An 84,507-nucleotide genomic window follows, 5' to 3' on the forward strand; every position below is an offset into this window, starting at 1 on the left:
CGAGGGCGCTGCGGATGTCTTTGGCCGCGTCGTATTCTGCGCCCTCGCGGCCGCCCCACATGACGAAGGTCTTCGCGCCGAGCTCGGCGGCGAGGTCGATGTTGCGCAGCACCTTGCGCAGCGCGAAGCGGCGCACCTGGCGGTCGTTCGAGGTGAAGCCGCCGTCTTTGAAGACGGGCGCGCTGAAGAGGTTCGTCGTGACCATCGGCACGATGATGCCGGTGGCCTCGAGCGCACCCTTGAGCCGGTCGATCTGCGTCTGGCGCGCGGCATCCGTCGACCCGAAGGCGAACAGGTCGTCGTCGTGGAAGGTGAGGCCGTAGGCGCCGAGCTCGTCGAGCTTCTCGACGACGTGCACGACATCGAGCGGATGCCGCGTGGGGCCGCCGAACGGGTCGGTGCCGTTGTAGCCGACGGTCCAGAGTCCGAAGGAGAACTTGTCGTCGCGGGTGGGGGTCTGAGCCATGTCGCACGCCTTTGCAGCATCGTCGTTGATTTGTTGTTGAACTCAACATAATCGCTCTCCGCTGCGGATTCAAGCGGTCCAACCTATTTGTTTGCCAATTCCACAAACGAACTTGCGGCCATCCGGCAAGTCTGCGTACAGTGCCCTTCGAAGCAGTCGAAACGTTTAGACGATGGAGTCGTGATGGCGAAGATCCACGAGGTGGCCGAGGCCGCCGGTGTGTCGATCAGCACCGTGTCGTACGCCCTGAGCGGCAAGCGCACGATCTCCGCCGAGACGCGGCGGCGCATCGACGACGCCGTTCGCGAGCTCGACTACCGGCCCAACGCCGGAGCCCGCATGCTCGCCGGCCGGCGCACGAACATCTTCGCCCTGACCGAGCCGTTCCGGGCTGACACCTATGCGCCGGCGCACATGGCCTTCGTGCTCGCGACCTCGATCGCCGCACGCCGCCACGACTACGACATCCTGCTGCTGACCGATGAGGAGGCCTCGGCCGGAATGCGTCGGGTCGCGACGAGCGGGCTGGCCGACGGGGTCATCGTGCTCGACGTCGCGCCTGACGATGAGCGGGTCGCCGTCGCTCGACTGCTCAAGATCCCCGCCGTCTTCGTCGGTGTGCCGACCGATCACGATGGTCTCGTCTGCGTCGACCTCGATTTCGAGCAAGCAGCCTCGATCGCCGTCGATCACCTCGTCGACGCCGGTCACCGTGCGATCGGTTTCGTCGGCCATCCGGCCGAGGCCTACCTGCGCTCGAACTTCCCACCGCGGGTGCGCGCGGGCTTCGAGGCGCGTGCCGCCGATCGTGATGTGCGGGTCGCGATCGGTTCGCCCGCGATCGGGGGCTCGTCTCGTCGCGCCGCCGAGAGCGTGCATGCGACGGTCGCGTCACTGCTCGAGCAGGGGGTCACCGCGCTCGTGCTGCACTGCGACGACACGGCGCACGCGGCGGTCACCGAGGAACTCGCGCGTCGAGGACTGCGTGTGCCTGCCGACATCTCGCTGGTCTCGGTCGGCGCCACGTTCGACACGAGCGCGTTCCATCCGCCGATCGACGCCGTGCCGCTCGTGCCGCAGGCGTCGTGCGACCTGGCCATCGATCTGGCCATGCGGCTGCTCTCCGAGGCTCCACCCGAGCCCGGCGTGCACCTGATCGCTCCCGAGTATCGCGATCGAGGCTCGGTCGCCGCGCCGCCGGGCCACGCGACGACGGCCGGCTGACCGCCCGCGCGCGTTCGCGACCCGCCAAGCCACCCGCTCCGACAGACCCCGAACCGTGCCCGCCCCACGACCCATACGTTTCACCAGCATCGAAGCGCTTCGATCAGCACCGATCGAAACCGCACCTGCAACACCCACACCGAGGAGGTAGCAATGAAGCACACCAGGAAGATGAGCGCCGCAGCGGCGCTCGCCATCACCGCACTCGCCCTGAGCGGCTGCTCAGCAGACCAGGGCGACGACGACGTTCTGCGCCTGTGGCACTTCGAGAGCGAGTCGAGCGCGATGGGCCTCGCATGGGAAGAGGCCATCAAGGTCTTCGAGGAGGAGACCGGGGCGACCGTCGAGTTCGAGGAGAAGAGCTTCGAGCAGATCCGCTCGACCGCGAGCCAGGTGCTGAACTCCGATGAGGCGCCCGACCTGCTCGAGTACAACAAGGGCAATGCGACCGCCGGCCTGCTCTCGAGCCAGGGCCTGCTGAGCAGCCTCGACGACGCCGTCGACGAGTACGGCTGGGCCGACCAGCTCGCTCCGTCGCTGCAGACGACCGCGCGGTACGACGAGAACGGCATCATGGGCTCGGGCAGCTGGTACGGCGTACCGAACTACGGCGAGTTCGTCGAGGTCTACTACAACGTCGACGCATTCGCGGCCGCCGGCCTCGAGGTGCCGACCACCCTCGCCGAGTTCGAGACCGTGCTGCAGGCATTTGCCGACCAGGGGGTCACTCCGCTCAGCGAGTCCGCCGCCGAGTACCCGCTCGGCCAGCTCTGGTACCAGCTCGCGCTCACCAAGGCCGACCGCGCATTCGTCGATGACTACCAGCTCTACGACGGGCCGGTCGACTGGTCGGGTGACGAGATCACCTACGCCACCGAGACCGTGAAGGACTGGACGGACCGCGGCTTCATCAGCACCGATTCCAGCGGCTTTAAGGCCGAAGACGCCGGCGTCGCGTTCATCAACGGCGAGGCGCCGATCTTCTTCTCGGGCAGCTGGTGGCACAACCGGTTCACGACCGAGATCACCGGATTCGAGTGGGGCACGTTCCTCTTCCCCGAGGCCGAGATGTCGCCAGGATCGGGCGGCAACATGTGGGTCGTGCCAGAGCGGGCGGCGAACAAGGAACTCGCCTACGAGTTCATCGACATCACGATGCGCCCCGAGATCCAGGCGATCATCGGCAACAACGGCGGCGTGCCGGTCGCGGCAGACGAGGCCGACATCACCGACGCGAAGAGCGCTGAGCTGATCGGCAACTTCAACACGCTCACCGAGCGCGACGGGCTCGCGTTCTACCCCGACTGGCCCACCTCGACGTTCTACGACGAGCTGAACGCCGGCCTGCAAGAACTCGTGAACGGCACGAAGACCCCGGCCGAGGTGCAGCAGCAGCTCGGCGAGCAGTATCAGTCCGGCGTCGACGACATCGTCGGTTAGCCGAGCGGATGCCGCGGGGCGAGACGCGCCCCGCGGCATCCGACCCATTGGAAGGAACCCCGAGCATGCCAGCTGCGCTCACCACCCGTGCGCTCACCGCGCCACCCGATGCCGATCCGGCCGCGCGCCGTCGCACGCGTCGCACGGCGGCCACTTCGAGCCTGATCCCCGGCTCACCGCGCAACGCCTATTGGCTCTACCTCGTGCCGGGACTGGCGCTGCTCGCCGTCATCATCGTCGTGCCGCTCGGGTGGAACATCTACCTCACCTTCACCGACTACCGGGGCATCCGCCCGCCCGAGTGGATCGGCCTCGAGAACTGGATCGAACTCGCGGGCGACGCCGTCTTCTGGACCTCGTTCGGCAACTCGATCGCGATGATCGTCGCCATGGTGCTCGTGCCGACGCTGCTCGGTCTCGTGCTCGCGGCGATGCTGTTCGACCTCATCGGCAAGAAGTTCGGAGGCCGCCTCGCGAGCTTCCTGCGCGCCACCTACTACCTGCCGCAGATCCTGCCGGCCGTCATCGCGGCGATCGTGATCGGCTGGATCCTGCGGCCGCAGAACGGCGCCCTCAACCAAGTGCTCGAGGCGATCGGCCTCGGCTCGCTCGCCCACAACTGGCTCGGCAGTGCCGACACCGCGCTGCCCAGCATCATGGTGATCATGGTCTGGGTGCAGCTCGGCTACCCGATCGTGATCTTCATGGCGGCGCTGCAGCGCGTCGATCCCGAGCTCTACGAGGCTGCCGAGCTCGACGGGGCCAATTGGTACCAGCGCTTCCGCGCCATCACCGTCAGCATCATCCGGCCCGAGATCTTCGTCGTGACCCTGACCTGCACGATCGCCGCGCTGAAGGTGTTCGGTCCCGTGTACGCACTCACCGGCGGCGGGCCGGGCACGGCCACCATGGTGCCCGCCTACTACGCCTACAGCGAGTTCTTCCAGTCGCAGCAGGTGGGCTACGGCGCGACGATCGCCACCGCCCTCACCATCGTCATCGCCGCGGTCAGCGTGGTGTTCATCCTCGCGCAGAACCGCGCAGAGAGACTGGAGGAGAGCCGATGAGCGCCCTGCTCGACGGCGCCGACCTCAACTCGGAGCCCCGCACCTCGGCCATCGTCGCGCCGAACCGGCGCGCGCCCAAACGTCGCTCGGGCGGCCCATCGCATCGCGGCGCCGGCGACTGGCTCGTGCTCGTCGTCGCGATCGTGATCGGCTTCTTCATCGCCGTGCCGTTCCTCCTGATCCTCGTGAACTCCTTCAAGTCGCCGACCGACTACAACACGTCGGGGCCGCTGACGCTGCCGACCGAGCTGTACTTCGACGGCATCGTCGCGTTCTGGGAGCGCGTCGACTTTCCCGAGAAGCTGCTGAACAGCGTCTTCATCTCGGGGGTGGTGGCCGTGCTCGCGGTGCTGCTGTCGATGCTGAACGCCTTCGCGCTCGGCATCGGCCGGGTCAAGGGCCGGCTCTGGATCGTCGTGCTCATCCTGCTCGCGAACATGCTTCCGCAGGAGGTGCTGCTCTACCCGCTCTACTTCATGTTCAAGGAAGTGGGGCTCTACGACAGCCAATGGGCGGTCATCATCATCTTCACGGTCATCCAGTCGGCGTTCGGCACCTACCTGCTCGCCTCCGTCTACGGCACCTTCCCGAAGGAGCTGCTCGAGGCCGCATCGCTCGACGGCGCGAGCCGTTGGCAGATCCTCTGGCGGGTCGTCTACCCGATCTCCCGGCCGACGCTGTCGGTGCTCCTGATCTTCTTCTTCATCTGGACCTGGAACGAGTTCCTGATCCCGTTGACGTTCCTCGTGTCGAATGCGACGCAGACGGTGCCGGTGGCGATCACGGTGCTGCAGGGAGATCGGCTCATGGATGTCACGACGACGAGCGCGTCGGCGCTGCTCGGCCTGATCCCGACCCTCGTCTTCTTCCTCATCTTCCAACGCACCCTCACGAGGGGCATCACCGCAGGAGCAGTCAAGTAACCATGAAGTTCACCGATGGATTCTGGCTCCCGCGGCCCGGCGTCGACGCGCGCTACGCGCAGGAGGCGTACGCGCTCGACGTTGAAGACGGAGAGCTCGTCATCGAGGCTCCGACGCGCATCATCGAGCGACGCGGCGACACGCTCAATCGCCCGCTGCTCACGGTCTCGCTCGCGAGTCCGGCCGAAGGCGTGATCCGGGTGCGCGTCGAGCACCATCGCGGCGCGCGGCGCGACCAGGGCTTCGAGATCGCCACGGATGCCGCGCATCAGGCGCTGATCGAGGTCGACGAATCGGGCGGCGTGGTCGACGCCGGCGCACTCCGTGCCCGCGTCGTGCGCGGTGCACCGTGGAGCCTGTCGTTCGAGCACGAGGGCGGCACCTACACCTCGAGTGGCGCGAAGTCGCTCGCCCATCTCAGCCTCGCGCCGGGAGCGCCGGTCGCAGCGGAGCCGACGGGCGTCACGGGCGTGACGAGCACGGGCCTCGCCGCGGCATCCGAGTACATGCACGCCCAGCTCTCGCTCGACGTCGGCGAGCTCGTCTACGGGCTCGGCGAACGGTTCGGCCCGCTCGTGAAGAACGGCCAGACCGTCGACATCTGGAACGCCGACGGCGGCACCTCGAGCGAGCAGGCGTACAAGAACGTGCCGTTCTACCTCACGAACCGCGGCTACGGCGTGCTCGTGAACCATGCAGGGCACGTCTCGTTCGAGGTCGGCTCGGAGGCCGTGGAACAGGTGCAGTTCTCGGTGGCGGGGGAGTCGCTCGAGTTCTTCGTGATCGCGGGGCCGACACCGGCCGAGGTGCTCGACCGGTACACCAGGCTCACCGGTCGGCCGGCGATCGTGCCCGACTGGTCGTACGGGCTCTGGATGTCGACGAGCTTCACGACCGACTACGACGAGGCGACCGTCACCGAGTTCATCGAGGGCATGGCCGAGCGCGACCTGCCGCTGAGCGTCTTCCACTTCGACTGCTTCTGGATGCGCGAGTTCCACTGGACCGACTTCGAATGGGACCCGCGCGTCTTCCCCGACCCCGAGGGCATGCTCGCACGGCTCCACGAACGCGGTCTGCACGTGAGCGCGTGGCTCAATCCGTACATCGCCCAGCGCTCGCGGCTGTTCCAGCAGGGGGTCGACAGCGGCTTCCTCGTGCACCGCGCCGACGGCACGGTGTGGCAGTCCGATCTCTGGCAGGCGGGAATGGCCCTCGTCGACTTCACGAACCCGGGCGCGGTCGAGTGGTACCAGTCGCATCTGCGTGGGCTCATCGGGCAAGGTGTCGACGCGATCAAGACCGACTTCGGCGAGCGGATTCCGATCGACGTCGTGTGGCACGACGGCAGCGAGCCCGAGGGCATGCATCACCGCTACACCCAGCTCTACAACCGGGCCGTGTTCGACGTGCTCGAAGAGGTGCGCGGGCCGGGCGAGGCGGTGCTGTTCGCCCGCTCGGCAACGGTCGGAGGCCAGAGCATGCCCGTGCACTGGGGCGGCGACAACTCCTCGTCGTTCGTGTCGATGGCCGAGAGCCTGCGCGGCGGCCTCTCGCTCTCACTGAGCGGCTTCGGCTACTGGAGCCACGACATCGGCGGGTTCGAGGGCGACCCAGACCCCGCGGTGTTCAAGCGGTGGCTCGCGTTCGGCCTGCTGTCGAGCCATTCGCGACTGCACGGCTCGACGAGTTATCGGGCGCCGTGGCGGTTCGACCGCGGCGATGAGGCGCCCGGCCAGAGCGCCGTCGAGGTCACGCGGCGGTTCACGAAACTCAAGCAGTCGCTGCAGCCGTACCTCGTGGCCGCGGGTCTCGAGGCGCATCGCACCGGCACGCCGGTGATGCGGCCGATGCAGCTCGCGTTCCCCGCCGACCCGGCGGTGGCCTACCTCGACCGCCAGTACCTGCTCGGCCCCGACCTGCTCGTCGCTCCCGTCTTCAGCGCGGAGGGCGAGGTGGAGTACTACCTGCCGGCCGGGCGCTGGACGAACTGGTTCACCCGCGAGGTCGTCGAGGGCGGCGCTTGGCGCCGGGAGGTGCATGCCTTCGACAGCGTGCCCCTCTGGGTGCGCGAGGGTGCCGTCGTACCGCTGCTCGAGGAGGACGGGTCGGCGGGCGAGTTCCGCGCCTGACCGCAAGTTTCGGGCCTAGCCTTCGAAACATGGAATCCAGCGCCGACGACGGCCGGGTGACGCTCGCGAGCGTGGCCGAGGAGGCGGGCGTGAGCCTGTCGACCATCTCGAAGGTCTTGAACGGCAGGGCGGATGTATCGGCGCCGACCCGTGCTCGGGTCGAGCAGCTCCTCGCCGACCGCGGGTACCGACGCAGGGGCGGTGGGCGTTCCGAATCGCGGGCCGAGCTCATCGAGCTCGTCTTCCACGAACTCGACCCGATCTGGTCGATGGAACTCATCGGCGGCGTCGAGCAGGTCGCCAAGGAGCACGGGCTCAGCGTCGTGCTCACGGTGAGCGGCAGTCGGCACGCGCCCGACCCCGACTGGATCGAGGGCGTGATGCGGCGTCGGCCGGTCGCCATCGTGCTCGTGTTCTCCGAGCTCGCACCCGAATACCGAGAGCGACTGCGGTCCCGGGCGATCCCGTTCGTGATCGTCGACCCGGCCGGCGACCCCTCGCCCGATGCGCCGTCGGTGGGCTCGGCGAACTGGTCGGGCGGTCTCGCGGCGACGCGGCACCTCATCGAACTCGGGCACACGCGCATCGCCGCCATCACCGGCCCCGAAGACATGATGTGCTCGCTGGCGAGGGTCGACGGCTACCGGTCGGCGATGAACTCCGCGGGCCTGCCGATCGACCCCGACTGGATCCGCTTCGGCGACTTCCACGTCAGCGGCGGCCGCGAGCGCGCCCGCGAGCTGCTCGAGCGCCGCGATCGGCCGACGGCCATCTTCGCCGGCAGCGACATGCAGGCGCTCGGCGTGATGGAGGCGGCGCGGGAGCGCGGCATCCGCGTGCCAGAAGACCTCTCGATCGTCGGCTACGACGACATCCCGCTCGCGCGCTGGCTCACGCCCCGCCTCACGACGGTGCACCAGCCGCTGCGCCGCATGGGGGAGGAGGCGGCGAGGCTCGCGATCCGACTCGCCGACGAGCTCGATGCAGTCGGTGAAGCGGATGTCGCAGCCGGCGTCGGCTCCGCACCGACGCCGCGCATGGACCTCGCAACGAGCCTCGTCGTGCGCGAGAGCACGGCGCCGCCCGCAGCGGAGGAGCTCAGCGTGCCGGTGCGTGCACCGGGCTGAGTTGGTCGACGTCGACGGCCCCGGCTGCGGCCGGATTCCAGAACGTGCGTTCGCCCTCGCCGCTCTCAGGCGTTGACGCGATCGAGGAACGTGCGGACCAAGGGAACAACCTCGCCGAGGTGCGTCTCCAACAGCCAGTGCCCGCCGTCGAGCAGGTGGAGCTCGGCGTCGGGAAGGTCCCGGTGGTACGCCCGCGCCGAAGCCTCGGGCATGTATCCGTCGTGTGGACCCCACACGATCAGGGTCGGCGGCCGATGCTCGCGCAGGTACGCCCGTTGACGGGGCATCCAGTCGAGGGTCGTGGGCTGGTCCTCCAAGAGCCGCACCAGGTTGGCGACGCGCTCCGGCGACGACATCAACGCCCAGTGCAACGTCCACACGTCGGGCGCCACGCGGTCGCGAACGTCGACGGGCAGTTCGCCGGCGAACTCGTCGCGGAAGCCGGCCAGGTTCACGTGCTCTGCCATCGCCCGCCGGGCGTCTGGACCGGGGTGCTCCCACAACTCCCGCAGCGCGTCGTACTTGGGGCCGAACTCGTCGGGATGGATGTCACCGTTCTGGATCACCAGGCCCGCCACCCGTTCTGGCGCCGTCATCGCAAGTCGGAGTCCGAACTGCGAGCCGTAGTCGTGCAACCAGATCACGTACCGGTCCAGGCCGACGGTCGAGACGAAACGCTGCAGGAAGTCGGAGTATCCGTCGAAGCTGTAGCGGAAGTGCTCTGGCGATGGCGTGGCGCTGTACCCGAATCCCGGGAGGTCAGGGGCCACCAGCCGCCATCGATCGCCCAACGCCGCCATCAGATTGCGGTAGGCGTACGACGACGCGGGGTATCCGTGCGGCAGCAACACCACTGGGGCATCGGCTGGGCCAGCCTCACGGTAGAAGGTGTCGATGCCGTCGACCTCGACCTGCCGGTGCGCGACCGGCGCATTCACTGTCTCCATCCCATCAAGACCACCGGGTGCACGCCAGGGCGGCAAGGGCTTGACCAGTTGGCATTCGCCGGTCGAGGAGGAACTCAGCGGGCCGGTGCGTGCGCCAGGCTGAGCCGGTCGAAGTTGGCCCAGGCCACCGACGCGTCGACGGGCGGGTCGGTGGTGGGCTCGGCGCAGACGACGAAGATCCCGCCGACGACCCCGACGAAGCCTCCTCCCTCGCTCGGGCTGAGCGGCGAGAGATCGGCTGAGCCGACCTCGTTGTCGTCTTCGCCGTGCTCGATCCGGGCCGTCGCCGCGAAGCCGACGATCTCGAGGGTGAGCGCGAGGGTGGCAGCTGCCATGGGCACGTCGGCGCAGCCGAGCAGGTGGTCTTCGCCATCGACGTGCATCACGAGTTCGACGACACGGGCGGCTCCGGCCGTGCCCGCCCGCACGCCGAACGTCAGGAATCGGCGCTCTGAGAGTCGCAGTGCGAGCCCCGCGTGCAGGCCGGGTGGAGCGTCATCCGGAACCCCGACCACCGTCGAGAGCGTGGCGACCGGCTGCTCGAGGCGGAAGCCGGCGAAGGCGTGCGCCGCGCGCTCGTGGAGGCCACCTGAACGCGCATGGAGGCGCAGATGTCCCGGCCGCTCGTCGAGACGAGCCCGGTTCGCATCGACTGCAGTGCGGATCGAGAGCAGTTCAGGATGCAGCGTCGGTAGGTCGAAATCGTCGACGAGTGCACGCGGCACGCTCGAGTCGGCCCCGTCGCCGTGGGCACCGCCGCCATGGGCATCGGCCCACGGCACCTCGACCTCGTCGGCCAGCCGGCCGTGGCCGGGCGCGAACACCGGCCAGCCGTCGTCGAAGCTGACGGGAACGAGCCAGGTCTCGCGGCCCTGCAGCGCGTCCGCGCGTTCGCCGTCGAGCGGCAGCCGCCGCGTCGCGAGCACCGTCGCCCACCAGCCGCCGCGACCGTCATCGACGAGGTCGGCGTGCCCGACGTTCGCAACGTCGGCGTCGCCGCCGAGGTGGCGGTGCGTGAGCAGCGGGTTCGCCTTCGATCCGACGAAGGGCCCGACCGGGCTCGCGCCCCGCGCCGCGCTCACGGCATGGTGGCGTTCGGTGCCGCCCTCGCTCGCCACGAGCAGCACTCCGCCGCCGCTGCGATAGAGATGCGGCCCCTCGGCCCAGACCGCACCCTCGACCGCGCCGTGCCACACGACGTGCTCATCGCCGACGAGTGACATCGTGGCGAGATCGAGCTCGCGCACCCACACCTCGGTCTGCTCGGGCCAGGCGCCAGGGTCGGCGAGCCGGGTGCCGCACCACCACGCCCGCCCGTCGTCGTCGAAGAGCAGCGACGGGTCGATGCCGGGGGCGTCATCGATCCAGACCGGATCCGACCATGGCCCGGCCGCGTCGGTCGCGGTCACGATGAAGCTGCCCTGACGGCCCTCGCCGCCGACGAGCGTGCACGCCACGAAGAACCGGCCGCCGTGGTGGCGGATCGTCGGGGCGAACAGCCCGCCCGAGGCAGGCACCGTCGAGAGGTCGAGCTGCTCCTCGCGATGCACCGCGTGGCCCACGAGCCGCCACTCGACGAGATCGCGGGAGCGATGCACCGGTAGCCCGGGGAAGTACTCGAAGGTCGAGGTGACCACGAAGAACTCATCTCCCACCCGGCAGATGCTCGGATCGGGGTGGAACCCGGGCAGCACGGGGTTGCGGGCGGTGGTCACGGTGAGACGGCACCCACCGCATCGCTGCGCCACACGGGATGCAGGGCCCGGGCGTTGTCGACCACGCGCACCGGCCCGGTGAGCTCGACACTCGCCTGCAGCGGCAGGTCGCCGCTCGACCGACCGAGACCCAGCACGAGCGCGCCCGGCTCGACGATGCGACGGCCGTCACGGCCGGTGAACGCCGTGAGGTCGGCCGGCACCTCGACCGTCAGGCGCACGGATGCTCCTGGCTCGAGCTCGACGCGATGGAAGCCGATCAGTCGCTGCAGCGGGCGCACCACCGATGCCACGGGGTCGTGCAGGTACAGCTGCACGATGTCGGCCCCGGCGCGATCGCCGACGTTCTCGACCGTGAGCGACAGCCGCAACGCGGCATCCGTCGTCGCCTCGGCGATCTCGACCTCGAGATCGCGCCATGCGAACGCGCTGTAGCCGAGCCCGTGGCCGAACGGGTAGCGAGCCGTCGGATCGATGTTCGACACCTCGTTGCGGCGGGCGAGCGTCGAGGCGAGGTAGGTGGACGGCTGCGCCCCGGGCGTGGCCGGAACGCTCACCGGCAGGCGACCGCTCGGGTTCACCCGACCGCTGAGGATGGCGGCGAGGGCTCTCGTGCCCTCCTCGCCCGGGAAGAACGCCTGCAGGATGCCGGCGGCGCGATCGGGCGCGGAGCCCAGCACGTACGGGCGGCCCGAGAGCATCGTGAGCACGGTGGGGGTTCCCGAGTCGAGGACCGCCTCGAGCAGCGCGGTCTGCGCGCCGGGCAGGTCGAGGGTCTCGGCGTCGCAGCCCTCGCCGCTCGTGCCACGGCCGAAGAGGCCGGCACGGTCGCCGAGCGCGAGCACGACGACATCCGCTGATGCCGCGATGGCCACCGCGTGTTCGATGCCGTCGGTCTCGCCGCCGTCGATCGAGGTGCCGGCGGCGATCGTGATCTCGCTGGCGGGGAACTCCGCGCGGAGCGCCTCGACGAGCGTCGGCAGCTCGATGCCGAGGCCGGCCTCGGGGTGATGCACGCCGACGTGCGTCGGGAAGGCGTAGCAGCCGAGCACCGCGAGCGGGTCGTCGGCGGTCGGGCCGATCACGGCGATGCGCGCGGGTGCGGCCAGCGGCAGCGTGCCGTCGTTCGCGAGCAGCACGATGGCTCGTTCGGCGATGCGGCGCGCGAGCGCGCGGTTCTCGGGCGGGTCGAGATCGATCGTGCCCCGCGCGGCAGAGGCTGCGGCCGGCGCGGCCGGCTCGTCGAGCAGCCCGAGGTCGATCTTCTGCAGGAGCACCCGGAGCACGGCGCGGTCGACGACGGCCTCATCGATGCGGCCGTCGGCCACCGCCCGCACCAGGGGCTCGCCGAAGGCGTGCACTGTCGGAAGCTCCACGTCGATGCCAGCCTCGAGGGCCGCCGCTGCCGCGTCGCCGAGGTCGCCGGCCGTGCCGTGCAGCGTCTCGAGGAAGGCCACCGAGAAATAGTCGGCGACGACGGTGCCCGAGAAGCCCCACGTCTCACGCAACAGGCCGGTGAGCAGATCGCGGTCGGCTGCCGTGGGCACGCCGTCGAGATCGGTGTACGCGTTCATCACCGAACGCGGCCCGGCGTCGCGCACCACCATCTCGAACGGCGGCAGCAGCACGTCGGCGAGCTCTCGCGCACCGACCGACACGGGAGCGAGGTTGCGACCCGCCCGCGACGCCGAGTAGCCGACGAAGTGCTTGAGCGTCGCCACGATGCCGGATGCCTCGAGCCCGCGCACGTACGCGGTGCCGACCGTGCCGACGAGGTACGGGTCTTCGCCCATCGTCTCTTCGACCCGACCCCACCGGGCATCGCGCACGACGTCGAGCACGGGGGCGAGCCCCTGGTGCACGCCGACCGAGCGCATGTCGGCGCCGATGCGATGCGCCATCTGCTCGATCAGCTCGGGGTCGAACGTTGCCCCCCACGACAGGGGCACCGGGTAGGCGGTCGCGCCGTAGGCGGCGAAGCCCGCGAGGCACTCCTCGTGCACGAGTGCGGGAATGCCGAACCTGCTCGACGCGACGATGCGATGCTGCAGCTGGGCGAGCGACTGCGCCCCGAGCGCCGCATCGACGGGCGCGGTGCCGAAGGCACGCGTGATCTGCCCGAGTCCCTTGGGCAGCAGCTCGTCGAGATCGACGGTGCCGCTCATCTCGTGCTGGTGCGGTGCCACGTCGGCGCCGTCGTCGGAGGCGCCGATCCAGATGCCGTAGAGCTGGGCGATCTTCTCCTCGAGGGTGAGCGCGGCGATCAGGGCAGCGGCGCGCGCATCGGCGGGCAGGGTGCGGTCACGCCACGACTCTTCGGTCGTCGTGGTCAGGGGTGTCTGGGTCGTCGTCATCGGGTCGGTCTCTCGGTTCGTCGGGTCGGTCGTCGTCTCCGCGGCATCCGTCACCGGCCCGTTCACCCCTTCACCGCCCCGGTCAGTCCGCCGACGATGCGGCGCTCGAAGATGCTGAAGAAGATGAGGGCGGGAATCATCGACAGCGAGGTGAAGGCGAGCACCTTGGCCGTGTCGACGGAGTACTGCGAGGCGAACGCCTGCACGCCGAGCGGCAGGGTGAAGGATGCCTCGTTGTTCAGGATGAACAGCGGCAGGATGTAGCTGTTCCAGCTCGCGATGAAGGCGAGGATGCCGACCGTGATCACGCCGGGCAGCGCCAGCGGCACCACCATCCTCCAGAAGAAGCCGAGGCGCGAGGCTCCGTCGATCGAGGCCGCCTCCTCGATCTCATCGGGGATGGCGCGCAGGAACGGCACGAGGATGATGATCGTCGCCGGCAGGGCGAAGGCGATCTGGGGCAGGATGATGCCGGCCATCGAGTTCATCAGGCCGAGGTTGCGCACCACGAGGTAGAGCGGCGTGATCGCCACCGTCATGGGGAACATCAGGCCAGCGGCGAAGACCGCGTAGAGCAGCCCGCGTGCCCGGAACCGGTAGCGGGCGAGCACGTAGCTCGCCATGAGGCCGAGGGCGACGACGCCGAGCGTGGTGACGACCGCGGCGACCGTCGAGTTGGCGACCTCTCCCCAGAAGGTCGTGCTGCCGAGCACCTCGGCGTAGTTCGCCATCACCCACGGCGCCGGCAGCCCGGAGGGGTCGGCGGTGATCTGCGAGTTCGTGCGGAAGCCGCCGATGATGATGTAGAGGATCGGCGCCAGCATGAGCGTGACGACGACGACGGCGCCGAGGTAGATGGCCGGGCTGCCCCACGGCAGTCGGCCACTGCCGCGAGGCCGCCTGGCTCGGGGGATGGCGATGGTCGATGCGGTCATCGCTCGTTCCGTTCGGTGAGGGCGCCGGCCGTGTCACGGCGCAGCACGTAGCGCTGGTAGATGAGGGCGACGACGAGTGAGATGACGAACAGCACGACCGCCACGGCGTTGCCGTAGCCGTAGTTGCCGGCGTTGCGCCCGTTGGCGACCATGTACGTCGCCATCGTCGAGGTGCCGGCCGTCGAGGCGATGTACTGGCCCCAGATGATGTAGACGAGGTCGAAGAGCTGGAGCGATCCGATGATCGACAGGAACGCCCAGATGCGCAGCGTCGGGCCGAGCAGCGGCAGCGTGATGCGGCGCTGGATCTGCCAGTAGGAGGCGCCGTCGATCTGGGCGGCCTCGGTGAGCTCTTGCGGGATGCCCTGCAGGCCGGCCAGGAAGAGGATGACGGCGAAGCCGATGTACTTCCAGGTGATGATGCCGAGCAGGGTCCAGATCGCGAGGTCGGGGTTCGAGAGCCAATCTTGCGCGAGGCCGTCGAGGCCGAGCTTCTCGAGCAGCCCGTTGAGCGCGCCGTCGCTCTGGAGCATCAAGCTCCAGCCCGTGCCGACGACGACCTCGGCGAGCACGTAGGGCACGAAGATGAGTACCCGGATGAGCGACTGCCCGCGCATCGGGCGGTTCAGCAGCAGCGCCAGCAGCAGCGCGAGCGGCCCCTGCAGCACGAGCGACATCACGACGATGATCGTGTTGTGCCAGAGGGCCTCATGGAAGGTCGGGTCCTGGAGGATCGTCACGTAGTTCTGCAGCCCGACGAAGTCGGTCGGCAGGCCGTAGCCCTTCCAGCGGAAGAACCCGTAGTACCCGGCCATGACGACCGGGAAGATGACGAAGCCGAGGAAGACGACGAGAGCCGGGCCGACGAGCACGGTGATCTCGAGGGCCTTGCGCCAGTCGCGCGGGCGTCGAGACGACGGCGAAGGTGACGGCGACGGCTCGGCGCCCGGGCGGTCCGGAGACGACATGTCGCCTCCGGACCGCCCGGCGTCAGCCGGAGCCCGCCCCGCGGTGGGAGAACTGGTGCGAACGCTCATGCTGCGAGGGCCTCAGCCCTTCTTGATGGCGTCTTCGACGGCGTCGACGATGCCCTGCGCATCGCCCTTGCCCGCGAGCAGGTCGACGACGCCGACGTTGAGCGCGTTGCCGACGTTCTGGCCGAGCAGCGTGTCGAGCCACACCGAGACGTAGGGAGCGTCGTTGTACGAGGCGAGCACTTCCTGCAGCGCGGGGTCGGCCACGACGCCCTGTGCGTCCTTGTTGGCCGGCAGGGTGACGAACGCCTCGGCGTAGGCCTCCTGTTGCTCCTTCTGCGACGCGAACTCGAGGAACTCGGCACACTCCTTCGGCGCGTCGACGAAGCAGCTGTAGCCGTCGACGCCGCCCATCATGGCGCCGGCGTCACCGTCGCCGCCGTCCACGGCGGGGAACGGGAACCAGCCGAGGTCGGCGAGGGGCTGCTCGTCGGGCGTGAGCGATGCGATGACTCCGGGGTCCCACGCGCCCATGAGCTCCATGGCCGCCTGGTGGTTGGCCACCAGGCCTGCGGAGGAGCCGGCGCCCTGCTGGGCGGTGGTGGTGAGGAAGCCGTCGTTGTACGGCTCGGTGGCGGCGAAGTCCGCGAGGTCCTCACCGGCGCGCAGGAAGCACTCGTCGGAGAAGCTCGGGTCGGACGCGAGCGCGGCCACGACGTCTTGCGAGCACTCGCGGAGCGTGAAGAAGTAGTACCAGTGGGCTGCGGGCCAAGCGTCCTTCGCACCGAGGGCGATCGGGGCGATGCCTGCGGCCTTGAGCTTGTCGACGCCGTCGCTCAGTTCGTCGAACGTGGTCGGCGTCTCGGTGATGCCGGCCTGTGCGAACAGGTCCTTGCTGTAGTAGATGCCGCCCGGCAGCACCGACGACGGCACGCCGTAGATCTTGTCGTCGACCGAGAGGGCGGCGAGCGATGCCTCGCCGAGCGCGGTCTTCGTGTCCTCCGAGATCGCATCGGTGAGGTCTTGCACCTGGCCGGCCTCGACGACGGCGGCGAGCTTGCCGCCGCCGCGTGCCATGAAGATGTCGGGCGCGTCGCCCGAGTTCAGCGCGGTCTGGAGCTTTCCATCCATGTCCTCGTTCTGGATGGCCTGGATCTCGATCTTCACGCCGGGGTGCTCGGCCTCGAAGTCGTCGGCCGTCTGCTGCCAGTAGGCCTTGCCGTCGCCGGTGGTGGAGTTGTGCCAGAAGGTCAACTCGACCGAACCGTCGTCGGTCTCTCCGCCGCCGGCGCTGCACCCGGCGAGGGCGGTGAGCGCCAGTGCGGCCACGGCCCCCAGCGTGACGAGCCGTGTGGTGCTGCGTCTGTTCATCATTGAACCTTCTCGAAAGTTTCGACGTCAACGTCGAAAGTAGTCTGGACGTGTCGAATAGTACGTGGGTTCACATTTGGGGTCAAGGGCAACATATTCGGCGCGGGAGCAGGTCTGGCATCTGCCGCGCCTCTAGAGTGGTCGCGTGACAGAACGGGACGGCACCCTCGACGGCGTGCATCGCCGCAATCTCTCCAAACTCCTCGGCCTCGTGCACCTCGACGGGCCGCTCTCGCGAGCCCGCCTCACCACGCTCACCGGGCTGAATCGATCGACGGTGGCGGCGCTCGCCGGGGAGCTCGTCGACCTCGGACTCGTCGTCGAGCGCGCGCCCGACCCCACGAATCGGGTCGGCCGCCCCTCGCCCGTCATCGCCGCCGACCCTCGGGTACTCGCCTTGGCGGTCAATCCAGAGGTCGACGCCGTGACCATCGCTGCCGTCGCACTCGACGGCTCGGTCGCCCGGCGCGAGCGCGTCGAGGTCGATCATCTGCTGGCGCCCGACGAGGTCGCAGCGCTCGTCGCCGCGACGCTCGAACGCTGGCGCTCGAGCCACCTGCAATCGTCCCGGTTCCTGGCCGTCGGGCTCGCCGTGCCCGGTCTCGTGCGCGCCTCCGACGGCATGGTGCGCCTGGCGCCGCACCTCGGCTGGGCGGATGCCCCGATCCGCACGCTCGTCGAGCAGGCCACGCAGCTGCCCGTCACCGTCGGCAACGACGCGAGTCTCGGCGCGGTCGCCGAGCACCTCTTCGGCGCCGGCCGCGATGTCGACGACCTCGTCTACCTGAACGGCGGCGCGAGCGGCATCGGCGGTGGCATCGTGCTCGGTGGTCGGCTCGTCGGCGGTGCCGGGGGCTACGCGGGGGAGTTCGGCCAGAATCGGCCTGGCATCGCGCTGACTGCCGACCGGCGCGCCGACGGCGGTGTGCTCGAAGACGAGGTGAGCCGCGCGCGACTGCTCGAGGTCGCGGGGCTCACCACCGCCGACGAGCCGACGCTCGCCGCGGCGCTCGCCGACTCGATCCGGCCAGGCGTGGCACAGGAGCTCGCGCGCCAGCGGCGCATCCTCGCGACGGCGCTCGCGAACGCGGTGAACGCGCTGAATCCCTCGCTCGTCGTGCTCGGCGGGTTCCTCGCGACCGTCGCCGACAGCGATCTGGCCGCCCTCGAGGCCGAAGTCGCCGAGCAGGCCATGCCGGCGGCATTCGAGCAGCTCGCGATCCGCACTGCTGCGCTCGGTGAAGACCGCCTGATGATCGGCGCCGCGGAGGCGGCGTTCTCATCGCTCCTGGCCGATCCGCTCGCCGGCCTGCCGATCGGGCCTGTGCACGAGCAGCGTTGAACCGATACACTTGCACCTTGTCGAATCGATTCGAGAGTGGTGCCGGCCACCTCGAATCCGCACGACGGGGTCGCGAGGCGCCTTCGTGCCCTTCTTCGGTGCTCGAGGGCGCGCGCCGTTTCCAACCCACGCACGATCCGCACAGGAACACGCATGTCCTCAACTGCCTCCATCCCCATCATCCGTCCCGACGACTACGAGCGCTCCGCACGCGCGGCGCACCCGGGCGATCGCCTCACAAGCCGTCAGCGGCTCGTCTACGTGCTCGTGCTCGGCGCGCTCACGGCACTCGGGCCGTTCACGATCGACCTGTACCTGCCGGCCTTCCCGGTGCTGCAGAGCGAGCTCGGCGTCTCGGCCTCGGCGGTGCAGCTGACGCTGACCGGCACCATGGTCGGCTTCGGCCTCGGCCAGCTCATCGTCGGCCCGTGGAGTGACAAGGTCGGGCGCCGGCTGCCGCTCATCCTCGCGACGGCGCTGCACATCGCGGCATCCGTCGCTGCGGCCTTCGCACCCGACATCGTGTGGCTCTCGGTCTTCCGCCTGCTGCAGGGCTTCGGCGCCGCCGCCGGTGGCGTCGTCGCCATGGCCATGGTGCGCGACCTCTTCGGCGGTAAGCCGCTCGTGCGCATGCTCTCGCGCCTCGCGCTCGTCAACGGCCTCGCTCCGGTGCTCGCGCCGGTCATCGGGTCGCAATTGCTGCAGGTCATGGACTGGCGCGGCATCTTCGTGGTGCTCGCGATCTACGGTGCGGTCGTCGTCGCTGCCGTCGCCTTCTTCATCATCGAGACGCTGCCGCCCGAACGACGTCACGTCGCCGGCCACTCCACGCTGCGCGACCGCTACGCCGCGCTCTTCCGCGACCGCGTGTACCTCGGTGCGGCGATCATCGGCGGCATGACGTTCACGGGACTTTTCGGGTATCTCTCGACCTCGTCGTTCCTCTTCCAAGACATCTACGCGTTCAACGCGCAGGAGTACGGCCTGCTGTTCGCGGTCAACTCGGTCGGCGTCATCGTCGGCGTGCAGGTGAGCTCGCGGCTCATGCGCGGGCCGGTGCAGCCGCAGTGGATCCTCGCGATCACCACGGTCGTGCACCTGGCCATGGCGGCGACGATCATGGTGCTCGACAGTTCGGGCGCCGGGTTCTGGGGCACGGCGATCCCGCTGTGGTTCTACATCCTCGCCTGCGGTTTCTCGTTCCCCGCCGTGCAGGTGCTGGCGCTCGCGCACCACGGTGCAGAGGCGGGCACCGCCGCATCGCTGCTCGGCGCGCTGAACTTCGGCCTCGCCGGGGTCATCTCGCCGCTCATCGGCCTCATGGGCGTCGGCAGCGCCGTGCCGATGGCGTTCGTCATGGTGCTCGCGGCGATCGTGGCGATCGCCGCGCTCTGGGGGCTTGTGCGACCCAAGACGGTGCCGCCGCTCAGCGACTGAGAGCACGGCGAGCGGATGTCGCGCATGCGCGCCGCACGGTCGCATCGCCTCGCGGCATCCGTGCCGGGGATACCTCGCCCGGCTGACGCGCATGCCGCAGCGCCGCCGGTAGCGTGAAGGGATGACGTCCGAGACGACCGAGAAATTCCGGGCCCGGCGAATCGCCCGGCGCGTGCCGTTGATCGCCGGCGGCACGGCCGTGCTCATGGCGGCGCTGCTCGGCATCTTGCTCACGGTGCGCTCGGGCGCACTGCAGTTCGAGATCGACGAAGAGTGGGCCGAAGAGGTGCTGAGCCTTCGCGGGCCCGTCGGCGACGTCTTCGCCTACGCGATGAACGCTCTGGGCGGTGGCATCATCGGCGTCTTCGTCATTCCGATCGGTGCGGCACTGCTGCTCCTGCTGCTGCGGCGCCCTTGGGCTGCACTGTTCTTCATCGTGGCCTCGGCGGTGAGTGCCGGGGTGGTGCAGTTGTTGAAGGGCGTGTACGCGCGCCCGCGACCCGAAGACATGATCGTCATCTCGGACACCGGCTCGTTTCCCTCGGGTCATGTCGCCAATGCGGCGACGATCGCGGTCGTCGTGGGCGTGATCGCGCCGCGGCTCTGGGTCTGGGTGATCGGCGCCGTCTACACGGTGCTGATGGCGGTGAGTCGCACGTACCTCGGTGCGCACTGGGTGACCGACACGATCGGGGGCGCCCTCGTGGGAGCCGGCGTCGCCCTGCTGCTCTGGGCGGCGTTCGCCTACCCGCTCGAACGCGAGCGCATCGCGTGGCACGAGCGGCGCGAGGCCGTGCACTCGGCGTCGCCCTGAGTCGCGTCGCGGCCCGTCAGACCGCGGTGGCGATCGCGGATGCCGCAGCCGGCGCCGACTCCCGCTCGACGATGCGGAACTCGGCGAGCTGCAGCGCAGGCTGCGGCGCATCGGCTGCGTCGAGGGTGGCAGCGGTGATGCGGGCGAGCAGGGTCTCGACGGCGGTGCGGGCGATCCAGCGCCGCCCGGGGTCGACGGTCGTGAGTGAGGGAATCGAGTACTCCGCTTCATCGAGGTCGTCGAAGCCGATGACCGAGACGTCGTGCGGCACGCGCAGACCGGCCTCCTGCAGCACGCGCATGGCGCCGAGGGCGAGCGTGTCGTTGAGCCCGAAGACCGCGTCGAAGGGCGCCCCGTGCGCGAGCACGTCGCGCATGGCCTGGGCACCACCCGAACGGTGCCACGGTGCCGTGTAGCCGACGAGGTCGGGGTCGAACTCGAGGCCCGCGGCGTCGAGCGCTTCGCGGTAGCCCTGCAGGCGGAATCCGGCCGAGCCGATGACCTCGCCCTCGTGCGCGCCCACGACGGCGATGCGGCGGCGGCCCGAGGCGATGAGGAACTCGGTCGCGGCGCGGGCGGCCTCGACGTTGCGCATGCTCACGTGGTCGTGCTCGGGGTCGAAGACCCGTTCGCCGAGGAGCACGAGCGGGTACGGCACGCGCAGCGCCGGGGCATCCGATTGCTCGATGCCGAGGGGGCTGAAGATCAGGCCATCGGTCATGGTGAGCCGGGGGCTGCGCAGCACCTCGAGCTCGCGCGCCGGGTCGCCGCCGGTCTGCTCGACGAGCACGACGATGCCGGCCGCTTCGGCCGCGGCGATCACGGCGCCGGCGAGCTCGGCGAAGTAGGGAAGGCTGAGGTCGGGCACGGCGAGGGCGATGGCGCCGGCGCGTCCGGAGCGCAGGCTTCGCGCCGTGAGGTTCGGCTGATAGCCGAGCTCTTCGATGGCCTGCTCGACCTTCGACTTCGTGGCCGGGCGGATGTGCGGATAGTCGTTGATGACGTTCGACACCGTCTTGATCGACACCCCCGCCACGCGGGCGACGTCGTGCAGCGTCACAGCCATTCGTCCTCCTCGTTGCCGCAACACTACAACGTCGCTCCACTCGTCTCGTGGCCTCGCATCAGGCGATTCGGCTCCGCTTGACAAGCTGCGGCCACGACGTGCACAATGCCTCTACAACGTTTACTTTACAACGTTGGAAAGACTCGGACTCGACGCAGAGCACCCACTGTGCGCGGCGGAGACGAGCCCATTCGCCAAGAGACAACGGTGTCCTCAACACCGCGAGAGGAAGCACAGCAATGAAGTCGAAGCTCCTTGCAGGGGCCGCGGTCACCGCAGTCGCGGCCGTGGCACTCACGGGCTGCTCGGGTGGCGAGCCCGAAGCATCCTGCACCAACAAGATCGTCAACGCCGAGGCCACCCAGGTCAGCGTCTGGGCCTGGTACCCCGCGTTCGAAGAGGTCGTCGACCTCTTCAACGAATCCCACGACGACGTGCAGATCTGCTGGACGAACGCCGGTCAGGGCAATGACGAGTACACGAAGTTCTCGACGGCCATCGAGGCCGGTTCGGGTGCGCCCGACGTGATCATGCTCGAGTCGGAGGTGCTCTCGAGCTTCTCGATCCGCGACGCGCTCGTCGACCTCACCGAGCACGGCGCCGACGAGGTGGCCGCCGACTACACCGAGGGCGCCTGGAAGGACGTCTCGAGCGGCGATGCGGTCTACGCCATCCCCGTCGACGGCGGCCCGATGGGCATGCTCTACCGCCAGGACATCCTCGACCAGTACGGCATCGCCGTGCCGACCACGTGGGACGAGTTCGCCGCGGCGGCCCAAGCGCTGAAGGATGCCGGTGCGCCCGGCGTGCTCGCCGACTTCCCGACGAACGGCCGCGCCTACAACCAGGCGCTCTTCGCCCAGGCCGGATCGGTGCCATTCGAGTACGACAACGCGAAGCCGACCGAGATCGGCATCGATGTCAACGACCAGGGCTCCAAAGACGTGCTCGCCTACTGGGAGGGCCTGGTCGACGGCGGTCTCGTCGCCACGGATGACGCGTTCACGGCCGATTACAACACGAAGCTCGTCGACGGCAGCTACGCGATCTACGTCGCGGCGGCGTGGGGCCCCGGCTACCTCGGCGGCCTCTCCGACGCCGACGCCGACGCGGTCTGGAAGGCCGCACCGGTTCCCCAGTGGGATCCGGCCAACCCCGTGCAGATCAACTGGGGCGGTTCGACCTTCGCGGTGACGAGCCAGTCGAAGAACCCTGAGGCGGCGGCAGTCGTGGCGAAGGAGGTCTTCGGCACTGAGGAGGCGTGGAAGATCGGCATCGAAGAGGCGGCGCTCTTCCCGCTGTGGAAGCCGATCCTCGACTCCGACTACTTCCGCGATCTCGAGTACCCGTTCTTCGGCGGCCAGCAGATCAACAAGGACGTCTTCCTCCCGGCGGCATCCGGCTACACCGGCTTCACCTTCAGCCCGTTCCAGAACTACGCCTACGACCAGCTCACCGAGCAGCAGTTCGCGATGGTGCAGGGCGAGAAGGACTCGGCCACCGCGCTCGACGACCTGCAGGCCTCGCTCGAGAAGTACGCGACCGAGCAGGGCTTCACCCTCAAGTAACAGGCGGTGAGCGGATGCCTCGTGCCGGCACCTCCGGCACGGGGCATCCGCTCCCTTCCTCACCAACCGGCTGAACCGATTCGAACTCGACGAAGAGAGCACCAGATGACCACCCAGACCACGACTGCGCCGCCGCCGGCCGCAGTCGGCCGATCCCGGGCTCCGCGATCCGGAGGATCGACGCTCGTCCGTCGCCGGCAGCGGTGGGGATGGCTGTTCGTCGTTCCGTTCCTCGTCGTCTTCGCGCTGCTCCTGATCTTCCCGCTCTTCTACGCGTTCGGTATGAGCCTGTTCACGTCGACGCTCGCCACGGGCACCGACTTCACGGGCCTCGCCAACTACGGCAAGGCCTTCACCGACCCGCTCTTCCTCGAGGGCATGCTGCGCGTGCTGGGCTTCGCGGTCGTGATGATCCCGACGCAGCTTCTCGTCGCGCTCGCCGCTGCCCTCGTGCTCGACACCCTGGTCAGCCGGCTGTCGAAGCTCTCGCGGCTCTTCATCTTCGTGCCCTACGCGATTCCCGGTGTCATCGGCGCCCTGATGTGGAGCTTCCTCTACAGCCCGCGGTTCGGCCCGGGCGCCACGATCTTCGGGGCGTTCGGCTTGCCGACACCCGAGTTCCTGGCACCCGACAGCATCTTCGGCAGCCTCGTGAACATCGTCACGTGGCAGTGGGCGGGCTACTACATGGTCGTGATCTACGCCGCGCTGCGCTCGATCGACCCATCGATCTACGAGGCGGCTCGCATCGACGGCGCCAACGGCTGGCAGACGGCCATCGGCATCAAGGTGCCGATGATCAGCTCGTCGATGGTCATGGTCGTCATGTTCGCGCTCATCGGCACCCTGCAGTTCTTCACCGAACCGGTGGTGCTGCGCAGCGTCGCCCAAGGCGCGATCGACGCGGCCTACACGCCGAACATGTACGCCTTCTCGCTCGCCTTCTCATACAGCCAGTTCAACTACGCCGCGGCCATCGCGTTCTCGCTCGGCGCCCTGGTGTTCGCCGGCTCGTTCGTGTTCCTCTTCCTGACGCGCAAGCAGAGCGGACTGAAGTGATGTCGATCTTCTCCCCACGCACGACCGGCTCGGTGGACCCGGCCGAGCCGCTGACCACCGCCACGGGGCTGCCGTCGCACGTCGATCGCAGCGTGCACCGTGGCGGCCGCCGCGGCCGTCGCACCGGCAGCCGTCGCATCGGCTCGCACGTCTTCCTGATCATCCTCGCGATCTACTTCATCGTGCCGATCTGGTGGCTCGTCGTCGCCTCGACGAAAGACACCTCGGGCCTGTTCTCGAGCCCGGCGTTCTGGTTCGACGACAACTTCGCCTTCTTCGACAACATCGCGGGGCTCTTCAGCCACCAGGGCGGCATCTACTGGCGGTGGCTCGGCAACTCGTTCCTCTACGCCTTCGCGGGCGGCATCGGTGCCACGATCCTCGCGGTGCTCGCCGGCTACGGCTTCGCGAAGTACAACTTCCGGGGGCGCAACGGCGTCTTCACCGTCATCCTCGGCTCGGTCATGGTGCCGCTGACGGCGCTCGTCATTCCGACGTTCATGCTGCTGAGCCAGTACGGCATCATCAACACGCCGTGGGCCGTCATCCTGCCGAGCCTGCTGAGCCCGTTCGGCGTGTACCTCATGCGGGTCTACACGCAGGACGCGGTGCCCGACGAGATGCTCGAGGCGGCCCGAATCGACGGCGCCGGCGAGCTCCGCACCTTCTTCCAAGTGGCGCTGCCGCTGCTGCGCCCGGCCATCGTCACGGTGCTGCTGTTGTCGGTCGTCGGCACCTGGAACAACTTCTTCCTGCCGCTCGCCGTGCTCACCGACCCGAACCTGCTGCCGGTCACGGTCGGCCTCAACCGGTGGACTGCGCTCTCGAACGCCGGCGCAGGCGGCGAGCAGGTCTGGAACCTGATCACCTCGGGCGCCTTCATCTCGGTGCTGCCGCTGATCCTGTCGTTCCTGTTCCTGCAGCGCTACTGGCAGGGCGGGCTGTCGCTCGGCAGCATCAAGTGACCGAGCGGATGCCGCGGCATCCGCTCGCCTGAGACCACGACTTCGGCCGCATCGGCCGGCTCTTCGAACCACACACAGAAAGCACTGCATTGTCTGCTCACCTCACCATCGACCCGCACTTCACCGTCGGGACCATCGACCGTCGCGTCTTCGGAGGCTTCGTCGAGCACCTCGGCCGTCACGTCTACGACGGCATCTACGAGCCCGGTCATGAGACCGCCGATGCCGAGGGCTTCCGCCAAGATGTCATCGAGCTCGTGAAGGAGCTCGGCGTCTCGACCATTCGCTACCCGGGCGGCAACTTCGTGTCGGGCTTCCGCTGGGAGGACTCGGTCGGCCCGAAGGAGGAGCGGCCGCGCCGGCTCGACCTCGCCTGGCACTCGACCGAGACGAACGAGATCGGCCTGCACGAGTTCTCGTCGTGGCTCGAGAAGGTCGGCAGCGAGCTGATGCTCGCGGTCAACCTCGGCACGCGCGGCACCCTCGAGGCGCTCGACCTGCTGGAGTACACGAACATCGCCGGCGGCACGGCGCTCTCGCAGCGGCGCATCGACAATGGCAGGACCGACGCCTTCGGCGTGAAGATGTGGTGCCTCGGCAACGAGATGGACGGACCCTGGCAGCTGGGCCACCGCAGTGCCTCCGACTACGGCAAGATCGCCTCGCAGACCGCGAAGGCGATGCGCCAGCTCGACCCGTCGATCCAGCTCGTGGCGTGCGGCTCATCGAGCGCCCACATGCCGACCTTCGGCGAGTGGGAGCGGGTCGTGCTCACACACACCTACGACGATGTCGACTACATCTCGTGCCACGCGTACTACGAGGAGAAGAACGGCGACCTCGACTCGTTCCTCGCCTCGGCGGTCGACATGGACCGCTTCATCGAGACGGTCGTCGCGACGGCCGATCACGTCAAGGCCGTCGTCGGCAGCGAGAAGACGATCGACATCTCGTTCGACGAGTGGAACGTCTGGTACATCGACCGCTACCACGGCGTCGACAAGATCGAGGGCATCGACAACTGGCCGGTCGCTCCGCGTCTGCTCGAAGACGTGTACTCCGTCGTCGACGCCGTCGTCTTCGGCAACCTGATGATCTCGCTGCTGAAGCACGCCGACCGCGTCACGAGCGCCTCGCTCGCACAACTCGTCAACGTGATCGCGCCGATCATGACCGAGCCGGGCGGCCCGGCCTGGCGCCAGACCACGTTCTTCCCGTTCGCGATCACCTCGCGCCTCGCGAAGGGCGTCGCGCTCGAGGTCAAGCTCGAGTCGCCGACGCACACGACAGAGGTCTACGGCGTCGTGCCGCAGGTCGACGCCGTGGCGACGCACGACGCCGAAGCCGGCGAGTCGGCGGTGTTCCTCGTGAACCGCAGCCGCACCGAGGCGATCACCGTGACGATCGACGTGTCGGCGCTCGGCGCCGTGCAGCTGCGCAGCGCCGACACCCTCGCCGACGACGACGTGTACGCGAAGAACACGCTCGAGGCGCCCGAGCGTGTCGCCCCGGCGGCGAACGCGAGCGCCGCGGTCGAGGCCGGCACGCTCACGATCGAGCTGCCGCCGGTCTCCTGGACCGCCGTCTCGCTCGGCGCATGAGCCGCGGGGTGCGCCGCCGGCCGTCCATGCCGGCGGCGCATCCTGCCTCCTCCGGAGCCGGGCGACGGGTCTTAGGTGGGCTCGCATTGCTCGTCGCCGTCACCGCCGCGGTCGGCATGACCGGGTGCGCCTCGGGCGGGGCGCGCGAGCTCACCGGCGACCTGATGGTGCACGACCCGGCGCTGGCCGAGGAGGATGGCACGAGCTACGTCTACTCGACCGGAAACGCGACCGTTGCCGACGGCAACATCCAGATCCGCAGCTCCGACGACGGCCGCAACTGGCAGTACCGCGGCGAGGTGTGGCAGGACAAGCCCGAGTGGCTCGGCGAAGCGGTGCCCGGCGTCTCCAATCTCTGGGCGCCGGAGCTCATCGAGCACGACGGCACCTGATACCTCTACTACTCGGCGTCGACCTTCGGGTCGAACGCCTCGGTCATCGCACTCGCGACGAACGAGACGCTCGACCCCGATTCGCCCGACTACGAGTGGGTCGACGCCGGCCAGGTGATCGCTTCGACGACGGCCGACGACTTCAACGCGATCGACGCCGGCATCGTCGTCGACGAGGCGGGGGAGCCGTGGATGTCGTTCGGCTCGTTCTGGAGCGGCATCCGCATGATTCCGCTCGAATGGCCGAACGGCGGTGCAGCGGATGCCTCGGAGCCGCTGCGCCTCGCCGATCGGCAGAGCCCGCCGAACGCCATCGAGGCGCCGTACATCGTGGAGCATGACGGCGACTACTTCCTCTTCGTCTCACGCGATGCATGCTGCCAAGGGCTCGACAGCACCTATAACATCGCGGTCGGCCGTGCCGATGCGGTGACCGGGCCCTACGTCGACCGCAACGGCGTGGCGCTCCTCGAGGGCGGCGGCACGTCGCTGCTCTCGGCTGCCGGAGACCGCATCGGACCGGGCGGCCAATCGGTTCAGGGCGATACCCTCGCACTGCACTACTACGACCGGCGCATGAACGGCTCGTTCCAGCTCGGGCTCGTCGAACTCGATTGGGACGCCGAGGGCTGGCCTGTCGCGCACTGGTAGCGCGCTTGGAATGACACGGCTTGACGACGAGAGGAACCGCGTGACCGCGACATCCGCAGGCGCCAACTGGGCCGGCAACCTGAACTACCGCGCATCGCGGGTGGTGCGACCGACCTCGATCGACGAACTTCGCGAGGTGCTTGCGGGCGATGGGCCGTTCCGCGTGCTGGGCTCGCGGCACAGCTTCAACGACATCGCCGACACCGAGGGCACGCTCATCGAGACGGCGGATCTGCCGGTGACGATCGACGCCTCGAGCGCGCCTGGCGCCGTGCGCATCGAGGGGAGTCCGCGCTACGGCGAGCTCGCCTCTGCGCTGCACGCAGGCGGCCTCGCGCTCGGCAACCTCGCCTCGCTGCCGCACATCTCGGTGGCGGGCGCCGTCGCGACCGGCACGCACGGGTCGGGCGACCGCATCGGCTCGCTCGCGAGCGCCGTGCGCGCCATCGCGTTCATCACGGCAACGGGGGAGTCGCGCACCCTTTCGCGTGGCGATGCCGACTTCGCCGGCGCCGTCGTGAACCTCGGCGCCCTCGGCGTCGTCACTGCGCTCGAGCTCGACGTCGAGCCCACCTACGACGTCGCGCAGACCGTCTACGAGCGTCCGTCGTGGGACGCCGTGCTCGCCGAGTACGACGCCGTCACCGCGCTCGGCTCGAGCGTCAGCGTCTTCACGACCTGGGCGAGCACCGACCGCGCCGACCAGCTGTGGGTCAAGCGGCGGCTGCCGGTCGAGTCGGATGCCGCGGCAGCATCCGCTGCACTCATCGCGAGGCTCGGTGCGACCGAGGCGACGGTTGCCCGACACCCGCTGCCCGGCATGGTCGCCGACGCCTGCACGGCGCAGCTCGGCGAGCCCGGCCCGTGGCACGAGCGGCTGCCGCACTTCCGGCTCGATTTCACGCCGTCGGCCGGTGAGGAGCTGCAGTCGGAGTACCTCGTGCCGCGCGCGGATGCGGTTGCAGCACTCGAGGCGATGCGCGGGCTCGCCGCGCACATCGCCCCGCTGCTGCAGGTCTGCGAGGTGCGATCGGTGCGCGCCGACGACCTGTGGCTGAGCCCTGCCTACGGCACCGACGTCGTCGGCATCCACTTCACGTGGAAGCGGGAGCAGGCGGCTGTCGAGGCGCTGCTGCCGACGATCGAGGCGGCGCTGCCCGAGACGGCGCGTCCGCACTGGGGCAAGGTCTTCACCGTCGACGCCGATGAGGTGCGCCGGCGCTACCCGCGCTGGGCGGACTTCGCGGCGCTCCGGGAACGGTTCGATCCCGAGGGGCGATTCCGCAACGCGTATACGGCGCGGCTCGGGCTCTGAGCCGACCGCTTGGGGCGAACGGGCCGGGGGAGCGTTGACCGGCTGTCAGTCCTGGGGCGGGCGACGCAGTCGCTTGACGTCGGTGCGCCGCTTCTTCGCCTCCAAGCGCCGCTTCTTGGCACCGCGAGTCGGACTCGTCGCTCGTCGCATCGGTGACGGTGGCTGCAGCGCTTCGGCGACGACGGCGGCCAGCCGAGCGAGCGCAGCGTTCCTGTTGCGCAATTGCGCGCGGTGCTCCGATGCCGTGACCGTCAGTACTCCGTCGACGAGGCGACCGCTCAGACGCTCGAGGAGTCGCTCGCGCTGGAGCGGCGAGAGCGCGGCCGAGCCCGCGACATCCCACACGAGTTCTGCTCGGGAGTCGGCGGTGTTCACGCCTTGCCCGCCGGGGCCGGATGACCGCGAGAACCGCCACGACAGCTCAGACTCGGGGATCGTGAGTGCTGAGCCGACCCGAAGACCGGGACGGTGGGGAGCGGGCATGGGTCCATCATCCTCTTGCGCAAACGGTCGTGCTCTTGCCGATCAGGCGCTCGCCTTGAGTATGTCGCTAGACGCTCTTGTCGACCCAACTCACCGGAAGGAACGGGGTGTACACATAGACGACCGTGTCTCCCTTGCGGTCGATCTCGATGGTCCCCTTGCCTGCATTCATCGCAGTGATGATCTGGGACCGAACACCCTCCCACGTGGCAGCGTCGGTGAAGCGGAACTTCGCGTAGTTGGGTGCCGCGCTGCCGATATAGAGAGTGACGTCCGTTGCCATGTGACGCACTCTACTGGGGGGCCGCCGGGCATCAGAATCAGGACGTGCCCGAGAACAGGCCGACTGCGGGTGAGATCACTCCGCCGACGGGTGATCCCCGCCCGCGAGCTGGTCGATCACGTGCTCGAGTACGTCGTCGAGCACGGCGAGTCCGTCACGCACGCCGCCGCTGGAGCCCGGCAGGTTCACGATGAAGGTCGAGCCGGCCACGCCGGCGACCCCGCGCGAGAGCAGCGCGGTGGGTGTGTTCGCGGCGCCGCGTCGCCGCAGCTCCTCCATGAAGCCGGGCACCTCGCGGTCGAGCAGGGCGTCGGTTGCCTCGGGAGTCGCGTCACCCGGCGCGAGTCCGGTGCCGCCCGTCGTGACGATCACGGCCGGCGCAGCTGCAAGAGCCTGGCGCAGCGCGCCGCGCACGGGCTTCCCGTCGGCCACCACGTCGGGGCCGACAACCGTGAAACCGCGCTCGGCGAACCAGGCGGCGATCACCGGCCCGGTGCGGTCGGTGTAGACGCCGCTCGCCGCGCGGGTCGAGGCGACGATGACGACGGCGGTTCGCGGCATCCGCTCGGTCGACGTCATTCGCGCGACCAGTCGCCGCTCTTGCCGCCCGCCTTGGCGAGCACCATCACCTCGCTGATGACCGCACGGTTGTCGACCGCCTTGATCATGTCGTAGAGCGTGAGCGCCGAGACCGTCGCCGCGGTGAGCGCCTCCATCTCGACCCCGGTGACACCCTTCGTGGTGACGGTCGCGACGATGCGCACCCGGTCGCCCTCCGGCGTGATGTCGACATCGAGCTTCGTGAGGGGCAGCGGGTGGCAGAGCGGAATCAGTGTCGAGGTCTGCTTGGCCGCCATGATGCCGGCGATGCGCGCCGTGCCGATGGCCTCGCCCTTCGGCAGGCTGCCGTCGCTGATCGCGGAGACGACGTCGGGCCGCGTCACGAGCACCGCTTGCGCGCTCGCGGTGCGCCGGGTCACGGCCTTGTCGGTCACGTCGACCATGTGCGCGGAGCCGTCGCCGCGCAGGTGGGTGAGTTGCGGGTCAGTCATCGATTCTCCAGACGTCGACGTTGGCGCCGGCCGGCAGGGCGTCGACTCCCACGGGCAGGTGCACGAGCACGGTCGCGTTCGCGTAGGCGTGCAGCAGGTGAGAGCTCGGGGCACCGACCTCGACGTCGCCGGTGCCGTCGAGCACACCGCGACGCACCTGGTGCCGGTCGGCCGGCGAGCTGACCGGGTGGGCGAGGCGGAGGGTCGCGCGCGATCGGTCGGGTGCGAGGCCGACGAGCCTGCGCAGCACCGGCCGGAGGAACAGCTCGAACGAGACGAGCGCGCTGACCGGGTTGCCCGGGAACGACACCACGGGAACCTCGACGGGCGCGCTTCCGGTGCCCACGTCGATGACCGCAGTGCCGAGGCCCTGCGGCCCGCCGGGCTGAATAGCGACCTTGACGAACTCGACGCCGAGGGGTGCGAGCGCGTCGCGCACGACCTCGAACGCGCCGGCACTGACCCCGCCGGTGGTCACCACCAGATCGACGGGGCGCTGCGCGCTGTGCTCAGCCAGGTGAGGGTGAACGGATGCCGCGACAGCGGCCCGCACGGAAGCGGCGTCGTCAGGGGCGAGGGCCTCTGCGACCTCGACGCCGCAGGCGCGCAGCGCGGCACCGATCATCGCGGTGTTCGCGTCGTGGATCTGGCCCGGCCGCAGCGGCTGCCCGGGAGGCTGGAGCTCGTGGCCGGTCGAGAGCAGCAGCACGCGCAGTGGTCGGCGCACGGGCACCTCGGTGACCCCGGCGGCGGCGAGCGCGCCGAGCTGCGCGGGGCCGAGCCGTTGACCCGCGGGAAGCAGCAGTGCTCCCACCACGATGTCGCTGCCCGCGCGCCGGATGAACGTGCCCGGATCGACGGCCGAAGTGAAGTTCACGACCGAGCCGGCGGGGGAGTCGTGATGCTCCGCGCCGAGACCGAGGAACGCGGGCGGGTCGGCGACCTCGATCGGCACGACGGCGTCGGCACCGCGGGGAATCCCGGCCCCGGTCATCACGGGGGAGGCGGTGCCCGGTGCGAGGTCGAAGGGGGCATCGCCCGCGGCGCTCGTGCGGCCGACGGCGAGGCGCACCGGAGACTCGGGCCGAGCGGTCGCGAGGTCGGCGGCGCGCACGGCGTAGCCGTCCATCTGCGAGTTGTCGAAGCCCGGAAGCTGCACGGGCGCATGCACGTCGTCGGCGAGCACCCGCGCGTGGGCGTCGCCCGACGCGAGCTCGACTCGCTCCGAGTCATCCGCACCGAGTCGGTCGACGAGCGGATCGAGCAGTGCGTGCACGGCACGTTGGTGTTCGGCGAAACTGCGCATGTGGCCTCGGATGCTCAGCCGCCGGCGAAGGGCGGGAGGATGTCGACGGCTCCGCCGAGCGGGGTCGCCGGGTCGCGCTGCACGGTGCCGTCGACGAGGAAGGAACCGCTCGCCAGCACGCGCTGCATGTCGGCGCCGTATCGCGCGGCGAGCTCGTCACGGAGCATGCCGACCGTGGCGTCGCCGGGCAGGTCGAGGAACTCCTCCTCGACACCCGCCGCTTCGGCGGCCGCGGCGAAGTACCGCACCGTCACCATCGTCATGTGCACGATGCTACCCGAGCGCGGAACCCGGCATCCGTCACGCGGAAACCGCGCGCGTAGACTTGCGGGCATGACCGAGCCGCTCGTCGAACCCGGGCCTCCACTGGCTCCGGTTCGACTCGCGCGCTTCAGTCGCCAGCTCATGCTGCCGGGCTTCGGCGAACTCGCCCAGCGGCGGCTGCATGCCGCGCGAGTGCTCGTCGTCGGCGCCGGCGGCCTCGGCAGTGCGGTCGTACCCGCGCTCGCCGGCTCGGGCGTCGGCACCATCGGCATCGCCGACTTCGACACGGTCGAGCTCAGCAACCTGCCGCGCCAGCTCAGCCACGGCGTGGCCGATCTCGGCCGCAGCAAGGTCGACTCGCTCGCCGAGACCGTGGCCGCGAGCGACCCTGAGTGCCGCATCGTGCGCCATCACGAGCGCCTGACCGCGGCGAACCTGCCCGGCATCCTCGAGGCGTACGACCTCGTGGTCGACGGCAGCGACAACTTCCCGACCCGCTACCTCACGAACGACGCCGCGCACCTCGCGGGCAAGCCGCTCGTGTGGGGCGCGATCCTGCGCTACCACGGGCAGGTCGGGGTGGCATGGCGCGGCGAGGGCCCGGGCTACCGCGATCTCTTCCCCGTGCCGCCCGCACCAGGCGAAGTGCCGTCGTGCGAGCTCGGCGGCGTGCTGCCGAGCCTGTGCCTCGTGATCGGCGCCCTCATGGCGACCGAGGTCGTGAAGCTCGTCACGGGCGTCGGCCGGCCGCTACTCGGGCGGGTGCTCAGCTACGACGCGCTCATGGCGCGCACGCGCGAGATCCCGTACTCCGTCATCGCTGACGCCGACGAGATCACCTCGCTCATCGACTACGAGGCCTTCTGCGGCTTCGACGCGAACGAGACGGATGCCGCGGGCGGCAGTTCGCTCGCCGTGGCCCCGATCTCGGCAGCCGAGGTGCTGCAGCGCATTCGCGCCGACCAGCCGCTGCGTCTCATCGATGTGCGCGAGCCGACCGAGGCGGCCCTTCGGCGCATCGACGGAAGCACCCTGCTGCCGCTGGCCGATCTGCTCGGCGGGGCCGAGCCGCCGCCCGGCGAGGGCCCGATCGTCGTGTACTGCGAGGTCGGCATCCGCTCGCAGCGCGCGGCACGCGAACTGCGGCGCCGAGGTCACACCGAGGTGAGCTCGCTCGACGGCGGCATCGAGCGCTTCGCCGGCGTCGCCGCCGATCTCATCGCGCGCTGAGCAGGGTTAGGATCGCCGGGTGATCGAACCGTACGCCGTCGTCTCCGACCAACCGCTCGACGAAGTCGCTGTTCGGCGAGCCGTCGAATCCGATGCCAGCGGCGCCGTGGTCATGTTCTGCGGGGTCGTGCGCGACCATGACGGCGGCCGTGGCGTGCGGTCGCTCGACTACCGGGCGCACCCCGACGCCGAACGCTTCCTCGCCGATTGCGTGCGCCGCATCGCCGAGGAGACGGGGTTCGCCGTGGCAGCAGCGCACCGGGTCGGAGACCTCGCCATCGGCGACGTCGCCCTGTTCGCGGCAGCCGGCGCGGGGCACCGCGCGCAGGCCTTCGACGCGTGCGAGCGCCTCGTCGAACTCATCAAGCAGGAGGTGCCGATCTGGAAGCGGCAGCACTTCGACGACGGCGTCTCGGAGTGGGTCGGGCTCTGACGGCGGGTCGGGCTCCAACCGCCGGCGCTCAACCGCCGATGTAGCTCATCTCGATCTTGCTGCGCGCCGCGCGCAGCTCGGGAGTGAGCGTCGCGCGAACCTCGGAGTAGCGATCGTCGCGTGCGCCCCAGATCGACGCCATCGCCGCGGCGAGCCCGTCGTCATCGATGCCGCTGCGCAGCAGCGCTCGAAGGTCGTGGCCCTCGCTCGCGAAGAGGCACGTGAACAGCTTGCCCTCGGTCGAGATGCGCGCCCGGTTGCAGGTGCCGCAGAACGCGTTCGTCACGCTCGAGATGAGGCCGATCTCGCCGCCGCCGTCGACGTAGCGCCAGCGAGCCGCCGTCTCGCCGGGTGCGGCCGCCGCGAGCGGCTCCAACGGGAGTTCGGCGCCGATGCGCTGCACGATCTCTGCTGACGAGACGACCTCGTCGAGCTGCCAACCGTTCGAGGTGCCGACATCCATGTATTCGATGAAGCGCAGCGAGAACGGCGAGCCGTGGAATCGCCTGGCCATCGGCAGGATCTCGTGGTCGTTGAGCCCGCGCTTGACGACCATGTTGATCTTGATCGGGCCGAGGCCGGCGGCGTGCGCGGCCTCGATGCCGTCGAGCACGCGCGAGACCGGGAACCGCACGTCGTTCATCGACTGGAACAGCTCGTCGTCGAGCGAGTCGAGCGAGACGGTGACGCGGGTGAGCCCGGCGGCCTTGAGCGCGGAGGCCTTCACCGCGAGCGCGGAGCCGTTTGTCGTGAGCGCGATCTCGAGGGGGCGCCCGTCGGGGGTGCGCAGCTCGGCGAGCTGTTCGACGAGGCCCTCGAGGCCGCGGCGCAGCAGCGGCTCGCCGCCGGTCAACCGCAGCTTCTCGACGCCGTGCGCCGCCGCGATGCGAGAGATGCGCGTGATCTCCTCGAAGCTCAGCAGCTCGTCGCGGTCGAGGAACGCGTAGTCGCGACCGAACACCGCTTTCGGCATGCAGTAGACGCACCGGAAGTTGCAGCGGTCGGTGATCGAGATGCGCAGATCTCGCATCGGGCGGTCGAGCCGGTCGGTGAGCGCACCCGTCGACGGCAGTCGGTGCGCCCTTGGGGTCGATGATCCGGCACGTGCGTGCGGCACATCGGCCGTGCTCGCGGTGCTCGTCATGTGCCACCCCCTCGTCGTGGCGTCTACGGTAACACCGCGGGGATGGAACGTACTGAGACATCCGACGCCGGAACCTCGAATGCGAGGTGCGAACCCGCCGCGAGATCGAGCGTGACCGCCGTCGCCGAGGGCACGTCGACGGCCACGTCGGGGTGCTCGTTCGTGACGATGCGCACGCCGCCAGGGGTTGGCTCGAGCTGCGCGATCGTGCCGACCCAGCGGTTGGGGTCGAGGGTGTCCACCGCTGCGATCCGCTCGCCGCCAGCAGGCGCGACGCGCACCGAGCCGGGGCCGAACACCGCGGAGGCCGCATTCCCGGCGAGGAGCCCTCCGCCGTTGCCGCGCAGCAGCAATCGGTCGCCCCGTGGTCCCTCGGCCATGACGCTGCCGTCGATGGTGCCGAGGCCGGTGACGAGGTTCACCCCGGCGAGAGCGGCGACGAACCGCGTCGCCGGGTGGCCGAACACCTCGCCGGGCGTTCCGTGCTGCACGATTCGACCATCGTGCAGGATCGCGGCCCGGTCGGCGAGGACGATCGCGTCGAGGGGGTCGTGGGTGACGAGCACCATCGGGATCCGCGTTCCCCATGGTCGGTCGGCGATGAGTCGCCGCATCGACTGGGCATTCTGCACGTCGAGCGCGGCGAACGGCTCGTCGAGCAGGAGCAGCACGGGGTCGGCGGCGAGTGCTCGGGCGATCGCGACGCGCTGCTGCTGGCCTCCCGAGAGTTCGGTCGGTCGCCGCCCGGCGAGGTCGGCGAGCTCGACCCGTTCGAGCCAGCCCATGGCCGCGGTTCGCGCGGCGTGGGCCGTCACTCCCTGCGAACGCGGCCCGAACGCCACATTCTCGACGACGCTCAGATGCGGGAAGAGCAGCGGCTGCTGGCCGAGCATCGCGACCCGACGGCGCTCGAGCGGCACCTGGATCCCGCGCCCACTCACGGCAGGATCCCGGTGGGTGAGCTGCTGCTCGCCGATCGTCACGAAGCCAGAGTTCGGGGCCCGGAGCCCCGCGATCGTGGACAGCAGGGTCGACTTGCCGGAACCGTTCGGCCCGAGCACGGCGAGCAGCTCGCCCGACTCGACGCGGACGGCGACCTCGAGCGTGAACTCGCCGACCACCGTCGTGAACTCGGCGGAGAGTGCACCCGGGGAGGAGTCGGCGATCACCGCGGCGCGTCCTCGCGCCAGCTGCGCATGAGCAGCAGCACCCCGACCGCGACGAGGATGAGCATGAGCGAGAGGGCGATCGCGATGTCCTCGCTCACGCCGGCGCCGTTGAAGGCCGTGTAGATCGCGAGCGGCATCGTTCGCGTGGTGCCCGCCGCGTTCCCGGCGAAGAGCGCCGTGGCGCCGAACTCGCCGAGAGCGCGGGCGAAGCACAGCACCGTGCCGGCGAGCAGTCCGGGCGCGACGAGCGGCAGGGTGACACGACGGAAGGTCGTGAAGCGGCCGGCGCCGAGGCCGGCGGAGACCGTCTCGTAGCGGGTGCCGACGCTGCGGAGCGACCCCTCGACGGCGATCACGAGGAAGGGCAGGGCCACGAATGTCTGTGCGATCACGACCGCGGTCGTTGTGAAGGGAATGCGGATGCCGGCGAGAGAGAGCGCGCCGCCGACGAGACCGCTGCGGCCGAGCAGGGCGAGCAGTGCGATGCCCCCGACGAGTGGCGGCAGCACGAGCGGCAGTGTCGCGAGCGTGCGGAGGATCGCGGCGACGCCTCGAGAGCTGCGCGCGATGACGAGGGCGAGCGGCACGCCGAGCAGGACGCACGTCGCCGTGGCGAGCGCAGCCGTGACGAGCGACAGGGTGAGCGCCTGGATCGCGGCCGGGGACGTGATCGCCGCCGGCACTTGCGCCCAGTCGAGGCGCAGGAGGAGTGCGGCGAGCGGGAGGACGAGCACCGCGACCGCGATGCCGGCCGGGAGGTAGAGCCAGAGCGGGAAGCGCACCGCGGCCGGCCCGGAGGCCGGGCCGCGATGCGTCTCCCGGGGCGACACCGTCGTCACGGCGCTCCGAATCCGAACGAGGCCAGCACGCGCTGCCCGGCATCCGAGGCGACGAAGTCGACGAACGCGGCTGACGCCGACGCGTTGGACGATCCAGCGAGCGACACGATCGGGTACACGTTGGTGGCGGCCTCTGCGCCGTCGATCTCGATGCCGTCGACGTCGCCTGACGCACCTTCGATGTCGGTCACGTACACGAGTCCGGCATCGGCCTCGCCGGTGCGCACCTTGGTGAGCACCGCGGAGACGTTCTGCTCCTCGCTGGCCGGAGTGACCATGATGCCGTCGTTCGTGATGAGCGTTCGCGCCGCCGCGCCGCAGGGCACCTCGGGGGCGCAGAGGACGACGATGGCAGGCTGGCCGGCGCTCGTGGTGGCTCCATCGGCGAGGTCGTCGAGGGAGTCGATGCCGAGCGGATTCTCGGGTGCGACGGCGATCTCGAGCACGTTCGTGGCGAAGTCGACGGGCGAGTCGGTCACGAGGTCGGCGTCGACGACCTTCGTCATGTTCTTCTCGTCGGCCGAGGCGAAGACGTCGGCATGCGCGCCTTCGATGAGCTGCGTGGCGAGCACGGAGGATCCGTCATAGGAGATCGGCAGCACATCGACTTCGGGGTGGAGCGTCTCGAACTCGGCGGCGAGCTCGTCGAACGCAGCGCCGAGGGAGGCTGCGGCGAAGATCGTGAGCTCGCCGGTCAGTTCGGGCGCCGTCTCGGTCGGGGCCGCGGATGAGTCGGTGCCGGTGCCGTCGGCACCGGCGGCGCATCCGCTCAGTGCCAGTGCCGCCAGGGCGGCGATCGAGAGCAGAGTCCGCGTGGGGTTCTTCGTCATGCAGGGGATTCCTTGTCGGTTTCGATGATGACCATGGTGGCTTTGACGACGGCGACGCCGCGCGAGCCGACCTCGAGCCGGAGTTCGCGTGCGGCCTCGGCCGACATGAGCGAGACGACCCGGTGCGGGCCGCACTGCAGTTCGACCTGCGCCATCAGCCCGTCGATCTCGATGCGGGTCACGAGCCCGACGAATCGATTGCGGGCGCTGCGGCGCACGGGGGACCGGTCGTCGTTCGCCGTGGCGATCGCCTGAGCGCGCGCGGCGAGTTCGTCGCCCGGCACCACTTGACGGCCCGAGGCGTCTTTCGAAGCGCTCAGCAGCCCCTCGACAACCCATCTGCGCACGGTGTCATCACTCACACCGACGAGGTCTGCGGCTTCACTGATCCGATACTGCGTCATGATATGCACAATACTCCCGCACCTGCGGAGATGGAACCAAATGTTTCCGTAAATCGGAATCGCAATTCCGAAAACATCTGGACGGTTGACCCAGTGGCTGCTACCTTCGAACTCGGCCGACGCAGCAACCCTGCCCATCGCTCGGCCGCCCATGAGTCGGATCAACGGAGATCCACCCGGTACCCCGGGAAATCCACCGCGCCGGCGATGAACAAGCAAGGAAGCCCTCTCATGGATTCGCTCGGACTCTCAACCGTCACAGCTACCGACGGCAAGCCCGCCACCACCCAGCCCGCTCCGACCCCGGCCGAATATCTCGCCCGCGCCGTCGCCATCGCCACCGAGAACGTGCGCAACGCCGGAGGCCCGTTCGGAGCCATCGTCGTCACCGCCGACGGCCGCGTGTTCGAGGGGGTGAACCGCGTCACCGCGAACCTCGACCCCACCGCCCACGCCGAAGTCTCGGCGATCCGCGCCGCATGCCAGGGCACCGGCAGCTTCGATCTCTCGGGCGCCACGCTCTACTCGAGCTGCGAGCCGTGCCCGATGTGCCTCGCCTCCTCGCTCTGGGCGCGCATCGACCGCGTGCACTACGCGGCGACCCGCGACGACGCGGCCGATGCCGGCTTCGACGACGCGGTCTTCTATCGTTACTTCGAGGGAGTCGACGCCGACCGGGCGATCATGCCGGTCTCAGACATCGAACTGCCCGCCGCCGAACGTGTGGCCCCGTTCACCGAGTGGCAGCACACCGCCACCCGCACCGAGTACTGAGAACGGAAGCGCACATGTCACAGGACACCAGCACGCGCGGCGCCGACCACGCCGACGAACCACAGAACACCCCGTCGACCGATACTTTCGCGGTCGCGAGCATTCCGAACCCGCTGCCGACCGGCGCGACGACGACCGTCGACGCCGAGCCCAAGAACGCGTTCGACCGATTCTTCGAGATCACCCGCCGCGGTTCCACCGTCGCGCGAGAGATTCGCGGCGGCATCGTCACCTTCGTCACGATGGCGTACATCGTGATCCTCAACCCGCTCATCCTCGGGGGCACCGACGACGTCGCGGGCAACGCACTCGATGCCGCGCAGATCGGTGCCGCGACGGGACTCACCGCCGGCCTCATGACCATTCTGTTCGGCCTGTTCGCCCGCCTGCCCTTCGCGCTCGCCGCGGGCCTCGGCATCAACTCCTTCCTGGCAGTCTCGGTCGTCGGGCAGGTGACCTGGCCGGAGGCGATGGGTCTCGTCGTGATCAACGGCATCATCATCGTGCTGCTCGGAGCCACCGGCGCCCGCACCGCGATCTTCAAGGCCGTGCCGCAGGCGCTGAAGGCGGCGATCACGGTCGGCATCGGCCTGTTCATCGCGTTCATCGGCTTCGTCGACTCGGGCTTCGTCAACCGCACCCCTGGCGGCCCGCCCGTGCAGCTCGGCGATTCGGGATCGATCACCTCGGTGCCGACGCTCGTGTTCCTCATCACCCTCGTGGTCATCGGCGTGCTCGTGGCGCGGCGCGTGCCCGGCGGCATCCTCATCGGCATCGTGACCGGCACGATCATCGCCATCATCGCCCAGTCGATCCTGAAGCTCGGCCCGAGCTTCGAAGACGCGGGCGGCTGGCACATGACGATCCCCGAGCTTCCGAGTTCGCTCGTGACGATTCCCGACTTCGGCCTCATCGGCCAGTTCGACCTGTTCGGCGCCTTCGGCCGCATCGGCGCGCTGTCGGCGACGATGCTCGTGTTCACCCTCGTGTTCTCCAACTTCTTCGACGCGATGGGCACGATGACCGGGCTCGCGAAGAACGCGGGGCTCGCCCACAAGGACGGCACCTTCCCGCGCCTGCGTGCCGCGTTCATCGTCGAGGGCGCCGGCGCCATCGCGGGTGGCGCGACCTCGACCTCGTCGAACACGGTCTACGTCGACAGCGCCTCCGGCATCGGCGAAGGGGCCCGCACGGGTCTCGCCGCGATCGTCGTCGGCGTGCTGTTCCTCGTTTCGATGTTCCTGACGCCGCTCACGCTCGTGGTGCCGATCGAGGTCGGCTCCGCAGCGCTCGTGGTGGTCGGTGCGATGATGATGGCGCAGATCCGCGAGATCAAGTTCAGCAATTTCGCGATCGCGTTGCCGGCCTTCCTCACGATCGTGACGATGCCGCTGACCTACTCGATCGCGAACGGCATCGGCGTCGGCTTCATCTCGTGGGCGCTCGTGAACGCCCTCTCGGGCCGTGCGCACAAGGTGCACTGGCTCTTGTGGGTGGTCGCCGCGGGCTTCGCACTGTACTTCGTGCGCGGGCCGATCGAGCTCGCGCTCGCGGGCTAGGGTCGCAGACGCCCCGCACGCATCGCGCCTGCCCCGGTGCGCACCGCTTGGTGCGCACCGGGGCAGGCTGTTGCGCGTGACCGGGCCAGGCCGCGTTCACGGCGCGGTTCAGAGAAGACGCGGTTCAGAGAAGAGAGGAAGGCGCGTGCCGAAGACGACTCCATCGACGACGGATGCCTCGGACGGCGAGCGCCGTCGCGCTCACGGCCGACGAGGCGACGACGCGCGATCGGTCTGGCGATCGCCCGGCATGCCGGCGCTGCTCGCGACGACCGCGCTCGGGTTCGCGGGCTACGCCGTGCTCTTGCCGGTCGCGCCGCTCTGGGCGGTCGAGGGCGGGGTCGATGCCGCTGGCGCGGGCCTCGTCACGGGCATCTTCATGTTCTGCACCGTTCTCGGACAACTGTTCGTTCCGGCGGCCCTGCACCGGTTCGGCTGGGGCGCCGTGCTCGTCGTGGGCCTCACCCTGCTCGGGGCGCCCTCCCTCCTGCACCTCGTCTCGGCCGAGCTGCTGCCGGTGCTCGCGATCGCCGCCGTTCGCGGTGCCGGGTTCGCGGTGCTGACGGTGGCGGGCTCGAGCGCCGTCGCCGAGCTCGTCGAGCCCGCCCGCCGAGGTCGTGCGATCGGCGCGTTCGGGCTCGCCATCGCCGGCCCGCAGCTCGTGCTGCTGCCCATGGCGCCGTTGGTCGCCGAGATCGTCGGGTACTGGGCGGTCTTCCTCGCCGGCGCGCTGCCGCTCATCGCGATCATCCCGGCGGTGCGCCTCGCCCGGCACCTGCACGCCTCGCATCACGACCCCGGCGCGCCAGAGCATGCAGCCGCAGCCAACCGGTTCGGCGCGCTGCGCGCGCTCGCACCTCCCGTCGGCGTGCTTCTCGGGGTCACCCTCGCGGGCGGCGCCCTGCTCACCTTCGTGCCGCAGCTGGTCGACGGCGCTGCTGTCATGGCCGCGCTCGTGTTCGTCACCGCGACGGCCGCCGCCGCCCGCTGGCTCGTCGGCGGGCTGGCCGACCGGGTGGGAACGCATCGCCTGCTCTGGCCGTTCGTGCTGGCGACCGTGGCGGGCCTGCTGCTCGTCGCCTGGTCGGTCTCGCCCGGAGCACCGACGACACCGCTGCTGCTCGCCGGAGCTGCGCTCGTCGGGCTGAGCTACGGGGCCTTGCAGAACCTCACGCTCGGTGAGGCGTTCGCCGTGGTGCCGCGACGCGACTCCGTCTTCGCGAGCACCGTGTGGAACATCGGCTTCGACACCGGCACGGGCATCGGCGCCGTGGTCGTCGGCGCGCTCGCGGCCGGGCTCTCGTTCCAGGTGGCGTTCATCGCGGCTGCGGCGATCGTGCTCGTGACCGTGCCGCTCGCCCTCATGCGCCGCCCGGCGCGGCCTGCGACTCCTCGATGAGATGCAGGATTCGCGCCGCGACGCTCACCGCGATCGTGGCAGGGGCCTTGCCGGCCACCTCCGGCACGCCGATCGGTGTCGTCACCCGCGCGAGGTCGTGCTCGTCGTGCCCCAGCTCGGTGAGCTTCACCTGAAACCGCGCCCACTTCGAACGTGAGCCGATGAGCCCGATCGAGCCGAGGTCGTCGCGGCGCAGCGCCGAGTCGGTGACGGCCAGGTCTTCGACGTGATCGTGCGTCATGATGAGCACGTGCGCCCCGGGCGGGAGCGCCGCGAGGCCGGCCTCGGGCACGGGCTCGTGGTGCACGTGCACCTCCGCGACGGCATCGGCGAGCACACCTGACCCACCGGGCGTGCCGATGCGTTCGGGCGCGAGCATCTCGGCGCGCGAATCGACGAGGTGAAGCGCGATCTCCTGACGGGCGAGGATGCGGGCCAATTCGAGCCCGACATGGCCCAGGCCGAAGATCGCGACCGACGGAACGACCCGGACCGGTTCGAGCATGAGGGTGACCTCTCCTCCGCAGCACTGCACGCCGTATTCGGTCGTGGCTTTGTCGCTGAGCTTCAGGGTGAGCAGTTCGGGCTCGGCCGAGCCGCTTGCGAGCAGTTCGCGGGCACGCGTGATGGCCGTCGCCTCGAGGTTGCCGCCGCCGACCGTGCCGAAGACCCGGTCGGGGGCGACCACCATCTTGGCCCCGCCGTTGCGCGGAGCGTGCCCCCGCACGATCGCGAGCGTGACGATGACCGCCGGCGTGCGCTCCTCGCGAAGCCGTCGCAGTTCGTCGAGCCAGTCCATCGGGCGGGGCCCCGCTCAGACCTCGGTCGAGGCGAGTGCGGGCACGTCGGCACCGACCGGCGAGCGGCCGGCCGCGACATCCGCCGTGTTGCGGTTCAAGGTGGCCTCGGATGCCGCGGCCGATGCCGACCCCGCCGTTCGCGCCGCCTCGATCGCCCAGAAGACCGCCTCGGGTGTCGCCGGAGATCCGAGCTCGACGCTGTGGCCGACGGGTGCGAACGCGCCGACCGCCTCGCGGATCGCCTCGCGCGCGCTGAACGCGAGCATGAAGGGCGGCTCGCCCACGGCCTTCGAGCCATAGACGGCGCCGTCTTCGCGGGCGTTCTCGAAGAGGCGCACGTTGAACTCCTCGGGCATCTCGGAGAAGCTCGGCAGCTTGTAGGTGCTCGCCGACTGCGTCTGCAGCCTGCCCCGGTGCGGCCCGTCGGACTCGTCCCAGCGAAGCTCCTCGAGGGTGAGCCAGCCGACGCCCTGCACGTAGGCGCCCTCGATCTGCCCGATGTCGAGCATGGGCGACAGCGAGTCGCCGACGTCATGCACGATGTCGACGCGGCGCACCCGGTAGGCCCCGGTTAAACCGTCGACCTCGACCTCGCTGGCAGCGCACCCGTAGGCGAAGTACTTGAAGGGCGAGCCCTGCATCAGGTCGGGGTTCCAGTGCAGGCCCTCGGTGCGGTAGTAGCCCGCGGCCCAGAGCTGCACTCGCTGGAGGTACGACGCGTTGGCCACCTCGGCGAAGGTCAGGCGCTGGTCGAACTTGCCGAGGCCGGTGATGAACCCGCCCTCGAAGCGCACGTCGCGCTCGTCGACGCCGAGCAGCCGGCCGGCGACCTTCGCCATGCGGTCGCGAATCTGCTCGCAGGCGTTCTTCACGGCGCCGCCGTTGAGGTCGGCGCCCGAAGAGGCTGCAGTCGCCGAGGTGTTCGGCACCTTGTCGGTGCGCGTCGGCGCGAGCCGCACCTGGTCGAGTCGCAGGCCGAGCGCCGTCGCCGCGACCTGCAGCATCTTGGTGTGCAGGCCCTGGCCCATCTCGGTGCCGCCGTGATTGATCAGCACCGAGCCGTCTTTGTAGACGTGCACGAGTGCGCCCGCCTGGTTGAAGGCCGCGAAGTTGAACGAGATTCCGAACTTGACCGGCGTGATCGAGAGCCCGCGCTTTGTGTCGGGGTTCGCCGCGTTGAACGCGGCGATCTCTGCTCGCCGTGCCGCGAAGTCGCTCTCGTCGACGAGTTGGCCCCAGATGGCCTCGAGGCGGCCGGCGTCTTTCACGAGCTGCCCGTAGGGCGTGCTCTGGCCGGGGCGATAGAAGTTCTTGCGCCGGATCTCGGCCGGGTCGATGCCGAGCACGGGAGCGACCCGGCCGAGGATGTCTTCGATGAGGAAGACACCCTGTGGCCCACCGAAGCCGCGGAACGCGGTCTGCGAGGTCTTGTTCGTCTTCGCGATGCGGCCCTGGGCGTGCACGTTCGGAATCCAGTAGGCGTTGTCGATGTGGCAGAGCGCGCGACCGAGCACGGGCTCGGAGAGGTCGAGGCTCCAGCCGCCGTCGGCCGTGAGGGTCGCCTCGAGGGCCTGGATCAGGCCGTCGTCGCCGAACCCCGCCTTCCAGCTGATGTGGAACGGGTGGCGCTTGCCGGTCATCGTGATGTCTTGCGTGCGGTTCAGGCGCAGGCGCACCGGCCGGCCCGTGAGCTTCGCGCCGAGCGCCGCGATCGCGGCGAAGCCGTGCGGCTGCATCTCTTTGCCGCCGAAGGCGCCGCCCATGCGCAGCGACTGCACGGTGACCTGGCTCGACGAGATTCCGAGCACGTGCGCGATGATCTCCTGCGTCTCAGACGGATGCTGCGTCGAGCACTGCACGAAGTACTGCCCCTCGGAGTCGAGGATCGCGAGTGAGGCGTGGGTCTCGAGGTAGAAGTGCTCCTGCCCGCCGAACTCGGTGACGCCCTCGAAGACACGTGGGGCACTCACCATCGCGGCTGCGGCATCGCCTCGGGCGACGGTGCGAGCGATGCCCTGATAGGACTCGGCGGCGATCGCCTCGCGCACCGTGATGCAGGAGGGGAGCGGTTCGTAGGCGACCTGTACCGCTTCGGCACCGAGTCGCGCGGCCTCTTGCGTCTCGCCGAGCACCCAGACCAGGGCGTGGCCGTAGAACATCGCCTCGCTCGGGAAGAGCGGCTCGTCGTGCTTGATGCCGGCGTCGTTGATGCCGGGCACGTCGTCGGCGGTGAGCACGCGCACGACACCGGAAACCTCGTAGGCGGGGGCGACGTCGACGGTGACGCGGGCGTGGGCGTTCGTGGACTGCACCGGCCACGCGGTGAGCACGCCTGCCGTCTGCGCGGCGAGGTCGTCGGTGTACATCGCCGCACCGGTCACGTGCAGTGCTGCACTCTCGTGCGGGGCGCGCAGGCCGACGACGGGGTTCGCGGGGCGATCGGCGAGGCTGCTCATGCCGAGACCTCCTTCGACTCGATGACGGTGCTGCTGTACAGCTTGAGGAGCGCACTGCCGAGCATGAGGGACCGGTAGTCGCTCGACGCGCGGTGGTCGGACATCGGCGTGCCCTCGCCCTGCAGCACGGCCGAGCCGGCGCGCACGGTCGAGACGTTCCACGGCTCGCCGATGAGGGCTGCCTCGGTCGCGTACGCGCGCAGCGGTGTTGCTGCGACGCCGCCGAGCCCGATGCGAGCGGCGGCGATCACGCCGTCGTCGATGTCGAGGGCGAACCCGATCGCGACGCTCGAGATGTCGTCGAACCGGCGCTTGGCGATCTTGTGGAAGGCGGTGACCCTGGCGAGGGGCAACGGGATGCGGATGGCCCGGATGAGCTCATCGGCACGGCGCACCGTCTGCCGGTATCCGGTGAAGTAGTCGGCGAGCTCGACCTCGCGCTCGCCGTCGACCGATGCCAGCACGAGCCGGGCGCCGAGGGCGAGCAGGGCGGGCGGGGTGTCGCCGATGGGGGAGCCGGTGCCGAGATTGCCGCCGAAGGTGCCGCGGTTGCGGATGAGGCGCGAGGCGAACTGCGGGAAGAGCTGTGCGAGCAGCGGCACCCGGTCGCCCAGTCGGCGTTCGGCGTCGGAGAGGGGCAGCGCGGCACCGATCTCGACGAACTCATCGGTGATCGTGAGGTTGCGGAGCTCGTCGAGCTGCTCGATCGCGACCATGAGCGGCGCGCGGCGGCCGCGCAGGTTCACCTCGACCCCGAGGTCGGTCGAGCCGGCCACGAGCAGGGCGGTGGGTTCGTCGCGCAACAGTCGGAGGGTCTCGTCGAGGGTGGCCGGCCGGATGAATCGGCCGGCTCCGGCCTCGAAGTCGGTCGGCACGGCTCGGGGCGCGGGCCGGGTGCGACGGGCCGCCAGCTCGTCGGTGGCATCGGGGGAGCCGAGCGTGTAGGCGGCGTCGCGGATGGGGCGGTAGCCCGTGCAGCGGCACAGGTTGCCGCTCAGGGCGTGCAGGTCGAAGCCGTTCGGGCCGTGCTCCTCGCACACCTCCTCGCCGGGCGCCGCGGGCACCCGGTCGGCCCGGTAGTACTCGCCCGCCATGCTGCAGGCGAATCCGGGGGTGCAGTAGCCGCACTGCGAGCCGCCGGCCTCGGCGAGCTTCTGCTGCACGGGGTGCAGCGCGTCGGGGGAGCCGAGACCCTCAGCCGTCACGACCTCTTGCCCGTTGAGCGATGCGACCGGCATGAGGCACGCGTTGACCGCGGTCCACGTGGTGCCGCCGTCGTCGGCGGGCGACGCGAGCAGCATCGCGCAGGCACCGCACTCACCCTCGGCGCAGCCCTCTTTGCTGCCCGAGAGGCCGGTGTCGCGCAGCCAGTCCAAAGCCGTCGTGTGGGCGGTGGCGCCCTGCAACGGGCGTCGCCGCCCGTTGACCGTCACGGTGATCTCGTCCATGGGATCTCCTCGGTTCGGCGCCCGCATGGGCGCCATGGCACCGGGACCCCGATGGCCCCACCTCGCGCCGTGTCCACCCGTGGTAGACACCTCGATACTAGCGCGCCGCGACCGAAAATATCGACAAATTCGGAATCAGGATTCCACAGAGTGGATATTACGAGGATTCAAGCGGCGGCCGTGACTGTCGCGATCTCCTGCACAACCTCGCGCAGCACGGGAATCGCACGATCGGCGAAGCTCTCGTCGACGCGGGCGACCGGGCCCGAGACCGAGACGGCCGTCGGCACCGGTGCTCCGGGAACGGTCATCGCGTAGCAGCGCACACCGATCTCCTGCTCGCCGTCGTCGATGGCGTACCCGCGGGCGCGGGTCTCGCGCAGGTCGTCGAGCAGTGCGTCGAGCGAGTCGATCGAGTGCTCCGTCGACTTCGGCATGCCGGTGCGCGCGATGATGTCGCGCACCGTGGCATCGTCGAGCTGGGCGAGGATCGCCTTGCCCACCCCGGTGCTGTGCAGGTGCGATCTCCGGCCGACCTCGGTGAACATGCGCATCGCGTGCGGCGACGGCGCCTGCGAGACGTAGATGACCTGGTCGCCGTCGAGCGTCGCGAGGTTGGCGGTCTCGCCGAGGCGTTCGACGAGATCTTTGAGCTGCGGCTTGGCCAGCTGGCCGAACTGCCGGTTCGCGACTTCGCCCAGGCGCACCAGGCGCGGGCCGAGCGCGTAGCGCCGGTTCGCGAGCTGGCGCGCGTAGCCGAGCGCGACGAGCGTGCGCAGCAAGCGGTGGATGGTCGGCAGCGGCAGGTCGGCCATCGTCGAGAGTTCGCTCAGCGTGACGTCGCCCCCGGCGTCGGCGATGAGCTCGAGCAGGTCGAAGACCCGGGCAACGGATTTGACGCCTTCGGGTGGGCTGTCCGACATGCCGCGGTACTCCAGTCGATTCGATCGCGATCGGCAGGGGAAATCCGCATCGCGGAAACCCTGCAGGGTTGCAGCCAAGATACCGCACGGGCCGAAGCGGCACGCTTGAATCGGCGCCGCTGACTTGAGTTTCCAGAATGTAGATATTAACATCCACAATACGAAAACATTTTGATTGACGAACGGCTCGTCGCAGGAAAGAGTGGCACCATGACCATCGAGATCAGCCGGGCGGCAAGCGCCGACGGCGCCGACGAGATCCTCACAGCAGAGGCGCTCGCGTTCGTCGAGCAACTGCACCATCGCTTCGATGCGCGTCGGCTCGAGCTGCTCGCCGAGCGGCAGGCCAAGCGCGAACGCATCGCGGCCGGCGGCACGCTCGACTTCCTCCCCGAGACCCGCGAGATCCGCGAGGGCGACTGGCGCGTGGCATCCGCCCCCGACGCCCTGCTTGACCGACGTGTCGAGATGACCGGCCCGGCCGCTCCGGCCAAGATGGCGATCAATGCCCTGAACTCCGAGGCCAGGGTCTGGCTTGCCGACCTCGAAGACGCCTCGAGCCCGCACTGGCACAACGTCGTCGGCGGCGTGAAGAACCTGCGCGACGCCGCGCTCGGCACCCTCGCCTACACGTCGCCCGCAGGCAAGCCCTATGCCCTGCGCACCGACGTGCGCCGCCCCACGGTGGTGACCCGGCCGCGCGGCTGGCACCTGCCCGAGCGGCACGTGCTCATCGACGGCGCGCCGGGCTCGGGCTCGCTCGTCGACTTCGGCCTGCACTTCTTCCACACGGCGCAGCTGCTGATCGACAACGGCCACGGTCCCTACTACTACCTGCCGAAGCTCGAGAGCCACCTCGAGGCCCGCCTCTGGAACGACGTGTTCGTCTTCGCGCAGCAGTCGCTGGGCATTCAGCAGGGCACGGTGCGGGCGACGGTGCTGATCGAGACGATTCCGGCCGCGTTCGAGATGGACGAGATCCTCTACGAACTGCGCGATCATGCCTCGGGCCTCAACGCCGGGCGCTGGGACTACCTGTTCAGCCTGATCAAGGTCTTCCGCGATGCCGGGCCCGCCTTCGTGCTGCCCGATCGCGCCCAGGTCGCGATGACGGCCCCGTTCATGCGCGCCTACACCGAGCTGCTCGTGAAGACGTGTCATCGTCGCGGCGCCGCCGCGATGGGCGGCATGGCCGCCGTCGTGCCGAACCGCAACGACCTCGAGGTCACTCGAGCCGCGTTCGACAAGGTGCGCGCCGACAAGACCCGCGAGGCGAACGACGGCTTCGACGGCTCGTGGGTGGCCCACCCCGATCTCGTTCCCGTCTGCCGCGAGGTGTTCGACGCGGTGCTGGGCGAGCGCCCGAACCAGTTCGACCGCCAGCGACCCGAGGTCGAGGTGACGGCGGCCGAACTGCTCGACGTCGCCTCGGCGCCGGGTGACGTCACCGAGGCGGGCCTGCACGCCAATCTCTACGTCGCAGTCGCCTACACCGCCGTCTGGCTCTCGGGCAACGGCGCCGTCGCGATCCACAACCTCATGGAGGATGCCGCCACGGCCGAGATCTCGCGGTCGCAAGTGTGGCAGCAGCTCAGGAACCACGTCGTGTTCGCCGACACCGGCCGCGCGATCACGCCCGAGCTCGTGCGCACGGTGCTCGCCGAGGAAGTCGAACGGCTTCGCGGCGAGGTCGACCCCGAGCGCTTCGCCGCGTACTACGAACCGGCTGCCGCGCTCATCGCCGACATCTGCCTCTCCGAGGAGTACGTCGACTTCCTGACCCTCCCCGCCTACGAACTGCTGGACTGAACGATGACCACTTCACGGGGCTCCCTCACCGCCGCCGACCTGGCGCGCGCAGATGCACAGCTGCAGGCGACCGACACGCTGCTGGCCACCGCATACCCGGGCGACGACGGCTCGCGCCAGCCCGTGCACACCGTGTACGTGCCGGCCGACCGGTACACCCCCGAGCTGCCGACCGTGTGGGGGCGGGCCGCGCTCGCCGCCGTCGAGGCGGCCGGGGGACTCGAGGAGATCGCGACCTCGGTGGGGCTCGACAGCGGCATCGCGGCCGCCGTGGCGCCGCGAGTGCGCGACAAGCTCGAACGCGAGCCGATCGAAGACCTGCGGATCGACTTCGAAGACGGCTACGGCGACCGCGGCGACGACGTCGAGGACGCCGATGCGGTGCGGGCCGCCAAGCGGGTCGTCGCCGCAGCCGGCGCCGGCTTCGCCCCGCCGTTCATCGGCATCCGCTTCAAGTGCTTCGAAGCATCGACGCGGGCGCGCGGCATCCGCACGCTCGACCTGTTCGTCACCGCACTCGTCGAGCACGGCGGACTGCCCGACGGCCTCATGCTGACGCTGCCGAAGGTGTCGACCGTCGCGCAGGTCGAGGTGATGGCCGATGTCGCGGCCGCCCTCGAACGTGCGCACGGTCTGCCCGACGGCCGGCTCCGTTTCGAGGTGCAGGTCGAGACGCCGCAGCTCGTGCTCGGCGCCGACGGCCGCTCGCCGGTCGCGCAGCTCGCGCTCGCCGCCCCCGGCCGCGTCAGCGCCCTGCACTACGGCACGTACGACTACAGCGCGTCGCTGCAGATCGCCGCCCGCTACCAGTCGATGGAGCATCCGGTCGCCGACCTCGCGAAGGGGATCATGCAGCTCGCGGTCGCGGGCACCGGCATCCGCCTGTCCGACGGGTCGACGAACATCCTCCCGATCGGGGACCGCGCCGAGGAGGCCTGGGCGCTGCACGCCCGCCTCGTGCGACGTTCGCTCGAGCGCGGCTATTACCAGGGCTGGGACCTGCACGCCCACCAGCTGCCGACCCGGTACCTCGCGAGCTACGCCTTCTTCCGCGAGGGGTACCCCGAGGCATCCGCCCGCTTGCGCAACTACCGCGAGCGCACCGCCGGCGCGGTGCTCGACGAGCCGGCCACGGCGCGCGCGCTCGCCGACTTCGTGCTGCGCGGCGTCGAGTGCGGCGCCGTCGCCGAAGCAGAGGTCGCCGCCGACATCGGCATCGACCGGCGGGCGCTCACGGTGCTCGCCCATCCGAAACTCGCGAACCGATGAGCGGATGCCCCGACTCGTCCCCGATCCCCGAGGAGCACGCATGAGCTACTTCACCCCCGCCGGCGGCCTGCCCGACCAGACCGAACTCCTCACCGATCGCGCGATCGTGAAGGAGGCGTACACGGTCATTCCCAAGGGCGTGCTGCGCGACATCGTCACGAGCAACCTGCCGGGCTTCACGAACACGCGTTCGTGGATCATCGCGCGCCCGATCGCGGGGTTCGCCACGACCTTCTCGCAGCTCATCGTCGAGATCGCGCCGGGCGGTAGCGCCGCGCGACCCGAGCCCGAGGCGGGCGTCGAGGGCGTCGTGTTCGTGACGGCGGGCGCGCTCGTGCTGACACTCGAGGGCGAGCGGCACGTGCTCGAGGCGGGCGGCTACGCCTACCTCGCCGCGGGCAGCGACTGGTCGCTCGCGAACGAGGGCGATGCGGCGACGAGCTTCCAGTGGGTGCGCAAGGCCTACGAGACCGTCGAGGGCATCGCGGCGCCCGGGTCGTTCGTGACACGCGATCAGGATGTCGCGCCGCGCGAGATGCCCGGCACGAACGGCGCCTGGGCCACCACGCGGTTCGTCGATCCCGACGACCTGGCGCACGACATGCACGTCAACATCGTGACGTTCCAGCCGGGCGGGTCGATTCCGTTCGCCGAGACGCACGTCATGGAGCACGGCCTCTTCGTGCTCGAGGGCAAGGCGGTCTATCGCCTGAACGACGACTGGGTCGAGGTCGAGGCCGGCGACTTCATGTGGTTGCGCGCGTTCTGCCCGCAGGCCTGCTACGCGGGCGGCCCGGGGCCGTTCCGGTACCTGCTCTACAAAGACGTCAACCGGCAGATCCGCCTGACGTAGTCGATCCCCGCGAGGCGGCACCTCGCGGATCCCGCGTGCTTCGAGAACGCGAGTGCAGCGCCCGGCGACCACGGTCGTCGCCGGGCGCTTTGTGGCGCCCGCGGGCGGTTGCGGCGCTGGTGAGCGGCCGATTCGGGGCGAACGGATGCCGCGGCATCCGCTCGGTTCGAATGGTTGACGGCGCCGGGGCTCTGACCTACACTTTCACACAGCAGAAGTTCTCTTCCGCATTGCGAAAGCAATTCCCGCCACCGAAGGACTGACGATGACGTACACGGTGAACTGCTCGATCCTCCTGACCGAGTTGCCCCTGCTCGAGCGCCCGGCCGCGGCGCGTGCCGCCGGCTTCGACGCCGTCGAGTTCTGGTGGCCGTTCGGCGAGGCCGTGCCGGCCGACCGCGAGGTCGACGCGTTCATCGCGGCGATCCGCGACGCCGGCGTGCAGCTCACCGGCCTCAACTTCTTCGCCGGCGACATGCCCGCGGGCGACCGCGGCCTCGTCTCGTGGCCGGCCCGCTCGCGCGAGTTCCGCGAGAACCTCCCGGTCGTCGCGGCCATCGGCCAGGCCCTCGGATGCCGCTCCTTCAACGCCCTCTACGGCAACCGCGTCGACGGCGTGGCCGCCGAGGTGCACGAGGGCGTCGCGGTCGAGAACCTCGTGGCGGCGGCCGACGCCGTCGGCGCCATCGGCGGCACCGTGCTGCTCGAGCCCGTGAGCGGAGCGCCGTGCTACCCGCTGCGCACCGCGGCCGACGCACTCGGCGTGATCGACGCCGTGCGTGACGCTTCCGGCGCCCGCAACGTCAAGCTCCTCGCCGACTTCTACCATCTCGCCGTCAACGGCGACGACGTCACGGCCGTGATCGAGGCGCACGCCGCCGACTTCGGCCACATCCAGATCGCCGACGACCCGGGCCGAGGGGCGCCCGGCACCGGCGCCCTCCCGCTCGACGTTTGGATCGACCGCAGCCACGAGCTCGGCTACACCGGCGTCATCGGCCTCGAATACAAGGCCCCCATCGAGACCGCATTCGGCTGGGTCGGCGCGGCACACGCCGCCGACGCCGGCGCTCGCTGAACCCGGCGGAACGCACTCGTTCTCCTGCTCGCGGCGTTCGCCGCCGCGGGCCACGACACCCCAACGAAGGACACATCATGAGCAACATCACCGTCATCGGACTCGGCATCATGGGACTGCCCATGGCGAAGAACCTCGTCGAGGCCGGCCACTCGGTCACGGGCTTCAACCTCACCCAAGACCGCATCGACGCGCTCGTCGCCGCGGGTGGTCGCGGCGCCGGCAGCATCGCCGGGGCCGTCGCGGGCGCCGAGGTCATCATCACGATGGTGCCCGACTCGCCCGACGTCGCAGCGGCGGTTCGCGGCGACGACGGAATCTTCGCGAACGCCGACGCCGGCGCGCTGTGGATCGACGCGTCCAGCATCCGCCCCGACGTCGCGAAGGAACTCGCCGACGAGGCGAGGGTCGCCGGCCTCCGACCGATCGACGCGCCCGTCTCGGGCGGCGAGCAGGGCGCCATCGACGCGGTGCTCTCGATCATGGTCGGCGGCGAGGCGGCCGACTTCGCTGCCGCACTGCCCGTGCTCGAACGGGTCGGCAAGACGATCGTGCACGTCGGTCCCTCGGGCGCAGGCCAGACCGTCAAGGCCGCCAACCAGCTCATCGTGGCCGTGAACATCCAGGCACTCGCCGAGGCGATCCTCTTCCTCGAGGCGTTCGGCGTCGACACCGAGGCCGCGCTCACGGTGCTCGGCGGCGGCCTCGCCGGCTCCAAGGTGCTCGACCAGAAGGGGCGCAAGATGCTGAACCGCGACTTCGCGCCCGGGTTCCGCCTCGCCCTGCACAACAAGGACATGGGCATCATCACCGCCGCCGCCCGCCAGGCCGGCATCACCATCCCCCTCGGCGCCCACGTGGCCCAGCTCGTCGGCTCGACCGTGCAGCAGGGCGACGGCGGCCTCGATCACTCCGGACTCTTCAAGCTGACCGCAGCGGCCTCCGGCCGCAGCTGATCCCGATCCACGCAAGGACATCAAATGACTCGCATGCGCACCGTCGACGCGGCCGTCCTCATCCTCGAGAAAGAGGGAGCGACCGAGGCGTTCGGCCTCCCCGGCGCCGCCATCAACCCGTTCTACTCCGCGATGCGCGCCCACGGCGGCATCCGGCACACCCTCGCCCGCCACGTCGAGGGCGCCTCCCACATGGCCGACGGCTACTCGCGATCGGCAGACGGCAACATCGGCGTCTGCATCGGCACCTCGGGCCCTGCGGGCACCGACATGATCACCGGCCTCTACGCGGCCTGGGCAGACTCGGTGCCGATCCTCTGCATCACGGGCCAGGCGCCCGTCGCGAAGCTCCACAAAGAGGACTTCCAGGCCGTCGACATCGAGACCATCGCCTCCTCGCTCACCAAGATGGCGATGACCGTACTCGAGCCCGCGCAAGTGCCGGGCGCCTTCCAGAAGGCGTTCCAACTGATGCGCAGCGGGCGGCCGGGGCCCGTGCTGCTCGACCTGCCGATCGACGTGCAGCTCGCCGAGATCGAGTTCGACATCGACACCTACGAGCCGCTGCCGGTCGTCAAGCCCGCCGCGAGCCGGAAGCAGGCCGCCAAGGCGCTCGACCTGCTCAGCGCCTCGGCGCGCCCGCTCATCGTCGCCGGTGGCGGGGTCATCAACGCCGGGGCATCCGCTCAGCTCGTCGAGCTCGCCGAACTGCTGGGCGTGCCGGTCGTGCCGACCCTCATGGGCTGGGGCGCGATCGCCGACGACCACCCGCTGTCGGCCGGAATGGTGGGCCTGCAGACCTCGCACCGCTACGGCAACGAGACGATGCTCGCGAGCGACTTCGTGATCGGCATCGGCAACCGCTGGGCGAATCGCCACACCGGCGGGCTCGACACGTACACGAAGGGGCGTACCTTCGTGCACATCGACATCGAGCCCACGCAGATCGGTCGGGTGTTCGCACCCGACTACAGCATCGTGTCGGATGCCGGAGCGGCACTCGACGCGATGATCGCCGTTGCCCGTGAGCGTGCCACGGCGGGCGCTCTGCCCGACTACGGCACCTGGGCCGACGAGTGCCGGGCGCGCAAGGCGAGCCTGCAGCGGAAGACGCACTTCGAGAACGTGCCGATCAAGCCGCAGCGCGTCTACGAGGAGATGAACCTCGCGTTCGGCGCCGACACCACCTACGTCACGACGATCGGCCTCTCGCAGATCGCCGGCGCGCAGATGCTGCACGTGTTCGGCCCCCGCAAGTGGATCAACGCCGGGCAGGCCGGCCCGCTCGGCTGGACGGGGCCCGCGGCTCTCGGCGTCGTGCGTGCCAAGCCGGGGGAGACCGTCGTGGCCCTCTCGGGCGACTACGACTTCCAGTTCATGATCGAGGAGCTCGCGGTGGGTGCGCAGTTCAACCTGCCGTACCTCCACGTCGTGGTGAACAACAGCTACCTCGGGCTCATCCGCCAGGCGCAGCGCGGCTTCGAGATGGACTTCCACGTGTCGCTCGCCTTCGACAACATCAACTCGCCGCACGTCGAGGGCAGCACGGCGAACGGCTACGGCGTCGATCACGTGAAGGTCGCCGAGGGGCTCGGCTGCAAGGCGGTTCGGGTCGAGCGGCCCGAAGATCTCGCTGCAGCCTTCGCCGAGGCGCGTTCCCTCATGGCCGAGCACCGCGTGCCGGTCGTCGTCGAGGTCATCCTCGAACGCGTCACCAACATCTCGATGGGCGTCGAGATCGACGGCGTCAACGAGTTCGAAGAGCTCGCCGCCTCGCCCGACGACGCGCCGACCGCGATCCTGTCGCTCGCGAAGGTCTGAGATGAAGGTCGTCGTCGCTCCCGACAAGTTCAAGGGGTCGCTGACCGCCCCCGAGGTGGCGCGTGGCGTCGCCTCGGGGCTGGCCGCGTTCGACCCGTCGATCGAGGTCGTCTCGGTGCCGGTCGCCGACGGCGGCGAGGGAACGCTCGACGCGGCCGTCGCGGCCGGCTACGAGTTGCGCACGGTGACCGTGACCGGGCCGACGGGAGATCCGGTCGAGGCCGCCTTCGCCATGCGCGGTGACCGCGCTGTCGTCGAGCTGGCTCGAGCATCGGGCCTCGACCTGCTGCCGGGCGGCCGGTTCGAGCCGCTCACCGCGACGAGTCGCGGCACCGGGCAACTCGTGCTCGCGGCGCTCGACGCCGGCTGCCGCGAGCTCGTGCTCGGCATCGGCGGCAGCGCGTCGACCGACGGCGGTACGGGGCTGCTGCGGGCGCTCGGTGCGCGATTGACGGATGCCGCGGGCGACGAGCTGCCCGACGGGGGCGCCGCGCTCGCGCGCTTGGCCGCCGTCGACCTGACCACGCTCGACCCCCGCCTCGCCGAGACCGCGATCGTGCTCGCGAGCGATGTCGACAATCCGCTCCTCGGACCCGACGGCGCCGCGGCCGTGTTCGCTCCGCAGAAGGGCGCGAGCGCCGAAGACGTTCGCACCCTCGACGAGGCACTGGCCCGGTTCGTCGACGTGCTGGGCTCGGGCCGAGCTTCGGGGCCCGAGTCGGAACCAGTGCCGGGCGGCGAGGCCCGCGACGCATCGCTCGCGCCCGGAGCGGGCGCGGCGGGCGGCGTCGGGTTCGCCGCGATCGCCGTGCTCGGCGCGCATCGCCGCCCCGGCATCGACGTCGTGCTCGAGCTCACCGGCCTCGCCGCCGCGCTCGACGGGGCCGACGCGGTGATCACGGGTGAAGGCAGCCTCGACGAGCAGAGCCTCATGGGCAAGACCCCGATCGGCGTCGCTCGCCTCGCGCGGGCCGCCGGGGTTCCCGTCTACGCCGTCTGCGGGCGCACCACGCTCGATGCCGATCGGCTGCACTCCGCCGGCTTCGCGGGCGTGCGGGCGCTCAGCGACCTGGAGTCCGATCCGGCGCGCAGCATGGCCCACGCCGGCGAACTGCTCGAGCGCCTCGCCGAGGAGCTTGCGGCAGACATCGTCGCGGGCTCGGCGGCATCCGATGCTGCCGGTATCGCGCCTACCGGTATCGCCGCCGCTGCGGCCTACGACCTCGTGCTGCGTGGCGGGCGGGTGCTGCTCGACGGCGTGTTCTCGCCGGCCGAGATCGGCGTACAGGGCGGTCGCGTCGCTCGGGTCGCACCGCTGGGTGCAGGCCTCTCCGCGGCGCGCATCGTCGAACTGGCCCACGACGAGGTGCTCATCCCGGGACTCGTCGACACGCACGTGCACGTCAACGAACCCGGCCGCACCGAGTGGGAGGGTTTCGCCTCGGCCACCCGGGCCGCGGCGGCCGGCGGGGTCACCACGATCATCGACATGCCGCTCAACAGCATCCCGCCGACGACATCGGTGGCGGCGCTCGACGTCAAGCGTCGCGTGGCCATTGGCCAGACTCACGTCGATGTCGGCTTCTGGGGCGGTTACGTGCCGGGCAGCCTCGACGAACTCGAGCCGCTCGCCCGCGCGGGCGTCTTCGGATTCAAGTGCTTCCTGCTGCACTCGGGCGTCGACGAGTTCCCGGCCGTGACGGCCGACGAGCTCGAGGCGGCGATGGAGGTGCTCGCCGGCCTCGACTCGCTGCTGATCGTGCACGCCGAAGACGCGCGCATCATCGACGAGGCCCCGCACCCGCACAGCACCGACTACGGCGACTTCCTCGCCTCCCGCCCGCGTGCTGCCGAAGACGCGGCCATCGCCGACGTCATCGAACGGGCCGCCCGCACCGGCGCCCGCGCGCACGTGCTGCACCTCAGTTCGGCCGACTCGCTCGACCGCATCGCCCGTGCGAAGCGCGACGGCGTCGCCCTCTCGGTCGAGACGTGTCCGCACTACCTCACGCTCACCGCCGAAGAGATCCCCGCGGGTGCCACGGCGTTCAAGTGCTGCCCCCCGATCCGCGAGGCGGGCAACCGCGACGCGCTCTGGCGCGGCCTCGACGAGGGCACGATCGACTTCGTCGTCTCCGACCACTCGCCCGCCACGCCCGAGCTCAAGTACGCCGGCGACGGCGACTTCGCAGAGGCCTGGGGCGGCATCGCCTCGCTGCAGCTCGGCCTCCCGCTCATGTGGACCGAAGCTCGTCGCCGTGGCATCGCGTTGGAACGCGTCGTGGGCTGGATGTCGACCGCACCGGCCGACCGGGTCGGCCTCGCGACCAAGGGCCGCATCGCGGTCGGCGCCGCGGCGGACTTCGCGGTCTTCGCTCCCGAGGCGGTCTTCACGGTGGATGCCGCGGCACTCGAGCACCGGCATCCGGTGACGCCCTACGACGGGCGCGAACTCTCAGGCGTCGTCCGGGCCGCGTTCCTCGCGGGCGAGCCGATCGACCGGGAGCTCGCGCGCGGCAGGCTGCTGCGGCACGGGGACGCCTAGCCTGCCCTCCCGAGCGGCCGGGCGCGGGGGCGGGTTCTCCGCAGCGCGCCGGGTCGACTGCGCCATCCGGCACGCCCTCGCATCGCCCATCCCTCGCATCGTCAACGCGTCGCAGCATCCGCTCGACGCTGCACCACCAGAATCCGAACGGAGCACCGCCCATGATCAACTCGTCCGACGAACTCGAACTCGGCCAGATCGCCCCCGACTTCGCGCTGCGCGATGCCGCCGGCGCGACCCGCACGCTCGTCGAACATCGCGGCGGCCCGGTCGTCGTGTACTTCTACCCGGCCGCGTTCACCCCCGGTTGCACGACCGAGGCGTGCGACTTCCGCGACAGTCTCGCCTCCTTCCAGGCCGCGGGATACACGGTGCTCGGCATCTCGCCCGACCCGATCGAGCGCCTCGCCGAATTCGCCGCGGCCGAGCAGCTCGCCTTCCCGCTGCTCTCAGACGAGGGTGCCGCGGTCGCGCGCGCCTGGGGCGCGTGGGGGCAGAAGACCGTCGACGGCGCCACTTTCGACGGTCTGCTGCGCTCGACGGTCGTGGTCGACGCCGATGGCGTGGTCACTGAGCTCGAGTACAACGTCGATCCGAACGGGCACGTCGCTCGTCTGCGCGGGCGACTCGGCCTCTGAGGGCTTGCCGCACGCGGCATCCCGATGGTAGAATTGTCGCATGCTGAAATAACAGTTCCACGATACGGAAGCACGACAACGCCGTATAGACCGACACCGTGGATGCCAGCAGACCAGAGAGTGGATCAAGCGATGCTGCTTGAAGTATTCAACGACGTCGACCGCCAGACGGCGATCGACACGCTCAGACCCTGCGTCGACATCGGCCGCTGGTGCGAGTCGATCGCCGACGGCCGACCCTATGCCTCGGTCGACGAGCTCGTGACAGCCGCCGATGCCGCTGCGGCTCCGTTCAGCGCCGAGGAGATCGAGGGTGCGCTCGCGCACCATCCGCGCATCGGCGAGCGGGCTCGCGGCGACACCGCCGAGGCGACGATGTCGCGCAACGAGCAGGCCGGGCTCGACCCCGATGACGCCATCAGGGCGGCACTCTCGGACGGCAATCTCGCCTACGAGCAGCGGTTCGGGCGGGTGTTCCTGATCCGCGCCGCCGGCAGATCGGCCGGCGAGATGGTCGCGCTGCTCACCGAGCGCCTCGAACACTCGGCCGAGGAGGAAGACCTCGTCGTCGCCCAGCAGCTCCGTGAGATCGCGGTGCTCCGACTGAAGGGAATCATCTCGCGATGAGCATCTCGCAGATCACGACGCACGTGCTCGATGCCATGACGGGCCGGCCCGCCGAAGGGGTGCCGGTCGAGCTGCTCGCCCGCGAGGGCGGGCAATGGACCCTCGTCGGCGCGGGCGCGACCGACGCCGACGGGCGGGCCAAGCAGCTCGGCCCGAGCTCGGTCGCACCCGGCGAGTACCGCTTGCGGTTCGGCACCGGCGCCTATTTCGCCGCTCGCGGCACCGAGACCTTCTTTCCCGAAGTCCTGCTCAGCTTCCTCGTCGCCGAGGAGGGCCGGCACTACCACGTGCCGCTGCTGCTGAGCCCCTTCGCCTATTCGACGTACAGAGGAAGCTGAGCAATGACGAACACCCTCATCCACACCATCACCGACGACAGCGCCGCCGGCGGCGGCGCCACGGCTGCTGCCGGGGGCATCGTGCTCGGCGCGAACCAGTACGGCAAGGCCGAGGTGCGCGTCGTCAAGGTCACCCGCGACACCGACCGCCACGAGATCGAAGACCTCAATGTCACCTCGCAGCTTCGCGGGGACTTCGCGGGTGCTCACCTCGACGGCGACAACTCGCACGTCGTGGCCACCGACACGCAGAAGAACACGATCTTCGCGTTCGCCCGTGAGGGGGTCGGCTCGCCCGAGTCGTTCCTGTTGCGCCTCGCCGACCACTTCACCGGCGCGTTCGACTGGGTGAGCGGTGGCCGGTGGGAGGCCGAGAGCTACGCCTGGCAGCGCATCGAGGCGCACGGGGCGCCGCACGACCACTCCTTCGTGCGCTCGGGCCAAGAGGTGCGCACGGCCGTCGTCGTCGCCGATGGCGCCGAGCGCCACGTGATCGCGGGCCTCAAGGAACTCACCGTGCTGAAGACCACGCAATCGGGCTTCGAGGGCTTCCCGAGAGACCGGTACACGACGTTGCAGGAGACGAGCGACCGCATCCTCGCCACGGATGTCGCCGCGCGCTGGAGGTACACGGGCGTCGATGTCGACTTCAACGCCGCCTACGAGAGCGTGCGAGCGCTGCTGCTCGAGGCCTTCACCGAGAAGTACTCGGCGGCGCTGCAGGCCACCCTGTTCGACATGGGCTCGCGCGTGCTCGAGCGCCACCCCGAGATCGCCGAGATCCGGTTCTCGATGCCGAACAAGCACCACTTCCTCGTCGATCTCGGCCCCTTCGGGCTCGACAACCCGAACGAGGTGTTCTTCGCCGCCGACCGGCCGTACGGCCTCATCGAGGCGACCGTCACGCGAGAGGGCCTCGACCCGGTGCCGGCCGCCTGGAACGGCATCGCCGGGTTCTGCTGACCGAGGCCCAGGCGACTCGCCGACGGGCGGGGTGATCGTGCGACGGCGCGATCGGCCCGCCCGTTCGGCGGGCGCGACAGAGCGTCCGGCGAGCGACGGATGACCGTACATCCGCCCATCGACTCGCAGCGCCGCCCGCGATAGCGTCGGGGAATGCGCATCCTCCTCGTCGGCGCCGGAGGCGTCGGAGACGCCATCGCCAAGATCGCCGCCCGCCGCGACTTCTTCGAACTGCTCGTGATCGCCGACTACGACGAGTTCCGTGCCGAGCGCACGCTCGCGTGGATCCGCGAACGGCACGGCGACGACGTCGCGAGCCGCTTCGACACCGCGCAGATCGACGCGAGCGATCCCTATGTCGTCACGGCCGTCGCCCTCGAGTTCGACGCCACGCACGTCATGAACGCGGTCGAGCCGAAGTTCGTGCCGTCGATCTTCGCGGGTGCGTTGGCCGCGGGTGCCGACTACCTCGACATGGCGATGAGCCTCTCGGAGCCGCACCCGTCTGATCCGTACTCGCTCACGGGGGTCAAGCTCGGCGACGACCAGTTCGCGCAGAGCGGTGACTGGGATGCCGCAGGCCGGCTCGCGCTGGTGGGCATGGGCGTCGAGCCGGGGCTCTCCGACGTGTTCGCCCGCTATGCCGCCGACCACCTCTTCAGCGAGATCGACGAGCTCGGCGTGCGCGACGGCGCGAACCTCGTGGTCACCGACGAGGCGGGCAACGAGGTCTTCGCCCCGAGCTTCTCGATCTGGACCACGATCGAGGAGTGCCTGAACCCGCCCGTCGTGTGGCAGAAAGAGGAAGGCTGGTTCACCACGCCGCCGTTCTCGGAGCCCGAGGTCTTCGTCTTCCCCGAGGGCATCGGGCCGGTCGAGTGCGTCAACGTCGAGCACGAAGAGGTGCTGCTCATGCCGCGCTGGGTCGACGCGAAGCGCGTGACCTTCAAGTACGGCCTCGGTGCCGAGTTCATCAACGTGCTGCAGGTGCTGCACCTGCTCGGCCTCGACGGGACGAGCCCGGTGCGGGTGCGCAGCGACGACGGTCCGGTGTTCGTGGCACCGCGTGATGTCGTGGCTGCAGCGTTGCCCGATCCCGCGACCATCGGTCCCCGCATGACGGGCAAGACGTGCGCCGGACTCTGGGTCACGGGCGTCGGCGTCGACGGGCGGCCGCGTGAGGTGTACCTCTTCCACGTCTCAGACAACGAGTGGACCATGGCGGAGTACGAGAGCCAGTGCGTCGTCTGGCAGACCGCGCTGAACCCGGTGATCGCGCTCGAGTTGCTCGCCACCGAGGTGTGGCAGGGCCGCGGCGTGCTCGGCCCCGAGGCATTCGACGCTGCACCGTTCCTCGAGCTCATGGCCCGCCCCGTCGCCGACGGCGGCTACGGGCAGCCGTGGGGACTCGAAGACCGTCTCGCGTGACGCCCATGCAGCCGTCGACGCCGAATCGGGCCCTGCTGCAGCCGGCCACGCCGGTGGTTGTCGAAGCCGACGCGGTCGCGGATGCCGCCGACCGCCGCGCCGGCGTTCGCACCCGTGCGGCCCGGCCCGATGAGCTCGACGCCGTGCTCGCCCGCTTCGAGGCGACCTGGGGCGTGGGGCGTGGGCCCGACCACGGCATGCTGCAGGCACTCGAGCACGCGGGCAACACGCTGCTGATTGCGGTCGACGACCGGGTTTCGGATGCCTCGGCCGCGCCCGCACTCGGAGCGACGCTCGGGTTCCTCGGCTGGTCGGGTGGGCTGCACGTGCACTCGCACATGAACGCGGTCGACCCCGTCGCGCGGGGGCGGGGCATCGGAGTCGCACTCAAGCTGCGGCAGCGTGCGATCTGCCTGGCGCATGGCATCGACGAGATGCGCTGGACGTACGACCCGCTCATCCGGCGCAACGCCCACCTCAACCTCGTGCGGCTCGGCGCCGAGGTGGCGGCGTTCCGCCCCGACTTCTACGGCGTGCTCGGCGATGCGATCAGCGGCGACGATCACAGCGACCGCTTCGAGGTGCGCTGGCGCCTCGACTCGCCGCGCACGACCCGGGCACTCGCCGGCCGGCCGGTGCCCGAGTGGCGCGCCGAGGGCGGGCTGGCCCTCGTGGCCGACTACGAACAGGTGCGAGCGTCGGACTTTCCGCTCGCGTCGCGGCTGAGGGCGGCGTCTCGCGCTGCCTTCGCGCTGCTCTCCGACGATGCCGGGCTCCGCGTCGAGCTCGACTCGGTCGGCGACTACGTCTTCACTCGCGACGACCCCGACCGGGAGGCCTGATGAACGACCCCGTCATCGAACGCATCGAGCTGCACCGTCTCGAGGTGCCGCTCGTGCGGCCGTTCGAGACCTCGTTCGGCCGCGAGACCGTGCGCGAGGTGCTGCTCGTGCACGTCGTGACCGACTCGGGCGAAGGGTGGGGCGAGTGCGTGGCGGGCCGCGACCCGTTCTACTCCGGCGAGTACGTCGACGGTGCGGCATCGGTGATCGAGCGCTACCTGGGGCCAGCGCTCATTGCCGAGCGCGGTCGCGCGGCGACCGAGCACGGGTCGACGGATGCCGCGAGCTGGGCGACGACCGACGGGCCGGGTTCGCGCGGGGCATCCGTGCCGCTCGCGGCATCCGTCGCCTCGACGCTCGCCTTCGTCGCCGGCCACCGCATGGCCAAGGGCGCGCTCGAAGCGGCCGTGCTCGACGCCGAACTCCGCGCGCAGGGCCGCTCGATGGGCGAGGCATTCGGCGCTACGCGCGACTGGGTCGACTGCGGTGTCTCGGTCGGCATCGCGCCAACCCTCGACGAGCTGCTCGACGAGGTCGCCGGCTATGTCGAAGAGGGGTACCGGCGCATCAAGCTCAAGATCAAGCCCGGCTGGGACCTCGTGCCGGTGGGCGCCGTGCGCGAGCTGCTCGGCCCCGACGGCCTGCTGCAGGTCGACGCCAACACCGCCTACTCGGCCGACGACATCCCGCTGCTCGCGAGCCTCGACGCGTTCGGCCTGCTGCTCATCGAGCAGCCGTTCGCCGAAGAAGACCTCGCCACCCACGTGCGGCTCGCCGAGGCGTGCGAGACGCCCGTGTGCCTCGACGAGTCGATCCTCGACGTCATGACCGCGATCGACGCGATCGACCGCGGCGCGACGAGCGTAGTGAACATCAAGCCCGGCCGCATGGGCGGCTACCTCGAGGCGCTGCGCGTGCACGACGCCTGCCGAGCGCTCGATGTGCCCGTGTGGTGCGGCGGCATGCTCGAGACGGGCATCGGGCGCGCGGCCAACGTCGCCCTCGCGGCGCTGCCCGGGTTCACGCTGCCGGGCGACACCTCGGCCTCTGGCCGCTACTTCGCCGAAGACGTTACCGAGCCGTTCATGCTCGGCTCGGGGGCGCACCGCGGCCAGCTCGAGGTGCCGGCCACGCCGGGCACCGGTGTCACCGTGCGCGAGCAGCTCGTGCGCGAGTGGGCCGGCCGGCCACCGGTCGTGCTGACGCGGTGAGCGCGCGTCGGGGGTGACTGCTCACTGCAGCGTGAGAGCTCGCTCGCCGATCGCCGCAACCGAATCGGCCCGCGCGGGGTCGTCGTCGATGGCGAACCACGTCGACGAGAGTGCGCACCACGCGACGAGCCACCGTGCGAGCCTCGGCGCGTCGAGCGACGTGGCATCGATGACCACCCCGAACTGGCGCTCGAGCCGGCCCGGCTCGAGCGCGCGGGCATGCGAAGGATTGCACAGCAGGTTGCAGTAGTCGAACGCCCGCTCGCCGACGAGTCCCTTCGGGTCGATCGCGAGCCAGCCGCGCTCGCCGAAGTCGAGCACGTTGCCGTGGTGCACGTCGCCGTGCAGCACCACCTCGTCGAGCGGGTCATCGAGCAATTCGCGCGCGAAGTCGGCGCCGCGACGGTGCAGTGGGCCGAGCTGGTCGGCGCGGGCGAACAGCTCGCGGAACCATGTCGGCAGGTCGACGAGCGGCGATGGCGCGACCAACAGTGGGTCGAGGGGTGCACGGTGAATGCGGTCGGCGGCCCCGCAGAGCGCGCGTGTGGCGTCGTCATCGTGCCCGGCCTCGACCATCTGCACGAGGTCTCGCGCTCCCATGGCCCGTTCGAGCAGCACCGCCGGCCCGAATCGGCGCAGCACCCGGGCGACGCCCGTGCCGTTCAATCGATCGAGCAGCTCGCCGCCGCGTTCCTCTTCATCGATGTGCGCGATCTTCAGCATCGCAGGCGTGCCGTCGGCCGTGCGCACGGGCATGAGCGTGCTCGATGCGGTGGTGCGCTGCTCGCCGTCGGGGCGCAGGAGCCAGCGGTCGAGCCACGCGACATCCGCTCGATGCCCAGGGCTGACGGGCCCCAGGTCGCTCACTTCGAGGGTCGATCGTCGCTGCGTCCCGCCCACGGGTCGTAGTCGGCCTCGAGCGGCGCCTGTTGCGGGCGTTGCGCCTCTGGCACGTGCTGCAGGTTCACCCGGATGCGGTACCAGAGCGAGCTCGAGCCGCGCATGCCGTCGACCATCACGTCGGCGGGTTCGAGCAGCGGTACGACCTCGGGATGCTTCGACTTCCACCGCTCGAGGGCGTCGAGGGCCTCGGGCTTCGTCTTCGTGCGCGCGATCTCGATGAGCGGCATCGTCGATGCGCGTCGTCCGGAGCCATCGCCGCGGGGCGGCGGTTTCTCGGCGGGCCCGAGCTCTTCGGCTCGGCGCAGCAGTGCGTCGAGGCTTCCGGCGGCATCGTCGATGCCGGCCGCGACATCGCCGAGCTCGGCGAAGCGCTCGAGCACGGTCGACACCGTGAAGCGTTCGGGGCGGCTGTCTCGTACCTCGTTCCAGGTGAGCGGCGTCGAGACCCGGGCATCGGGCAGGGCACGCACAGAGTAGGCGGATGCCACGGTGCGATCCTTCGCGTTCTGGTTGAAGTCGACGAAGACGCTCTCGCCGCGCTCCTCCTTCCACCAGCGCGCACTCGCGAGGCCGGGTGCCCGCAGCTCGACCTCGCGTGCGATCGTCTCGGCGGCGAGGCGAACGTCGTGGTAGTCCCACCGCGGTTCGATGCGCACCGAGATGTGCATGCCACGCGAACCGGAAGTCTTCGGCCAACCGACCAGGCCGTGGTCGGCGAGCACCTCTCGCGCGATCATCGCCACGTCGACGATCTGCGCCCAGTCGACCCCCGGCATCGGGTCGAGGTCGACCCGCAGCTCGTCGGGATGATCGAGGTCTTCGGCGCGAACCGGGTGCGGGTTCAGGTCGATGCAGCCGAGGTTCACGACCCACGCGAGCGCCGCAGCGTCACGAATCACGACCTCTTCGGCCGAGTTGCCCGAGGCGTAGTGCAGGGTGGCCGTCTCGATCCACTCGGGCCGCTTCTCGGGGGCTCGCTTCTGGAAGAAGGCCTCTTCGTCGATGCCCTTCACGAATCGCTTCAGCACCATCGGTCGCCCGCCGGCGCCGCGCAGCGCGCCGTCGGCCACAGCGAGGTAGTAGCGCACGAGGTCGAGCTTGGTGAGGCCGGCTTCAGGGAAGACGACCTTCTCGGGGCTCGAGATGCGCACCTCTCGCTCGCCGATCTCCAGGAGTTCAGCCGTGCTCGACTTCGGACTCACGTTCCCCACCATAGGTCGGCCGATGGTCGAAGCGGAACCCCTTGCCACGGCTCAGCGAAGCAGCCGAGCGGATGCCGCGGCGTGCGCGTAGCGCCGCGGCGACTCGCCGATCACGGCACTGAACTGCCGGGTGAAGTGCGCCTGGTCGGCGAAACCGAGGCTCGTCGCGAGCTCCGCGAGCGGCGGCGGTGCCGAGGTCGCGAGCACCTGCGCGGCCTCTTGCATGCGGTGCCGGCCGATGAGCCACTTCGGCGTCAGGCCGACGTACTCGCGCACCAGCCGCTCGAGCGAGCGCAGGCTGAGGTCGACCGCTGCGGCGAGATCGTCGGCGCGCAGGATGGAGCGGTCGGACTCGGCGAGTTCGACGACCCGCCGCACGAGGGTGGCGTCGGCATCGAGCTCGATGCGCTGGCCCGCCAGCCACGCTTCGAACGCGGCGACGGCGGCTGCGTCGTCGCCGCCCGCGACGGCGCGGCGCACGGAGGCCGCGAGCTCCGAGGCATCCGTCACCCGAAGCTCGTCGAGCGGCACCGATGCTCCGACGAGCGAGCGCATGGCGCCCCGCACGAGCCGGTGCGCGACGCCCGGCTGCAGCAGCACGCCGAACGCCCACCCCTCGCCCTCGAGCCGCTGGTGGCCGCGGCCGAGCTCGGGGCCGTAGAGCGCGGCGGTGTCGTCATCGATGACGAGGTTCGCCGACGGGTACTCGAGCACGCCCTGCTCGACGACGGCCCCAGCTGGCAGGCGCCAGCGGGGCACCCAGATGTGGCGCACGAGCGTCGCGAACTCGGGGCCGGCCGAATAGCGGGCGAGACGCACGGGCGCCTCAGGGGAGCGCGCCTGCTCGGCGGCGTCGCCGGCGAGTGGCGCGATGCCGGGGGAGCCCGGCTGCGGCGCGAGCACGCCCTTCGTCGCCGCGCCGGCGCGCGAGCGCCAGTAGTCATCGGCGGGAGTCATGTCACCAGTATGTCCACCGCCTCCGACCGTCGACCGTTCCCGGCGGCCGTCTGCGCCGGAATCGTGGCGCGCGGGCGTCAGTCGCGTTTGTGCAAGACGCGGGCCACGAGGCATCCGTAGCGTCGATCGCGTACCCGGTTCCGTTCAACACGAGGAGACCCCATGCCCGACTTCGAGATGACCATCTACCTCGCTGCCGACCCGCAGCGCGTCTGGCACGCGATCACGGGCGACGAGGGCAGCCGAGCCGTCATGTGGGGGTCGGTGCTGCGCGGTGACCTCACGGCCGGTTCGCGATACGAGTACGTCGGCCCCGGTCAAGACGGCGACGAGACCGTGCACGTCTACGGCGAGGTGCTCGCCGTCGAGCCCGGCCGGCTGCTGCAGCTCTCGGAGCACCCCGGCCCGACCTACCGCGAGAACCACGCCGAACTGCGCAGCCGCATGACCTGGCGCCTCGAAGCGGACGGCGACGACCTCACGAAGCTCACCTTCACGAACGACGAGTGGAGCGAGGCGCATCCGGCCGAGGCTGAGACGGCCGGCACCTGGCCACTCGTGCTCTCGAGCCTCAAATCGTGGGTCGAGACGGGCCGCGCCCTGCCCTTCGCCGCGTAGCGCGCGAGCGTCGTCGCAGTCGCTCGATGCGGTCGGGCTCGGTGCAGTAGGTTTGCTCCACCACCGTCGGGCGAACGAGAGTTGGAGCGCATGCGGCGCATTCTGGATCTTCGGATCGTTCGCTGGCAGTTCAAGCTCGTCTACGCCGTCGGCGTGCTCGCCGCTGGATTCGCCTTCGGCTGGCTGATACGTGCCGTGGGCGCTCCCGAACTCGTCGCCGTGCCGCTGACGTTCGTCCTCGATCTCGCGGCCGTGCTGCTCGGTGCCCGCATCTTCCGCGGCAGCGGCGAGGCGATCGAGCCGCCGCGGGCGTGGTGGCGCATGACGGCACGGCCGCCGCTCAGCCGCAACCTGGGCGTGATCCTGCTCGTGTTCTTGGTGATGAGTGTGATCTCGGTCGTCTTCCGGCTCGGGGCGAGTGAAGTCAGAGACCTCGAGGTGGTCGTGACGGCCGAGGTCGCCGTGTTCGCGGCCCTGTACCTGAACTCGGCGATCCGGCTTACACGTCTCGGCGTTCCGCCGAAGCCCCCGAAGCCGCTGAAGTTCCGCCCCGCGCTCAAGCTCTAGGCACCGCTCGCGCGAAGTGACGCGAATCGACCGTTGCTCGGCTCCGGGCGGTCGATTCGCGTCACTTCACCCCGGTCGCCGGTGCACGCGCTCGGTAGGATCTCGAGCATGGCCGATGACCCGGTGAAGCAAGCGCAAGATGCCGCCGCGGCGGCGGCCGAGGCGGCGGAGGAACTGCAGGCGCAAGCCGCCGAAGCCGTCAGGAAGGCCGAAGAGGCGGCGGCGCTCGCGAAAGCCGCGGCCGAGTCCGCAGCAGCAGCGGATGCCGCGGCTGACGCCGCACCCACATCGCCCGGGCCACCCGCTGCCGACGCTGCACCCGCAGCCGCGGCATCCGCCGGCCCGCTCGACCAGGCCGGGGTCGACGCCATTCGCGCGGGGTACGCCATCGAGGGTCGAGCCCTCGAGATCGGTGCGCTCGTCAACGGCGAGGCACTGCCCGACGTGCCCGTGCGCATTCCGCTCGCGATGACGAACCGCCACGGGCTCGTCGCCGGCGCGACCGGCACGGGCAAGACCCGCACCCTGCAAGTGCTGGCCGAGCAGCTCTCGGCGCACGGCGTCGCGGTGTTCGCGGCCGACATCAAGGGCGATCTCTCGGGCATCGCGACGCCCGGAGAGGGCAACGAGAAGCTGCTCGCGCGCACCCAGGGCATCGGGCAGGAGTGGACCCCCGCGAGCTTCCCGACCGAGTTCTTCTCGCTCGGTGGCGTCGGTCGGGGAGTGCCGATTCGCGCGACCATCTCGGGCTTCGGCCCGCTGCTGCTCGCCAAGGCGCTCGGCCTGAACGAGACGCAGGAGTCGAGCCTCGGCCTCGTCTTCCACTACGCGAACGCGAACAACCTCGCCCTGCTCGATCTCGACGACCTGCGCGCCGTGCTCGCCTACCTCGTGAGCGATGAGGGCAAGCCCGAGCTCGAGGGGCTCGGCGGGCTGTCGAAGGCGACCGTCGGGGTGATCCTCCGCGAGCTCATCACCTTCGCCGACCAGGGCGCCGACGTGTTCTTCGGCGAACCCGAGATCGACACGGCCGAGTTCCTGCGCGTGGCATCCGACGGCCGTGGCGTCATCAGCCTGCTCGAAGTGCCGGGCGTGGCCGACAAGCCGGCGCTCTACTCGACGTTCCTGATGTGGCTGCTCGCCGACCTCTTCACCGATCTTCCCGAGGTCGGCGACCTCGAGCAGCCGAAGCTCGTGTTCTTCTTCGACGAGGCGCACCTGCTCTTCACGGATGCCTCGAAGGACTTCCTCGCGCAGATCACGCAGACCGTGCGGCTCATCCGCTCGAAGGGCGTCGGCGTCTTCTTCGTCACGCAGACGCCGAAAGACGTGCCCGCCGACGTGCTCGCCCAGCTCGGCTCGCGCATTCAGCACCAGTTGCGCGCCTTCACGCCTGACGATGCGAAGGCGTTGCGCGCGACCGTCTCGACGTATCCGCGATCGGGGTACGACCTCGAAGAGACCCTCACGATGCTCGGCACGGGCGAGGCGATCGTCACGGTGATGAACGAGAAGGGCGCGCCGAGCCCCGTCGCGTGGACGCGGCTGCGCGCCCCGCAGGCCTCGATGTCGCCGTCGCCGGATGCCGCGATCGACGCAGCCGTGGCAGCATCGCCACTGCTCGCCAAGTACGGCACCGGCATCGACCGCGAGTCGGCGCACGAGATCCTCACGACGAAACTCGCGGATGCCGCGGCGAAGGTCGACGCCGAAGAGGCTGCCGCCGCGAAGGCGAAGGCCGACGCCGAGTTCGAGAAGATGCGGGCGAAGATCCAGGCGGATGCCGCGAAGGCCGACCGGAAGGCGCAGGCCGAGTACGACCGGCTGATGAAGCAGACGTCGGGCACCTCGCGGTCGCGCTCCCGCTCGTCGCAGTCGAAGGAGCGGTCGGCGCTCGAGCAGGTGCTCGGCTCGAAGTCGACGCAGCGGGTGCTGACGAACGTCATCACCGGCATCTTCGGCATGGCCAAGCGCCGCTGACGTTCCTTGGCTGGTGAGGAGGCGCGCCAGCGCCGTCTCGAAACCCGCGCCGAGCATGCGCGAGGATGGTCGAGTGCCAGACATCCGCCCATATCGCCCGGCCGACCGTGACCAGGTCGCCCGCATCTGCCTGTTGACCGCGGCCGGTGGCGGGGATGCCACGGGCGTCTACTCCGATGACACGCTGATGCCCGAGGTCTTCGCCCTGCCGTACGTCGACTACGCGCCGGAGCTCGCCTTCGTCGTGGCCGATGGCGAGCGGGTGCTCGGCTACGTCATCGGCGTGGCCGACACGGCCGCCTTCGTCGAGTGGTGGAGACGCGAGTGGTCGCCGGGCTTCGCCGCGCGGCATCCGTCGCCTGGCGCGCCGACCGGGCGCAACCCGGCGTTCACCGAGGCCGAACTCGTCGAGGCCGGCACCTCTCCCGAGCGCATGCTCATCGACGAGCTCGGTGACTACCCGGCGCACCTGCACATCGACCTGCTGCCCGAGTTGCAGGGGCAGGGCTTCGGCCGGCGCCTCATCGACACGCTTCGCGCTGCGCTCGCGGCTCGCGGCGTGCCCGCCGTGCACCTCGGCATGGACGCCGCGAACACCGGGGCACGGGCATTCTATGACCGGCTCGGGTTCCACGAACTGCCCTCGAGCACACTTCGTTCGCCGTTGCTCGGCATCGCGACGGATGCGCCGAGTGCGGCCGGCTCGACCGACCTCAGAAGCTGAGCGAGCGCCGCTCGAACCAGTAGAGCAGACGCGGGTTGGCCTCGCGGAGCTCTGACAGCGTCATCGGCTCGGCTCCGACCGTCTCCTCGACGCCGAGCACTTCGGCGACCTGATCCATCGTCGGTTCGTCCCAGAACCGGCCGCGCATGCGGAAGGCGCCGCGACCGGTGCGTTCGACGACGAAGAGCTCCTGGGTCGTGTCGAGACTGTTCGACCGGTAGAGGTTCACCCGCAGCACGCCGGCGACATCGCGCGAGGCGACCGTCGAGACGCCACCGAAGAATCCACGCTCGACGATGCCGTAGCGGCTGATCGATGCGCGCGAGCGCCGATAGCCGATCCAGGCGGCGAGAATCAACAACGTGATGGCTGCGCCCGTCGCCGCGACGATCGGCCAGGCGTCGCGAGTGCCGAGCAGCCAGAGTTCCGCGGCCAGCAACGGCAGGGCGAGCGTCGCGACGGGGAGACCGATGCTCCACCCGAGGGTGCGACGGGGCCTCAGGGTCTGCACCCTGAGGCCGTCGCCCCTTACTGCCGCCGCTCCGATGGAGGAGCCCCCTGCGTCCCCACTCCTCTTTTCCATCGCCGCCGCTGACATCTCTCACATCATGGGTTGCGAGCCGACATATGCGCTATTCCGCATTAATGAGGACATGCGCCAGAACCGCAGAGCGGATAGGCGCAAACACGAACGGCCCCGGTGAGACCGGGGCCGTTCATACCTGCGGAGGATGGGGGATTCGAACCCCCGAGGGCTTGCACCCAACACGCTTTCCAAGCGTGCGCCATAGGCCACTAGGCGAATCCTCCCGGGGACTCCTCACGCACCCGCCAGAGCCCGGTTACCCTTGCTGCGTTTCCGCCCTGGGGGAGTTGGCCTGGATGGCGCCACGTGAGGAGCCGGAGACAGTCTACCCGAGCCCGAGCGGCCTCTCGGACCGCGGCGCCTTCGAGGCCGGATGCCGCGGCGTCATGGCTTTGCGTGGCTCGAACGCGTACGGAACTCCGGAGATCCGGCGCGCCACGCCGGGGACCGGATGCCATGTGCGGCGTGTCGCGCCGAATCTCCGGAGTTGTGCACGCAGATGGGCTCAGGTTGCCCCGGCGGCGCGCGCCGCGAGGTACGCGTCGAAGGCCTCGCGGCTCGTCATGGCCGGCGTGTACCCCAGCACCGACTTCAGCCGGGTGTTGTCGAGCACAGGCCGGTATCGCAGAAACGCGACGCGCTCGGGACCGTGCACTGTGAGCCTCAGCGCATGACCGATGCGCAGGGCGAAGGTCAGCAGCGACGGCGCGACGGTGAGCGTGCGCTTGCCGAGCGCGTCGGCGATCTCGTGTACGGTCACGCGGCCGTCGCCGGCCACATTGAACGCCCCGGTCACGTCGCCGGTTGCGCCGCGCACGATCACGCCGACGACGTCGTCGACCCAGATGAAGACGAACGGGCTCTCGGAGCCTCGGATCGCGAGGATGCGCGGGCCGTTCCAGAGCGCCGTGATCTGATTCGCGACCGTCGGCCCCAGAATCGTGCCGATGCGCAGCACGACTTGCCCGAGGGCGGGATGGGCGACGCGATAGCCCGCGAGCATCTCTTCGACGAGGCGCTTGTGCCGCGAGTAGCTGAACTCCTCGTTGCCGCGAATGATATCGGTCTCGATGAGCCACTCGGGGTTGTCGGCGTGATAGCCGTATGCCGCGCCAGACGACGACACGACGATGCGGGTCACGCCGAAGGCGACGGCCGCGTCGAGCACGTTGCGCGTCCCCTCGACATCGACCCGGTACTCGAGCTCTTCGCTCAGGCCGCCGGGGTTCACGATGGCCGCGAGGTGCACGATCGTGTCGATGCGGTGGCGGCCGACGATCGCGGCGACGGCGCCGGCATCGGTGACGTCGCACGGTTCGAGCACGACGCCCGCGGGCACGGATGCCGGTGCACGCACGTCTGCCGACACGACGACGTCGACCTCGGGGTGCCGGGCGAGCGCACGCACTGCGCTGGATCCGAGGAAACCGGCTCCGCCCGTGACGAGCACGCGCCTCATGCGACGGGCCCGGGCTTGCTCGCAGCCGCTCCACCGGGAGCCGCCGGAGCTGCGGCCGCCGGCGAGTTCGCCGTCGTCGCGGCATCCGCTCGCTTGGAATGCCTCGCCCAGAGCGTCGCGAGGGTGAGCCCGGCGATGATGTCCCAGATGCCCCACCAGCCGGCGACGATCGCCATGCCGCCGAGCCCGCCGAAGAACGCGAAGACGAGCCCGAGCCCGAGGCCCGCATTTCGGATGCCGACCTCGAACGTGATGGCCTTGCGGTCGCGCACCCCGAGGCCGCCGACGCGCGCGCTCGCGTAGCCGAGCCCGAGGGCGACGGCATCGTGCAGGAACACCGCGAGCAGCACGACCCCGATGAACGCCATGAAGATCGCCCAGTTGCCGATGAGCGCCGCGGCGATGAACCCGACGAGGCCGATGAGGCTCACCCAGCGCGCGTACGGCTGCACGCGCGACGCGAACCTCGGCCAGCGGGCTCGAATGAGAAGGCCGGCGAAGAACGGCAGCCCGATGATGAGGAAGATCTCGAGCAGCATCTGCCAGCCGTCGAGGCTCACGGCGCGCACGAGGTCGCCCGCAGTCGGGTGCAACCCGCCCCAGAACGCCAGGCTCAGCGGCAGCAGGAAGATGTAGATGACGTTCGCCACCGCCGTCATCGAGACCGACAGCGCGACGTTGCCGCCGGAGCGGTAGGTGAGCACTTGCGAGATGTTGCCGGGCGGGCAGCACGCCACGAGGATCATGCCGAGCGCGATCGACGCCTGCACGTTCAAGAGCAGTGTGAGCCCGAAGGTGACCGCGGGCAGCAACAGGATCTGCGCCGCCAGGGCGATGAGCATCGCCTTCGGCGCTCTCGCCACGGCCCTGAAGTCGGATGGCGCGGTGTCGAGCGCGATGCCGAACATGATGAGCCCGAGCACCACGTTCAGGGCGATCAGCGAGCCGGGGGTGAAGTTGAGCACGACCTCGTCGATGTTCACGCGCGGCCGCCTTCGTCGGGAGTCGAGGTTGCCGCCGGTGTCGAGGAGACGAGTGCGGCGGATGAGGCGCGGGAGGCGGTGCCCTGCCCTGCGGCCGCCGGCAGCGTGGCGAGCAGCCGCTTCATCGTGCGCCGATAGGCGTCTTTGTTCACGTAGTACGACATGCGGTCGAGCCCGAGGTAGCGGTAGCCGCCGGTCAGGTCGGGCCACGGGTCATCCGCTCGCCGTCTGAAGCGAGTGGCGTGCTCGGGTGCTTCGGCGTCGGCGGCGAGGTAGGCGGCGATGAGCTCGGCCTGCTCGTAGCGGCCCTGCCAGCCGATGCCGGAGGCCTCGATCATGCCGAGCACGTAGAGGCCGTTGAACGACGGCGGGAAGATGTTGAGGAAGAGCCGGGGCGAGGCCGTCGTCCAGTTCAGGTGGGCCCGGTCGACGAAGGGATAGTCGAGCGTGTACCCGGTGGCGAGCATGATCAGGTCGTAGGCGCCCGACGAGCCGTCTGCGAAGTGCACGGTCGACCCATCGAAGCGATCGATGTCGGGCACGACCCGCAGGTCGCCCTGGCCGAGGTGGTTCAGCACCATCGTGTTCACGATCGGGTGCGACTCGTAGATTCTGTAGTCGGGCTTCGGGAACCCGAACCTCACGGGGTCGCCCGTGAACGCCCGCAGCACGCGCGCGTCGATGAACTGCTTGATGCGCGCCGGCAGCGGCCGCCCCTGGTTCAGGGTGTCCGACGGCCGGCCGAACAGGTAGCGGGGCACGAAGTAGTAGCCGCGCCGCACGCTGAGGTCGACGGATGCCGCGTGGTGCACGGCATCGACGGCGATGTCACATCCGGAGTTGCCGGCGCCGATCACCAGCACCCGCTTGCCGTCGAACACCTTCGCCGACTTGTAGGCGCTCGTGTGCATGATCTCGCCCGTGAAGGTGCCGCGGAAGCTCGGCACCTTCGGCTCGGCGAGTGTGCCGTTCGCAAGGATCACGCCCGAGTAGTCGCTCGTGGTGGTCTCGCCGTCGGCCGTGACGACGGTCACCCGCCAACCGGGCGCTCGCGAGCCGTCGCCACCCTTGCCGGGCAACGGCGAGACATCCGTCACCCTCGTCTCCAAGCGGAACCGCTCACGCAGGCCGAAGGCGTCGGCGTACGCGCGGAAGTAGTCGAGCAGCTCGCGGTGACTCGGGTAGTCGGCGGTCGAGGTCATCGGGAACTCGGCGAACTCGGTCGTCGTGCGGCTCGAGATGAGGTGCGCCGACTCGTACATCGTCGATCGCGGGTTGTCGATGTTCCAGAGGCCGCCGACGTCGGGGCCGGCTTCGAAGCCGTCGAAGGGGATGCCCGCGAGGCTGAGCGCTCGCGCGCCGGCGAGTCCTGACGGGCCCGCTCCGATGAGGGCGATGCGATTCACAGATGCTCCTGGGTGGGGAGATCGCACCGGAAGGGAGTCGGCGCGGCACGGCGATGTGCCCGATCAGCATAAGCGTCGATGGCAGGAACGGTCGTGTGTTCCTAACATGGGACGGTGCCCCGCCTCCTCGCGCTCGCCGCCTCGCCCCGATCGACGTGGCTGCGTCACCCAGCAGCTACCGCGCTTCGCCTCATGGGCGCCAGCCTCGTGCTGCTCGCACTCGGCATGATGTGGGCCTCCCGCATCGTCTACCGCGGTGATACGTACGTGAGCGGCCTGGGCGCCGAGGGCGAGGTCACGGCGCTCGCCTTCAACGTCTCGCTCGGCCTGGTGGCCTTCGGGGGAGCGGCCTCGGCGTTCGGCCTCTGGGGCCTGCGCAGCGGCCGAGGGCTCTTCGGGGCGTGGGCGTTGAGCTCGAGCCTGCTGGCCGCGAGCGTCATGTTCGCGGTGGGCGCCGCGGTGCCCTGCAGCTCGGGATGCCCGATTCCGTTCACCGGCGGGTCGACCCCGCAGGACTACGTGCACACGGCGGCCGCGGTGCTGGGCTTCGCGTTCGCCGGAATCGGCATCGTGCAGAGCGTCGGGCTCGGCCGGGTCTATGCGATGCTCGCCGCGCCGAGCATTCTGTTCGTCATCGCGGCATCCGCGGCCGGCGGCATCCTGTCGATCGCCGAAGTCGCCACCGGGCTCGGCGGATGGCTCGAACTCATCGCCACCACGGCGGCGCTGCTCTGGCTCGTCGCCCTCTCGTGGACCACCCAGCACCGGCTCATGATGCCCGCGATCGCCGCCGATCGAGGGGCGATTCCCAGACCGCGCACGATGGCCGCCCAATAGGCTTGAGGCGTGGCGCACCGCATCTACATCTGCTCGGCTGAAGGCAACACGGGCAAGTCGACCGTGGCGCTCGGCGCACTCGACACCCTGACCCGCCGGGCGACTCGGGTCGGCGTGTTCCGCCCGATCGCGCGATCGACGGCCGAACGCGACTACGTGCTCGAGCTGCTGCTCGCTCACGAGGGCGTCGTGCCGATTCCCTACGACGACGCAGTGGGCGTGCGGTACGACGACGTGCACGCCGACCCCGAGGGGGCGCTCGCAACGATCGTGCGCCGGTTCAAGGCCGTCGAAGACCGCTGCGACGCGGTCGTCATCATCGGTTCCGACTTCACGGATGTCGGCAGCCCCACCGAGCTCGCCTACAACGCGCGCATCGCCGCGAACCTCGGCGCGCCCGTGCTGCTCGTGCTCGGCGGCCGCGTCGGACAGGGTCAGGGGCGCAGCCGAACGGAGCGCCTCGGCTATTCCGACGCGCGCAGCGCCGACGAGTTGGCCCAGCTCACCGAGCTCGCGGTCGAGGAGCTCGAGCGCGAGCACGCGACGCTGCTCGGCATCGTCGCCAACCGCGCCGACCCTGAGCGCCTGCTCGAGATCGTCGAGGCAGTCGCGGCCGCGGCCGGGCCCAACGCGGTGGCCGCCGCGGGCGCCCCTGCAGCCGTTCCCATCGCCACGTGGGCGATTCCCGAAGATCCCTACCTCGTCGCGCCCTCGATGCTCGCCATCATGGGGGCGGTCGACGGCACGCTGCACGTCGGCGATCCCGAGCTGCTGAACCGCGAAGCCCTCGGCGTCGTCATCGCCGCGATGTCGATGGAGAACGTGCTCACTCACCTCACCGAGGGTGCCGTCGTGGTCGTGCCCGGCGATCGCAGCGAGGTGCTGCTCGGGGTGCTCACGGCGCACGCGAGCGCGACCTTCCCCTCCCTCTCGGGCATCGTGCTGAACGGCGGGTTCCCGATCGCCGAGCAGGTCGAGCGCCTGATCGACGGACTCGAGGCCGGCCTGCCGATCATCCGCACCGAGCTCTCGAGCTACGACACGGCGCTCGCGATCACGCACACCCGCGGCCGGCTCGCCGCCGAATCGCAGCGCAAGCGCGACACGGCGCTCGCCCTCTTCGAGCGGCACGTCGACGGCCAGACCCTGCTCGACCGGCTCGAGGTGGCGACTCCCGACGTGGTCACGCCGCTGATGTTCGAATACGGCCTGCTCGAGCGGGCACGGCACGGCCGCAAGCGCATCGTGCTGCCAGAGGGCTACGACGACCGGGTGCTGCGCGCCGCGGCGACGCTGCTCGCACGCGACGTCGTCGACCTGACGATCCTCGGCGAAGAGATCGAGGTGCGGTCGCGGGCCATCGGGCTCGGCCTCGACCTGTCGAAGGCCGAGGTGCTCTCGAACCACGACTTCGTGCACGTCACCCGCTTCGCCGAGGAGTACCAGCGTCGTCGCGCGCACAAGGGCGTCACGCTCGAGCAGGCGCGCGAGACGGTGCAGGACGTGTCGTACTTCGGCACCATGATGGTCGAGCTCGGGCTGGCAGACGGCATGGTCTCGGGCGCGGCGCACACGACCGCGCACACCATCCGCCCCTCGTTCGAGGTGATCAAGACGAAGCCGGGCGTCGAGGTGGTCTCGAGCGTGTTCCTCATGGCGCTCGCCGACCGGGTGCTCGTCTACGGCGACTGCGCGATCGTGCCCGACCCCACTGCCGAGCAGCTCGCCGACATCGCGATCTCGTCGGCCGAGACAGCACGGCAGTTCGGCATCGAGCCGCGCATCGCGATGCTCTCGTACTCGACGGGCGAGTCGGGCTCGGGTGCCGATGTCGACAAGGTGCGGCGGGCGACCGAGCTCGTGCGCGAGCGGGCGCCGCAACTCGCCGTCGAGGGCCCGATCCAGTACGACGCGGCGGCCGATGCCGCGGTGGCGCGCACGAAGCTGCCCGAGTCGGATGTCGCGGGCCGGGCGACGGTGTTCATCTTCCCCGACCTCAACACCGGCAACAACACGTACAAGGCGGTGCAGCGCTCATCGGGCGCCGTGGCGATCGGGCCCGTGCTGCAGGGGCTGCGCAAGCCGATCAACGACCTCTCGCGCGGCGCGCTCGTGCAAGACATCGTGAACACCGTGGCCATCACGGCGATCCAGGCGGCGGATGCCTCGTGAGCATCGTGCTCGTGGTGAACTCGGGCTCCTCGTCGCTGAAGTACCAGCTCATCGACGTCGAGCAGTCGCAGACGCTCGCGAGCGGGCTCGTCGAGCGCATCGGCGCCGCGGGCGGTCACGCCAGGCACCGCCACGAGGGCGTCGAGAACGACAGCCTCGGCTCGCACTGGGATGTCGCGGTCGACATCGCCGATCATGAGGCCGCGTTCGCGGTGATGCTCGAGGGGTTCGCCGCCCACGGCCCGTCGCTCGAGGCGCACGCGCCGATCGCGGTCGGGCATCGCGTCGTGCAGGGTGGCGCGCGTTTCTTCGAGCCCACGGTGATCACACCGCTCGTGAAGATCAACATCGACGAGCTCTCGGCGCTCGCCCCGCTGCACAACCCGGCGAACCTCGAGGGCATCGAGGCCGCGCAGCGCGCCTTTCCCGACGTGCCGCACGTGGCGGTGTTCGACACCGCGTTCCACCAGACCATGCCGCCGGCGGCGTACACCTATGCGATCGACCGCGAGCTCGCGGCCAAGCACCGCATCCGCCGTTACGGGTTTCACGGCACCTCGCACCGCTTCGTCTCACGGGCGGCCGCCGAGTACCTCGAGCGCCCGATCGAGCAACTGCGCATGATCGTGCTGCACCTCGGCAACGGGGCTTCGGCGTGCGCCGTCGACGGAGGCCGCTCCGTCGAGACGAGCATGGGCATGACGCCGCTCGAGGGGCTCGTCATGGGCACTCGCTCGGGCGACATCGACCCCGCCGTGCTGCTGCACCTCGAGCGTCGAGCGGGGCTCGACACCGACGGCGTCGACCGGCTGCTGAACTCGCAGAGCGGCATCCTCGGTCTCGGCGGGCACGGTGACATGCGCGATCTCGTGGCGGCGCGCGACGCGGGCGACGAGGCGGCGACGCTCGCGCTCGAGGTCTACACGCACCGCATCCGCTCCTACGTGGGCGCCTACGCCGCCCAGCTCGGTCGCGTCGACGCGATCGTCTTCACGGCGGGCGTCGGCGAGAACTCGGCCGTCGTGCGCGAACTCGCGCTCGCCGGCCTCGAGGGCTTCGGCGTCGAGATCGACCCCGAGCGCAACGCAGTGCGCGGCAGCGAGGCGCGGCGCATCTCGACCGACGGCTCGGCGACCGCGGTGCTCGTCGTGCCGACGAACGAAGAGCTCGAGATCGCTCGCCAGACCCTGCAGCTCGTGCGGGCGTAGCGCATCCGTATATCCACAAGAAGTGTTGCACAAGGAGTCTTGTGTAAGTAGTCTGACGACATGACCGAATCGGGCGAACACGAGCCGGCGCACTCCATCGACCTGCACGACGCCGGGGCGATGCGGGCGCTCGCGCACCCGATGCGGTTGCGCATCCTCGGCATCCTGCGCGCCGACGGCCCGAGCACGGTCGGCGCGCTCGCCGAGCGCACGGGCGAGGCGCCGGGCTCGGCGAGCTACCACTTGGCAACCCTCGCCAAGCACGGCTTCGTGGTCGAGGCGCCGGAGCTCGCGCGCGACAAACGCGAGCGATGGTGGCGCGCAGCGCATGAGATGACGTCGTCGAACCCGGCCGAGTTCCTCGACGATCCAGAGCGGCTCGCGGCATCCGATGCCATGCGACGTACCGTGCTCGAGACGTACCACCGCGAGCTCCTCGGTGCGCTCGGCGCAGAGGCGAACCTCGAAGCCGAGTGGATCGCGGCCTCCGACTCGAGCGACGGCGGTGCCCAGCTCACGCTCGACGAATTCCGCGAGCTGAATGCCGAGATCGCCGCCCTGCACGACAAATGGTGGGCGGTCGGCCGAACCCCGCGCCCCGGCACTCGTGCGGTGCGCTGGATCACCCACATCTTCCCGAGGCCGGAGCGATGAGCGCCGAGACGACCCGCGACACGTCGGCCGAGGCCGGGGTTGCGAGCGCCGCGACCGCAGGCGGCCCCGGCGGCACCGGGGTCGAGACGGCAACGGATGCCCCGCGCCGCCGCACCCCGCTCGTCGCGCTCTTCGCGGCGGCGCTGTTCTCGCTCTCGGGCAACGCGATCGCGCTCATCGCGATCCCGATCATCGCGCTGAGCGAGACGGGTTCGCCGCTCGCGGCGGGTGTCGCGGGTGTGTTCGCGACCGTGCCGCTCATCATCGGCGGAGCGCTCGGGGGAGTGCTCGTCGACCGCTTCGGCTACCGCACCTCGTCGATCGTCGCCGACGTCGCGAGCGGGGTCACGGTGCTGGCGATCCCGGTGCTCGCCGCGACGGTCGGCCTGCACTTCGGGGTGCTGCTCGCCCTCGTGTTCGTCGGCGGACTGCTCGACGCCCCCGGCGACACCGCGAAGACCGTGCTGATGCCCGATCTCGCCGCACTCGCCAAGGTGCCGCTCGCTCGTGCGGCCGGGGTGCAATCGACGGTGCAGCGCACCGCCACCATGATCGGCGCCGGCATCGCTGGGGCCCTCGTCGCACTCGCCGGCCCCATGCCGGCGCTCATCGTCGATGCCGCCGGCTTCGCCGTGTCGGCACTGCTCGTGCTGTGCTTCGTGCCGCGTCGGGCGGCGGCCGCCGTCGACGATGCCGACGCACCCGTGCAGGGCGGATTCGTCGCCGGCATCCGCTTCATCCTCCGCTCCCCGCTGCTGCGTTCGATCGTGCTGCTCGTGACGCTCACGAACGCGATCGACGCGGCGGGCATGACCGTGCTGAAGCCGGTCTACGCGACGCAAGTGCTCGGCGATCCGGCGATGCTGGGCTTCATGGTCGGTTGCTTCGCTGCCGGCGCCCTCACCGGTTCGGCGATCTTCGCGGCGGTCGGCCACCGGTACTCGGGCCGTGTCGTCTTCGCCCTGTGCTTCGTGCTCGCGGGCGTGCCGCCCTACCTCGCGATGGCGCTCGGCGCACCAACCGCGGTGCTCCTGCCCGTGCTCGTGCTCTCGGGCGTCGCGGCGGGCGCGCTCAACCCGATGATGTCGACCGCCATGTACGGACTCGTGCCCGACGGCATGCGCGCACGCGTCTTCGGTGCGGTCACCGCCGGCGTCGTGGCATCCATGCCGCTCGGGGCGTTCCTCGGCGGCCTCGCCGTCGAGCAGTTCGGCATCGCGCCGACGGTGCTCGTCGCCGCGATCGTGTACCTGGTGCTGGCGTCGAGCCCGTTGTACCTGCGCTCGTTCGCCGGGCTCGCGGCCGCGCGCGGCGGCGAACCCGCCTGACGAGGCCCGTCGTTCGGGCCGACCCCTACCCGGGTACGGGGTCGATATGGCTCACCCGTGTGATGCATATACCTGATGGTGCTCCGTAGTCTCACAGCACGGTCGGCAATGATCGTGGAAGCACACGCACCCGAAGCGTTCGTCTGAAGTCTCATTCGTGCATTCGGCCCGAGGAGATGAGCGCACGTGACCCTGGTCGTTGAACGCCCCGAAGGTGCCGAGGGCACCATGTCGCCGATCATCCGCACGGCAGGTCGGCGTCGCGAGGGAGTCGATCCGGCGCAGAGCGGCTTTGCCACGCTCTCGCGTCAGATCAAGGCCGAGGGTCTGCTCGATCGCTTCGTGGCCTTCTACGTGCGCAAGGCGATCTTCTGGGCACTTGTCGGCGGCGCCGCCGTCGCGGCATCCTTAATGATCGGCGAATCCTGGTGGCAGCTCGTGATCGCCGCCGTACTCGGCGTGGTGTTCACCCAGTTCGCCTTCATGGCGCATGAGGCCTCGCACCGCCAGATCTTCCAGTCGGGGCCGCGAAACGACTGGGCCGGCCTGATTCTCGCGAACCTCGTGGTCGGCATCAGCTACAGCTGGTGGATGAACAAGCACACCCGCCACCACGGCAACCCGAACGTGATCGGCCGCGACCCCGACATCGAGAAGGACACGATCTCGTTCCTCGAAGAAGACGCGGCGCAGAGCCGCGGGCTCATTCGCGTCATCACGCGCAAGCAGGGCTATCTCTTCTTCCCGCTGCTGCTGCTCGAGGGCATCAACCTGCACGTGCACGGCATCCGCCACGTGCTCGGCAAGGCGCCCGTGAAGCGTCGCCGTCTCGAGATCACCCTCATCGCGGTTCGCCTCATCGCCGTCGTCGCACTCGTCTTCTGGGCGTTCCCGCCGCTGCTGGCCGCCGTCTTCCTGCTCGTCCAGCTCGGTGTCTTCGGTGTCTACATGGGCGCCTCGTTCGCGCCGAACCACAAGGGCATGCCCCTCATCCCGCGTGGCGAGCGCGTCGACTTCCTCGAGCGCCAGGTGCTGACCAGCCGCAACATCCGCGGCGGTTGGTTCATCGACGCCTTCATGGGCGGCCTCAACTACCAGGTCGAGCACCACTTGTTCCCGAGCATGGCGCGCCCCGCATTGGCCCGCACTCAAGAGATCGTGCGCGAGTTCTGCCGCGAGAACGACGTGCGGTACACCGAGACCGGGCTCGTCGAGTCGTATGGCATCGTCATCGCGTACTTGAACCGCGTCGGCCTCGCAGCGCGCGACCCGTTCGACTGCCCGATGATCAACTCGTACCGCCGCCGCGACTGACACCTCGGGCCGAGCGCGGCCCAGCGGTTCGCATCAGGGCGCCGTGCACGTCGCCGTGCCGACCACCAACGGCCACGTCGCGACGCGAGAAACCCTCGGCGAGGTCCAGGTGCCGACTTTCGACTCCACTGCGATCGCCGCTTGAGTGCTGAGGATGCCGCCGAGCAGGCCGATGTTGTACGTCGTCGTGTAGACGCCACCGCCGTCGGGGCCAGTCGTCGTCGCACCCGTCGTGATCGGCAGGAGATTCGGGATCAGGCCGTTGTTCGAGAAGTAGAGGTTGGCGTTCGTCGGCATGCTGTAGCCGCTGCCGACCGGGAACGACCAGCGCATCGACAGGGTCGGCGCGACGACGTTGCCACCGGCGGTGCAACTGACGATGGTCGGGGTGCCCACCGTCATGGCGGTGAACGACCCGGCCGCCGACTCCCCGGTGGTCCACGCGGCATCGGTCTCGCGTGCGGACCCTGTGATCGCGATCGTGGCGATGAGGGTGCCGCCGGCGAGGACCGCAGCGGTGGCTCGCAGCAGTCTGTTCATGAGAGGCCTCGTCGTCTTCGGGCCGCTGCCACGAGAGCAGTCGCGACGCCCGCGATCACGGATGCCGAAGCGACCGCGAGCCATGGTGCGAGGTCGACACCGCTCGCGGCGATGGCCCCGCCGCCGTCAGTGCCCACCGATTCGCCGAAGCCATCGGCCGACACCGTGAACTCGCTCTGCACCGGAAGCTCCGAACCCAGGGCCGACAACCGGGTCTCGACGCGCAGCCAGCGCTCGTCGGTATCGGTCATGGCGCCGAGGTCGAAGGTGGTCCGCGCATCGAGCGCGGTTGCTGGCACGAGCACCTGTTCGTCCGCACAATGCCCGTCGACCGTTCGGTGGTCGCACGCCGTCACGGTCACCTCGAGCAACGGGTTCGCCGCACCTTCGGCTGCGAGCGACATCCGGATCACGCCGGGCGACGGCGCCTCGGCCTGCACGCCGACGATCCAGACGGCGCTCTCGCCGGCGCCGAGCGAGGCCATCGCCGCCGCGTCGCCGATCGACGTGAGCCTGATCACCTCGCCCTGCACGATCGTCTCGGTGCTCGCCGCCTCGGCCCGGTCGGCCGGCGGCAGGAGGCTGAGGCCGACCACTGCGGCGAGCGTCGCCGTCGACAGCACGGTCGTGGTCGAGCGCCGCCCACGCTCGGGTGTCCCGTTCGGTGCCGGTGCCGGTGCCTGTGCTGGTGCTTGCGCCGGTGCCGTGTCGCGATGCCTGGCGCCGCCGCCGCTCGCGCCGCCTCGCGCGCGCGGCCAGAACGCCCAGACCACGAGCGCCGTCGCACCGAGCGTGAGCCCGCCGAGCACGAGCGGGTGCCCGAGCGACGCGATCGCCGTCGCGATGCCCGGCACGGCGAAGAGCACCACGCGCACTGGTGGCACGTTGGTGACGATCACGGGTACCGACCTCGCCGGTGCGACCGAGGTGACGATCGACGGTGTCTCTGTTCCGTTCACGCAGGTGAGCGGCACTGAGATCACGTTCGTGACTCCGCCGCACGTGGCGGG

77 protein-coding genes, 1 tRNA gene, 1 other RNA gene and 1 pseudogene (1 of these 80 running past the window's edge) are annotated in these 84,507 nt (G+C 70.1%); 46 read left to right on the forward strand and 34 right to left on the reverse strand.

The features are described from left to right. Window positions 1-466 carry the start of a xylose isomerase gene (gene xylA, locus H521_RS0110630; RefSeq protein WP_022893006.1) on the reverse strand. Its footprint begins 728 nt before the window's first position, so only the first 466 of its 1,194 coding nucleotides appear in the window; its start codon is at window positions 464-466; the stop codon falls past the left edge of the window. A 183-nt stretch (window positions 467-649) separates the two neighbouring features. Between xylA and H521_RS0110635 the strand changes: the two genes are divergently transcribed. The 6 genes from H521_RS0110635 to H521_RS22850 all read left to right on the forward strand — a co-directional run bounded on the left by H521_RS0110635 (window position 650) and on the right by H521_RS22850 (window position 8,379). Further along, window positions 650-1,690 carry a LacI family DNA-binding transcriptional regulator gene (locus tag H521_RS0110635; protein ID WP_022893007.1) on the forward strand — a complete coding sequence of 347 codons (1,041 nt, stop codon included), beginning with the start codon at window positions 650-652 and terminating at the stop codon, window positions 1,688-1,690. 153 nt (window positions 1,691-1,843) lie between these two features. Then, window positions 1,844-3,130, forward strand: coding sequence for an ABC transporter substrate-binding protein (locus H521_RS0110640; protein ID WP_026482163.1), 1,287 nt, complete (start codon window positions 1,844-1,846; stop codon window positions 3,128-3,130). Window positions 3,131-3,195: 65 nt separating this feature from the next. Beyond that, window positions 3,196-4,197 carry a carbohydrate ABC transporter permease gene (locus H521_RS22840; protein WP_022893010.1) on the forward strand — a complete coding sequence of 334 codons (1,002 nt, stop codon included), beginning with the start codon at window positions 3,196-3,198 and terminating at the stop codon, window positions 4,195-4,197. Beyond that, a complete protein-coding gene (locus tag H521_RS0110650) occupies window positions 4,194-5,120 on the forward strand; it encodes a carbohydrate ABC transporter permease (RefSeq protein ID WP_022893011.1) in 927 nt (308 codons plus the stop codon). Before H521_RS22840 ends, H521_RS0110650 begins: the two co-directional genes overlap by 4 nt. Window positions 5,121-5,122: 2 nt before the next feature. Continuing rightward, on the forward strand, window positions 5,123-7,252 hold the full coding sequence (gene yicI / locus H521_RS22845) for an alpha-xylosidase (RefSeq protein WP_022893012.1): 2,130 nt from the start codon (window positions 5,123-5,125) through the stop codon (window positions 7,250-7,252). A gap of 29 nt (window positions 7,253-7,281) precedes the next feature. After that, window positions 7,282-8,379, forward strand: a complete 1,098-nt coding sequence (locus tag H521_RS22850; protein ID WP_022893013.1) for a LacI family DNA-binding transcriptional regulator — start codon at window positions 7,282-7,284, stop codon at window positions 8,377-8,379. 65 nt (window positions 8,380-8,444) lie between these two features. Here H521_RS22850 and H521_RS0110665 read toward each other — a convergent pair whose 3' ends face one another. The 6 genes from H521_RS0110665 to H521_RS0110690 all read right to left on the reverse strand — a co-directional run bounded on the left by H521_RS0110665 (window position 8,445) and on the right by H521_RS0110690 (window position 16,675). Next, window positions 8,445-9,326, reverse strand: coding sequence for an alpha/beta fold hydrolase (locus H521_RS0110665; RefSeq protein WP_022893014.1), 882 nt, complete (start codon window positions 9,324-9,326; stop codon window positions 8,445-8,447). 74 nt (window positions 9,327-9,400) lie between these two features. Beyond that, window positions 9,401-11,041, reverse strand: coding sequence for a glycoside hydrolase family 43 protein (locus H521_RS22855; protein ID WP_022893015.1), 1,641 nt, complete (start codon window positions 11,039-11,041; stop codon window positions 9,401-9,403). Beyond that, window positions 11,038-13,395, reverse strand: a complete 2,358-nt coding sequence (locus H521_RS22860) for a beta-xylosidase/alpha-l-arabinosidase (protein ID WP_051159271.1) — start codon at window positions 13,393-13,395, stop codon at window positions 11,038-11,040. The genes H521_RS22855 and H521_RS22860 overlap by 4 nt, the downstream gene beginning before the upstream one ends. Window positions 13,396-13,457: 62 nt before the next feature. After that, window positions 13,458-14,330, reverse strand: a complete 873-nt coding sequence (locus tag H521_RS0110680; protein ID WP_022893017.1) for a carbohydrate ABC transporter permease — start codon at window positions 14,328-14,330, stop codon at window positions 13,458-13,460. Next, window positions 14,327-15,298 (reverse strand): carbohydrate ABC transporter permease, encoded by a 972-nt coding sequence (locus H521_RS0110685; protein WP_022893018.1) that lies wholly within the window; start codon window positions 15,296-15,298, stop codon window positions 14,327-14,329. The genes H521_RS0110680 and H521_RS0110685 overlap by 4 nt, the downstream gene beginning before the upstream one ends. An 81-nt stretch (window positions 15,299-15,379) precedes the next feature. Then, window positions 15,380-16,675 (reverse strand): extracellular solute-binding protein, encoded by a 1,296-nt coding sequence (locus H521_RS0110690; protein WP_425393590.1) that lies wholly within the window; start codon window positions 16,673-16,675, stop codon window positions 15,380-15,382. A 145-nt stretch (window positions 16,676-16,820) separates the two neighbouring features. On the opposite strand from H521_RS0110690, the gene H521_RS22865 reads away from it, so the two are divergent. The 3 genes from H521_RS22865 (at window position 16,821) to H521_RS22870 (ending at window position 20,268) form a co-directional block, all read left to right on the forward strand. Beyond that, window positions 16,821-18,017 carry an ROK family protein gene (locus H521_RS22865; protein ID WP_022893020.1) on the forward strand — a complete coding sequence of 399 codons (1,197 nt, stop codon included), beginning with the start codon at window positions 16,821-16,823 and terminating at the stop codon, window positions 18,015-18,017. A 153-nt stretch (window positions 18,018-18,170) separates the two neighbouring features. Next, entirely contained in the window at window positions 18,171-19,454 is a 1,284-nt protein-coding gene (locus tag H521_RS0110700; RefSeq protein WP_022893021.1) for a multidrug effflux MFS transporter, read from the forward strand. A 121-nt stretch (window positions 19,455-19,575) separates the two neighbouring features. Next, window positions 19,576-20,268 (forward strand): phosphatase PAP2 family protein, encoded by a 693-nt coding sequence (locus H521_RS22870; RefSeq protein WP_022893022.1) that lies wholly within the window; start codon window positions 19,576-19,578, stop codon window positions 20,266-20,268. 16 nt (window positions 20,269-20,284) lie between these two features. On the opposite strand, the gene H521_RS0110710 is transcribed toward H521_RS22870, so the two are convergent. Further along, window positions 20,285-21,334 (reverse strand): LacI family DNA-binding transcriptional regulator, encoded by a 1,050-nt coding sequence (locus H521_RS0110710; RefSeq protein WP_022893023.1) that lies wholly within the window; start codon window positions 21,332-21,334, stop codon window positions 20,285-20,287. A 239-nt stretch (window positions 21,335-21,573) separates the two neighbouring features. Here H521_RS0110710 and H521_RS0110715 point away from each other — a divergent pair, with 239 nt between their 5' ends. From H521_RS0110715 to H521_RS0110740, 7 genes and pseudogenes are all read left to right on the forward strand, one after another. Beyond that, window positions 21,574-22,902, forward strand: a complete 1,329-nt coding sequence (locus H521_RS0110715; protein ID WP_022893024.1) for an ABC transporter substrate-binding protein — start codon at window positions 21,574-21,576, stop codon at window positions 22,900-22,902. A 105-nt stretch (window positions 22,903-23,007) separates the two neighbouring features. Then, window positions 23,008-23,961 (forward strand): carbohydrate ABC transporter permease, encoded by a 954-nt coding sequence (locus tag H521_RS0110720; RefSeq protein WP_022893025.1) that lies wholly within the window; start codon window positions 23,008-23,010, stop codon window positions 23,959-23,961. Then, the gene (locus H521_RS0110725; RefSeq protein ID WP_022893026.1) at window positions 23,961-24,926 is read left to right on the forward strand and encodes a carbohydrate ABC transporter permease; all 966 of its coding nucleotides are present in this window, start codon (window positions 23,961-23,963) and stop codon (window positions 24,924-24,926) included. Before H521_RS0110720 ends, H521_RS0110725 begins: the two co-directional genes overlap by 1 nt. 89 nt (window positions 24,927-25,015) lie before the next feature. Next, on the forward strand, window positions 25,016-26,527 hold the full coding sequence (gene arfA / locus H521_RS0110730) for an arabinosylfuranosidase ArfA (protein ID WP_022893027.1): 1,512 nt from the start codon (window positions 25,016-25,018) through the stop codon (window positions 26,525-26,527). An 86-nt stretch (window positions 26,528-26,613) separates the two neighbouring features. Continuing rightward, window positions 26,614-26,919: a glycoside hydrolase family protein gene (locus H521_RS26410; protein ID WP_245560971.1), complete on the forward strand. Its 306-nt coding sequence runs from the start codon at window positions 26,614-26,616 to the stop codon at window positions 26,917-26,919. A 12-nt stretch (window positions 26,920-26,931) separates the two neighbouring features. Further along, window positions 26,932-27,570 (forward strand): annotated as a pseudogene (locus H521_RS26415) (arabinan endo-1,5-alpha-L-arabinosidase); the annotation flags it as partial. A gap of 10 nt (window positions 27,571-27,580) precedes the next feature. Then, window positions 27,581-28,885, forward strand: coding sequence for a D-arabinono-1,4-lactone oxidase (locus H521_RS0110740; protein WP_051159264.1), 1,305 nt, complete (start codon window positions 27,581-27,583; stop codon window positions 28,883-28,885). 45 nt (window positions 28,886-28,930) lie between these two features. Here the strand turns inward: H521_RS0110740 and arfB are convergent, their stop codons facing one another. The 6 genes from arfB to H521_RS0110770 all read right to left on the reverse strand — a co-directional run bounded on the left by arfB (window position 28,931) and on the right by H521_RS0110770 (window position 32,272). Beyond that, on the reverse strand, window positions 28,931-29,368 hold the full coding sequence (gene arfB, locus H521_RS0110745; RefSeq protein WP_022893029.1) for an alternative ribosome rescue aminoacyl-tRNA hydrolase ArfB: 438 nt from the start codon (window positions 29,366-29,368) through the stop codon (window positions 28,931-28,933). 67 nt (window positions 29,369-29,435) lie between these two features. After that, on the reverse strand, window positions 29,436-29,651 hold the full coding sequence (locus H521_RS0110750; RefSeq protein WP_026482167.1) for a hypothetical protein: 216 nt from the start codon (window positions 29,649-29,651) through the stop codon (window positions 29,436-29,438). Window positions 29,652-29,726: 75 nt separating this feature from the next. After that, entirely contained in the window at window positions 29,727-30,212 is a 486-nt protein-coding gene (locus H521_RS0110755; RefSeq protein ID WP_026482168.1) for a MogA/MoaB family molybdenum cofactor biosynthesis protein, read from the reverse strand. 14 nt (window positions 30,213-30,226) lie between these two features. Then, window positions 30,227-30,703 (reverse strand): cyclic pyranopterin monophosphate synthase MoaC, encoded by a 477-nt coding sequence (gene moaC / locus H521_RS0110760; protein WP_022893030.1) that lies wholly within the window; start codon window positions 30,701-30,703, stop codon window positions 30,227-30,229. Further along, window positions 30,696-32,009 (reverse strand): molybdopterin molybdotransferase MoeA, encoded by a 1,314-nt coding sequence (locus tag H521_RS0110765; protein WP_022893031.1) that lies wholly within the window; start codon window positions 32,007-32,009, stop codon window positions 30,696-30,698. The genes moaC and H521_RS0110765 overlap by 8 nt, the downstream gene beginning before the upstream one ends. A gap of 14 nt (window positions 32,010-32,023) precedes the next feature. Next, complete coding sequence (locus H521_RS0110770; protein ID WP_022893032.1) at window positions 32,024-32,272, reverse strand: MoaD/ThiS family protein; 249 nt, start codon at window positions 32,270-32,272, stop codon at window positions 32,024-32,026. A gap of 70 nt (window positions 32,273-32,342) precedes the next feature. Here H521_RS0110770 and H521_RS0110775 point away from each other — a divergent pair, with 70 nt between their 5' ends. Together H521_RS0110775 and H521_RS0110780 are read left to right on the forward strand one after the other, a co-directional pair. Next, a complete protein-coding gene (locus H521_RS0110775) occupies window positions 32,343-33,503 on the forward strand; it encodes a ThiF family adenylyltransferase (RefSeq protein WP_026482169.1) in 1,161 nt (386 codons plus the stop codon). A gap of 19 nt (window positions 33,504-33,522) precedes the next feature. Next, window positions 33,523-33,936 carry a molybdenum cofactor biosynthesis protein MoaE gene (locus tag H521_RS0110780; RefSeq protein WP_022893033.1) on the forward strand — a complete coding sequence of 138 codons (414 nt, stop codon included), beginning with the start codon at window positions 33,523-33,525 and terminating at the stop codon, window positions 33,934-33,936. Between the two features lie 28 nt (window positions 33,937-33,964). Here the strand turns inward: H521_RS0110780 and moaA are convergent, their stop codons facing one another. From moaA to H521_RS0110805, 5 genes are read right to left on the reverse strand one after another with little or no spacing between them, the layout of a single operon-like run. Then, the gene (gene moaA / locus H521_RS0110785) at window positions 33,965-35,080 is read right to left on the reverse strand and encodes a GTP 3',8-cyclase MoaA (protein WP_022893034.1); all 1,116 of its coding nucleotides are present in this window, start codon (window positions 35,078-35,080) and stop codon (window positions 33,965-33,967) included. Between the two features lie 23 nt (window positions 35,081-35,103). After that, window positions 35,104-36,249 carry an ABC transporter ATP-binding protein gene (locus H521_RS0110790; RefSeq protein ID WP_022893035.1) on the reverse strand — a complete coding sequence of 382 codons (1,146 nt, stop codon included), beginning with the start codon at window positions 36,247-36,249 and terminating at the stop codon, window positions 35,104-35,106. Continuing rightward, window positions 36,246-37,079: an ABC transporter permease gene (locus tag H521_RS0110795; protein ID WP_425393591.1), complete on the reverse strand. Its 834-nt coding sequence runs from the start codon at window positions 37,077-37,079 to the stop codon at window positions 36,246-36,248. The genes H521_RS0110790 and H521_RS0110795 overlap by 4 nt, the downstream gene beginning before the upstream one ends. 5 nt (window positions 37,080-37,084) lie before the next feature. Further along, on the reverse strand, window positions 37,085-37,918 hold the full coding sequence (gene modA, locus H521_RS0110800; RefSeq protein WP_022893037.1) for a molybdate ABC transporter substrate-binding protein: 834 nt from the start codon (window positions 37,916-37,918) through the stop codon (window positions 37,085-37,087). Continuing rightward, window positions 37,915-38,322, reverse strand: a complete 408-nt coding sequence (locus H521_RS0110805; RefSeq protein WP_022893038.1) for a TOBE domain-containing protein — start codon at window positions 38,320-38,322, stop codon at window positions 37,915-37,917. Before H521_RS0110805 ends, modA begins: the two co-directional genes overlap by 4 nt. Before the next feature lie 231 nt (window positions 38,323-38,553). Between H521_RS0110805 and H521_RS22880 the strand changes: the two genes are divergently transcribed. The 3 genes from H521_RS22880 (at window position 38,554) to H521_RS0110820 (ending at window position 42,054) form a co-directional block, all read left to right on the forward strand. After that, the gene (locus tag H521_RS22880) at window positions 38,554-39,096 is read left to right on the forward strand and encodes a nucleoside deaminase (protein WP_022893039.1); all 543 of its coding nucleotides are present in this window, start codon (window positions 38,554-38,556) and stop codon (window positions 39,094-39,096) included. A 14-nt stretch (window positions 39,097-39,110) separates the two neighbouring features. Then, entirely contained in the window at window positions 39,111-40,655 is a 1,545-nt protein-coding gene (locus tag H521_RS0110815) for an NCS2 family permease (protein ID WP_022893040.1), read from the forward strand. A 145-nt stretch (window positions 40,656-40,800) separates the two neighbouring features. Then, the gene (locus H521_RS0110820; RefSeq protein WP_022893041.1) at window positions 40,801-42,054 is read left to right on the forward strand and encodes an MFS transporter; all 1,254 of its coding nucleotides are present in this window, start codon (window positions 40,801-40,803) and stop codon (window positions 42,052-42,054) included. Here H521_RS0110820 and xdhC read toward each other — a convergent pair. The 4 genes from xdhC to H521_RS0110840 all read right to left on the reverse strand — a co-directional run bounded on the left by xdhC (window position 42,017) and on the right by H521_RS0110840 (window position 47,681). Beyond that, window positions 42,017-42,853, reverse strand: coding sequence for a xanthine dehydrogenase accessory protein XdhC (xdhC, locus tag H521_RS22885; RefSeq protein WP_022893042.1), 837 nt, complete (start codon window positions 42,851-42,853; stop codon window positions 42,017-42,019). The two genes, H521_RS0110820 and xdhC, sit on opposite strands and share 38 nt — an antisense overlap. A 15-nt stretch (window positions 42,854-42,868) precedes the next feature. Beyond that, a complete protein-coding gene (gene xdhB, locus H521_RS22890) occupies window positions 42,869-45,310 on the reverse strand; it encodes a xanthine dehydrogenase molybdopterin binding subunit (RefSeq protein WP_022893043.1) in 2,442 nt (813 codons plus the stop codon). Further along, window positions 45,307-46,758, reverse strand: coding sequence for a xanthine dehydrogenase small subunit (locus H521_RS0110835; protein WP_022893044.1), 1,452 nt, complete (start codon window positions 46,756-46,758; stop codon window positions 45,307-45,309). The genes xdhB and H521_RS0110835 overlap by 4 nt, the downstream gene beginning before the upstream one ends. 167 nt (window positions 46,759-46,925) lie before the next feature. After that, a complete protein-coding gene (locus H521_RS0110840; protein WP_022893045.1) occupies window positions 46,926-47,681 on the reverse strand; it encodes an IclR family transcriptional regulator in 756 nt (251 codons plus the stop codon). A 210-nt stretch (window positions 47,682-47,891) separates the two neighbouring features. Between H521_RS0110840 and aceB the strand changes: the two genes are divergently transcribed. From aceB to menC, 14 genes are all read left to right on the forward strand, one after another. Further along, entirely contained in the window at window positions 47,892-49,490 is a 1,599-nt protein-coding gene (gene aceB / locus H521_RS0110845; RefSeq protein WP_022893046.1) for a malate synthase A, read from the forward strand. A gap of 3 nt (window positions 49,491-49,493) precedes the next feature. After that, window positions 49,494-50,759 (forward strand): DUF6986 family protein, encoded by a 1,266-nt coding sequence (locus H521_RS0110850; RefSeq protein WP_022893047.1) that lies wholly within the window; start codon window positions 49,494-49,496, stop codon window positions 50,757-50,759. A 40-nt stretch (window positions 50,760-50,799) separates the two neighbouring features. Further along, a complete protein-coding gene (locus H521_RS0110855) occupies window positions 50,800-51,612 on the forward strand; it encodes a bifunctional allantoicase/(S)-ureidoglycine aminohydrolase (RefSeq protein ID WP_022893048.1) in 813 nt (270 codons plus the stop codon). Window positions 51,613-51,877: 265 nt separating this feature from the next. Further along, on the forward strand, window positions 51,878-52,690 hold the full coding sequence (locus H521_RS0110860) for a hydroxypyruvate isomerase family protein (protein WP_022893049.1): 813 nt from the start codon (window positions 51,878-51,880) through the stop codon (window positions 52,688-52,690). A gap of 77 nt (window positions 52,691-52,767) precedes the next feature. Next, on the forward strand, window positions 52,768-53,646 hold the full coding sequence (locus H521_RS0110865) for a 2-hydroxy-3-oxopropionate reductase (RefSeq protein ID WP_022893050.1): 879 nt from the start codon (window positions 52,768-52,770) through the stop codon (window positions 53,644-53,646). A 24-nt stretch (window positions 53,647-53,670) separates the two neighbouring features. Beyond that, window positions 53,671-55,467 (forward strand): glyoxylate carboligase, encoded by a 1,797-nt coding sequence (gcl, locus tag H521_RS0110870; protein ID WP_022893051.1) that lies wholly within the window; start codon window positions 53,671-53,673, stop codon window positions 55,465-55,467. A gap of 1 nt (window position 55,468) precedes the next feature. After that, window positions 55,469-58,012 carry an allantoinase AllB gene (gene allB / locus H521_RS26585; RefSeq protein WP_022893052.1) on the forward strand — a complete coding sequence of 848 codons (2,544 nt, stop codon included), beginning with the start codon at window positions 55,469-55,471 and terminating at the stop codon, window positions 58,010-58,012. Between the two features lie 161 nt (window positions 58,013-58,173). Beyond that, entirely contained in the window at window positions 58,174-58,650 is a 477-nt protein-coding gene (locus H521_RS0110880) for a peroxiredoxin (RefSeq protein ID WP_022893053.1), read from the forward strand. Window positions 58,651-58,782: 132 nt separating this feature from the next. Further along, window positions 58,783-59,277 carry a 2-oxo-4-hydroxy-4-carboxy-5-ureidoimidazoline decarboxylase gene (gene uraD / locus H521_RS0110885; RefSeq protein WP_022893054.1) on the forward strand — a complete coding sequence of 165 codons (495 nt, stop codon included), beginning with the start codon at window positions 58,783-58,785 and terminating at the stop codon, window positions 59,275-59,277. Then, entirely contained in the window at window positions 59,274-59,615 is a 342-nt protein-coding gene (gene uraH / locus H521_RS0110890) for a hydroxyisourate hydrolase (RefSeq protein WP_022893055.1), read from the forward strand. The genes uraD and uraH overlap by 4 nt, the downstream gene beginning before the upstream one ends. Before the next feature lie 3 nt (window positions 59,616-59,618). Continuing rightward, window positions 59,619-60,578 (forward strand): factor-independent urate hydroxylase, encoded by a 960-nt coding sequence (pucL, locus tag H521_RS0110895; protein WP_022893056.1) that lies wholly within the window; start codon window positions 59,619-59,621, stop codon window positions 60,576-60,578. A gap of 153 nt (window positions 60,579-60,731) precedes the next feature. Then, window positions 60,732-62,006 carry a saccharopine dehydrogenase family protein gene (locus H521_RS0110900; protein WP_022893057.1) on the forward strand — a complete coding sequence of 425 codons (1,275 nt, stop codon included), beginning with the start codon at window positions 60,732-60,734 and terminating at the stop codon, window positions 62,004-62,006. After that, entirely contained in the window at window positions 62,003-62,848 is an 846-nt protein-coding gene (locus H521_RS22895; protein ID WP_022893058.1) for a hypothetical protein, read from the forward strand. Before H521_RS0110900 ends, H521_RS22895 begins: the two co-directional genes overlap by 4 nt. Continuing rightward, a complete protein-coding gene (menC, locus tag H521_RS22900; RefSeq protein WP_022893059.1) occupies window positions 62,848-64,059 on the forward strand; it encodes an o-succinylbenzoate synthase in 1,212 nt (403 codons plus the stop codon). Before H521_RS22895 ends, menC begins: the two co-directional genes overlap by 1 nt. Before the next feature lie 21 nt (window positions 64,060-64,080). Here the strand turns inward: menC and H521_RS0110915 are convergent, their stop codons facing one another. The 3 genes from H521_RS0110915 to H521_RS22905 are packed head-to-tail and all read right to left on the reverse strand — an operon-like array spanning window position 64,081 to window position 67,121. After that, the gene (locus H521_RS0110915) at window positions 64,081-64,926 is read right to left on the reverse strand and encodes an aminoglycoside phosphotransferase family protein (RefSeq protein ID WP_245560973.1); all 846 of its coding nucleotides are present in this window, start codon (window positions 64,924-64,926) and stop codon (window positions 64,081-64,083) included. Next, window positions 64,923-66,164 (reverse strand): non-homologous end-joining DNA ligase, encoded by a 1,242-nt coding sequence (ligD, locus tag H521_RS0110920; protein WP_026482178.1) that lies wholly within the window; start codon window positions 66,162-66,164, stop codon window positions 64,923-64,925. Before ligD ends, H521_RS0110915 begins: the two co-directional genes overlap by 4 nt. 51 nt (window positions 66,165-66,215) lie before the next feature. Beyond that, the gene (locus H521_RS22905; protein ID WP_022893062.1) at window positions 66,216-67,121 is read right to left on the reverse strand and encodes a helix-turn-helix domain-containing protein; all 906 of its coding nucleotides are present in this window, start codon (window positions 67,119-67,121) and stop codon (window positions 66,216-66,218) included. A gap of 162 nt (window positions 67,122-67,283) precedes the next feature. On the opposite strand from H521_RS22905, the gene H521_RS0110930 reads away from it, so the two are divergent. From H521_RS0110930 to H521_RS22910, 4 genes are all read left to right on the forward strand, one after another. Further along, window positions 67,284-67,739 carry an SRPBCC domain-containing protein gene (locus H521_RS0110930; RefSeq protein WP_022893063.1) on the forward strand — a complete coding sequence of 152 codons (456 nt, stop codon included), beginning with the start codon at window positions 67,284-67,286 and terminating at the stop codon, window positions 67,737-67,739. A 90-nt stretch (window positions 67,740-67,829) separates the two neighbouring features. Beyond that, on the forward strand, window positions 67,830-68,306 hold the full coding sequence (locus H521_RS0110935; protein WP_022893064.1) for a hypothetical protein: 477 nt from the start codon (window positions 67,830-67,832) through the stop codon (window positions 68,304-68,306). Between the two features lie 108 nt (window positions 68,307-68,414). Next, entirely contained in the window at window positions 68,415-70,286 is a 1,872-nt protein-coding gene (locus H521_RS0110940; protein WP_022893065.1) for a helicase HerA-like domain-containing protein, read from the forward strand. A 73-nt stretch (window positions 70,287-70,359) separates the two neighbouring features. After that, window positions 70,360-71,010: a GNAT family N-acetyltransferase gene (locus H521_RS22910; protein ID WP_245560974.1), complete on the forward strand. Its 651-nt coding sequence runs from the start codon at window positions 70,360-70,362 to the stop codon at window positions 71,008-71,010. Here the strand turns inward: H521_RS22910 and H521_RS0110950 are convergent. The 6 genes from H521_RS0110950 to H521_RS22920 form a co-directional block, all read right to left on the reverse strand. Next, entirely contained in the window at window positions 71,000-71,521 is a 522-nt protein-coding gene (locus H521_RS0110950) for a hypothetical protein (RefSeq protein ID WP_022893067.1), read from the reverse strand. The genes H521_RS22910 and H521_RS0110950 overlap by 11 nt on opposite strands. Before the next feature lie 214 nt (window positions 71,522-71,735). Continuing rightward, a tRNA-Ser gene (locus tag H521_RS0110955) sits at window positions 71,736-71,820 on the reverse strand. Next, an RNA gene (gene ffs / locus H521_RS25475) (signal recognition particle sRNA small type) lies at window positions 71,819-71,915 on the reverse strand. The genes H521_RS0110955 and ffs overlap by 2 nt, the downstream gene beginning before the upstream one ends. 186 nt (window positions 71,916-72,101) lie before the next feature. Further along, window positions 72,102-73,055, reverse strand: coding sequence for an SDR family oxidoreductase (locus H521_RS0110960; RefSeq protein ID WP_022893068.1), 954 nt, complete (start codon window positions 73,053-73,055; stop codon window positions 72,102-72,104). Beyond that, window positions 73,052-74,038 (reverse strand): bile acid:sodium symporter family protein, encoded by a 987-nt coding sequence (locus H521_RS22915; protein WP_022893069.1) that lies wholly within the window; start codon window positions 74,036-74,038, stop codon window positions 73,052-73,054. The genes H521_RS0110960 and H521_RS22915 overlap by 4 nt, the downstream gene beginning before the upstream one ends. Continuing rightward, on the reverse strand, window positions 74,035-75,444 hold the full coding sequence (locus H521_RS22920) for a flavin-containing monooxygenase (protein ID WP_022893070.1): 1,410 nt from the start codon (window positions 75,442-75,444) through the stop codon (window positions 74,035-74,037). Before H521_RS22920 ends, H521_RS22915 begins: the two co-directional genes overlap by 4 nt. Before the next feature lie 114 nt (window positions 75,445-75,558). Between H521_RS22920 and H521_RS0110975 the strand changes: the two genes are divergently transcribed. From H521_RS0110975 to H521_RS0111000, 6 genes are all read left to right on the forward strand, one after another. Then, the gene (locus H521_RS0110975) at window positions 75,559-76,281 is read left to right on the forward strand and encodes a DUF998 domain-containing protein (protein WP_022893071.1); all 723 of its coding nucleotides are present in this window, start codon (window positions 75,559-75,561) and stop codon (window positions 76,279-76,281) included. Window positions 76,282-76,290: 9 nt separating this feature from the next. Next, entirely contained in the window at window positions 76,291-78,453 is a 2,163-nt protein-coding gene (gene pta / locus H521_RS0110980; protein WP_022893072.1) for a phosphate acetyltransferase, read from the forward strand. Continuing rightward, complete coding sequence (locus H521_RS0110985) at window positions 78,450-79,661, forward strand: acetate/propionate family kinase (RefSeq protein WP_022893073.1); 1,212 nt, start codon at window positions 78,450-78,452, stop codon at window positions 79,659-79,661. Before pta ends, H521_RS0110985 begins: the two co-directional genes overlap by 4 nt. Before the next feature lie 60 nt (window positions 79,662-79,721). Then, window positions 79,722-80,315: an ArsR/SmtB family transcription factor gene (locus tag H521_RS0110990; RefSeq protein ID WP_022893074.1), complete on the forward strand. Its 594-nt coding sequence runs from the start codon at window positions 79,722-79,724 to the stop codon at window positions 80,313-80,315. Then, window positions 80,312-81,643 (forward strand): MFS transporter, encoded by a 1,332-nt coding sequence (locus H521_RS22925; protein WP_022893075.1) that lies wholly within the window; start codon window positions 80,312-80,314, stop codon window positions 81,641-81,643. Before H521_RS0110990 ends, H521_RS22925 begins: the two co-directional genes overlap by 4 nt. Before the next feature lie 228 nt (window positions 81,644-81,871). Next, a complete protein-coding gene (locus H521_RS0111000; protein ID WP_040424524.1) occupies window positions 81,872-82,957 on the forward strand; it encodes a fatty acid desaturase family protein in 1,086 nt (361 codons plus the stop codon). 33 nt (window positions 82,958-82,990) lie between these two features. Here H521_RS0111000 and H521_RS0111005 read toward each other — a convergent pair whose 3' ends face one another. Together H521_RS0111005 and H521_RS26430 are read right to left on the reverse strand one after the other, a co-directional pair. Next, on the reverse strand, window positions 82,991-83,497 hold the full coding sequence (locus H521_RS0111005) for a hypothetical protein (protein ID WP_022893077.1): 507 nt from the start codon (window positions 83,495-83,497) through the stop codon (window positions 82,991-82,993). Beyond that, window positions 83,494-84,396: a hypothetical protein gene (locus H521_RS26430; protein ID WP_245560975.1), complete on the reverse strand. Its 903-nt coding sequence runs from the start codon at window positions 84,394-84,396 to the stop codon at window positions 83,494-83,496. The genes H521_RS0111005 and H521_RS26430 overlap by 4 nt, the downstream gene beginning before the upstream one ends. Between H521_RS26430 and H521_RS26660 the strand changes: the two genes are divergently transcribed. After that, window positions 84,341-84,507: IPT/TIG domain-containing protein (locus H521_RS26660; RefSeq protein ID WP_425393592.1), on the forward strand; the 167-nt coding region annotated here is incomplete at its 3' end. The genes H521_RS26430 and H521_RS26660 overlap by 56 nt on opposite strands.

Source organism: Agromyces subbeticus DSM 16689 (genome assembly GCF_000421565.1).
Lineage (GTDB): Bacteria > Actinomycetota > Actinomycetes > Actinomycetales > Microbacteriaceae > Agromyces > Agromyces subbeticus.

Excerpts from the sequence above, each read along its gene's own strand:
- H521_RS0110635 (WP_022893007.1), top strand. The coding sequence starts at position 650 with ATGGCGAAGATCCACGAGGTGGCCGAGGCCGCCGGTGTGTCGATCAGC.
- H521_RS0110640 (WP_026482163.1), top strand. The coding sequence starts at position 1,844 with ATGAAGCACACCAGGAAGATGAGCGCCGCAGCGGCGCTCGCCATCACC.
- H521_RS22840 (WP_022893010.1), top strand. The coding sequence starts at position 3,196 with ATGCCAGCTGCGCTCACCACCCGTGCGCTCACCGCGCCACCCGATGCC.
- H521_RS0110650 (WP_022893011.1), top strand. The coding sequence starts at position 4,194 with ATGAGCGCCCTGCTCGACGGCGCCGACCTCAACTCGGAGCCCCGCACC.
- yicI (WP_022893012.1), top strand. The coding sequence starts at position 5,123 with ATGAAGTTCACCGATGGATTCTGGCTCCCGCGGCCCGGCGTCGACGCG.
- H521_RS22850 (WP_022893013.1), top strand. The coding sequence starts at position 7,282 with ATGGAATCCAGCGCCGACGACGGCCGGGTGACGCTCGCGAGCGTGGCC.
- H521_RS0110665 (WP_022893014.1), bottom strand. The coding sequence starts at position 9,326 with ATGGAGACAGTGAATGCGCCGGTCGCGCACCGGCAGGTCGAGGTCGAC.
- H521_RS22860 (WP_051159271.1), bottom strand. The coding sequence starts at position 13,395 with ATGACGACGACCCAGACACCCCTGACCACGACGACCGAAGAGTCGTGG.
- H521_RS0110680 (WP_022893017.1), bottom strand. The coding sequence starts at position 14,330 with ATGACCGCATCGACCATCGCCATCCCCCGAGCCAGGCGGCCTCGCGGC.
- H521_RS0110685 (WP_022893018.1), bottom strand. The coding sequence starts at position 15,298 with ATGTCGTCTCCGGACCGCCCGGGCGCCGAGCCGTCGCCGTCACCTTCG.
- H521_RS0110690 (WP_425393590.1), bottom strand. The coding sequence starts at position 16,675 with ATGAACAGACGCAGCACCACACGGCTCGTCACGCTGGGGGCCGTGGCC.
- H521_RS0110700 (WP_022893021.1), top strand. The coding sequence starts at position 18,171 with ATGTCCTCAACTGCCTCCATCCCCATCATCCGTCCCGACGACTACGAG.
- H521_RS22870 (WP_022893022.1), top strand. The coding sequence starts at position 19,576 with ATGACGTCCGAGACGACCGAGAAATTCCGGGCCCGGCGAATCGCCCGG.
- H521_RS0110710 (WP_022893023.1), bottom strand. The coding sequence starts at position 21,334 with ATGGCTGTGACGCTGCACGACGTCGCCCGCGTGGCGGGGGTGTCGATC.
- H521_RS0110715 (WP_022893024.1), top strand. The coding sequence starts at position 21,574 with ATGAAGTCGAAGCTCCTTGCAGGGGCCGCGGTCACCGCAGTCGCGGCC.
- H521_RS0110720 (WP_022893025.1), top strand. The coding sequence starts at position 23,008 with ATGACCACCCAGACCACGACTGCGCCGCCGCCGGCCGCAGTCGGCCGA.
- H521_RS0110725 (WP_022893026.1), top strand. The coding sequence starts at position 23,961 with ATGTCGATCTTCTCCCCACGCACGACCGGCTCGGTGGACCCGGCCGAG.
- H521_RS0110740 (WP_051159264.1), top strand. The coding sequence starts at position 27,581 with ATGACACGGCTTGACGACGAGAGGAACCGCGTGACCGCGACATCCGCA.
- arfB (WP_022893029.1), bottom strand. The coding sequence starts at position 29,368 with ATGCCCGCTCCCCACCGTCCCGGTCTTCGGGTCGGCTCAGCACTCACG.
- H521_RS0110750 (WP_026482167.1), bottom strand. The coding sequence starts at position 29,651 with ATGGCAACGGACGTCACTCTCTATATCGGCAGCGCGGCACCCAACTAC.
- H521_RS0110755 (WP_026482168.1), bottom strand. The coding sequence starts at position 30,212 with ATGCCGCGAACCGCCGTCGTCATCGTCGCCTCGACCCGCGCGGCGAGC.
- moaC (WP_022893030.1), bottom strand. The coding sequence starts at position 30,703 with ATGACTGACCCGCAACTCACCCACCTGCGCGGCGACGGCTCCGCGCAC.
- H521_RS0110765 (WP_022893031.1), bottom strand. The coding sequence starts at position 32,009 with ATGCGCAGTTTCGCCGAACACCAACGTGCCGTGCACGCACTGCTCGAT.
- H521_RS0110770 (WP_022893032.1), bottom strand. The coding sequence starts at position 32,272 with ATGACGATGGTGACGGTGCGGTACTTCGCCGCGGCCGCCGAAGCGGCG.
- H521_RS0110775 (WP_026482169.1), top strand. The coding sequence starts at position 32,343 with ATGACCGAGCCGCTCGTCGAACCCGGGCCTCCACTGGCTCCGGTTCGA.
- moaA (WP_022893034.1), bottom strand. The coding sequence starts at position 35,080 with ATGACGAGCACCGCGAGCACGGCCGATGTGCCGCACGCACGTGCCGGA.
- modA (WP_022893037.1), bottom strand. The coding sequence starts at position 37,918 with ATGACGAAGAACCCCACGCGGACTCTGCTCTCGATCGCCGCCCTGGCG.
- H521_RS0110805 (WP_022893038.1), bottom strand. The coding sequence starts at position 38,322 with ATGACGCAGTATCGGATCAGTGAAGCCGCAGACCTCGTCGGTGTGAGT.
- H521_RS22880 (WP_022893039.1), top strand. The coding sequence starts at position 38,554 with ATGGATTCGCTCGGACTCTCAACCGTCACAGCTACCGACGGCAAGCCC.
- H521_RS0110815 (WP_022893040.1), top strand. The coding sequence starts at position 39,111 with ATGTCACAGGACACCAGCACGCGCGGCGCCGACCACGCCGACGAACCA.
- xdhC (WP_022893042.1), bottom strand. The coding sequence starts at position 42,853 with ATGGACTGGCTCGACGAACTGCGACGGCTTCGCGAGGAGCGCACGCCG.
- xdhB (WP_022893043.1), bottom strand. The coding sequence starts at position 45,310 with ATGAGCAGCCTCGCCGATCGCCCCGCGAACCCCGTCGTCGGCCTGCGC.
- H521_RS0110835 (WP_022893044.1), bottom strand. The coding sequence starts at position 46,758 with ATGGACGAGATCACCGTGACGGTCAACGGGCGGCGACGCCCGTTGCAG.
- H521_RS0110840 (WP_022893045.1), bottom strand. The coding sequence starts at position 47,681 with ATGTCGGACAGCCCACCCGAAGGCGTCAAATCCGTTGCCCGGGTCTTC.
- aceB (WP_022893046.1), top strand. The coding sequence starts at position 47,892 with ATGACCATCGAGATCAGCCGGGCGGCAAGCGCCGACGGCGCCGACGAG.
- H521_RS0110850 (WP_022893047.1), top strand. The coding sequence starts at position 49,494 with ATGACCACTTCACGGGGCTCCCTCACCGCCGCCGACCTGGCGCGCGCA.
- H521_RS0110855 (WP_022893048.1), top strand. The coding sequence starts at position 50,800 with ATGAGCTACTTCACCCCCGCCGGCGGCCTGCCCGACCAGACCGAACTC.
- H521_RS0110860 (WP_022893049.1), top strand. The coding sequence starts at position 51,878 with ATGACGTACACGGTGAACTGCTCGATCCTCCTGACCGAGTTGCCCCTG.
- H521_RS0110865 (WP_022893050.1), top strand. The coding sequence starts at position 52,768 with ATGAGCAACATCACCGTCATCGGACTCGGCATCATGGGACTGCCCATG.
- gcl (WP_022893051.1), top strand. The coding sequence starts at position 53,671 with ATGACTCGCATGCGCACCGTCGACGCGGCCGTCCTCATCCTCGAGAAA.
- allB (WP_022893052.1), top strand. The coding sequence starts at position 55,469 with ATGAAGGTCGTCGTCGCTCCCGACAAGTTCAAGGGGTCGCTGACCGCC.
- H521_RS0110880 (WP_022893053.1), top strand. The coding sequence starts at position 58,174 with ATGATCAACTCGTCCGACGAACTCGAACTCGGCCAGATCGCCCCCGAC.
- uraD (WP_022893054.1), top strand. The coding sequence starts at position 58,783 with ATGCTGCTTGAAGTATTCAACGACGTCGACCGCCAGACGGCGATCGAC.
- uraH (WP_022893055.1), top strand. The coding sequence starts at position 59,274 with ATGAGCATCTCGCAGATCACGACGCACGTGCTCGATGCCATGACGGGC.
- pucL (WP_022893056.1), top strand. The coding sequence starts at position 59,619 with ATGACGAACACCCTCATCCACACCATCACCGACGACAGCGCCGCCGGC.
- H521_RS0110900 (WP_022893057.1), top strand. The coding sequence starts at position 60,732 with ATGCGCATCCTCCTCGTCGGCGCCGGAGGCGTCGGAGACGCCATCGCC.
- menC (WP_022893059.1), top strand. The coding sequence starts at position 62,848 with ATGAACGACCCCGTCATCGAACGCATCGAGCTGCACCGTCTCGAGGTG.
- H521_RS22905 (WP_022893062.1), bottom strand. The coding sequence starts at position 67,121 with ATGACTCCCGCCGATGACTACTGGCGCTCGCGCGCCGGCGCGGCGACG.
- H521_RS0110930 (WP_022893063.1), top strand. The coding sequence starts at position 67,284 with ATGCCCGACTTCGAGATGACCATCTACCTCGCTGCCGACCCGCAGCGC.
- H521_RS0110935 (WP_022893064.1), top strand. The coding sequence starts at position 67,830 with ATGCGGCGCATTCTGGATCTTCGGATCGTTCGCTGGCAGTTCAAGCTC.
- H521_RS0110940 (WP_022893065.1), top strand. The coding sequence starts at position 68,415 with ATGGCCGATGACCCGGTGAAGCAAGCGCAAGATGCCGCCGCGGCGGCG.
- H521_RS0110960 (WP_022893068.1), bottom strand. The coding sequence starts at position 73,055 with ATGAGGCGCGTGCTCGTCACGGGCGGAGCCGGTTTCCTCGGATCCAGC.
- H521_RS0110990 (WP_022893074.1), top strand. The coding sequence starts at position 79,722 with ATGACCGAATCGGGCGAACACGAGCCGGCGCACTCCATCGACCTGCAC.
- H521_RS22925 (WP_022893075.1), top strand. The coding sequence starts at position 80,312 with ATGAGCGCCGAGACGACCCGCGACACGTCGGCCGAGGCCGGGGTTGCG.
- H521_RS0111000 (WP_040424524.1), top strand. The coding sequence starts at position 81,872 with ATGTCGCCGATCATCCGCACGGCAGGTCGGCGTCGCGAGGGAGTCGAT.
- H521_RS0111005 (WP_022893077.1), bottom strand. The coding sequence starts at position 83,497 with ATGAACAGACTGCTGCGAGCCACCGCTGCGGTCCTCGCCGGCGGCACC.